The following is a 115,343-nucleotide window of genomic DNA, read 5'->3' as shown; positions in this document are numbered from 1 at the left end:
AAAGAAACCAGGTGAATATAATTCACCTGAATTGGAATCATTCACCATCTACCGAAACGCTATCAGTTTGTCCAATTACAGGCAACAAATGCTCGTGCAGCTTCATCGCCTGCAAACAACTATTAATCCCAGAAACCGCCCGATCGTACTCTTTGATCTTTTCTTCATTCTCAGCTTGCCGCCGCAGATTCCCAGCAATCTTTTCCTCCGCTTCCTGTGCCAAAGTTTGCTCTAAATAATCGCGGGCTTGACTGTATTTCTGCAAAATATCATCAGCTTGCTTTTGGGCCAGTGGCAACAAATGCTCTTTCAGGGTTTGGTTGACAGTTTGGCGGAAAGTTTGCCGAATAGTTCTAGATACTTTCGGCTCAAAATCTAGCCGCAATAATTGCCGAATTGCCGGTTGGGCGTCCACCATATTTTCGCAGTCGAAACCTTGAGATGTTTGCTGCAATGTTTCGCGGAATTGATAAATCGAAAATGTGCCTTCGTCGTAAAAACGGGGACTTTCTCGCACGTAGCGATCGCACTCAACACCCGCCGCATTTACCAAAGCATCAGAAACCCGCTTTGATAACTCCTCTAACTGCTGTTCAATTCCCCCGTCGTTCCCCAACAACCGATAGAGTAATCGATAGTATTCCGACTTGCGAACGCTATCTTTCAAATACTGGAAATAATTATCAACCAGTGACTTAGTAGCCTCTACTAAAATATCTTCCAACTGATTCGCTAAATAATAAAGTGCTTCAACTAAAACAGCAATTAAAGGTGCTGTGGCATTGCGGGGATGATTCCGCAAAGTGCGTCCGTAAGCCGCCTCAACAGAAAATCCGTCTAACAATTCATCCAAGCGGCGGATCATCCGAGATTGCAGTTGCCGAAAGTCTATATCGAAAATATCGCATCTGTTCATAATCATTTCATTGACTTCTTCGGCGATATGTTCCCGAAAATCCTGTCCGACTTGCTGCAATTCTTGATTTAAGCGTAAAAGTTCCTGTGCTTTCATCGCCTCAATTTCGCGGGGCTGGCTGTCCAAATTCCGCTGAATTGTTTGGTAGTATTTCCGCAGTTGAATGCACAAGTCTTCCAAGTCGTCAGCTAAATTTTTGAACAGTTGCGGGCGTTTTTCTTCGGTGAGGTAACGGGTGATGGCTGTGCGAAAATCTTCGATGCCGCTATCTTGAATTAATTGAGCAATTAATGGTTGTCCTTGCTCTGCAAGAATCCGCACGTAGTTTTCATTTGGTGTTTCGTAGCTGTTAACTGAAATCCGAAATCGGCTGGGAGACAGTTTGCCGGAATTCGCGCAGTAGCGATTAAATTCACTAACAAATTGCGGAGTTTCTTCACTATTACCGAGCAATTCTGAATCTAATTTATCGTCTCCAAAAACTCGCCCTTTACTGGTGGCAAAGATTGTATTTAAACCAAAGCGATCGCGCCCTGTTGTCCCTCGAATCAAACTCCCGTAAAATCCCAACAATCCGCTAGTTTTGTAAACTCTCGCAGTATCGCGAAAGTCGGAATTAATCAGATTTTCTAAGCGCTGTCGCAGTTGCGTGTTGTACCAAGTTTCGTCAATGCGGTTGAAAATGTAAAACAGCCGATCGCGAATTCCCGGATTTCCCCGTGTCTTTTCCATCAACTCGGTTTCTTCCGTCGTCATTTCCCCAGACGAAGCTGCTTTCAAAACGCAGACAACGGCCGAAGTATCGGGGCTTTCAATCTTATCATAAGTCAATTCTGCATCCCGCTGCACCGGCGCATCAATTCCCGGCGTATCTATAATAATATTGCCATCTTGCAGCAAGGGATGATAACAGTAATATTCAACTCGTTTGAGTACAGCACTGTTACTACCGCGACGGGCATAACTAGCAGCTTCCTTGAGATTGGAAAAGTTAAACTGTTCCATCGAGTAGGTAGCGTTTTCGAGAGTTTGGATGCGATCGCGATTTGCCTCAAAACCTTCTAACAGCAGCATCAAAGCCTTAGCTTTTTTGGCTACCTCGGATTTATTTTCGCCGCCTTCCGTTTCAATAATTATGTTACATCCCTGAGACAACAGCGACACTACATCTGTTTGATTAATATTAAGTTCAGTAGCTAAACCTAACTGATGGCAAAGCACAGAAGCTTGCTGGCCAATCTCAAACTCGCTCAAAAAAGTGAGAACAACGCGCTCTTTTTCCGGCTCAGCAAAGGCGATATAACATTCCGTACCAGTCGCGTGTCCTTCAGCACTGTAGAGCAATTCCCGCTCCAGCAAAGCATTAATTAACATAGATTTTCCCGCACTGAAAGCGCCAGCAAACACAATTTCAAACTCAGGAGAAATTGCCTTTTTCAGAGAAGCTTGTACCGCCGTGATATCTTGTTGTCGCAAAGAGGATTCCTGACGCAGCAGTTGCAGTAAAGAGTCAACTTGCTCTTGCAGATTGTTGCATTGAGGGGGCATTTGAGTCATCGCTGCAGACTGCTCCTAATTGTGGGAAAATTACCTTATTGTTAATTCTCTGCTAGTTCAGGAATAATCACAACAGTAATTTTACTTATGCGATCCAGGATTGCTGAAAGTGCGATCCTCTTCGTTGGCGTAGCCCCCGTAGGGGCGGGCTGCGCTAACGGCTATTCTGGCGACAAATCTTATCGTTTACGGTTGTTTGGGAATTATTAAACCGCAGAGGCCGCAGAGGGCGCAGAGGAAGAGAAGAGAGAGATGAATAATTGCTATACCCACGGATTTCATATCATCTATTTACAGCCAAGTGGCTAAATGTGATATGTCAGTAAAATTTAGCCAAGCATCTCCTAATTTTTCGTACAGCATTAGTAGTAAGGCGCGCATTATTGCGCCCCTACAAAATTCAACTGGGGCATTGCGTACTCTAAATTAAACCGATAAATCCTGACGCGGTTTAAAAGACTCAACCTGTCGCAACTTTTCGTATAATTCCCGTTCCTCCTCACTAATTTCCTGGGGAATTAACACCTGAATTTCTACCAATTGATCGCCCCGATCGCCATTTCCGGTCGGATAGCCCTTGTTAGCCAGCCGCAACCGCTTTCCAGTCGTTACTCCCGGTGGCAATTTCATTTTCACCCTACCATCCAGCGTCGGTACTTCCACATCTCCACCCAACACCGCTTCGCTGGGAGTCAGCGGCAATTCGCAGCAAACATCCGACATTTCCAATCGAAAAAATGGATGGGGAGAAACTGTGATTTTTAAATATAAATCTCCGCCGCCTATACCTTGATTTCGCAAGCGAATCCGCTGGCCTGATACCATAGCAGGAGGCAGATTTACCTCGATCGCTCGCCCATCTTCCAGACGAATTCGCTCGGTACCACCCGAATAAGCCCTTTCCAAAGGCAGAGTTAGCCTGGCCTCAATGTCTCGTCGCATTTCGCGATCGGCTGTTTCCCGTCGCATTTCGCGATCGACTGTTTCCCGTCGCATTTCGCGATCGACTGTTTCCCGTCGCATTTCGCGATCGACTGTTTCCCGTCGCATTTCGCGATCGTCCAAATCCCTTCTAGGCGGGCGAGAATTAGCCACATAACTCGTTTTCTTAGAAGCCGTACTCCACGGTTCAGAGGAGGCAAAGCCCGGTGCATCATTCGCTGTCGCCATCCTCACTTCCCGGCGCCTTCCGAGCACTTGGTCGAGAAATTTATTAAAATCCGAGTAATCGCTAAAATCGACATCTTCGGCCGGTTTTTTGCGGGTAGTTTTAGTGTTTCCCCAAGTTTTGAAATTGGGAAGTCGCACCCCTTGCTTTCCTTGAAATCCCTTTTGCTTCCAGAATTTACTAAATTGGTCGTATTGAGTTCGCTTGTCGATGTCGGAAAGAATATCGTAAGCTTCATTAATATCCTTAAATCTATCTTCAGCAGATTTATCCCCCGGATTCACGTCAGGGTGCAACTGTCTGGCTAGCCGTCGATAGGCTTTTTTTATTTCATCAGCCGTGGCATCTTTGGGCACTCCCAAAATTAGATAGTAATTGCGAAAATTCTGCATAGTTAGAGAAGGATGAGGGAAGTTCGGCAACGAGCAATGTACGGGATGTAACGAATGTAACGGATGTAAAGGATAGAAGGAAGAAGGATGAGGGATGAAGCAAGAAGGATGAGGGATGAGGTTTTATCCTTCTAGTTTGTTGATTGTACTGACAATTAATCCTGTGAGTTCATCTGCTTCTTTGATAACTGGTGAGATTTTTTCTGGTGCTGCTAACCCTACTCTTTCAGAAATCACTAGATGAGTATCCAGTTCTCTGAGCGAACCGAGAGCTATTCGCAAATATCGAATATACTCTTGTCTAGTAACACGCCCATATCCCTCCGCCATGTTAGCTGGTACTGATACAGATGCACGACGAATTTGACTGGTAATACCATAAAGTTCAGACGAATGAAAAGATTTAGTTAATTCGTAGCAAAGTTGACAAATATCAATAAATACCACGCTGCCAGATGTATTGTTCTCTATGGGTCATACAACATAATTTTCTCCTTACTTATCCTAGTAATCTTTATCTAATTCAAAGAAATCTACTGTAGGAGAGGAGAAAGAAAGGAGCCCAGAAGAATTAGGAAAACAGCCGTCACAAATTATCTGCATAAAATCCACTATTTTCCTTCTTCCTTCTTCCCTCTTCCTTCTTCCTTCTTCCTTCAATTACAACCAATCGTCGTCATCATCCCAATCGTCGCTTTGATTTTGATAAGGGCGAGTGGGGCGATTAGCACTGCTTCTACGATCGTAGGAACGATCGTTCATACGATCGTAGGAACGATCGTAGGAACGATCGGGAATTGGATCGACAGTCGATCGCCTGTACGGTTTAGGATTTTGATAATAGCTGCTATCATCGCTGCGCCGCTTGGTACTGTCACCGGTAAAAGTCCGCTTCACAGACTCAAAGAAATCGTCATCATCGTCATCCATCGCAAACGCGGAAACTTCCCGGCTCAAATCGTAAAGAGCATCCTGCAAATCCGAACCAACTTGGTCAACTCCCCGCTCGTCGTTGCGTTCCAAACTGTCTCGCAATTCCCGAATTAAAGTTTCAATTCGCTGGCGGCTTCTTTGAGCAAACTGCATTCCGCGATCGAGCGCCACCTCTCGCAACTGCCGCTCGGCTTGATAAGCTAAAGCTTCAGCCCGATTGCGTTTTTCTACCCTTTCCCGCTGCAACTTATCAGCTTGAGCAAACTGTTCCGCATCGCGAATCATTTGATTCACTTCCTGCTGAGTCAGCGTCGAAGCACCTTGCACGGTAATGCTTTGTTCCCTGCCGGTAGTTTTGTCCAAAGCAGTCACCAACAGCATCCCGTTAGCATCAATATCAAAAGCTACTTGCACCTGCGGAATCCCTCGCGGTGCCGGCGGAATTCCAGTTAGTTTAAACCGTCCCAAAGACTTATTATCTCTGCCTAATTCCCGTTCTCCTTGGATTACGTGAATTTCTACCACAGTTTGGTTGTTTTCAGCAGTGGAAAAAATGTCCGATCGCCTGACTGGAATAGTAGTATTCCGAGGAATCAGTTTTTTCATCACCCCGCCGATAGTTTCCAAACCCAGCGACAGCGGCGTCACGTCCAACAACAGCACATCGCGGACATCCCCCCCCAAAATCCCCGCCTGAATAGCTGCTCCCACCGCCACAACTTCATCGGGATTGACATTTTGATTCGGTTCTCGATCGATCAAACTGCGAACAACTTCCTGAACCAAAGGAATGCGAGTCGAACCGCCGACTAGCACAACTTCATCAATGCGAGAAGGACTCAAATTTGCATCGGCCAAAGCTTGTTTCACCGGCCGCCGCAACCGCTGCACCAAATCTGTGCACAGCCCCTCAAATTGACCGCGAGTCAGTCGCGTTTCCAGATGCAAAGGCCCGTCTTCATTTGCATCGATAAACGGCAAATTAATCTCCGTGACACCGACTCCCGACAGCTCAATCTTGGCTTTTTCTGCCGCTTCCATCAATCGCTGCAAAGCTTGGCGGTTCCGTCGCAAATCAATTCCTTCTTTTTCTAAGAATTGATCTGCCAACCAATCAACAATTTTGGAGTCAAAATCATTGCCACCTAATTGAGTGTCGCCGCTAGTTGCTTTGACTTCAAATACTCCGTCTCCCACGTCTAAAATCGACACATCAAAAGTACCGCCGCCCAAATCAAACACTAAAATAGTTTGACTTTCTCGCCTGTCCAAACCGTAAGCCAAAGAAGCCGCTGTCGGCTCATTTAAAATCCGCTTGACTTCAAGTCCGGCAATTCGTCCCGCATCCCGCGTCGCCTGTCGCTGCGAATCGTTGAAATAAGCCGGAACAGTAATTACAGCCCCCGTCACCTCTTGTCCCAGATAGCGGCTGGCTTCATCGGCCAGTTTCCGCAAAACCATCGCCGAAATTTCCTCTGGGGCAAAATCTTTTTTCAGGCGGGGACACTTGACTTTGATGTTCCCGTTTTCGTCGCGGCGAGTTGTGTAAGGGACGCGCTTCGATTCAGGAGTCAGTTCGGTATATTTGCGTCCGATGTACCGCTTGACGGCGTAAAACGTGTTTTGCGGGTTGAGAACAGTTTGGCGTCTGGCCATCTGTCCGACAAGGCGTTCTCCTTCCTTTGTGAAAGCGACTACCGAGGGAGTTGTCCGCATCCCTTCTGCATTGGCAATCACAACCGGTTTGCCGCCTTCCATGACGGCTACTACTGAGTTTGTTGTTCCGAGGTCAATGCCAACTACTTTACCCATGCGTCAGTTATCTCCTGTGGCGTTGTGTGTAGCTTTTTCAATATAAGCGTTAAGTATGATTGCATTTATTGTACCGCGTCGAGAAGCGGGGGCTGCGGGGGGATTGCCTCACCTGCGGCTGAGGCTGGGGTTGGCTGGGTGCGATCGATCCCAAGAGTGGATTGGCGATCGCCTTTAGGAGTAGGAGTGTCAACTTGGGAAAGCCGTGTATGTCCATCTTTTGAGAGCAAAAAAAATTAGAGAATTAATTAACTACTGCGTTTTGCTAAACTAAAAGCAGCTAGCAGAATTGTTGAGCAAACAGGAACATAAAAATATGACTGTCAACTCTGTTCAAAATTCAGAAACCTGTCAAGAACACTCGATAGTTGACGTGCAGCATACCAACTGCTGCATTGTCGGAGGTGGGCCGGCAGGTGCTGTTTTAGCATTACTTTTAGCGCGGCAAAATATTCCCGTCATGCTGCTAGAAGTACACAAAGATTTTGACCGAGAATTTCGCGGCGATACGCTGCATCCGTCAGTAATGGAAATTATGGAGCAATTGGGAATAGCCGAAAAATTGCTGGAATTGCCCCATACAAAAATGCGCCGCCTCACCATCCAAGCTGCGGTCAATACCGCCACACTCGTAGATTTTGCATATCTCAAAACCAAGTATCCTTACATCACTATTCTTCCCCAAGTCAAGTTTCTCGAATTTATCACCGCCGAAGCGCAGCGCTACCCCAGTTTTCAGCTAGTAATGGGAGCTAACGTACAAGAAACGATCGTCGAAAATGGCGTTGTGTGCGGCATTCGATACCGAGGACGCGGGGGATGGCATGAAGTGCGATCGACCCTCACAGTCGGTGCAGACGGTCGCTTTTCTCGCCTTCGCCAATTAGCAGGTTTTGAAGCGATTAAAACTTCCCCGCCGATGGATGTCCTGTGGTTTCGTTTGCCGCGCAGCCCGCATGATGTCAAAGATTCCGGCGTGGGAGGTCGAGCTGTTGGAGGTCATTTATTAGTCACGATCGACCGCTTGGATTATTGGCAACTCGGTTACATTATTCTGAAAGGCAGCTATCAGAAATTGCGCGAATCAGGAATAGAAGCTTTGCAAAAATCCGTTGCTGAATTAGCACCGGAATTTGCAGATAGGGTCGAGCAACTGAAAGATTGGTCGCAAATTTCTTTTCTGTCCGTTGAATCCAGTCGCCTTCCCCGCTGGTATCGTCCCGGTTTGCTGTTAATTGGGGATGCCGCTCACGTCATGTCGCCCGTAGGTGGCGTGGGAATTAACTATGCTATTCAAGATGCTGTCGTCGCCGCCAATGTACTCAGCGCCCCCCTGAAAAACGATCGCGTGCATCTGCGGGATTTGGCAGAAGTGCAGCGACAGCGGGAGTTACCCACGCGGGTAATTCAAGCATTTCAGTCCTTGATACAGGAGCAAATTATTAAAGGGGCATTAAATAGCGATCGACCGTTTACACCGCCACCTTTTTTGCAGTTACCAATTTTGCGAAATATTCCAGCGCGATTAATTGGTTTTGGATTAACTAGGGTTCGCGTGCAAAATTAATGAGATACACCTATACTTAAGTTATACCTATTATCAAAATACAGGAAGCCTGAATGACCGGATTAGAAGTATTGCAGTCAGTTGAGTTTCTCAAGATAAAAGGCAAACAAGTTGCTGTCTTAGATATCGAAACTTGGCAAGCACTCATCGAATGGTTAGAGACTTTAGAAGATTTGCAAATTGCCAAACAAGCATTAAAGGAGTTAAAAGCTGCTGGTGGAAATCGCGCTCGTGCCGGTTGGTTGAAATGGGATGATGTGGAATCGGAGCTAGAGTGAGTAATTACACAGTTTACATCAGACCCCAGGCATTTCAAGAAATCAAAAGCCTGCCGGGGAATATCCGACAGCGAGTGCGACAAGCAATTCGTGAATTAGCAGAAAATCCTCGCCCACCTCAGAGCAAACAGCTTGATGTTTCTTTTGAGCTTGATTTGTGGCGCCTGCGAATTGATAACTGGCGGATAGTTTATGCAATTACTGAAGCTGATAAAATTGTAGACGTATTCACTGTGCGGAAACGTCCGCCTTATAACTACGAAGATTTAGAGAAATTGCTTGCAGATATAAAGGACAGCGATGATTGAAAAACTTACTCCAGAACAAGAAGATTTAATGCTAGTTTATAATGAAAAGTGGTGCGAAATCATGTACTCCACTGAGCCGATCGATCGCGAAAAAGCAGCAGAGGCAGTTAAACAAGCTTACCTCGCAATTGACGAAAAAGAACCGGAAATTATTTTTTGCGGTAGCCCCTACGAAGCCGCTAATCTTCTTATGAGCTGCGAATCACTTACTCAGCTATATAAAAAATTCGGAGCCAACCTTTTTGAGAAATTTGCAGAGCAACTGTACAACGAGACTTGGGAAAATATAAGCGAACAGCTTTCAGATGAGTTGTCGGGCACGTTTTACCCGCAAGCATGGAATAGATTTTCTGATATTTTTCAGGAACTATTGGAAGCAAGCCTTGGTGAGGAAGAATTTTTTCATGACGAAAATTATGAGCCTCTAGATTCTATAGTATGGGCAGAATTTGCGGCAGATTGTGACTTCTGCTTCTCCGTCTTAAAGTGCAAATACAACCCCATAAAATGGCAAGCGCTTAAGTCTTTGACAACTCAATGCGGCTGGATTTTTACCTATGAAAAAGTTTGTATTGTGTGCGATCGCCCCCGCATCCTCTCCTTCGACAGCCAACACCGCCTCCACGCCGAAGGAGGGCCCGCCATTCAATTTGCTGACGGATACAGCCTCTATTCCTATCACGGCGTCACCTTACCCGAAAAATACGGAAAAATTCACCCCAACGAGTGGCAACCCCAATGGCTTTTATCAGAAGAAAACGCCGAACTCAAGCGAGTGCTAATTCAAGGAATTGGTTACGATCGCATAGCCCGCGAATTAGCAGCCGTTGAATTAGATACTTGGCAAGAATACACCTTATTAAAAATTGATACAAACGTTGACGTAGAGCCGATTTATCTGTTAAAAATGACTTGTCCCAGCACCGGATTTATTCACGCTTTGCGAGTGCCGCCCGATATCAACTCAGCCAGAGAAGCGATTAAATGGGTGAATTGGGGAATCGATTGTGAAGAATTTTCAGTACAGACTTGAATGGCATTACAGTTATGATTCGGCGGTTGAAACCGCTTTACCTCAAACAAAGTCTGCCTGCGCCGACTGGTTCATATTCTAACTCACATTACCAACATTCAACTCACCGAGGCGCTTCAAAATACTCAGCACGCTGTACAAATCATTCCCCGGATTGAAAAGGTAAAACTTCCGAGAAAAAGCGTACTGTGCTTTTTCCCGCTTAACTAACTTGACAAATAGAAAATCTGCCCCATTCGTTAACAATCCGTAAGTAGGTCGATCGGCACTGAGATTAGCTAACATATAAGCCAGTAACTGCGGAATCCCTACCTCCAAAGAAAACGCCGCTTGCTTGGACTCGATAACCACTACCCAAAACTCCTGAAACAAAGCCAAAACATCCAACTGTCCCCTCACAATCACTCCCTCGTCTTCCTCAACAATTTCTACAGACTTTTCTGCAGTAACATGAAAAGGAGCCAGATAAAAATCAGCTAAATCCAAAAGCGGAGACAGCACCACCATTTTGACTGTATTTTCGAGCAGCGGCGGATGTTTGAGCAAATTCCTGTAACTTGCTTTCACTCTGTCTAATCGTTGTTTTTCACGATCGCTGATTTCTTGCAAATCATCTTGCCACTCGCGAAAAAATTGATCGTCCTCAACCCACTCTATTTTGAAGTGGGTTTCCAAATCCTTCAGTGCGACATTTCTAGATTGAATTGTTTGTACCATAAATTTAAGCAATTCATCAAAATTCGCTCTTAATTTATGATAGCAATAATTGCTAAATTTCCGTTAATTGCGTTTCCTAGGGCATAGGGCACTAGGGCACTTCAGGTCAGACCCGCAGTCCGGCAAGGGTTGAAACCCCTGCCTCAAAGCTAAAGTCCTCGCTTCCGAGGACTGAAGAACTCATTAGTCCTCTTTGAGAGGACTTGTGCTATGAGACAGGGAATTAATTCCCTGGCGGACTTTCGGGCTCAGCCGACACCTCCAAGCACTGCCGTGTCCCTACAGATTTCCCAAAAAATGTAACGAGTTGTAAAGTATAATTAAATCGAAGCGAACACAGAGGCCAAGTAGTATCAAATGCGAGTTGCGATCGCCGGAGCAGGCTTAGCAGGACTTTCCTGCGCTAAATATCTCACCGACGCGGGCCACACCCCCATAGTCCTAGAAAGTCGAGACGTACTCGGCGGCAAAGTCGCCGCCTGGAAAGATGCAGATGGCGACTGGTATGAAACCGGGCTGCACATCTTCTTCGGCGCATACCCGAATATGCTCCAACTGTTCAAAGAACTTGACATCGAAGACCGGCTGCAATGGAAAGAACACTCGATGATTTTCAATCAGCCGGAAACCCCCGGAACCTATTCCCGCTTTGACTTTCCCGACATTCCCGCCCCCTTCAACGGCGTCGCAGCCATCCTGGGCAACAACGATATGCTCACCTGGCCCGAAAAAATCCGCTTCGGCATCGGTTTGATTCCCGCAATGCTTCAGGGTCAAAAATATGTCGAAGCAATGGACAAATACTCGTTTTCCGACTGGCTGAAAAAGCAAAACGTCCCCCCCAGAGTCGAAAAAGAAGTATTCATCGCCATGTCCAAGGCGCTCAATTTCATCGACCCCCACGAAATATCTGCAACCATACTGCTGACAGCCCTCAACCGCTTCTTGCAAGAGAAAAACGGCTCGAAAATGGCCTTTTTAGACGGTTCCCCGACAGAAAGGTTGTGTCAGCCGATGGTAGACTACATAACTGAGCGCGGCGGTGAAGTGCGGCTGAATGCACCCATCAAAGAGTTTTTGCTCAACGATGACAACACGGTGCGCGGCTTCCAGATTCGGGGAGTAAAAGGGGCAGATTCAGAAATTCTGACGGCCGATATTTACGTTTCCGCGATGCCGGTTGACCCGCTGAAGTTGATGATGCCGAAACCTTGGGGCGAAATGGATTATTTCAAACAGCTCGAAGGCTTGGAGGGAGTACCCGTCATTAATGTACACTTGTGGTTCGATCGCAAATTAACTGATATCGACCATTTGCTGTTCTCGCGATCGCCCCTGCTGAGCGTCTACGCCGACATGAGCAACACCTGCCGCGAATATGCCAGCCCAGACAAATCCATGCTGGAACTGGTTTTAGCACCGGCCAAAGACTGGATAGGCAAATCTGACGAAGATATCGTCGCAGCCACAATGGTCGAGTTAGAAAAACTCTTTCCCGATCAAATCCCAGAACCAGCCAAACTGCTCAAATATCACGTAGTCAAAACCCCACGTTCCGTTTACAAAGCCACTCCCGGACGCCAGCAGTGCCGTCCCGCACAAACAACTCCCATTAGCAATTTCTATCTAACGGGGGATTATACAATGCAGCGTTATCTTGCGAGTATGGAAGGTGCCGTGCTTTCTGGTAAGCTGACAGCGCAGGCTATTTCGACGGCCAATAACAAATGAAAAATTAAGAATTTTTCATAAAAACGTAAAAGAATCTCCCGTTTTCTAAACGGGGGAATGTCAGTTCTAATCTTTAAATTTCTTATTCTCGGATGCTGCAACTGTCAAAACTCCAGTGCATGAGAACTCTGGCTTCTGTGGATGACTCTTACGAACTGTGCCGCCAAGTCACGGCGAGTTATGCCAAAAATTTTTATTTAGGCACTCAACTCATGCCCGAAGCGAAGCGTCGGGCGATTTGGGCGATTTACGTCTGGTGCCGCCGCACCGACGAACTCGTAGACGGGCCCGGTTCTGATGCAACGACCCCTGAAACCCTCAATCTGTGGGAAAAACGCCTAGAATCTGTGTTTGCCGGCCATCCTCACGACGACTACGACGTAGCTTTGGTGGATACGCTGTCTCGTTTCCCGATCGACATTGGGCCGTTTCGAGAGATGATTGCGGGGCAGCAAATGGACTTGTACCGCAGCCGCTACGAAACTTTTGAAGAGCTCAATCTTTACTGTTATCGAGTAGCCGGTACTGTCGGGCTGATGTCGATGTCTGTGATGGGTGTGGACGAGTCGAATCCCGCTGCTAAGTGGAATTGGCACTGGGGTAATAAAATTCCCAAAGAAGAAGCCGTCTCCCTCGGTATTGCCAAGCAGTTGACTAATATTCTGCGCGATGTCGGAGAAGACGCCCGCCGCGGTCGCATTTACATTCCCTTAGAAGACTTAGCCTTGTTTAACTACACTGAAGAAGATTTATTCAACGGTGTGATTGACAACCGCTGGCGGGAATTGATGCGGTTTCAAATTCAGCGAGCTCGCAAATTATACGCCAGCGCCGAGCCCGGAATTAAAGTGCTCAGTCCCGATATCCGCTGGACTGTTTGGGCTGCTACTATGCTCTACAGCAGGATCTTAAATGCGATCGAACGCAATCAATATGATGTGTTTCAGAAGCGGGCTTATGTTCGCAATTCTCAGAAACTGCTGTGCCTCCCCACCGCTTGGCTGAAGTCAAAAGTGCTTTAGCCGCAGCCCGTATTGCGGGCGATTCAGCAACTGGTAAGGGGTATTTGTCAAGTTACAAATTATATGATCTCCAGCAAATTGCATATTAGGTTTGTGGGGACGCGCTAGTAGCGTGTCCCTACGTTTGGTGTGTTAATTTAAGTCAAATTAGTGGAGTAGCGGGCGGAATTTGCAATTGGGCGATCGAACTTTCCAACAATTGCTTTTCCTGCTGGAGTTTGGCTTCTAAATTTTGAATTTGTTCCCGGCGGGCTTCAACTTCAATCAAGCGGCGAGACAATTCTTGACTCTGCAAAGTGAGAGATTGCCTCCAATCTTCTGCTTTCTGGGCTTCTTGCTGCAAAAAATCGGGAGTAAAGCCTGTTGTTAAATATTTCTCTACTAATTGTAGCACCCAGTTTGTAGCTGCTTGAATATGCAAAACCTGGCTATTTTCGTCAAGATTTGCTAATACTAGCATTCCTTCATTTAAAACATTAGTTGCAGAGTAAATTTGATTTCGATCAAAATCTTTCGGTAATGTCAAAAAACATTTTTCACTAACAATAGCCCAAGTATCATCAGAATTTTGGCAAGCCAGCAATTGCAGACTTATCTCGCCTACAAATTCCTGATTTTGTACTTGGGCTAAATATAACATGAGGGTAATTAGTGATTGGTAATTGGTTATTAGTTATTAGTTATTTGTTGTACGAGTTGTGAACCCGTAGGGGCGGGTTTTACCAACAATAATTGCCTGAAACTAACTATCTCGTAAACCCGCCCCCGCCACTGTCAACAGTTAACTGTCAACTATTAAAACACCTTTAGCCGATCGCGCAAAATCTCCGCCTGTTTTTCGGCTTCCGCCAAAGCATCCCTCGCCCCCTGAACCACATCCGGAGTAGCCTTATCCACAAACTTCTGATTAGTCAAGCGCGCCGCAGTATGCTTAATTTCAGCTTCCACTTTGCTCAACTTCTTTTCTAATTTAGCACGCAAAGCCGCCAAATCGACCACCCCAGCCAGAGGAATCAATACTTGCACAGTACCGACAACCCCAGCAATTGTCTGTCCCAAATCTGCATCCAAACTAGCCGTAACTGTCAGATGTTCTACTTTTGCCAAATCCTGAATGTAAACGCCTCCATCTGAGATGATTTGGCGTTCTTTCTCGCTTTCGCTTTGCAAAATCGCCCTTACCTTCACACTGGGTTTGATATCAGCATCTGCCCGCAAATTGCGAATAGTGCGAATTGTCCCGAACAACAACTCAAACTGCTGTTCTAATTCAGCATCAATTAGCGAGAGTTCGGCTTCAGGATAAGCTTGCAAAGCCAAACATTCGCCATCAACTGTTTGAGTCAGAGTGTGCCAAATTTCCTCAGTAATGTGCGGCATAAAAGGATGCAGCAGTTTCAAAATCCCTTCCAACACAAAAGCAAAAGTTTGTTGTGCCGCTTTCTTAGAATTTGGTTCAGCATCCTTTTGCAAGCGAGACTTGACTAACTCAATATACCAGTCACAGAAATCGCCCCAAATAAACTCATAAAGTCCCTTCGCCGCTTCCCCCAAACCGTAATTTTCCAAATAATTGCGGCTTTGTTGTACAACTTGATTGTAGCGAGAAAGAATCCAGCGATCGCACAATTCCAAACCACTTTCTACAGAAGGGATTCCCAATTGCTGCGGAGTCTGTCCCTCCAAATTCATCATCACAAACCTAGCCGCATTCCACAACTTATTCGTGAAATTCCGCGAAGCTTCTACCGATTTCGATTCATCAGTTTTGCGATCGTACTCCATGCGAATATTTTGACCTGCCCCAACCACTTCCTTCACCAAAGTGTAGCGCAAAGCATCAGTACCGTACTTGCCAATCAACAGCAGCGGGTCGATGCCGTTATTTTTACTCTTAGACATTTTTTGACCGTTTTCATCCAACACCAAACCGTGAATGTAAACAGTATCAAAAGGCATCTTTTCAGTAAAATGTCCTGCCATCATCGTCATTCTAGCAACCCAGAAAAAGATGATATCAAAACCCGTAACCAAAGTAGTTGTCGGATAGTAAAACTCCAAATCTTTAGTTTTGTCAGGCCATCCCAAAGTTGAGAAAGGCCACAACCCAGATGAAAACCAAGTATCCAATACGTCTGGATCTCTTGCTAGCTGCACGTCATTCCCAAATTTAGCCGTAGCTTTTTCCCTAGCTTCAGCTTCTGTTTTCGCCACTACAAACGGCGTTGTATCAGTAATTTCTCCTTGAGTTTCGCTAACAGCATACCAAGCCGGAATTTGGTGTCCCCACCACAATTGCCTGGAGATGCACCAATCCTTCAGCTTCACCAGCCAATCGCGATAAACCTTTGTCCATCTGTCAGGAACAAAGACTGGTGAGTTGCTTTGATCTAATGCGTCTAAAGCGCGTTGAGAAAGAGGATCGATCTTGACAAACCATTGCGTAGATATCAAAGGTTCGACTGCAACTTTACCGCGTTCGCTGTAGGGAACAGTATGCTTGTAATCTTCTATTTTAACCAGAACCCCGTCATTTTCTAACCGCTGCACCACATTTTTTCGGGCAACAAATCGGTCTTGTCCCTGGAAAACTCCGGCATTTTCATTTAAAGTGCCGTCCTTATTCATGATGTTAATAAACGGCAAATTGTGGCGTTTACCCATCTCGAAGTCATTCGGGTCGTGGGCGGGTGTTACCTTGACGCAACCTGTTCCGAAAGTCGGATCGACAAACTCATCAGCAATGATGGGAATTTCCCGATTTACGATCGGCAAAGTGACAGTTTTACCGATAAGATGCTTGTAGCGATCGTCCTGTGGATTCACAGCCACCGCAGTATCGCCCAACATCGTTTCCGGCCGAGTCGTCGCCACCTCCAAATAACCAGAACCGTCCGTCAAAGGATAGCGGAAATGCCACAAATGGCCGTCAACTTCCTGCTGGTCAACCTCCAAATCCGACACAGCAGACTGACTCGCCGGACACCAATTCACCAGGTAATTGCCCCGATAAATCAGCCCCTCATCGTACAGGCGGACAAACGCTTCTAAAACCGCAGCAGATAAGCCTTCATCCATCGTAAAGCGTTCGCGCGACCAATCGACAGACACGCCCAAACTGCGTAATTGATTAGTAATAATATTGCCCGATTCCGCTTTCCACTCCCAGGCCCGTTCCAAGAATTTTTCTCGGCCTAAATCGTGGCGAGTTTTGCCTTCTGCTTTGAGTTGCTTTTCGAGAATAGTTTGAACGGCGATGCTAGCATGATCCGTTCCCGGCAACCACAGGGTATTGCGTCCAGTCATGCGGTGATAGCGGACGAGGACATCAATCAGCGTCTCTTCAAAAGCGTGTCCCATGTGGAGGCTGCCGGTGACGTTGGGCGGCGGGATAACTACGCAGTAAGGTTCGCCGCCTTTTTCGGGGTCAGCTTTGAAGGTTTGGTTGTCTTCCCAGTATTTTTGCCATTTGGCTTCGGTGGCTTGGGGGTCGTATTGCGGGGGTAGGTTTGCGGTCATTGGCGAGAGGGTGCAGGTTTTATATATAAGATTGTGCCACAGCGGGGGGAAGAGAAGAGGTTTGAACCGCAGAGGGCGCAGAGGGCGCAGAGGGAAGAGTGTTGCGAGGGTTTTGGATGTCGTAAAAAAACCTTTCATCCCTCCCCTCTCTGCGCTCTCTGTGTTCTCTGCGGTAAAATCCTCTTAATATCTATTCACCTCTTTACAATCCACTCCATTAAGAGAAGAGTTTTGAACCGCAGAGGGCGCAGAGGGCGCAGAGGGAAGAGTGTGGGGAGGGTTTTGGATGTCGTAAAAAAACCTTTCATCTCTCCCCTCTCTGCGCTCTCTGTGTTCTCTGCGGTAAAATCCTCTTAATATCTATTCACCTCTTTACAATCCACTCCATTAAGAGAAGAGTTTTGAACCGCAGAGGGCGCAGAGGGCGCAGAGGGAAGAGTGTGGGGAGGGTTTTGGATTATGATTGTGATTATTGGTTTGAGAAGAGGAGAGAGGAGAGTTGGAAGATGATCTGAATGAGTTGACTTATGCTGTGATTGGGGCGGCGATGGAGGTTCATAAGGAGTTGGGGCCGGGGTTTTTGGAAGCGGTATATGAGAATTCGTTGCGTGAAGAACTCTCGCGCCGGGGAATTCCTTTTCAACCTCAACCTACAGTAAATGTAACTTATAAAGGTGTTGTTGTTGGGGAAGGCAGATACGATATGCTGGTTGCCAACACTATCGTAGTTGAATTAAAGTCAGTCCAAACTCTACTTCCTATCCATGAGGCTCAAGTTATCTCCTACCTCAAAATGACTGGTTATCCTCTAGCCCTTCTCATCAACTTTAATGTCCGCTTTTTAAAAGAAGGAATTCGCCGCCTCATCCTGTCGTAAAAAAACCTCTCATCCCTCCCCTCTCTGCGCTCTCTGCGCTCTCTGCGGTAAAATTCTCTTAATATCTATTTCACCTCTTTATAATGCACTTGATTAAGAGAAGAGTTGTGAACCGCAGAGGACGCAGAGGACGCAGAGGGAAGAGCGATATTCAAGGCGGGGCGGGTTTAGGTTAAAATGAAGGTAAAATTAAAAGGTTTGATGGCATTATGAATGTAGCAGCACTTCGACATCAAATCGATCGATGGCTCGATCGACTCTCTCCAGAACATCTGGCATTAGTTGCGAGTTTTATAGAGTTTCTAAGCCAAAAGCAACGTCAGGGGGTAATCATTTCGCAAAATAATCTGTCAGAGGTTTTCTCAGCAGAAATTCTAGAGATGCCTCCTGCTAATTCTTTTAGTATTCCAGAACCATCAGAAATTGACGGAGAGGGTCAATGTAAAGCAGCGCTTCTACAAGATTTTCGGCAAGCTTGGCACGAAGCCATGACTGGGCAAACCATTTCGGTTGCTCAAATGTGGGAAGGAATTGAAAATGACTGACTTGCCCTTAATTCAAGTTATAGTTTCACCAACCTTCAATCGCAATTTACGCACTCTTGCAAAAAAATACCGCAGCATTCGCAATGATATTCAACCTATTATCGAACAACTCACACGGGGAGAACTGCCAGGAGATCGAATTGCTGGAGTGGGTTATGCAGTCTTCAAGTTGAGAGTCCGAAATAGCGACACTCAAAAAGGTAAAAGTGGTGGATACCGTTTAATTTACTACGTCCAAACAGCAACGGGAATCATTTTGCTGACCCTTTACACTAAATCCGAACAAGTGGATATTGCAGCAGAGGATATTCAGAACATTATTACAGAATACGAGCAGCAGCAGAGCGAAGATCGAGAGGATATCTAAGAGTTGGGGAATCTTGCGCCGTCGAATATGAGGTTTCGACATCTTCAGTGGTAAAATCCTTTTAATATCTTATTTGACAGAAATCCCTAATCCAAAACCCGCATTCTATCGGAGAAAGCCACGATTTTGTTTGCAGATCGACCGTTTTTTTGTATTAGTCCTACTGGTAAAACAACTTGCAATAATTAAGGTTCGCAATGAATAACAGTTATCAAACTCCAGGAATTGCGTTTTTTGTTCTCAAACTCAAACAAAAGTTTATAGTTTGTAGGCTGGTTTAACATCGTATAGCAACACGGGCGACTGCTATATGTCGATTACTTCACTTCCTTATAATCCACCCCGTAACTCGTATCTCTCCCCGACAAATACGTCGTTTTCCCCGTCAAAGCTTCCAAATTTGCTCTCGTTTTAGCAGAAGTAATTGTATTCAGCGGGACGCCCCACTTGCTAGCCAAACCAGCCGCCACGCCCACACCTTGTCCTTGATAAATATTCACCGTCGCAATTCGCCCGACGGATACAGCCATACCGACATACCCGGACGATCGCCCGACAATGGCTAAATTCTTGACTTTGCTAGCCAAAGCACTTTCTATCCCGAAATTATACACTGGCAGCGGCGGAACTCTTGCAGATAAATTCTTGACTCCGCCCCGCACGTCGAAATCGTAAGAAAAACTGCCGATCGACTTTTCGGGTACTGTTCCTCCTTTGATAATCTCCTGCCCCGTCAGCGGATCTACCACATCGCGAACGTTCAAAGTTTGCCTGATATAAATCTCGTCTGGAAGAAATACTCTCACATCTTTACCAGACTTCTTTTGTAGCCAGTATTGGAGATATGACATTTCTTTAATCATCTCAGGAGTCGGTTTTCTGCCGTTAGCTTCCATCTTCATGATTTGGTCAACTTGGTATTTAAACAGAAACCCGTTCCATGAGAGCACATTTTTGTTATAAACGCAGACATTGCCTTTATCAAAAAAGAATCCTTTATTTTGGCTGAAGGGCAGATTTCTGTCTATGTGATACGCTGCACCTATAGCTACGCTTCTGATGTCGTAACCGTCTGTATATGGCTGATAAATCGTACTCCAGAAATTCCTCATCCAGAATTTTGCAGTAGCCGGATCTTTAGATTTCATAATGCTTTCTTTAATTTTTTTTACCAAAGGCTTGTTGTAGAGAATTTCATCTTCTATGCTGCGGAATTCGGACATCGTTATACCTGTAATTGTCGGAACTATAGAGACCGCTAAAGTTTCATTCTTTGATTTTATATTTTGAGATTCATATCCTGTATAATAAGATAACCCGGCTTTTCTTGCCAATTCTGCGTCTTGAGTTACGTCAATAAAAGAGTGGGCTTTAATTGTTAAATTTCTGCCGTTGACTTCGGCATATTCGATTTTTTTATTTACGACGTGGGGAGTAAGAGTTGAGTTGGAAATAACTTTGACTCCGGCTGCTGAAAGCATCTGTTTGAGAGCTCGATCTGCCTTTTTTGGGTCTAAGCAAGATTCCGGCGCATTCGCTTTATCTAAGAATTCCGTAAAACATTGGGCGTAGGGTTGGCGGTACCAACCTGGGATTTTATCTAAATCGATGTAAGCTAAACCGCCGCGGGTGAGTAAGCCGCCCAAAGGAGCACTTCCGTAGTTCGATCGCACGATCGCAACTTTGCCCTTTGCGCCTAAAGTCTTCTTAGCCCATATCGCCGCACATATCCCCGGTACTTCATCACCATATACTACTACATCAAACTTTTGCTCCGGTGATTTTTTGGGAGTTACCGGAGGCGGGCTGCTGGATTTTTGCTGCGGAGTTCCAGCGTCTAAGGTAGCACTTGCTGGGTCTCTATTTGCGATATAATTTTCTATTTCTCTGAAAGGCGGATAATTAAGTAAAAGTTTTACGGCGGCAAAGATGATTGCAATTGAAGCTAATTTCTTGAAAGTAGAGAGCATTCAGTTGACTCGTTTATAAATTTGCATTACCTGAAAGCGCAGTTCAGGGTTTACGGAGTTGAATATAGCACGTTTAGATAATTTCGACACAGTTTTAACTTTTCCGGGAACCGTGGTAAACGAATCTTCTCAACCCAAACCTGGTGATGCTGTCCTTGGCAGCCAAAATGCTACAATTACATCTATCACCAATTTAAACATAAAAAACATGACTTTTGAGGCGGTTTTAAATCTTGTTAGGCACTTGTCTCTAGCCGAAAAGTTACGATTGATTAAGTGGATTGTTCCTGAAAGAGAACGACAATTAGTTGTTGGGCAGACTCCCCGCAAATCATTGTGGGGTTTATGTGCTGACTTGGGAATTGCACCCTCTGCCGCTGATATAGATGAAGCCCGCAGCGAAGAATGGGCGAATTTCCCAAGGGAGGATTTCTCATGCTGCGTTCTGTAGCGGATACTCATGCTGTTATCTGGTATATTTTTGCCGATTCACGACTTTCAGTGACCAAGAATTTCTTGATAGTACAAGCCCCCGGATTCATTCCTTCGCAGACTCAGGACGGAGAAATAAAAAACGTCTATCCGAGAAACTTGCCCCCCGAATTTATCCGTGGAGTCAATGCTTCAATCTAAAATCTAAAATCTAAAATCTAAAATCGATTGACCGATCGCAAATTCCCGATTTGCCCGATCGCATTATTGCTGCTACTGCTTTGTACCTTAATGTACCCGTTATTAGTCGCGATCGCCGGATTCAATTATCTAGTATAGACACTATTTGGTAAATCTGAGTCACTCGGCGCAAGTTTAACTTTTCCGGGAACTGTTGTTAGCGGTTTTGCCAGTGTTACTGGTTTGGCAGGGCATTTGATGTGGGTAAGGATGGTGGGTGCGATCGCATCTCAGATATCTGGTGTCGGGAAGGGCGATCGGCTACAATAAGTTAAGAACAACCATTGAGTCACCTGAAAAACACAGAAAACATGGAAAAAGTTTTTGTACATCCTGAATGCCCTTTTTCAGTAAACACATTTAACCTATTGGAAAAATTTTATGAAGACCCAAGTTCAGATTTTTACATGGCACACCACAAAGATTTCTTAAAATATGTAGAAGAGCCATTAAAGTATATTTTTAGCCAGGTGGAAGAGTTATTGCCTGATTATATAAAAAACAATATTTATATCAGGTGGGATAGATTTGGATATTTCACTGAAAAAGACAGTTCGCAATCAATTATTTACAATATAGCGTTGGATTGTCAAGAGATAAATTCTCTCGATCGATCTCAGTTAATGCTAAGACTTGAAAACCACAAGTTAATTTTTGGATTTGAAGTCCACAATTACTATTTAATTGATATGTTAAACAATTATAAATGCTTTTTGAGGGACAAACTAGATGCTAGAGAAATCCTCGCTCGTTACAAACTTCCAAATAAACATCATTGCTCTTTTACATTAAAAATAATTCGTGGTAATTCCGAGGCAGCGGAATTTAGTAGTAGTATAATACTGAAAAATCAAAAAACAATTTATGAATTATTAGAAAATATGTACTTTTACTGCTACGGTCAAACCAAACCCACCCATAAAGTTAGAAAAACAATTACTAATATTCAGCTTGCTATCTCACTTGAAGCAGAAGGAATATTAGGATCTTCGGTCAAACAGTTAATTCACCAAATAGCACAAACCTTTAAAAAGGTATTTCCATTATTGTTGATATCTTATTATGATGATGAGGAGTGTCATTTGTATGATACGCGTCGTTTTGATGATGCAAAGGACAACTTTCTCCTTTATTATATTCGGGAATATCTTTCAGTATATGAAAAGGAATTTAATCCAGTGCATCAACTAGAAGAAATTTCACAAACTACTGGTTTTCAAACAACCAAACTAACCCAATGGATACACGCCATTAACCGCAAAGGCCAAGCCATCATCCAAGGCCCACCCGGAACCGGAAAAACCTTCATAGCCGAAAAACTAGCCAAACACTTAATCGGCGGCGGTGACGGTTTCTCAGACATTATCCAATTTCACCCCGCCTACACCTACGAAGACTTTATCGAAGGCCTCCGCCCAATAACTCAAAACGGACAATTAACCTACTCAATAGTTCCCGGTAGATTCCTAGAATTCTGCGAAAAAGCCGAAGCCCGTGAAGACACTTGCGTTCTCATTATTGATGAAATTAATCGCGCAAATCTATCTCAAGTATTTGGCGAGTTAATGTATCTCCTAGATGACCGACAAGACACAGCACGCTTTATTACACTAGCCAGCGGTAAACTATTTAGAATCCCTACAAATGTCCGCATCATCGGCACAATGAACACCGCAGACCGCTCTATTGCCTTAGTCGATAACGCACTCCGCCGCCGTTTCGCATTCATTCCCGTCTATCCTAACTATGAAGTGCTGCGACAGTATCACCACAGAGAGAAAACAGGTTTCCCAGTTGATAAATTAACTAGCATTCTAAAAGATGTCAATCGCGCAATTAACAACAAACACTATGAACTAGGCATCTCCTTCTTTTTGACAAAAACCTTAGCTGAAGATATCCAAGATATTTGGCAAATGGAAATCGAGCCATACCTCGAAGAATACTTCTTTGATAACCAGGCAAAAATGAATGAATTTCTCTGGAAGAAAATCAAAGATAAATTGAGCAAATCATAATTTATGAAACGAGAATTACCCCACATCATCGAACTGACAGAATATGAATTACGAATTTTAGATCGAGACTTAATCCCCGAATCACTAGGAGAAAAAATATACCAGAATTATGACAAGGAAATCGAGATAGAATTTCCCAACTTTAAAACAAAATATCAATGGAAGTTAAAATCTAAAGGCAGAGTGGGCAACATTCCCATCACTCCAGAATTTCACATCGCCATCCGCCCCAAGGTTCCCATAAACAACCTCTTCGGAATGATTGACTATGCCTACAACCTTAAGATAAAATTTCCCCAAGGCTCGATTCAGTGCCAATCTTTACAAGAAAGTTACGAGAGATTAGCTAACATTCTCGCCCATAAAATCCTAGAACGCTGTCGCAAAGGATTATATCGCGATTACTTATCCAAAACAGAAAGACTCGCCTACATTCGCGGCCGCGTCGATTTGCGGTCAGCCCTGCAAAAACCTTGGGATGTTAAACTAAAATGCCACTATAACGAACAAACAGGCGATATCGAAGATAATCAAATACTCGCTTGGACACTCTTCATCATTGGCCGCAGCGGTTTGTGCCGTGAATCTGTTTCATCCACTGTGCGAAAAGCTTTTCACGCACTCCAAGGATTTGTTACATTAAAACCTTTTAAATCAGAAGCTTGTATTGATAGAAATTATCACCGTTTGAATCAAGATTATCAACTTTTACACGCCTTATGTCGATTCTTTTTAGATCACACAGGGCCGAGTCACGAAACTGGCGATCGCGAAATGCTCCCTTTTCTCATAGACATGGCTAATTTATATGAACAATTTGTCGCTGAATGGCTCAAAGCAAATACACCAAAAGGCTTTTTTGTCAAACAACAACACCGAGTCACCCACGACCAAAACTATTTCGATCGGATTGACTTACTGCTGTGCGATAGTGAAACAAAAAAAGTCCAATACGTCCTCGATACAAAATACAAAGCTCCCGATAAAGTAGGCAGTGATGACCGTCATCAAATAGTTGCTTATGCAAATGCCTTAAATTGCCAAAATGCAATTCTCGTCTACCCGCAAAACCTCAAACAGCCACTAGATATAAAAAATGACGATATCCGAGTTCGCAGTCTAACTTTTTCCCTAGATAGCGACCTGAATGAAGCCGGAAAAACCTTCTTAACCTCTCTACTTCCCAACACCCTCCCCTAACTCTACTCTGCGCCCTCTGCGCCCTCTGCGGTTCATTTTCCCACAAAAAAAGAGGCGCAATTGCGCCTCTCAAATCTTTCATGTCTGCGTTCTAAACACTAACAGCCACTTTCGCTTCTTTTGCAGTCAACTTCTCGTAAGTCGCCCGCATCTTCAATCCGACTAACACTTGGAACAAACCAGTTCCATTGTTGGAACCGGGATATTCGCGGTGCTGGAGCAACAGGTGAGTTAACTCGCCTTCATACTTCGTAGAAGTCTTGCTCAAATGGCTTTCGATGTAAATAACTTCTTCGAGATTCTCGAATTGACCATCTACTTCCAAAATCGAGACTTCGTGACCGTAGAAAGCATCGGGCCCGTAGTACATCTTAATTCCGGGATAGGAACAAGTCAGCTTGCGGCCGCAAGGAACCCAGTTAATTGTTGAACCTTCGTCAAACAAATACGCAGGCTCAAAATTGGCGATGCCTTCGCGCTGGATCATCTGCACGCGCAGAACTTTCCGCTCTTTGTCGTCTTTGATCAAGTTGGTCGGCAACACTTGAATTACCACATCAGCATATTGCTTTTGCGGGTCGATGTAGGCCGTAAAATCCGGTTTGCGAGCATTGATCGCAAACAGCACGTCTTCGTAACGGTGGCCCCGTTCCGCCATGTCGCGCTGGATTTTCCAAGCAATTTTTACCTCGTCGCTGATGTCGAGGTAGACGCTGAAGTCGAGGAGCGATCGAACTCGCTCGTCGTACAGCGGATGCAGCCCCTCAATCACAATCACGTGATTCGGCTCTACCCTTTCGGGCGGGTCGATCATACCGGTTTCGTGGTTGTAGATCGGCTTGTCGATCGCATGACCTTCTTTGAGGGCCTTCATTTGCTCGGCCATCAGGTCAAAATTGTTGGCTCTGGGGTCAAGGGCAGTAATCCCTGTTTCCTTGCGCTGCTTGCGATCGAGACTGTGATAGTCGTCAAGGCAGATTACAGTCACGAAATCTTCCCCGAACAAATCTGTCAATCGGCGCAAAAAAGTAGATTTTCCGCATCCGGAGTCTCCGGCAACGCCAATTAAAACCACGCGATCCGGCTTACTTGTCATAGTTTCCCTCTAACAAAATCACTGTTTACTAACTAACTCAAGTCTAGATTCCACAAAATTTCAGCCCGCAGGTACCGATAAGCAGGCTTTGTGCTGCTTTGCTACCCCGAGAGCATCGAGTTCTCACCAGCATACAGCAGTGAGTTGACTGCCTGCCCGGGAAGAGCCAAGCAATCTTCAAGGCAAGTAATTAATACTAACTTTAGTGGTTAATCTTACCAGAATGCGTCCGCCCCCTACAAGCTCAACCTCATTAAACTGCTCGAATCTTCCTCGATCGGGTGGGGCGCTCTCCAAATCAGAAGGACTTATCGGGTCAGATCCCCCGATCGGGTAAAATATTGGCAGTACGCAGACAACAATAGCTATAGGTCAACGGCCGAACGCAAAGCGGGCTCGGTGAGCGCGGCGTTCGGCTAGTAGGGATTTGATACGCGAGCGATCGCAACTTCAACACTCCCGCCGGCGTGGCGAGGCCCAAAAATTGGCGAGGCCAATTAGTCCCGATGGCCTTAAGAAAAAAGTAAATTGAGTCTAACGTCACATTCTCTTTCTTTATAACTCTGTATCGTGAAGGACAAGCAACAAATGTACAGCCCAAGCATATCTGGTGTGGCGGCCAACTCAGAATCAGGCAGCCGCATCTTTGTTTACGAAGTGGAGGGTATGCGTCAGAGCCAAGCAACTGACCAAACAAGTAACCCGATTCGCCGTAGTGGCAGCGTATTGATCTCCGTGCCCTACGATCGCATGAATCAGGAAATGCGCCGGATTGCTCGGATGGGTGGCAAAATTATCAGCATCCGCCCCTCAAACAGCGCTCCCGAAACAAATGGCAAAGTCGCACCAGAAGCAGGGCTACAGAGTCAGAAATCTGGAGAAAAAACTAAGCCCATGACTCAAGCCAAGGAAAAAGTTCAGGTTCCTGTCAACCTCTACAAGCCGGCCAATCCCTATATTGGTAAGTGCATTTCTACAGAAGAATTGGTCAGAGAAGGCGGCGAGGGTACAGTCCGTCACGTCAAATTTGACATTTCTGGAGGCAAGTTACACTATCTCGAAGGTCAAAGTATCGGGATTATTCCCGATGGGACGGATAAAAACGGCAAACCTCACAAAATTCGGCTTTATTCGATCGCCTCCACCCGTCACGGAGACGATGTAGACGACAAAACAGTCTCTCTGTGCGTCCGCCGCCTAGAGTACAAAAGCCCAGAAACCGGTGAAAAAGTCTTTGGTGTTTGTTCGACTTTTCTCACCGGTTTGCAACCTGGAGATGATGTCAAAATCACCGGCCCTGTAGGCAAGGAAATGTTATTGCCTGACGACGAGGAAGCCACCATTATTATGATGGCTACGGGTACGGGCATTGCTCCTTTCCGGGCTTATTTGTGGCGGATGTTTAAAGAAAACAATCCCGATTACAAATTCAGAGGTTTAGCTTGGTTGTTCTTTGGAGTTGCTTACACTCCCAACATTCTCTATAAGGAAGAGTTGGAGCAATTGCAGCGCGAGTTCCCCGATAACTTCCGCTTGACTTATGCCATCAGCCGCGAGCAAAAGAATGCTGAGGGCGGCAAGATGTACATTCAAAACCGGATTCAAGAGAACGCAGACGAACTGTGGGGATTGGTTCAAAAGCCGAATACTCACACTTATATCTGCGGTTTGAAGGGTATGGAAGGCGGAATTGATGAGGGAATGTCTGCAGCGTCTAGCAAGTTCGGTGTTGACTGGGCTGGCTATCAGAAACAATTGAAGAAAGAACACCGTTGGCACGTTGAAACTTATTAATGTGTTACCTGATTTAATCTGATTTGTAGGGTGGGCTTGGCTCGCCCTACAATTTTTGAAACAGTTTTGAGTCTTGAGGGGCTGGTCGACCCAATACAAGTGTAAAATATACAGTAAGCTCACCGAAAAAGGGAGATAACTGACATGGTTATAATTTCTACCCAAAAACTCACCTTTGAAGAATATCTGAACTATCAGGGAGAATCAGGTGTTTGTTATGAATTATATCGGGGCAATATAATCGAAATGCCAACACCTACAGCAATACATATCAAAATTTGTGAATTTTTAGTTTATCAGTTCCGGCGCTTCTTTGCAGCACACAACCTACCGCTAGTTGCAATTGTGACTGCCGCCGTCCGAACTGAGGAAAACTCTTGTCGGGTTCCTGATGTTGTGATTTGCACTCAGAGTCTGTGGGAACAAGTCGGCGCGCAACCTGGTTCTGCAGTGCTGGAATTTGAAGAAAAACCGCTGTTAGTTATAGAAGTTACCAGTCAAAATTGGCGGGACGACTACATTCGCAAACGGGCCGAATATGACTTAATTGATATCCCAGAATATTGGATTGTAGACCCAAATCAACCGAAAATACGAGTATGCAGCCGCCCGGAAAATGAAGGCAGTTATTCTCATCAGGAATTTTTGCCGGGACAGCAAGTTCAGTCTGTACAGTTCGCTGAATTTATTTTATCGGTGAATCAAGTGCTATGTCCGCCCCTAGTTGAAGATTTAATTCGAGAAGAACAAGCACAGCTACAGCAACTAGAACAGCAAAATCAGCAACTAGAACAGCAAGTTAATGCAGAAAGGCAGCGGGGCGAAAGATTGGCGCAGCGGCTGCGAGAAATGGGGATAGAGATGGATACAGAACTTTAAATTGCCATGTAAAATCTGGATTAATTAGTCATGTAGATCCCGGACTTTTTTAAGAAGTCGGGTCTCTGGGTATTCAGTGAAGCCGCGGTTATCATACAATGATTCTAGATGAAGTGAGTTTCAACGGGTCAAAGTCGTGGCTTTCAAAATTGGTTTGCTAGGTTTGGGTACAGTTGGTGCGGGAACAGCAGAGATTTTGCTCTCCCCAGACGGCCGCCATCCGCTGTTGCAGGAATTGGAAATCTATCGGGTGGGAGTGCGCGATATTTCTCGAACTCGGTCTTTACAATTGCCAGAAAATGTGCTGACAACAGACCTAGAAGCGATCGCAACTGACCCGGAAATTGATATTGTAGTAGAATTGATTGGCGGATTGGAACCGGCGCGATCGCTCATTCTGCAAGCTATTGCCAGCGGCAAGCACGTCGTCACTGCCAACAAAGCAGTTATCGCCCGCTACGGTAATGAAATCTTCGAGGCCGCCAACAAAAAAGGCGTTTACGTAATGCTAGAAGCTGCTGTCGGCGGCGGCATTCCGGTCATTCAAAGCCTCAAACAATCCTTAGTTGCAAACCGCATTAAAAGTGTCACCGGCATCGTCAACGGCACAACTAATTACATCCTGACGCGGATGCAAACAGAAGGTGCAGACTTTGCCGAAGTGCTCGCCGACGCCCAGCAATTAGGTTATGCTGAAGCTGACCCCACAGCAGATGTAGATGGATTAGATGCTGCCGATAAAATTGCTATTTTAGCCTCGCTAGCTTTTGGCGGACGCATCAAATTAGCAGATGTTCACTGCGAAGGTATCAGAAAAGTTAGTGCGGCTGATATTGACTACGCCGACAAGCTGGGATTTGCGATCAAATTGTTGGCTATTGCTCGAGAAACCTCCCGCTACAATGGCAAGCAAGCGGAGGCAGAAAGCGAACTGCTGTCAATTCGAGTGCATCCTACTTTTGTGCCGAAAACTCATCCGCTGGCGAGCGTTAACGGGGTTTACAATGCAATTTTAGTCGAAGGAGAGCCGATCGGGCAATTGATGCTGTACGGGCGCGGCGCCGGTGCGGGCCCCACAGCTAGCGCCGTAGTATCCGACATTATGAATGTGGCGGCCATCCTGAAAACCGAAACTGTTCCGATTCCCCATCCTTTGCTGAGTTGCAGTCACCAACACTACTGCAAAATTGCTCCGATGCAGGAACTTGTTACTCGCTTTTACGCTCGTTTTCTGACGCGCGATACTCCGGGGGTAATTGGCAAACTCGGCACTTGTTTCGGCAACCACAAAGTTAGTTTGGAATCAGTTGTGCAGACGGGAATTCACGGCGATTTAGCAGAAATTGTCGTCGTGACTCACGATGTTAGGGAAGGGAATTTTCAACAAGCACTCGATGAAATTCGCGCGATGGAAGCAGTAGATAGTATTGCTAGCACGTTGCGAGTTTTGTAAAAGTGATTTGCTAGGGGCGGGTTTCACATAGAATATTTGCCAATAATTGACAATCTCTAAAACCCGCCCCTACCCAAGCATAAATCAGAATGTACCGGGTGCTTGTAGGGGCGGGTTCACAAACAATAATTGCCTGAAACAAACAATCTCGAAAACCCGCCCGAACCGAACCATAAATCATCATGTACATTTGCCTATGCGATGTACCGGGTGCTTGTAGGGGCGGGTTCACAAACAATAATTGCCTGAAACAAACAATCTCGAAAACCCGCCCGAACCGAACCATAAATCATCATGTACATTTGCCGATGCGATGCAAATTTCTGGTTGACGTAGGTTATCGGTGGTGGGGGGCGGGTTTATCTAGATTGTCGGTAATCGTTAGATATGGTGGGTGAACCCGCCCCTACCAAATCTGGGTATTTGCAAAAATACCGGGTTTTCCCCTCACAATCAGTTAAAAATGAGATTTGGGATGAAAACAACTAAATTGGATTTTGTCGATGGCAAAACGGGAAGGCACTTGCTAGATTCCCTGTATGAAAAATTTGCCAAACCCCAACTGCACGATACTTTGAAACCCAATAACCCGTCTATTTACATTCGGCACGAGTCAGGGCAAGTTGTTGATGGAAATTATATCATAAAACAAGTGTTTGAAGACTCTCGCACTGGTTTTTATGCTGAAAGTCGCGTTCCTATTTCTGGCAATAATCCGCCTGTTTTCGTGATTCGCGGATACGGTTCTTGGTATCCTTTCGATCGCGTTTTGGAAGATACGCCAGATGTATTTATGGCAAAACTAGAACGCCAGTTAAAATCGGCGCAAACTGTGGGTGCTATTGATTGGATAAAGCAGCAATTTTACAGCGGCAATCCGCCCGATGTCATCGGAGAAAGTTTGGGCGGCAAAGTTGCTCAGCAAATAGCCGCAAAATACCCGGATTATATTCGATCGACTGTAATTTTTAATTCTTTGGGCGTTTCGGAAAAGTTAGCTAAAACTTCCACCGCTAACAATGTTTTTCACTACTTTACTTTAGGCGAAAGGTATGCTTTCTGGGCAAATGAAGGCGATTACATACCGGGAACGATTTTTGTGATTTCCCAGAAAGGCAACAACTGTTGTTATAAAATCGAAGAGGCGATCGTCCGAATGGCGCGTTTTGAAGGCAAGTTTCTCAAAAGGCGCGCGATTGTGGCAATATTGGCTCAGTTGCTTTTGCTAAACAGACACAATGCGATCGTCCTGAACAAACGGCGGCCGGTAGTCGTTCAGATCGATCGCACTCAATTGCAAATTTTCCGAAAAAAGCGCTTTGTTTAAATTCAGACAGGATTGCTTCAGCCCGCAGATGGCTGGTTTTCCCGCGCTGCGACGGCCAGAACCAGACAAAGTGCTGCGATCGCTTTTTCCCATTCTTGCTTTACGGCGGTGGGTTGAACTTCATCAAAGGCGCTAACTAAACGAGGGATCGCTCGTTCTAATGCTGGTCTGGGAATTGATTTGTGCAGATCGACTAAACGAGTTAAACTTTCTTGATTCTTCAAAAAACCGACTACCCATTTCGTAGTATGATCTGGACTTTCAGGGACGTTTTTAATTCCTAGTTCTGTTTGCAACCAGTCGTAAAAAGGCGGCAGCTTTTGAGCTAAAACAGTTCCTGCTGTTGGCAAAGTTTCTTTGAGTAAAACAGTATCGAGACTTCCCAATAATTGATTGAATTCCGGTGAATCGAGCAAGCTGGTTAATGGCAGTGATAGCAGGGCTTCAGAAGCGTCAGGGGATACATTTAAAGTCCGCGAAAATGTTTGCAGCATTGGAAAGTCTTTGGTATAGATGACTTTTTTAGCCTAACAATCGCGCGAATCAATGAATATGAGCTACCTCATACAGCGTATTCCAGGTTTATGAAGTAGGGACACCGCTTTGCCGTGTCCCTGCGGCGGGGATAGAGCGATCGGGGGTATTCTTCACAAACGTGGAATCGGCTGTATCTGCGTATATCTGCGTGCATCTGCGGTTAATAATTTGCCATTAAATATTCTACACAAATTCTCCCTTAGCAACCATCACCACCTTACCCCCAACCAAAACTGCTATTTCCCCTTCATTTTTGGCTGCTTGTAATAACAGCAAAGAAGGTCGCTCAATTTCATAACCCTGCTCAACTCTGACATCAATCTTTGCTTCCCCATAATAAGCATATTCTACCAAATATCCCGCCAAACAGCCGTTAGCACTGCCAGTAGCCGGATCTTCTGGAATTCCTAATGAATGGGCAAAAACTCGCACGCTTAAATCATTAAGGTCGCTGTAGGTTTCTGGGCAAAATATCAAAATTTCTTTCGCTTCCATTCTATCAATTAGCTCAAAATATTTATCTAAGTTTACTTGAGCTTTTTTGAGCGAGGCGAGAGTTTTTAATGGGACAATTATAAACGGCACTCCGGTCGAAACTTCTTGAATTGGGAAGTTTGGATCAATTTCATCTGGTGCTAAATTCAGGACATTTGCCAGACTTTCGGCTGATAAAACTTGACCAAAACTAGGCGAGTTTTGTCGCATCCACAAAATATCTGCTGATTCATTGTGATAATTAAAAGTAACTGGAATTTGACCGACGGCTAGATTGAGAATTACTCGATCGACCTTTTGGCGAATAATCTCTTGCTGCAACACAAACGCAGTGCCCAAAGTCGGATGACCGGCAAAGGGCAATTCCTTCTTGGGCGTGAAGATCCGCACGTCATAGCCGCCATCTCGCGGATCGGGCGATCGAATAAACGTAGTTTCTGAATAATTGATTTCCCTCGCTATCTGTAGCATTTGGGCCTCAGATAGTTCGGCAACTCCCGCACCGCAAAATACAGCTAGCTGGTTGCCAGCATATTTTGACTCCGCAAACACGTCAACTATATAAAAATTCATAATTATGCCTTTGGTAAAAGTCGATCGACAACTGATATTTTACATCGATCGCAACAAAGCAGATTTATGGATCGAGTCACTGCAACGATTTGGCACAGTTTAAAGAATCGCTTAAAATTGGCAATATTTAATAGAAACAGCGATTTGTAATAATTTGTTGAGGGATTTGTACTGATGAGTGAGTTTAAAAACGCTATAAAATGCAATTAGCAGGGCAATTATTGAGGAGATTGCTAGATTTTGAAATAGCTGAGATTCACGGGATGTTGGAACAGGCCAAGCAGTCGAAAAATAGTCCTTGGCTGTGGCCTTTGAGGGCTAATTTAAAGCGGCCGGGAGAAGGATGTTTGAGAACTCTCACCGATCTTACTGGCTGGGTATCAGCAGTCGCGATCGCACCCAACCGCAAAATAGCGGTTTCCGGTTCGATCGCACCCTAAAAATCTGGGATCTGCTTAGCGGCAAAGAAATTGCTAGTTTCAGCGGAGATGCCGAGTTTGATTGCTGTGCGATCGCCCCCGATCGAGTGACAGTTGTAGCGGGGGATCGATCGGGCCGGGTGCATTTCCTGCGATTGGAGGGAGTTAGATCGATTTCGGAATCAGCGAATATGCAGAACTCCTCAAACAGGAGGATTTAGTATCACAATCGCCGAGTAAGACGGATCGCCTGTAAAATAACCATAAAAACATAGGAGTAATCGCCGTGAGCGTCACGACTGTAAAATGGACGGTTGCAGACTACCACCGCATCATTGCAGCCGGCATTCTGGAAGGGCGAAACGTTGAATTAATAGGTGGAGAAATAATCGAAATGGCTCCCGAAGGAGAATCTCATGCTTACTCTAGCGATGAGGCTGGAGAGTACCTAATTTATTTGCTGGGCGATCGGGCTAAAATCCGCCAAGGTAAACCGATTATCTTGCCGCCAAGCAACTCCGAGCCACAACCCGATATCACTGTAATTCAACGTTTGGGACAAGATTACCGAGAACATCATCCCTATCCAGAAAACATCTTTTGGCTGATAGAATACTCTGATTATACTCTGAGCAAAGACTTGGGAATCAAGAGCAAGATTTACGCGGAGGCCGACATTTCTGAGTATTGGGTTGTCAATTTGCAAACTATGGAATTAATAGTATTTCGAGAGCCTACCAATGAAGGATATCAATCGAGAGAAACTCTGACTCAGGGTAATATTAATCCGCTGGCATTTCCTGATGTTGCAGTTTCGGTCGCTCGAATATTAGGGGCTTAGGTAAATTGGACAATAATGCAATAATTACTGCTGTTTCTCGCCATTTCTTGTTACCAGGAAGAGCCTGGTAACAGAGATCCAGAGGCTCCGCCTCGCTACTTCAAACAGCGAATTGCCTCCAACATTCCCCTGGCTTTATTGAGCGTTTCTTCGTACTCCATATCCGGGTTAGAATCGGCCACCAAACCAGCACCTGCTTGCACAGAAACTGAATGTTTATCCTCTCCTTGAGAGCGAACCACCATAGTCCGAATCGCGATCGCACTATTCAACTGTCCCTCAAAATCATAATACCCGTAAACCCCAGAATACGGCCCCCGGCGACAACCTTCCAACTCGTGCACAATCTCCATCGCCCGAATCTTCGGAGCACCGCTAACCGTACCCGCAGGAAAACCAGCTTTCAACAAATCCCAAGCTGTCTTATCCTGGGCCAATTCTCCCACCACATTGCTCACAATGTGCATCACATGAGAATAACGCTCAATTTCCATTAATTCGTCAACTTTTACAGTACCGTTTCGGCAAACTCTGCCTAAATCGTTCCTGCCCAAATCAACTAACATGACGTGTTCCGCAATTTCCTTCGGATCTTGCAGCAATTCATCCGCCAAAGCATCATCTTCTTGAGGAGTTTTACCCCGGCGGCGAGTGCCGGCAATCGGCCGCAAAGTTGCAATCTTCTTGCCATCAGCAGTATTTTCCGCCTTCACCATAATTTCGGGACTCGAACCGATAATCTGCCAATCTCTGAAATGAAAATAAGCCATGTACGGAGAAGGATTTATCAGACGCAAAGAGCGGTAAAGTGCAAAAGGATCGCCGCTGTATTCAGATTCCAAACGCTGGGAAATAACTACTTGAAAAATATCTCCGGCTTTGATATAATCCTTAGCCTTCAAGACATTGGCACAATACTTGTCGCGGGTAATATTGCTCGTGTAAGCCAATTCTGTATTTCCGGTTGTGGAACGGGCATCTTGCGCGTTATTGGGAGGTGTCCATTCTATGAGAGTAGATTGCCGGGAAAGCGGCGATTGCAGCTTCTGAACTAAGTTGCCAACGCGATCGCACGCTTGCTGATAAGCCTCGGCCAAATCAACGCCAACCTCCCGCAAATCCGCATAGGCGACGGCCCAAATTTTCCGCTTCACCTGGTCGAAAATCAGCAAATTATCAACCTGCATCCACAACCCATCCGGCAAATCATTCTCGCTGGCTGGATGCACGGGAACTCGCGGTTCTATCCACTTAATTAACTCGTAACCCCAAAAACCGAATAGCCCGCCAATTCCCGGCGGTAGCTGCGGCAATTTCACCGGTTTGTAAGACTGCAAACATTCAGTTAAAGCCGCAAACGGATCGCCCGTAAATACTTTTTCGGAACCGTCGCGGTAAACTTGAGTTGTGCGAGATCCCTTAGCCTCCAAAATCCACAGCGGATCGCACCCTAAGAAACTATAACGCCCAAGTTTTTCCCCACCTTCCACCGACTCCAGCAGAAAACTGTAAGGTTGACCCGCACAAACCCGATACCACGCAGACACGGGCGTATCCAAATCAGCAACCCATTCTTGATACACGGGTACAAAATTGCCTTGTTTCGCCAGTTCCGAAAATTGTGAGAAATCGGGAAATATCATATATATCAGAAGGAAGAAGGAAGTTCGGCAACGAGCACTGTACGGGATGTAACGGATGTAACGGATGTCAGGAAGAGGGAAGAGGGAAAATGCAATCCTAGGATTTCAGGGATTAAAAGCGTCCTAACCGTCTTGGGTTCAATAAACAAAAGACGGAAACCAACATCCCTCCGGCGACCGATACTCGCCAAGTGCCATCACCGCCATCGGCTTGAGGGCGCGCAGCCCCTCTTGCAAGCACCAACGAAACAAACTTGCGTAACGCACCGGCAAGTGAAAAGAAACCTGTTCTTCGGAACTGTACGCAGCAGCCCCCAAGAGCAAAGCCTGCATATCGGCTTCAGTTTCCGCGACGCTGTGGCCCAAAGCCGACACCGCACAAGTATAAGCCACAATCCGACCTTGTTTGCAAGCAACGAAGGGAGAAAAGAAATTCAGGGCGTCTTCAATCTCCGAAGTTCGATCGCACCCGCACAGTTTTTCGCACAAAGCGGCACATTCAGCAACATCCTCACTTGTCATCGGCCGCACCTCAAACCCATGCGGAGGCTGGCTGCGAAACTTCCCCTCCATTAATACGAAAGGTTCCTTCACCTCAAAACCCAAAGAAGCGTACAGCGACAGCGACGCCATATTAAAAGATTCCTGAACCAAACGGATGCCCACAGCATCCCGTCCGCGTTCCAGCAAAGCTTTCATGATTTCGCGTCCCGTGCCGCGGCCTTGAAAAGTTCGATCGACACTGACGGGCCCGATACCGCGAATCGAGTTGCGTTCGTCCATAAACCCGCAGCCGACAACCGCACCCTCGTTCTCGGCTACGAGCCCAAAAAACAACGGACTTTCGATCAGAAGACCAATAATTTCAGTTGAAAACTCCTGTGTCGGAAAATCTGTAGGGAATTGATGGCGATCGGAAATACCTTTAAAAGCTTCATAATTAATGCGAGCGCAAACATCGATATCAGAAGGCTGCGCTCGCCTGATTGCGACATTCATTTTTAATTTAACGATTAACTTTTAATTAGATTAGAAGTTTGCAGTAGTATTTTGGCGCTGCGGGCTTAGCCTCCCGCGCCCAAATACTACTGCAAAAACAAGTTTACAAGCTGAGCCTTACAGGGAATATTACCTATGTTTTGCTCAGCCATGCAGTCATGGTCTAAGGATCGTAAGTTTTCTTACCGGTGAACTTGACTTTAATCGGATTGGGATTGCTGCCAATATTGCGGTCAATCTTACCGTTGTAGGGACGACCTTCGTTCACCTTCTCAGGGAACACCCCATCCTTGGGATGCAGGTACTCAGTAGAACCGTCGGGAAAGACGCGGTAAATTTTGTAGTTCGTGATTTTGAATTTTGCCCGCAGTTGCTGGCCGCCCAAAGCAATGCACTGCTCCTTCCGGGGAAGATGCAGCAAGTTGTCGCCTTGACGCATAATCGCAGCGCCGCCACTCGGCATTTCAAACACCTGTTCCTTGGGGCTAGTCCAAGTGATCGCGTACTTCTCTTCAACTAGCGCCTTGGTCAGCAAGCCGCCGGTGCTGCCGCCGAAAAGAGGGGGTTGTCCAGTGAGTTCTTCTGCCATAAACATATCCAAAGGATTTTTACGGCATCGTATCATCATGACGCGACACGGCTGTCGAAATTGTTAGGAAAGTTAACAGTTTTTGCGCGATCGATCTTTTCTGATAATTGATAATTAGTAATTAATAATTGATAATTGGTAATTTCCACCACAGTTGAAAAACTGAATTATGCAGCACGAATCCCGAAAAAACAATCAAAAAAACCAGCAATTATTCTGGTGCTTGTGGGGCACCAGAATAATCGCACATTCCCCCCAATTCCCCCCACACACGATCGAACAATTTACCGCGCCAACCCTAAGTCAAGAACCTATTAGGGTCATAGCCGCGCGGAATTTGGCTCAAAGCAGTCCAAGTTTCTCGATCGACAATCCCGTCGGCTTCAATCCCAAAGCTTTTTTGAAATGCGCGAACAGCTTTGTCCGTCAAAGTAGCAAAGTCGCCGTCAATTTTACCGCCATAATGCTGGGAAGTTTTGAGAACTTCCTGAACAGTAGCGACTGCTTCGCCAGAACTGCCGAATTTGAGTACCGGCATATTAACTGGAGCTCCAGTATAAAGCGCCTGCCAAGTCAGGGGGCCGACAATGCCGTCCGGCGACAAGAAAACCCGAAACTGAAACAGTTTCACAGAAAATTCAACTGCTTTGTTAAAAATTCCTTTAGCAGGGTGCCGGTAAACGCCCAACTTTGTTAGCAGTTGTTCGAGTTCCAATACCGCTTTACCTTGAGAACCTAATTGTAGTTGTGGCTTGTTGGCCATAGCTTGGGTAGATTTCATCTGGGTTGTAGGTGACATAATCGATTTTCCTAACCTCTAGGTTTGAGTATTCTTATGGAAAAAAACTTTTTCCGGGCAAAACATTTGCATCCTCAACTTTTCACGAATCAACACTGGCGTCGGCAGTGCCTCAACAGATTCGATCGGCTTTTACCATCTCACGACTTGTGGACAAGAGACTTATACCATTTGAGATTTTAGATTGTAGATTTTAGATTCGGCATGACTGATTGCGATCGGGGTTTGCAGCTTACCTACAGTTGGATTCTTTGTTTAAACTGATATTAATTTTCGGCAGCCTCCCTAGGTATTCTGTCGCCAAACCGGGTTTAAGACGGCAAGCGCGTCCTGAATCTGCTTTGATTCTTTCGATTTTAAAGCTGAACACCGCGCGGCCACATCACCTTTAAGGCCTATCTCACAGGGTGAGGAATGAGGGTGATATCCTTTCCGTTGGCATCGGAATTATTCATCTCTCTCTTCTTTTTCTCTGCGAGCTCTGCGTTCTCTGTGGTTAAATCATTCCGATGCAATCGGCATTAATATTAGTCGTTAAGTCCGACAGGGGTTTCAACCCCTGCCTCATAGCTCAAGTCGTCTCAAGACGACTGTAGATTAGTATTTAATATCAAGTCCGGCTTAAATAGCCCCTCATATCAAATTTGTTAGCATCGGAATTATTCCGATCTCTCCGATCGACCTCTGCGTCAATCAGCCTCAATTCCTTGTCCGGGGCGGTTAATACATTCTCTGTTTTTTACCGCAGATGAGGGCAGATCGACACCGATTAACGCAGATGAATTAGATCGAGTCCGGTTGCACCATCCGTGGTTGACTGTTGACTGGATTTTACGCCTGACGGTGCTACCGCAATTGATATGAGAGAGGGTGTAGCAGGGGAGGCTGGTTCTGCAGTGAAAACTTTTCTGTGCTATCGTATCTCGGTCGATCGATTAATATCGCTTCCGGCTGCACTCCTTATCATTGTTGACTGTTGACGGTTGACTGTTGACGGTTGACTGTGAGTCAAAAAAATGAAAATTGCGCTCCTGATTTGTTGGCCTCGGGATTCGACTTTACGCCCGACTCCGGAAGCGCGGATTTGATATCATTCCGGCGCAGCCGGATTTGATATAACTCGATCGATACTTGCGCGCTCAGACGCCCCCAAACCAGGTTTTTTACAGTATATTCCATCTAGATGTAGATCGCGATCGACCGGGTTTATTGAACAGAATCAGTAATCATGCGAGAACTGTAAATAAACCCGGTTTCTGGGGTGTACCTCATCAGCCTGGAATACGCTGTATCAATTGAGTCTAAACAGTGGGAATAGTAAAGTGAAATTCACTTCCTCGGTCTTTTCCTGCGGAATCTACCCAAATTTTACCGCCCCAGCCGGCAACAATCTGCTTGCAAATTGCCAATCCCAAACCGGTACCGCCGGCGCTGCGGCGCAAAGCTCCTTCTTCTTGATAAAATCGATCGAACACTACTTTTAAACTGTTCGCCTCTATTCCCCTCCCCGTATCGGCTACGAGCACCTCCACCATCCGAGAACCGTTGCATTTTGCTCTTATGGTCACGCTTCCTTGAGGTGTGGTGAATTTGCAAGCGTTGTCTAGCAGTTTGGAGAGCACCTCCACCAACCACTCTCCGTCAGCTTGCACTAAAGGCAATTCTGCGGACACGTCGGCGATAATTTCCGGTAACTGTCGATCTACCGCGCGCGATCGCACGCTGCTGAGGGCTAAATCAACGCATTCTTGCAGCGTCAGCGATTCTACATTCCATTGGACTCGCCCGCTTTCTAAGTGAGAAAGAGTTAAGAAATCCTGCACGAGTTTCCGCATTCTATCTGCATCGCCGAGGGCAGTTTCTAACATGATTTGCCGCAATTCTGCAGGCATATCTGGTTCGGAATTCAAACTTTCCAAACACACTTGAATCGTAGAAAGAGGAGTGCGGAGTTCGTGTCCGGTGATGGCAATTAGATTGCTGCGAGTGCGGTCTAATGCTTCTAATTGTTGGTTTAGTTCTTCTAAATGAGCGTAGGTTTCTGCTTGAATTAAGGCTGCCCCGAGTTGGGTGGCGATCGCCTCTACTAAAGCAATTTCGTCTTCTTCCCAAGGTAAAACCGATCGGCACTGGTGCATTTCCACCATTCCCAAAACCCGCCCTTGATAAAGCACTGGCACCATTAACCAAGAGACAATTTGCCAATTTTTTACAGTTTTTTCCAGGAATTGTGTATTGACAATCAGCGGGTGTTGTGATGTGTCTTGGATGTAAACTCGCTCTTGCCGCGCCACCGCGTAGCTCCATATTTGATTTTCCTGCAACAGGCAAGTCTGATCCAGCATGGAACTAGCGCCGGGAGCCAAAAACTCGCGATCGATTTTGACCGCCACATCTGTTGCCTTGCACCGATAAATCAAACATCGGCTTGCCGACAGGGCAGTTCCCAGTTCTTGCACTGCGACTTCGACGATTTCTTGCGGGTTGAGAGACTGCCGCATTGCCGTGGTGATTAAGTTTACCAGGCGTTCTTTGCGTTCCTGAGCGGCGATGGCGCTGTATGCTTTGAGCAGTTTGTGCTGGCCTGCTTGCAAGTAGGTTACTAAGCGTTCGGTAAAAGCATCGCTCAATTTGGGATTGGGAATTTTTGAGTTTTTTGCCGTACTTATGTCGGGTTTGGTGGCTTTGGAAGTGGCTGATTTCCTCGTTTTTTTAGGTGTTTTGACTAGCTTGTAAGTAGTTCGCGCTCGATCGATCTTTTCGGCCAATTCCGGGCGATATTTGACAATTCTATCGAGCAACAATGCTGCCGCTGTGGAGCTTACCTCGCGATCGAACGTCCAAATTCCTTCAAATCTGCGAGCTTGATCCATCACCAGCGGCCCGCCAGCGTCCTGGTTGTCGATCGGCACAATTTTTTCTTGACAAATCAGGCAAGTTGAGTAGTGTTCCCCCAGTACCACTAAGTGCCACTCTTTACTTAATCCGTCCTCCGGTTCAAACGCCACAGTTTCGTGACACTCCGAAGCATTTTTAAAGTCAGTTTCCGGTGCTGCCAGCACGTATACCTGAGACGAGCGTGAGGCAATTCGCCGGTAGCGGTGAGCTTCCTGGCGGTAGAAGCGCTCTCGCTGAAAGCTGGCAATGACTAGCGGTTCGTCGTCGGAACCCGCCAAAACTAAGTCTTCCATCGCGTGAGACAGGGCTGTCATGGAAGATTTGAAATAAATTTGTGCCCGCAGTTGGGGCAAAGCTTGCAGAAGTTCTGCCAGTAGCGAAATAGGGACGATCATCTAGCCTTAAACGTGCATTTTTGCCGATGACAAAACAGGATCGATAGGAGGTTTAGAGCGATCCCTTTCAGTATCTGATACATTTATGCTTCATCACACGACTGTTTAAGTCATATCATGCTAGCTATATCATTTAGACGAATCTAAGCAGAGGTATCCCTCCAAGACCTTGAGTTCATCCCAAAGTCACCTGTTTTTACCTCTAGGTTTTGACGCCAACTCATCTATTCAGGCTTCGATTCGGGCGTTAGCACTCTCACCATTCAGACTTGTTAGGCACCGCTTGCGGATCTCTTGCATTATACTATTCTTGAGCTATTTGATATCAGTGCCATCTGTATCGGTTTTTGGCGAACTGGTTTTTGGCGAACCAGTTTTTGGCGATCGATCTGGCTAATAGGCAATTAAACTTTCCAAAATCACAAATAATTGGCCATTAGTTAAAAACTAACGGCCAATTATTTTGAGGACTCATATCCAATCTGGTTAGATGCGGAATGATGCCAAGGGTGCGAGCATCCTCCCGAGCTCTTAAGCTCGCATTGAACTCGGAAAATTGTTATTCCGATCGAGCGCGGAAACGATTTTCACCAAAATGTATGAAGAAAAAGGGTTTCGGACACCTAGCGTATAAGTCCTATATTTTTTTGAGGCATCGCGCCTGAGTATAAATGCTGCGGCTGTGGTTGTATTAGACTCGTTCGCCCCCTTCGTCGCTGCCACCCGGAGATGATTTGTAGAGAGCATCTAATTGTTCGCGGGCGTCTTGGACAGTCAGCGAACGCATCACTAACAGCGGCTCATTGACTATGTTTCCGTATTCATCTAAAAGTTCTGGATGCGGCACCGATTGAGAGCGAGGATAGGATGCGTAGGGGTTATTTGCCCTGAACTGTTGAGGACGCTGGGACTCCATACCTACCGTGACTAGACTGCGGATTAAGTTACCGACTGCCAAAAACGCAAGAACGGTAAAAGCTAAAATATAAAGCAGGTGCAACATTATCTTCTCCTCCGGGCTAAACAGCCACACAGCAATTTACAAAAGTGTTTCAGCAAGTAATAACTTATTAACTGGAAATCTGTTTGAGGTTGTCAAGTCAACCGCCACATTTCCACAAGTTTGGGATTTGACTGCAAGTTGATCTTGAACTCGCTTCCTTATTTTCCAGGGGGAGCTGACTGCAGTGAGCGAAAGCGTGCCGATACTTGCCAGCATTCGGCGAGCAGTCTGTGCCACGGCATCAGTGCTGCTGTTTCAATCCCAACTTGACCTCCGGTTGCTTGAAATAGAGCTTTAGCTGCGCCTACTTCTTGCTGAGCCTGTTTGACTCGCGCCAGCAAGTCAGATTGATCTTCGTCGCCCAGAAAGGGAATTTCCTCAGTTTCTAAGAGCTTTGCCGATCGGTCGAACCAGTAATTGAAATCCTCTAACAGCGGTTCCAGTAACGCTTTGAGCAATTCTGGCTCGGGCAAATTGGAATTAAGCATGGATCAAAATTGGGTTATTTATCTATTATAGTCTTAGACGGTCTTTACAAATTGTAACATATTTTTAACAAAAATTCAATAATTTAATAACAATTAGCAGGTGGGTGTAAATAAATTTAACTGTGCCAGCAGCGATTTTTGAGTCAAAATCCCCAAATTCTGCCAAATTAGTTCGCGAGCTCACAGGTGGTTAAAAAACGGGTTTTTTCAGGCAATACTTTAAATAACCCGGTTTCTGAGAGTCGGAGTGCGTCCCGCACTAAACGTCGCAACCCTGAACGAAAGCATCCAGGATACAAGCCCCCGGATTCATCTCGCGCAAGTCAATGCTTCAATTCTTTAATCTAAAATCTAAAATCGCGCAATCGATTGACGGGCCGTTGCTGTAATTTCCCGGAGTGTCCCCCAGCCGGAAGTCGGCGCTTGCTGTCCCAATCTGAGTGAACTACCTACACTAACTGCACGGAGCAGTATGGTGTAGGCTTCTTTCTTCACGGGGGATTGCCTCGACGATCGTAGATTTTTTACGTCCAGATCGTTTTGGGCTTACACCCCCTCCGAAAGCAGAAGCGCTAGTTCCTAACGCCAAAATCCGCAAGCCTTCATTTCTGATATTGATCGCGGCGTTGATATCACGATCGTGTTGTTTTCCGCAGTTTGGGCAGTCTACATAACGTACCTTCAGACTATCCCAACCTTTCTGAAGTTGAGGAATCGGTAGCAGCGTTTCTGAACAAAGCTGTGATGATGGAAAAAATCGATTGATTTCGACATAATTTCGATCCAACTGTTCAGCTTTGTATTTGAGCATGGTGCAAAACTTTCCCCATCCTCGATCGGAAATAGCTCTGGCTAAGTTGGGATTCTTGACCATGTTCTTGACTGAGAGATTTTCTGTCACAATTACTTGGTTTTCGTTGACTATCTTGCGGGATAGCTTGTGAAGAAAGTCTTCGCGGATTCGGGCAATCTTGCTACACACTTTTGCAACCAGCAATTTCGCTTTTCTACGGTTAGAATAGCCCTTTTTCCTGGCTAATTTACGTTGTTTGCGTTTTTTGTTGCGTTCTAGTTTTTGTAGCTTTTTCTGAGCTTTTTTAGGCTGATTATGCTTCACTCCGTTAGAGGCGATCGCAAAATCTTTCAATCCCATATCTACACCGATTGCATCGTTTACTGGTTCTAATGTTTGTTTGGACACTTCAAACAGTATTGATGCAAAGTACGTGCCATCTGTGTTTTGTGAGATGGTGACGCAACCTTGCTTACCATCAGGTAAGCTCCGATGAAACTTAGTTTTGACATATCCCAATGTACCAGGAAATTTAATCGATTTCTCTGAAACCATCAGCTTGACATTCTGAGGATATGAAACCGATTGTTTCGCTCCTTTCTTTTTGAACGTCGGATATTTAGTACGACCTTCAAAGAAATTTACGAATGCTGCACTGAGATTGAATGTCACCCGTTGCAATGATTGAGAATAAGCAATTCCCAACCATTCAAATTCCGTTTTCAATCCCGGTAGCAATTTATCCATTGCAGCTTTACTCATACCTTTCCCAGTTTCCTTGTAAGTCGTTGTGGTTAGGTTCAACATTCGGTTGTATAACCAACGACAATTACCAAAACATTGAGCTAGGTATTGCTCTTGTTCGGGAGTGGGATAGATTCTGACTTTGACTGCGTGATACACTGGTTGCGACTTCTACCGTGTTTATAGATTCATGGTAACACACGTTTGGATGGTGTGTATAAAATTGTCGTGAAGTTATGTAGGAGATTGTTTATTTTGTCAGTATCTCTTCCCAGGCTTTCAGCATTGGTCAGATATCTGACAAAATAAACCTGGCTTTTATCCCGCCGCTAAATCAAAGATTATAGCGGGGGCATTCCCGCCGATCGAGGTAAGATAGAAGCAACTGCAACTAAATTAATTGCTAATTCAGCCGATGTCTAGCTCAGAATCCATGTCCCCTCCAGAAGAGTCCGCTAAAATTGAGTTGCCCCGCACGAGTGAGTCGGAGGCACTAAAAAAAATTCGCCACACCACCTCCCACGTTATGGCGATGGCGGTGCAGAAGTTATTTCCCAAGGCGCAAGTGACTATCGGCCCTTGGATTGAAAACGGTTTTTATTATGACTTTGACACTCCCGAACCTTTTACGGAACAGGATTTAAAAGCCATTAAAAAAGAGATGATCAAAATCATCAACCGTAAATTGCCTGTAATTCGGGAAGAAGTCAGCCGCGAGGAAGCGGAACGCAGAATTAAGGAGATTAATGAACCTTACAAATTAGAAATTTTAGCAGGTTTGATCGAACCGATTACTCTTTACCATTTGGGCGACGAATGGTGGGATTTGTGCGCCGGGCCTCACTTGGATAATACCAGTGAGTTGAATCCAAAGGCGATCGAGCTAGAAAGCCTAGCAGGCGCTTACTGGCGGGGCGACGAAACCAAAGCTCAATTGCAGCGCATTTACGGCACAGCTTGGGAAACTCCCGAACAGCTAGCAGCATACAAACACCGCAAAGAAGAAGCATTAAGGCGCGACCACCGCAAGTTAGGCAAAGAATTAGGCTTATTTATTTTTGCCGATGCGGTGGGCCCGGGTTTGCCTTTGTGGACGCCGAAAGGCACTGTTTTGAGAAGTATTTTAGAAGATTACTTGAAACAAGAACAAATCAAGCGCGGCTATTTGCAAGTAGTGACTCCGCACATCGCTAGAGTCGATTTGTTCAAAATTTCCGGTCACTGGCAGAAATACAAAGAAGATATGTTTCCGCTGATGGCAGAAGATGAGGAAGCTGCTGCAAACGAACAGGGTTTTGTGATGAAACCCATGAACTGCCCTTTTCACATTCAAATTTACAAAAGCGAATTGCGTTCCTATCGCGAACTGCCGATGCGGTTGGCGGAATTCGGCACAGTTTACCGCTACGAACAATCGGGAGAATTGGGCGGTTTAACGCGGGTGCGCGGCTTTACGGTGGATGATTCCCATTTATTTGTCACGCCGGAACAGTTGGATGCTGAATTCTTGAATGTGGTGGATTTGATTCTGTCAGTCTTCAAGAGTCTGCAACTGAAAAACTTTAAGGCGCGTTTGAGTTTCCGCGATCCGAACAATTTAGAGAAATACATCGGTTCCGATGAAGCTTGGGAAAAAGCTCAAGGTGCAATCCGCCGCGCGGTGGAAACTTTGGGCATGAATTATTTTGAAGGAATTGGGGAGGCCGCTTTTTACGGGCCGAAACTCGATTTCATTTTCCAAGATGTCTTGGATAGAGAATGGCAACTAGGAACTGTTCAGGTAGATTACAACTTGCCAGAACGTTTTGATTTGGAATACGTTGCTGAAGACGGCACTCGCAAGCGCCCGGTGATGATTCACCGCGCTCCTTTCGGTTCTTTGGAACGTTTGATCGGGATTTTGATCGAGCAGTATGCGGGCGATTTTCCGCTGTGGTTGGCGCCGGTTCAGGTGCGGTTGTTGCCTGTAAGCGCCGACTTTTTGCCGTTTGCGAAGGAAGTGGCGGCGAAGATGAAAGCGCTAAATATTCGCGCTGAAGCTGATGAGAATAGCGAGCGTTTGGGCAAGTTGATTCGCAATGCTGAGAAGGATAAAATTCCGGTGATGGGTGTTGTGGGTGCGAAGGAGGTTGAGGCGAATAGTTTGAATATTCGGACTCGCGCTTCTGGGGAGTTGGGGGCGATTTCGGTTGATGAAGTGATTGGGAGGTTGCAGGGGGCGATTAGCAGTTACGGGAATTTTTAGGGGCTTTTAATCGCAGATGCACGCGGATTAACGCAGATGATAGTTTTATATTGTCTGCGTTATTTTAATTGAGCTGCTAAAATAGTAGTGGTAAACGGGAAGTACGCTCATGCCTAATCCTTTTCCGGGGATGAATCCTTATTTAGAACATCCTGATTTTTGGCCAGAAGTCCATCATTTACTGATTAGTGTGATTAAGGAGTCGTTAACTCCGCAATTGCGCCCTAAATACCGCGTTGCTATTGAAAAGCGAATTTACGAAATCAAAGGTGAAAATTCTCTATTAGTAGCGATTCCTGATGTCTCTATCCAACAGAAACGCCGTCCCGCAAGTGCGATCGCATCTAATGCTGTCGCCGTCGCTTCCCGAACTGTGCAGCCTTTAAAAGTGAGAATTCCAGTCTCGGAAGAATTTAGGGAAGGATATTTAGAAGTAATCGATATGGCAACCAAGGAAGTTGTCACCGTTATTGAAGTGCTTTCGCCTGCAAATAAACGCTGGGGGGAAGGTCGAGAAAAGTATGACAATAAGCGAAATAAAATATTTGATAGCAGTACCCATTTAGTCGAAATAGACTTGTTGCGGGCTGGGGAACCTTTGCCAATTTTCGGACATTCCTATAAAAGCGACTGCCGCGTTTTAGTCAGCCGCAGCAATCAACGCCCGATCGCAGATTTATACTTATTTAACCTTCCCGATACAATTCCTGCATTTCCCTTGCCTTTGCGTCCCGAAGATGTAGAGCCTGTTCTGGATTTACAGGCGCTGATTAATCAAGTATACGATCGCGCAGGTTATGATTTTGAAATTGATTATACAGCCGATGCAGTACCCCCGCTGTCAGAAACGGATGCTGTTTGGGCCGATTCTCTGTTGCGGGAGAGAGCGTTAAGGGGATAATAGAAGTAGGTAAATTAACAGGAGCTAAATTAATGCCTAATCCGTTTCCAGGGATGAATCCTTATTTAGAAAGTCCTGAATTGTGGCGTTCTGTTCACAATAGGTTAATAGTGGCGATCGCAGATTTGTTAACTCCGCAATTGCTGCCTAAATATTTAGTAGATATTGAACAAAGAATTTATCAACTCAGCGGCGAAGATGCTTTAGTAATTGGCATTCCCGATGTCACAATACAACGCTCACTAGCTCCAACAACCGAGACTACTTCTAATGTCGCCGTTGCCGCTCCGCCCACCCAGTCTTTGAAGGTGAGAATACCTTGGCCAGTGGAAGTAAAAGAAAGTTATTTGCAGGTCATCGAAACTGAAACTAAAAAGGTAGTGACTGTAATTGAAGTGCTTTCTCCAACAAATAAGCGCCCTGGAAAAGGGCGAGAAATGTATGAAGCAAAGCGAGAAAAGGTGTTTGGTAGTCGCACTCATCTGGTTGAGATTGACTTGCTGCGAAGTTACCAACCCATGTTAGTTTTTGATAACGATATTGAGGCAAGTTATCGAATTTTGGTGAGTCGGGCAAATCAAAGGCCTTTGGCAGATTTGTACCTTTTTAATTTACCCGATATGATTCCTGCATTTCCATTGCCTTTGCGCGCGGGCGACGAGGAACCAATTGTAGATTTACAAGCGTTATTAAATGGGGTTTACGATCGCGCCGCCTATGACTTTAGAATAGATTACACCGCCGCACCCGTACCTGCGCTTTCAGAATCAGATGCTGTTTGGGCGGATGCTTTGTTGGGGGAAAGAGGGCAAGTAGATTCTTCCCAGGTATAGGGCGGGTTTATGATAATTTTTGGCGGTTTGTGATGTCACAGAAGTGACCCCTACACAAATATAGGGTGGCGAGGCTCGAAAAACTCAAAACACCTACACAAAACGTTACATATTTGTTAATATCGTGGCGAGTCTGTCTTCAGCAGCCTCTCTGTTAACCTTCTAAACTAACCGTTATGAGTCAACCTCCCTCAGCCATTCCCGCCTCGGAAGAGTCCGCCGAAACCCAGACAGCGCCGACAAACACTGCACCTCCACCGAGTTATGTCAAGCTGGCGATGCGGAACATGGTTCGCAAGCGGGCCACTTCTCTGTTTCATTTTGCCTTGACAGCGATCGGACTTTTAGGCGTACTCGTCGGTTTGGCTTTTCTCGATCGCTATTTCAATTCTTAATCGGGGATTCTAACAATCAGCCTCTCATTTCTGCTGATATTTTTAAGCTTTCTCGATCGGGAGTTAAGCTGATTGTTCTGCCTGCCTGTTGCAATCTCTAACAGATTACTGTATCTTGCCAGCAACAGCAAAATCCCCTGCCGTTCGATCGCGCAATTGGAATTTGTAAAAAAATTGAATATATTCCTTGACAGGAGAGCAAAAAAATGTTAATAGAGGTGAACGTCGAAGACTGTTACGGGATCGCCCAGCAGTCAGCCGACGCTTCCAACCTCCCTGAGATTGCAGCCAGCGGGGAGATTTCAGCCGAAACCTGGGAAAATTGGTTTAGCGTTTGGCTGGAAAACCAGGCGGCGGATGTGCCAGCGGCACCGGGCTACGAAGTCAGTCTGCGTTTAACCGCCGATACGGAGATGCAAGCCCTCAACCTCCAGTACCGCCAGCAAGATCGACCGACCGATGTACTAGCTTTCGCAGCTTTAGAGGTAGACTGTCCTCAGCTAGAGGAAATGCAGTCATCTGAACCCCTATACTTGGGTGATATCGTCATCTCGATCGATACAGCTAACCGACAAGCCCAGCAGCAAGGACATCCCCTGAAGACCGAACTAGCTTGGCTGGCAGCCCACGGTTTTCTGCATCTTTTGGGCTGGGATCACCCGGATGAAGAAAGTCTGGCTCAAATGCTCGATCGACAGGAAACATTGCTGCGGGCGATCGGTCTGACAATCCAAACAGCATAACTTAAGTTGATGGTTACTTAACAAATCATGTCAAGCCCAACATAACTTTCTGAAATTACACCAAAACTTTAGTAAAAACTTAGAAAAGTTACCTAGACTAGATGAAGTTAATTTGAAAAGTTTAGCTTTCATTCATCTCTGTAAATTAAAGTTGGTTCTTTATGACACTAGATAGACCCTCAATTTCATCACAAATCGCACAGTTCCTGCCCATGCCTCAAGACTCTTCTAGCCAGACAGTCCACGAGTCTAAAAAAGCCTTGAAATACAACCGAGAGCTGTCCTGGAAAATCGCATCTAGCTTAGCTACCAGTTTTAGATACGCTTGGGGGGGTCTGAGTTATGCTTTTGAAACTCAGCGCAATTTTCGGATTCACACAGTTATAGGAACATTGGCGATCGGACTCGGGCTATTTTTGCAACTCAAACCTGTAGAAATATCTGTGATCGGCGTCACCATTGGCATAGTTTTAGCAATGGAACTGCTGAATACGGCGATCGAATCGGTGGTAGACTTGACAGTCGGGCAATCTTACCACGAACTAGCCAAAATTGCCAAAGACTGCGGTGCCGGAGCGGTTCTGGTATCGGCAATGGCTGCGATCATCGTCGGTGCAGCACTTCTGCTTCCTCCTTTGTGGGCAGTAGTTCAAATTGCGATCGGCCGTCAGTAACTTATTGAACCCAGAAAATTTTAGGTTTTAGATGACCAATTTGAGATTTTTAGTCTTATTCGTCTATATTGCAGCTATTTTTATCTTCGGCATCTATCTAAAATCTTGAAATCCTTGCTTTCAGGCAGCGAGTCAATCTAAAATCTAAAATCTAAAACCTAAAATCTAACTTAACCCGTGATTATAGTCATCGATAACTACGACAGTTTTACATACAATTTGGTACAGTATTTAGGAGAACTGGGTGCCCAGTTGCCGGTAGCAAGCGAAGTGCAAGTCTACCGCAACGACCAAATCTCCTTAGCAGAAATTCGCCGATTGCAGCCGGCAGCAGTGGTAATTTCTCCAGGCCCGGGGCGGCCGGAAGATGCGGGAATTTCTCTGGAATTAATCAAAGAATTGGGGCCGACTCTACCGATTTTAGGCGTGTGCCTCGGACATCAAAGTATCGGTCAAGTATTCGGCGGGAAAATTGTTTCTGCGCCCGTGTTGATGCACGGCAAAACTTCTCAGGTAGAACACGCAGGAGTCGGAGTTTTTCAGGGCGTGGAATCGCCGATGATTGCAACTCGCTATCACAGTTTGGTAATTGAAAAGCAGAGTTGTCCAGAAGTTTTGGAAATTACGGCTTGGGTTGAAGACGGAACTATTATGGGCGTGCGGCACCGGGAATATCCGCATATTGAAGGTGTGCAGTTTCACCCGGAAAGTATTTTGACGACTTCGGGAAAGCAATTATTGCGAAATTTCTTGGAACGGCTTTAGTTAAATTTCTCTGAATTTGTAGGGTTCGCTCTCATAGCACCTTACGGTGAGAGTAGGGTACACATTTTCGCACCTGAACCGCCTCAAAAAGGATACAAGCCCCCCACTCCTGTCGTGGTGAACCCCAAATTTTAGACTCCTGTTCGAGATTCCAGATTCACTGCGCTGCAAGTAAATCTAAAATCTAAAATCTAAAATCTAAAATCGACTGACGGTGTTTTGTGGTATAACAACAAACGACCAACACCCGACAACCCCAACCACAAGATGAAACGGCGACAATTAATACGTTACGCACAGACGGGTTTGCTAGCAGCTTTCTTTACTGGTTTGCCATCTGGATGGGAAAGCTATCAAGCTCAAACTGCTGATTCTTTGTCGGTTCAGTGGTTGGGGCACACTTGCTTCTTGTTCGCCGGAGGCGGTGCGAGGGTGCTGGTGAATCCTTTTCGCCCCCTGGGCTGTACGGCAGGCTATCGTTCTCCTAAAGTGCAAACAGATTTGATTCTGATTAGCAGCCGGTTGCTCGATGAAGGGGCCATCGACGGATTTGCGGGCAATCCCGGCCTTTTGTACGAACCGGGGGCTTACAAGTCTAACGGGCTGCGGATTCAAGGGATTCGGACCCAAAAAGACCGTGAGGGAGGACGGCGATTTGGGGTGAATGTGGCTTGGCTGTGGCAGCAAGCGGGCGTTAAGATTTTACACTTGGGCGGAGTTGCTGGCCCGATCGGCATTGAAGAACAAATCTTGATCGGGCGGCCCGATGTAGTGCTGATTCCCGTGGGCGGCGGGCCGAAAGCTTACACTCCGGCGGAAGCGAAGCAAACTTTGCAACTTCTCAAACCGAAGATGGTGATTCCGACACATTTCAAAACCCAAGCCGCCGATGCTGCTGCGTGCGATTTGGTGCCGCTGGATGAATTCTTGGCGCTGATGGATGGTACGCCGGTGCGCCGATTGAATAATGACACGATTTCGATCAAATCTGCTGACTTACCCCAAACTGGTTCGGTGATTGAGGTTTTGAGTTACAGATTTGGTGGTTGATGCCCGATTGCTCAGCTTGGGTTATAGTAAGGGAGTTTTGGTCGATCGGGGGCTGCAAGACAATTTTCTTGCTATCTTAGCCTCTGGCAACCTTACCTTTTGTCGAGATTTGGCTAACATAAAAATTCATGTTCACTGTTTTATCTCATAAGGAAATGCAAGCGAAATGAAAAATCAAAATTTACCTAGCTGGATGAAACAACTCACAGGTTTCGCAGGAATAATCGGCGCTAGCGCGTTGATTGGTTTCCCGGCTGTAGCTCACATCACCTCCAACACCGATGTTGCTAATGCAAATCAAACTCAACAAGTTCCTGGAAAGGTGAAAACCGCTGCTTCACCGGCATCAACTGCAGCTACTAAGGATATTGTTGCTATTGCATCTGGCGACCCTCAATTCAAGACGCTGACAAAAGCTTTGGGAGCAGCCGGTTTGGTGACAACTTTACAAGGAAAAGGCCCTTTCACTGTTTTTGCACCGACAGACGCGGCATTTGCTGCTTTGCCAAAAGGAACTTTGGATGATTTGCTCAAACCCGCCAACAAAGCCAAACTTACTAAGATTTTAACTTACCACGTTGTTCCTGGTTCGGTTTTATCTACTAGCCTGAAATCCGGCGATGTTAAAAGTGTCGAAGGCAGTTCGCTGAAGGTAGCTGTTAGCGCAGGCAAAGTTACTGTCAGCGGCGCTAATGTTGTGAAAGCTGATATCAAAGCTACCAACGGCGTGATTCACGTAATTGACAAGGTTTTGATGCCCCCTGATGCCAAGTAGGACTAGCGTTTTTTGCATCAATTGATGTCAGATTCGGTTAAATGAACGCGAAGTAAGGACACAACAATGTTGTGTCCTTATTTGTATGGCAGGCAATTCAGAATTAGAGCAGAAGTCCGATGGAAGTCGGAAGAAGAAAGAAGCAATACAATCAATCGTTTCAGCCATTAACAACCTCCTAACCGTCTTGGCGGTTGCTATAATATATAGCAATCGTTGCAGGAGTCGTAAATTTTTTAGCCCACCCCAACCCTCCCCGAGCAAGCTGGGAGTCCGCAAGAAATTCACAAATGATGCGAGGATTGCTATAGATAAAGCTTTAGCTAGCTGCGGGTACTTACAAAAATGGCTGCCAACCCTTACCCCGATAGCCAAAATCGAAGATTTGGGGATGGAGAATTTCTGCTAAAATTTCTAACGAATCAACCAATCTCGGCCCCGGCCTATTAAAGTAAGAATTGCCGTCAGTTATGTAAACTTTCCCAGTTTTTACTGCTTGCAAATTAGCCCATTCTGCGTATTTAGTTATCTGCATTGCTTCGCTGCGAGTGCGGTTTAAATCGAAGCCGCAAGGCATGAAAATAATTACATCGGGATTAGCTTCTACTAGCGCTTCCCACTTTAACCAAGGGGAATGTTCGCCGACAATTCCAAATAGCGAATTGCCTCCCGCCATTGCCACTAATTCGGGAATCCAGTTACCCGCAGCCATCAAAGGTTCAATCCATTCGATGCAGGCTACTTTGGGAAGTCTCTCTTTTGTGGTCATAATAGATGATGCTTGTGCTTTCGAGGTAATAGCATCGATGCGGGATTGCAAAAGGTCGATCGCACTTTTGGCATCTACGCCCAAAGCATCAGCAACTCGCTGAATATCCGTCCAGATTTCTGCTAGCAAATTAGGCTGCAAAGAAATAATTTCTGGCTTGCTATTTACCAGCGTACTTACTGCTTGTTCAACCTCTGTTAGAGAACAAGCGCAGACTTCACATTGAGCTTGAGTAATAATGTGAGTCGGCTGCAATTTTTCCAAAGTATCTATTTCTACTTTATACACACTCAGCGCATTTTGCAACAATTCTGTCACGCGGTTGTGAATTTCGCTGCTAGTTCCTTCGGGATTGAATTTAGGCTGAGTGCAAACAGGTAAATTTTGGATTTCTGGGGGATAATCGCATTCGTGGGAACGGCCGACAATTGCATCGGTTAATCCTAAAAGTGCTACAATTTCGGTGGCACTGGGAATTAGAGAGACAATTCTGAGTTGGTTCATTGGTTTTCTGTTTTTTACCGATTTGGAAGCACAGGCGTTACCGATTTGAAAGCACAGGCGTTACCGATTTGAAAGCACAGGCGTTACCGATTTGAAAGCACAGGCGTTACCGATTTGGAAGCACAGGCGTTACCGATTTGAAAGCACAGGCGTTACCGATTTGGAAGCACAGGCGTTACCGATTTGGAAGCACAGGCGTTACCGATTTGAAAGCACAGGCGGGACGCCCGTGCCACAATAAAAGGGATTGTTAAATTTTTAGTTTTTTTAAGTATTGCAAATCTTGCCATGCTTGAATGAGATTACCTTGCATCAGAGCCGCTGCACCGTTTAAAACTCTAATTTCCGGTAGGTGGGAGTTGAGAGCGAGAGCAGGTTTTAAGGCTGTTTGAGCGGCTTTGGGATGCCAGCCGTACAGGTGTACGAAAGCGAGATAGGCGTATGCGTAAGGGTTTTTTGAGTCGAGTTGAGTGACTTTTTCTAAGGCTGCGATCGAACTTTCGACATTCTGCTGCAATACCCGAGAAAATGCCAAAGCATAAGCCAATTCTAGATTATTTGGTTCCTGTTTCAACCGATATTCTAATGCTTGTTCCGCTTGCACGGTATAATCTTGAATTGGATCGTACTGATTGATGCGTCCAATCTGCTCGAACACGGGTTCTAAACCGGGCAATCCTTTGGGTAAATCAGTCGCCATCGCCCGCAATTGAGTCACCAAATCTAACTCAGGCTTATCTGTATTATCCTCGTTTCCAGGTGCTTTATTCTCGTTTCTAGGCTCTGCCTCGATCTTAACACTCACTGCCGGCACATTAATCGGATAAGTTTCGCCGGTTTTCCGATTTAGATAAGTAGCTTGCAGATTGTAAGTTCCCGGTGCAATATTAGCAGGAGGAAGCATCGCCGTGCGATCGACAACTCGAAACCCCACAGCAAATTTATCCGCTTCCAGCTTCCCCGGATGCAAAGTTGCCTGGGCGATCGCGCGATCGTGTAAAATCCTGAAAGTCTGTCCCGGTGGAATATCGCCAGACTGCTGATTTTGCCACGTTACCAACACTAAACCAGACTGCAACTGCTGCCAAGGCCCAGACCAAGTATAAGTAACCGGCAGCGCCACTCCGGGAACTGCTTTTTCCCCGACAGTAACTCGATCTAATTGTACTTGCGATCGCCCTTCATTCAACGGCTGTATTTCGACAGGCTGCACTCGCTTGCGATAAAGATTTAAATTAGTATAATCTGGCAAAACCCAAGTTTTATCTAACTCAAATTGATTCCCTTTTTCAATCGCAGCCACCGCAGCATTTTGAGCTTGTTTAATTCCTTCGCGAATCGAACCTTGCGGGCCTGTTTTAGTGACGAACCAAGAGAGCGATCGCACATCTTGCGGCACTTCTTTTAAATTCGTTCCCACCTGTCGCCCGTAAACCTGAAAATTAGCCAAAGCACCGTAAAAATTCAAATTATGCTGGTTAATTTCCGGCGTCGAAGGCAACACGCCTAAAGTAGATTGCAAATAAGGTTCCCGATCGATAATTTCGGCAATTACCTCTCGGTGCGGCCACTCTTTCCCCAAGTAAGGATAGCTAGAATTGCCGGGACTGATAATTTGGACTAAGGTATTTCCCAGAGTACCTCCCAGCGGCAAGATATGGAACAGCATCGCCAGAATTGCCAAGCCAATTGTACCCCAGCGAATTTGTCGTCCCCACCGACAAGGCCAGAGTGTTAAACAGTAGGCTAAGAAAATAGATAAAACTGGCAAATAAGGTATCACATATCGGTCATCTTTGTTGATATTTAGAGAATTAATTAAATAAGCTCCTCCCCAGAAAACAGCCAGCCAGCGACAGGAGTTGAGATAAAAGATTGAGGAACTATCTTGCCGGCGACGCCAATAAAGTATGAATCCTACTAAGGGAATCAGTAACAGAGGCCAAGAAATGTGTTCGGGTAAGTGTTGGCCGTAGTAAATCCAAGCGTCGATCGTATTGAGGGCCGGATCTCCTTCGGCGATCGCAGAATCCACCGTTGCCCGTTTTCCCCCGGTCAAAATTAACAGCCAATTGGTTTTCGCCCAGGGCCCAAACACCGCCACCGACAGCAACAAACTACCTGCTAATTGGGCTAATCTTCCCCAAGCTTTTTGCCGTACAGCACCAACAGCCAACCATACAATCGGGGTAAACAGAAATAATACGGTAGTGTGTTTAACTAATATTGATAAACCGAGAGAAATTCCAAAGGCGATCGCCCAAAAGAAAGATGACGCGGAGAGGGGGAGAGTGGGGGAGGGGGAGAATTTATACTTTTTATTCGTTCGTTCTTTCAACTGAGTTCTATCTGTTACATCCGTTACATCCGTTACAGAATCCGTTGCCGAACTTCTTCCTTCAGAAGCCTTCCACATTGTCAGACAATAGAAAGCAAAAGTAATCGCCGCAGTGAGGGGATAGTCGAGTAAAAATTGCAAGCGAAACCGATAAAGTCCCGGTAACAAAACGCAAATTGCAGCGGCCCACAAACCGACTTGCCGGTTAAATAATTGGACGCCCAGACTGTAGACTGAGGCGAGGAGAATTGCACTAAATAATAGATGAACGAGGGTTGCCCGATCGCCCCCAGTACCGAAAACCTGAAGAAACGGAACGGTTAAGATGTATGCCAAGGGCGGAATTTTCGTCGAAAGCAGCCAGAAGTTTGTCCACCACTCCCCGGAAAACCACTGAGGATGCTGCAACGCCTGCAAGTAATTCAGGGTGCTAGTCAGGTATTCTGCTTGATCCCACGCGGGGACAGATCGATCGAGGGCAAACCAGAGGCGATCGCTAATTGCCCCCAGCAGCCAAATTATTCCCAAGACAAGCAGACTCTTACTTCCGCTGTCCCGATGTTGCTGTGCCATTGCGATTCTTGGATTTTAGGTTGCAGCTTTTAGCTTACAGGCGGGCGGTTCCGGGCGATCGAAAATTAATTTGAAAAAGTGCTTGCTAAATTTTGTATGTGTCTGCTAAGATAGTAAAGCGCGAAAAAACAAGCCGGGATAGCTCAGTTGGTAGAGCAGTGGACTGAAAATCCACGTGTCACGAGTTCAAGTCTCGTTCCTGGCATCGCAAAGCCCTCACAAAGTTGAGGGCTTTTTTTTATATAAACTTGAGCGAACAAAATAATCACCAATGCCATTCAAGTCTCGGCTTGCAGTTGGAGAGACAAAGCATCGACTCATCCCTGAACCTCTCGTGCCTTGCGAAACTTTTCCTGCAATTGCTCGCACGCAGTCTCTAAGGGGATTCCCTCACCCCGCGATAGTTCCGCCTCCGCTTCCTCCACCGAAGAGCGCACCTCCTCCACCCACTCCCAATAATGCTGGCGTGTTTGAGTCAAAGTCTGGAGGGCTTTTGTAATCACCTCTTCCGGCGAGCTAAACTGCCGCGCGTGCTAATTGCGCTTCGATCAATTTCACCTGCTCAGGACTCAAAGTAATATTCATAAAAAGCTCCGGGAGTCTCGCTGACACAAATCCCTTTTCTAAGAATAGCGCTACTTTCTGGGGAGTGCGATCGTCTTGAGCGCCGATGGACGTGCGGTGACGTGTACTGTCTTATTTTTGAGTGAGGTACGACGCTAATTCGGGAATTTCACCGGCGCGCTGCCACTCGGCTTCCCCGCGCCGGACTTTGGTTCGGGCTGTGATTTCCTGAACCTCCCATAATTGCAATTTGGTATAGGGCCCCTTGGCTTCTCCGCTGCGAAACACATACCATTGAGCAACTTCAGGAGTTGGCTGGGTCGATCGTCTCACAGGCTTCATCCGATTCATTCCAGTTGTGGCTTTGAGCTGATTTAGCTCTTGTTCTACCGGATTGGGAGGCGGTGAGTTATAATTGGGCGATCGCTTTTTCTTAGCCTCCGGCTTACCTCTAGCAATTTCTACTTCGCGCGGCCACCCCCAGAAATGCCACACCGCCACCCACACTAGCGCCACAGCAGATCCTAAAATCTCTTCTTGTGTTGAGGATACACCATTGTATTTGGAGAAATTGTTAAAAAAAGCAATTCAAGAGTTAGAAACAATTCTTCAGCAGAGGAATCAGAGGAATGAATTACCGCTATAGTTTATTAATTCAATGGTCACAAGAGGATGGACTGTATTTGGTAACACTGCCAGAGTTGGCAACAATTGCAATGCAGCCCTGTACTTACGGGAAAACTTATGAAGAAGCGATCGCCAATGCTAAAGAAGCGATCTCCAGCTATCTTGAGTATTGCCAAGAAGAAGATTTAGTGCCTCCGAGTCCGGCAATCGTGGCAGCTTAAATAAAAGTCGATCGCCCTTTTTGACTCAGAACAAAAGAGGGATCGACTTTTCCATATCAAAAAGAGCGATCGCCCTTGTTGACAAATTCCAAAAGTGCGATCGCCTTTGGTTGAGAAAAAGCAAGAAAGGGCGATCGCACTTTGTGACTAATTCCAAAAGGGCGATCGCAGTTTTTTGATAAAAAGGGGTAAAGGGCGATCGCTAATCTGCGCTTACAAGCAAGGATCTCGCAAAATCTTGCCATCGCCAAAAATATTAAATAACAAAATTTGATAATTTTTGTTATTATGGGGGTAATAGTTGACTCAAATAGGTGACTCAACATCATGAATATATCCTTAACTCCTGAACTAGAGCAGTTTGTTCAGTCAACAGTCAAAAACGGTAGGTACTCATCTGCTTCTGAAGTGATTCTGGCTGCGTTACGATTGCTAAAAGAACGAGAAGTTTTAGTGGTCTTGAATCCGGTTTCATCAGAGGAGAAGCAGAAATCAAGCTATAATTTCTCGGATTTAGTGGGCAGATTAACTTGGCAGGGAGATGCAGTAACAATGCAGAGGAATCTACGCGAGTAGTGGTAGTCGCTATGTGTTGGATACGAATGCGATCGTTGCTTTGCTTCAAGGGAATATTCAACTCATTGGATTACTTAAAGATGCGGATTGGATTGGAGTTTCAGTTATTAGCAAAATTGAGTTTCTGGTATTTCCTGGGTTGACTCAAGACGATCGCCAGCTTTTCGAGCAGTTTCTGCAAAGAGTTGAAATTCTAGGTTTAGTGGCGATGGATGCTGTGTTGATTGAAAAAATCATTGAAATTCGCCAGCAACATCGCTTGAAACTACCGGATGCGGTTATTGCAGCAATGGCAATCCAAAATTCAGCAAGTTTGGTGACGGCAGATCGAGAGTTTGGAAAGGTAACAAGTTTGACGGTAATTAATTGGTAGCGATCGCTCTTCAATCGAGAAAAAGAAGTAAAGGGCGATCGTACTTTTTGACTTATTCCAAAAGGGCGATCGCACCTTAAATCTTGCAAGTCAATTACTTAAACTCTAATTTAATCTCCAAACTTTGCAGCTTTTCTTGCAACCACTGCTCAAATAACTGATTTTGCAGTTCTTGTTTGACTTTTGGATCTTCCAAGGAAGCATCTAAGAATTGTTCCACGCGAAATAAACCGTAACCGCCTTCAATTTCTAGAGGCCCCAGAATTTCTCCAACTTTAGCAATATCTACCATATTTTTGAGGATATCGGGTAAAGTGCCGCGACTGACTGGGCCCATCATCCCATTAACTACTCGGTCATCGCTGACAGAATACTCTCTTGCTAGACTTTCAAATTGATTTTTTCCTGCTGAAATTGCTGCTTTAAGCGTGTCGGCCAATTCTCGATCGCTGACGATGATGCGGGAAAGAACGACGCGATCGAAGAAAGGCTTTTGCTGCTGGTAATATGCCTCTAGTTTGGGCTGGCTAATCTTAGTTTTGAGCTTATCTAGCTTGATTTCATTGGTGATTCCTTGTCGAAAATTATCATAAGTAATCCCATTTTTAACCAGCCAGTTTTGAAAAGAGTTTTGGTCGAGTAACTGCTTTTCGAGGCGAAAATTTACAATCGTTTGTTCTAACTCGGCTGTGTCAATATCGATAGCTTCAACTTCAGCCAGTTCGTGTTCGAGAATATGCTGGCGCAAGATTTCTGCGAGAAACATTCCAAATTTCCCGGAAGCCTTGAGATAGCCAACGGCTTGACTGAGGGAAATAGTGTGGTTGTTGACTTTTAAGAAAGCGATAGATTCCATGTTTCTCGAAGTTGTAAGTTTTCAATGATTCAAACAAGTGACTGAGAAAGGATTTCCCAGCCACTGGTAAACTAACTAGGAACTAGAGGTGGTATGAAATACCTTAACCATTCACCGTCCACTGACTAAAGTATGTTTTGATCTGGTTCCAAGTCATTTCTAATATGTTCGGTTTGAAAGTGGAGTCACCCCACTCGTATCCGCCGCTTAATCCCCAGGGATTAAACAGTTTAAACTGTCCAGTAGCCTGATTGTAGCCAACCATTGTGTAAGCATGACCAGAAACTACAGGAGAGTTTTTTGTCGGGCCTTGACCTGACTCGTCAAGGCCGAAAGAACCAAAGCTAATTAATTTGTCAGCATTAAAAGCATCAACAACTTGATTAGATGTAGAGGATTGGATCGAAGAATAATTGCCGCTTTTCTTGCTAATTTGAGCAGTAGCCTTATCTACCCAACCATATTCAATACCTTGGTAGCTGTTGAGTCCGTGGAGGTTAATTCCTTCTTTGGTTGTATAGCGAGGAATCCAGCCCGCTTCATTCATCTGAGCATAAGCTTTTTCAGCTAAAGCTACCCACAACTCATTCGCGGAATCATCGTACTTGCCACCCACTTTGGCAAAGGGAAGCGCTCCATTGCTTTGGGTCGGTAAATAGCGATCGACTGTTACATAGTCAGCCTGACCATTGTTGAAGAAACGCACTGTGTAAGTTCCATCACCATTGTCAATAAACATATCTCGAATGACGTTCGGTGTCTTCTGGGCAACAGCGGCTAATGAGGCTAAGTAGTAACAATCCCCGACGGCTCCTTGCTTCACATCTTCGTAACTGATGTCATTATTATTTCCGAACAGCTTGCCTTCAGCATAACGGTACACAACATCGGTTGCACTGCCATAGGAATACTGTCCTATGGGCAATGGACGATCCTTGCCTAAGAAGTGTTCGTTAATCAGCTTGTCGAGTTGATCGGCACTACTACCAGCTTGCAAGTTACCCAGATAGCTGCCTTGATAGCTATTGTTGGCTGGGTTTCCTTGGGAAATCTTGGTAGACAATACCCGCACATCCTCTCGCATTTGGATGTAGTTGGTGTTGCTAGTTAACGTCTTGAGGTCGGCAAATTCGTCGGCATCTACTACCCCGCCGTCTTTGGCATTGGTGAAGATATCGATCATGTCTTGGCGATCGAGTAAACCATCTTGGAAGCGCGATCGGGCTAAGGAACGAATCGCCAAGTCTTTAATGTTTTGCTCAAACCAATCTGTAACCGCTGATTTTGTGGAAATATTAAACTGCTTCTGGTTACTCCAGCCGTCAATTCCATCGCTGACAGCCACAGATACCGCATCAACACCGGCTACTGTACCGCCAACAAAAGCCACTGTATTCAGCTTGTCCGCATCCACATAGAAGGTTTGACCGGCAGCTTGTTTGATGCCATTTACAGTGAAATAACCGCTGGTGTTGCTGCTGTTGCCATCATAGAAGGCATAGCGAGTAATTTTGTCCCCATCAGCATCAGTGATGCTGAAGGATGGTTTAATCGACTCATTTGCATTCACCGTTTGGTCACTGGCGGTGACAACTGGATTAGAACCGCCTTGAGTTTGGATCTTGTAGTCTTTCCAGCTACTCCAAGCAGTGCCGTCATAGGCTTGCGTGTACACTGTATCGCTAGTTGTGCTGCTGCCACCAACAAAACTAACTGTACCCAGCTTGTCCGCATCCACGTAGAAGGCTTGACCGGCAGCTTGTTGGATGCCATTTACCGTGAAATAACCGCTGGTGGTGCTGCTGTTGCCATCGTAAAAGGCATAGCGAGTCATTTTGTCCCCATCAGCATCAGTGACGCTAAAAGATGGCTGAATACTCTGGTTGCGGCGCACAGTTTGGTCGCTGGCACTTACTACCGGCGCCTGATTAGCTTTTTGAGTAGTCATCGTGGCGACTTGATGCCCCCAAGTTTGACCGTCGTAAGCGTAAATACTAAATGAATCAGTGCCTGCAACTGAACCGCCGACAAAACGAACGGTGCTCAATTGCTCGGCAGCGACAAAGAATCCGTCGGTTTGTTTGACGCCATTTACCGTGAAATAACCGCTAGTGCTGCTGGTGTTGTAGTCGTAGAAATAATAATTGGTAATGCGATCGCCATCGGGGTCAGTTACAGAGAAACTCGGACTAACACTCGCACCAGAATTAACGGTTTGGTTGTAAGCAGTAACTACTGGCGCCTGATTAACTTTTGTAGTAATCGTGGCTGATTGAGATCCCCAAGTTAGACCATCAGAAGCCCAGATGGTAACTGAGTCAGTCCCTGCTACTGAACCACCGACAAAACGAACAGTGCTTAACTGGGCAGGAGTTACAAAGAATGCACTGGTTTGTTTGACACCATTCAAGGTGAAATAACCGCTAGTGCTGCTGGTGTTGTTATCCGAGAAATAGTATTGGGTAATGCTATTACGATCAGGGTCACTTACACTGAAACTAGGAGTAACACTCGCACCGGAATTAACCGTTTGGTTATAAGTTGTTACCACCGGTGCTTGATTAACTTTTGTAGTAATCGTAGCGGTTTGACTTCCAAAAGTTTGACCATCATAAGCCAAGATGGTAATTTGGTCGGTGCCTGCCACTGAACCGCCGACAAAACGGACAGCGCCCAACTGATTTGGGGTTACAGAGAACCCGCTAGTCTGCTTAACACCATTGAGAGTGAAGTAACCGCTAGTGCTGCTGGTGTTTTGGTCGTTGAACACATATTGGGTAATGCTATTACCATCGGGGTCACTCACATAGAAACTAGGACTGATACTCGCACCCGGATTAACCGTTTGGTTATAAGCAGTGACTACTGGAGCGCGGTTTGAAGAGGGCGATGGTGAAGCACCGACTAAACCCAATTCTTCCCAGGAAGGATCTATTTCCCGTTTTATATCCCAAATATTAATGACCTCATCTTCTGACACCACATCTGAGATATGAGAATCATCTTCTGACTTGTTTATTTGGGTATCTTCCGTAACCCACAAATCGACAAATTTTTCCTCTATGACACTCAGCTCAATATCAACAGGCGGCTCGATCGGTGTTGGCGCTGGTGTTGGTGCCGGTGTTGGTGTTGGCGTCGGGACGATCGGATCGACATCCACAGGCGGCTCGATCGGTGTTGGTGCCGGTGTTGGTGTCGGTGTCGGGACGATCGGATCGACATCCACAGGCGGCTCGATCGGTGTTGGTGCTGGTGTTGGTGTCGGCGCTGGTGTCGGCGTGGGTGTCGGGACAATCGGGTCAATATCAACAGGCGGCTCGATCGGTGTTGGTGTTGGCGCTGGTGTCGGGACGATCGGGTCAATATCAACAGGCGGCTCGATCGGTGTTGGTGTTGGCGCTGGTGTCGGCGTGGGTGTCGGGGCGATCGGGTCAATATCAACAGGCGGCTCGATCGGTGTTGGTGCCGGTGTTGGTGTCGGTGTCGGGACGATCGGGTCAATATCAACAGGCGGCTCGATCGGCGTTGGTGTTGGTGTTGGTGTTGGTGTCGGGACGATCGGGTCAATATCAACAGGCTTTGTGATGTAAGAAATCACCTCTTTTCCTAAGTCCGAACCACGCCAATCTTTACCTGGAGCAATTAACTCATCTAATTTGGCAGCTCTTCCAGTCGCACCCCGCACTTGGAAAATGATATCATTGTAATCCCTGTCACTCCCTGCATCTAACCGCATATCCTCCATGACAAAGGTATTACCTTCTCCCGTGACATCGGCAATTTGACCAAAGTGAAATCCCTCCACAGGATTCGCCATTGCCATAGAAAATAAAGGACGTTGATCGCCCCCAACAGTCGGATTATCAAACACAGACTTTACACTACCGTTGGGTACCAACATCACCCCATATTTACCCCCAGCAGTTACGGCAAAACTCTTGACTCCTAAGTAGACTCCTTCGTTGGCATTACTATCTCCTAATAAACCGGAAAACCGCCCACCTTCTGTAGCATCATTAATTACTACATGACCTTTCACAGAGTTACTTAAAGAACGCGCAGCTACTTCTTTAATAAATGCTTCCGAACCTGGTTCAAGTTTATCTAAATCCTCTAAACTGAAAATAGCTAATTCACCTTGAAACATCCCACCATCAAATGTGTAGTCTACATTGATGCGACCAGTTTGATCTGTAGTAAATACACCGGATGTAAAGGGAGAAATTAACTTTTTGTCTGTAGTCGGTTCTGGTTCTTTTTTTGTTTCAGTTGTTGCTACGGTAGTATTTGAATTCTCTTTCTTTGTTTCTTCCCCGTTGCTGGTGTCAGTATTTGTTTTGTCCCCTGGCTTGCTGGCATCTGGGGAAGTAGCAACTAAAGTTTCGCCTGTTTTTGGTTGTTGAGTGGCAACAGTTTCTCCTGCAACTACACCCGTTTTGACGGCGACTGTGCTATTTGAATTGTTTGTGGCAACAGTTTCGCTGAGTTTTTCGGCGGTTGAAATTGCCGAATCGGTTGGTGGTTTGTCTGGTGGAGATGTAGTCTCTTCACTTGGCAGTTTTTCGCTAGCAGATTCAGTCGTTGCTACGGGTTTTTCCTGTTCAGATGTGAGAGTTGCTTCGGAGTCTGTAGTGACTGGTTTGTCGGTAGTTTTTGATGTTGTTTCTGCCGCAGATTCAGTCGTTGCTAGAGGTTTTTCCGGTTCAGATGTGAGAGTTGCTTCGGAGTCTGTAGTGACTGATTTTTCGGTAGTTGTTGAGGTGATTTCTACCGCAGATTCACTCGTTGCTAGAGGTTGTTTCGGTTCAGATGTGAGAGTTTTTTCGGAGTCTGTAGTGACTGATTTTTCGGTATTTGTTGATGTTGTTTCTGCAGCAAATTCAGTCGTTTCTAGAGGTTTTTCCGGTTCAGATGTGAGAGTTTTTTCGGAGTCGGTAGTGACTGGTTTGTCGGTAGTTGTTGATGTTGTTTCTGCCGCATATTCAGTCGTTGCTAGAGGTTTTTCCGGTTCAGATGTGAGAGTTTTTTCGGAGTTCGGAGTCGGTAGTGACTGGTTTGTCGGTAGTTATTGAGGTAATTTCTGCCGCATATTCAGTCGTTGCTAGAGGTTTTTCCGGTTCAGACGTGAGAGTTGTTTCGGAGTCGGTAGTGACTGGTTTGTCGGTAGTTGTTGATGTTGTTTCTGCGGTGACAGTCTTTTCATCAACAGGAGTTCCTGTTATTACATCTTTGTTTGCAGTGGGTTTTTCCGAAGTTGCGGCGCTGTTTGAGGGAAGTGGAGAATCTGATTGTGCACCGATGAGGGTGTCTGCGTCGGATGATTTTTGAGTGCTAGTTGGTGCTAAATTCAGCGTGTATTTGATGTCGTCGCTGATTTGCGAAACTTTGAGTGAATAGTCTCCGGCTAGTAAACTGTCAACAATAATTGTTTCTGCCTCGGTTCCCGCGTTGGTGGAACTGTAAAGGGGTGCGCCACTAGAGTTTAATAAAAATACGTCGGCATTCCCGCTCAAACCGTCGATCGCGAATTTGAAACTCCCCGGACTGTTGATGTTAAATTTGTAAAGGTCAAAGATATTTGTAGTGTCAATACTACCTGTGTAGCTTGTGCTGTCAGTCAATGCCCCGATGTTAAGTTCAGTCATACTACCCCTGAAAAATAGTTGCTTGAAAGCGCTCTTAATTATCTATCTGGGGGAACTTGAGGTTTTTATGCGAAGCGCGGTGAATCGTTACATAAGTTTACATTAGGGTTGCCGATCGCCCAAAATTTGCAATCTACCCGCATTTAATTTACTGGTGATTTTGCTTAAAACTATTGTGGGGTGGGCATCCTGCCCGCCCCAAAGGTGCAATTTAAATACAGAAAAGCTTAGTTGCACTTCACTGCGGAAAAACCAAAGTGCGTGAATGTCAACAGTCACACGCCACCAGTCAAAGATTTCTCGCCCTCACGCACCCTACAACTGCGATCGCCCGCAATCGATCGCCCCAGACAATCCCTTATCCCCTACAATAAACAAGCAATTATTATATTTTGAGTTATCCTGTGAGTCCTACTGCCGAAGTCAGCAATACCCTAAATGCGGGCGCCCTACCAACCGTTACCGCTACCGCAGCCCGCCGCGCTGTTTTTCCCTTCACTGCAATTGTTGGCCAGGAGGAGATGAAACTGGCGCTGCTGTTGAATGTCATCGATCCCAAAATTGGCGGGGTGATGATTATGGGCGATCGAGGTACTGGTAAATCTACCACAATCCGCGCCCTCACTGATTTGCTGCCGGAAATTGAGGTGGTGGCTGACGATCCTTTTAACAGTCATCCCACCGATCCTGATTTGATGAGCGATGAGGTGCGCGATCGCACTTTATCTCAAACTGAGATTAAAATCGCCCGCAAGAAAGTCCAAATGGTAGATTTACCTTTGGGCGCGACCGAAGACCGAGTTTGCGGTACGATCGACATCGAAAAAGCTTTGTCGGAAGGTGTTAAAGCTTTTGAACCCGGGCTTTTAGCTAAAGCTAACCGCGGCATTCTGTACGTTGATGAAGTCAATTTGCTCGACGATCATTTAGTCGATGTGTTGCTCGACTCCGCCGCCAGCGGTTGGAATACTGTTGAAAGAGAAGGCATTTCGATCCGCCACCCGGCTAAGTTTATTTTAATCGGTTCCGGGAACCCAGAAGAAGGAGAATTGCGGCCGCAGTTGCTCGATAGATTCGGGATGCACGCAGAAATTCGGACTGTAAAAGACCCGAATTTAAGAGTGGAAATTGTCGAACAGCGATCGAGTTTTGACCAAAATCCGGTGGAGTTTCTCGCGAAATACCAGCACGAACAAGATGAGATGCAGCAGAAGTTGGTGGAAGCCCAGGAAAGATTAAAATCGGTAACTATCGATCGAGAATTGCGGGTAAAAATCTCCCAAGTTTGCGCGGAATTGGACGTAGACGGGCTGCGGGGCGATTTGGTCACAAATCGGGCTGCGAAAGCTTTCACGGCTTTGGAATGCCGCACGGAGGTGACTGTGGACGATATTCGCCGGGTGATGACTCTGTGTTTGCGGCACCGATTGCGGAAAGACCCGCTAGAATCAATAGATTCGGGGTATAAAGTGACCAAAGTGTTCGATCGGGTATTCGGCCTAGAAACAACTGAGGGGTAATTGGTAATTGGTAATTGGTAATTGGTAATTGGTGGTGATGAAGCCTTCCCAAATTTTCATACCTAATTCCCTATTTCCAATTACTAATTCTGGCAATGGAAAAACGAATTTTAGGATTAGATCCGGGCTTAGCCCATCTCGGCTACGGGGCAATTTCATGTCAAATTGTACCGGGCAAACAAGATCAAAACAGCGTTTCCATGATTGATTGCGGCGTCATACAAACAACGCCAAAACAGGAAATGGGACAGCGATTGAAAACAATTTACGACGATTTGCACGAGGTAATTGAACAGATTAAACCCGATCTAGCAATTGCCGAAAAACTGTTCTTTTACAAGATGGGAAATACCATACTTGTAGCGCAAGCGCGGGGCGTTTTGACCCTAGTATTGGCGCAGTGTGGAGTGCCGCTGTTCGAGTTTACGCCGGCTCAAATTAAGCAAGCTTTGACCGGCCGCGGTAATGCGGATAAATCTGAAGTGCAAGAGGCTGTGGCGCGGGAGTTGGAGTTGGGTTATATTCCGAAACCCGACGATGCGGCGGATGCTTTGGCGGTGGCTTTGACTGGTTGGTACGATGATGATATTTGTCCGAAGAAAATACAGTTGGAAACAGGAAAAATTTGATGCAATATCAAATCATCGGCAAATTAAGAACAAATCCGGGCAAGACATCTTCTCCCGATAAACTCACAGGAAATTGTACAATCTCTACTTCGCGAGAAGGGCGATAAATTTCTACTTGTTCGTCTTGAGGATTAATTAGCCAACCCAAGCGTAAACCGCTGTTTAGATATTCCTGCATTTTCTCCTGAAGCGGCCGCAGCGGGTCTGTACGCGACCGCAATTCTATGACAAAATCAGGACAAATCGGCGGAAATTTCTCTTGTTCTTCTGCTGTTAAAGCCGACCATCTTTCCAAGCTAACCCAAGCCGCGTCTGGAGAGCGATCGCCATTATTAGGCAACCTAAAAATTGTGGAAGAACTAAACACTCTCCCTAGCTGCGTTTGACGGTTCCACAAGCCCAAATCTGTAATTAAATCCGCTTCTCGATTTCCGCTGACTCCGCCTACTGGTGACATAATGATAATTTCTCCTTTAGCTGTCCGTTCAAATTGCCAATCTCGATTCATCTGGCACAAACGGTAAAACTGTTCGTCTGTTAGTTCGACAGTATCTAAGTTTAAAGTAACGGTCGTCATTTTATGATCTTTCCTCTCTTCTCCTCTCTTCAGTCTTGCGTTGCGCGGACGAAAGTTTGTGCGGTAGGGGCAATCCGTTGCCCTGATTCCAATCGCAGATTCATCTATTTTAGCGCCATTTTATTGAGAATCTTTGTTTTAATGAAAAATTAATCCTTATACAATTCCTAATTTTTTAAGTGCTATTGTCCGGTTTTTCGATGCCAAGTGATCATCTGGTTTGATTTCTAAGGCTTTGTCGTAGGAGGCGATTGCTTCTTTAATCCTGCCTAAATTATACAGTGCAAGGCCCCGAATGTACCAGGCTTCGTGTTTATCTGGTTTGAATTTTAAGGCTTTGTCGTAGGAGGCTATCGCTTCTTCAAATCTGCCTAAATTATACAGTACAAGGCCCCGAATGTACCAGGCTTCGTGTTTATCTGGTTTGAATTTTAAGGCTTCATCCCAGGAGGTGATCGCTTCTTCAAATCTGCCTAAATTAACCAGTGCAAGGCCCCGACTGTACCAGGCTTCGTGATAATCTGCTTTGAATTTTAAGGCTTTGCCGAAGGAGGCGATCGCTTCTTCAAATCTGCCTAAATTATGCAGTACAACGCCCTGATTGAACCAGGCTTCGTGGTAATCTGGTTTAATTTCTAAGGCTTTGTCGTAGGAGGCGATCGCATCTTCAATCCTGCCTAAATCATGCAGTACAACGCCCAGATTGTACCAGGCTTCGTGGAAATCTGGTTTTAATTTTAAGGCTTTGCCGTAGGAGGCTATCGCATCTTCTCGCCTACCTAAATTAACCAGTGCAAGGCCCCGATTGTACCAGGCTTCGTGTAAATCGGGTTTGAATTTTAAGGCTTCGTCCCAGGAGGCTATCGCATCTTCTCGCCTACCTAAATTAACCAGTGCAACGCCCCGATTGTACCAGGCTTCGTGTAAATCGGGTTTGAATTTTAAGGCTTCGTCCCAGGAGGCTATCGCATCTTCTCGCCTACCTAAATTAACCAGTGCAACGCCCCGATTGTACCAGGCTTCGTGATAATCTGGTTTAATTTCTAAGGCTTTGTCCCAGGAGGCGATCGCTTCTTCAATCCTGCCTAAATTAACCAGTGCATAGCCCCGATTGTTCCAGGCTTCATGATCATCTGGTTTGATTTCTAAGGCTTTGTCGTAGGAGGCGATCGCTTCAATCCTGCCTAAATTATCCAGTAAAAGGACCCGATTGTTCCAGGCTTCGTGATAATCTGGTTTGATTTCTAAGGCTTTGTCGTAGGAGGCGATCGCTTCTTCTAGCCTGCCTAAATTACGCAGTGCATTGCCCCGATTGTTCCAGGCTTCGTGATAATCTGGTTTTAATTCTAAGGCTTTGTCGTAGGAGGCGATCGCTTCTTCAATCCTGCCTAACTTATCCAGTGCATTGCCCCGATTGTTCCAGGCTTCGTGATAATCTGGTTTTAATTCTAAGGCTTTATTGTAGGAGGTGAGCGCTTCTTCAAATCTGCCTAAATTATGCAGTAAAAGGCCCCGATTGTTCCAGGCTTCGTGATAATCTGGTTTTAATTCTAAGGCTTTATTGTAGGAGGTGAGCGCTTCTTCAAATCTGCCTAAATCATCCAGTGCATAGCCCCGATTGTACCAGACTTCGTGTAAATCTGGTTTGATTTCTAAGGCTTTGTCCCAGGAGGCGATCGCTTCTTCTCGCCTGCCTAAATTATACAGTGCAAGGCCCCGAATGTACCAGGCTTCGTGTAAATCTGGTTTGAATTTTAAGGCTTTGTCGTAGGAGGCTATCGCTTCTTCAAATCTGCCTAAATCATCCAGTGCAAGGCCCCGAATGTTCCAGACTTCGTGTTTATCTGGTTTGAATTTTAAGGCTTTGTCGTAGGAGGCGATCGCATCTTGTAGCCTGCCTAACTTAACCAGTGCAAGACCCCGACTGGACCAGGCTTCGTGTTTATCTGGTTTGAATTTTAAGGCTTTGTCGTAGGAGGCGATCGCATCTTCAAGCCTGCCTAAATCATCCAGTGCACGGCCCCGATTGTTCCAGACTTCGTGTAAATCTGGTTTAATTTCTAAGGCTTTGTCACAGGAGGCGATCGCTTCTTCAAATCTGCCTAAATTACCCAGTGCAAGGCCCCGAATGTACCAGGCTTCGTGTAAATTTGGTTTGAATTCTAAGGCTTTGTCGTAGGAGGCGATCGCATCTTCAAAATCCCCTTTCATACATTGCTCATCTCCTCGCTTTTTCCATTCCTCAGTCTCTCGATCCGAAGATAGCGGAAACTCAACCAAAATCTTCCTACCAACATTCCCCGCCGCCTCTCCCAATTCCCCACCCGCAACTCCACTCAACAACTCCAACCTGCGCGCCAATTTCTGAAGCGATACCACCGCATCCGTAGACACTGTACTCCCCTGCGCGCCCTCCAACAGTCGAGCCCCAAACCTCCGCAACCAAGCCGCCAATTCACCATTTTTAATCCGTTTTGCGAGTAAGAATCCCGCAACATCATCTCTTCCCCAGCCCTGATTCACCCCTTCGAGAAGTTCCATGAACTTCGCCTCGTATTCCGCATCAGTCAAAGTTGGCCACGGTTGAGGAGGTGTCGGTTGAATCTCCGGGGGAGTCGTACCCAATAGCCGCTGAATTAATTGTTTGAGGAATCGCCAGATTTTGTTCAACATTGGTGAGATTTTGATAAAAAACTATGTCATTCTGTTAATTCGACACTATCTAAGTTTCAAGTAACGGTTGTCATTGTATTACCTCCTCTCTTGTCCTCTCTTCAGTCTTGCGTTGCGCGGACGAAAGTTTGTGCGGTAGGGGCAATCCGTTGCCCTGATTCCAATCGCCGATTCATCTATAGCAATCCGATCTGAGTCTCACAGCAAAATGCCCTCTTGTCTTCCTAGACTTCTTGTATAGCAAGACTTTCAGATTTTACAGATCTAGAAAATCACTTAGGATTGCTATATTTTAGCGCCATTTTATTGAGAATCTTTGTTTTAATGAAAAATTAATCTTTATACAATTCCTAATTTTTTAAGTGCTATTGTCCGGTTTTTCGATGCCAAGTGATCATCTGGTTTGAATTTTAAGGCTTTGTCGAAGGAGGTGATCGCATCTTCAATCCTGCCTAACTTAACCAGTGCAACGCCCCGAATGTACCAGGCTTCGTGATAATCTGGTTTGAATTTTAAGGCTTTGTCCCAGGAGGCGACCGCATCTTCAATCCTGCCTAACTTACCCAGTGCAAGGCCCCGAATGTACCAGGCTTCGTGTAAATCTGGTTTGAATTTTAAGGCTTTGTCGCAGGAGGCTATCGCATCTTCAATCCTGCCTAAATCACGCAGTGCAACGCCCCGATTGTACCAGGCTTCGTGATAATCTGGTTTGATTTCTAAGGCTTTGTCGTAGGAGGCGATCTCATTTTCAAGCCTGCCTAAATTACCCAGTGCAACGCCCCGATTGTACCAGGCTTCATGATAATCGGGTTTGATTTCTAAGGCTTTGTCGTAGGAGGCGATCGCATCTTCTAATCTGCCTAAATTAGCCAGTGCAAGGCCCCGAATGTACCAGGCTTCGTGTAAATCTGGTTTGATTTCTAAGGCTTTGTCGTAGGAGGTGATCGCATCTTCTAGCCTGCCTAAATCATACAGTGCATGGCCCCGATTGAACCAGGCTTCGTATGAATATGGTTTAATTTCTAAGGCTTTGTCGTAGGAGGCGATTGCACCTTCAAAATCCCCTTTCATAAGTTGCTCATACCCTCTATTCCAGCAAGCCTCAGCCTCTCGATCAACATCCTCACCTCGCTTAACCGAAACTAGCGGAAACTCAACCAAAATCTCCCTACCAACATTCCCCGCCACCTCTCCCAATTCCCCGCCCGCAACTCTACCCAACAACTCCAACCTGCGCGCCAATTCCTGAAGCGATACCACCGCATCCGTAGGGGCTGTACCCCCGTGCCCGCCCTCTGTACTCCCCTGCGCGCCCGCCAACAATCGAGTCCCAAACCCTCGCAACCAAGCCGCCAAATCACCATTTTCAATTTGTTTGGCGCTTAAGAATTCCGCAACATCCCCTCTTCCCCAGCCCTCATTCACCCCTTCGAGAAGTTCCATCAACTTCGCCTCGTATTCCGCATCAGTCAAAGTTGGCCGCGGTTGAGGAGGTGTCGGTTGAATCTCCGGGGGAGTCGTACCCAATAGCCGCTGAATTAATTGTTTGAGGAATCGCCAGATTTTGTTCAACATTGGTGAGATGGTGAGACGGTTGGTTTTTGTTATTGTAGCAACAATTGCCGGGATTGGTCGTCCGTCGGATAGTCCGCCAGGGGTTGAAAAGGCGATTCGGATTTGTCGTCAGTCCGATAGTCCGCCAGGGGTTGAAACCCCTGTCTCATAGCGAAAGTCCTCTGAAAGAGGACTGAAGATGTACACAATGTTAATTAAAAGTGACATTTTGAACATTGTTAATTACCATTGAAATCCTTCTCATCAGTCCTATGTAAGAGGACTTCAGCTATGAGACGGGGGTTTCAACCCTCGTCGGACTTCGCAACATCGCAATCTAACATTTTGAACATGATTAATTAGCTTTTAAATCCTTTTCATCAGTCCTCTTCAGAGGACTTCAGCTATGAGACGGGGGTTTCAACCCTCGTCGGACTCCGCTATGAGACGGGGTTTCAACCACATTGAACTATTGCACCAGCGATCAAATTCAAACAATCAATTCCCACCTCCCTCAAAAAATGCTATAATAGCAACTTTAATTGCTAAACTTATCCCGCCAACAGAGAACCCAGGAAAATAATATGGTGATTATTACCTCACAACAAATTGCCCAATTTCGCTCGCAATTAGCCGAATATCCAGAAGCCCTAAAAGCCCTAGACGCCATCGAAGATTGCGAAGGGAACATCGAAGATGCAGCGATCTCTCTAGCAATTCAAGCCGGACAAGAACCGAATATATCAGAAAATTGGTTAGACGGATTGGCGAAAAGATGCCGCGTTGCTATCTGCAAATCCGAGGTTAAAGAAGAGTTGACAAACGGACAATTGAATGCTGCATTTAGAGATTTAGTTGCCGCAAAAATTTGCCCTGATATTTTGGTGACTTCGGTGATTATTTATGTATTTAAAACTGGGGTGAATGATTTTTGCGAGCCTCTCGAATATAAACTCTAAAGCCATAGCTGCATTTAAAAAGTAGGTGAAGTAAAGCTATCCCCAAGGGTAGGGAATCGCCCTCATTTCTCAAAACATGATACAACGAGGCGATCCTCTTCGAGGGCTTCGCTAACGCACTTTTTCTCTACCCCTTTGCACTACTGTACCCAGCCGGCTTCAAATCCGGCGACAAACCCAAAGATTTCCCCAGCAAACGAGCAAGTTGCACTAAAAAATTAGCAGTATCTTCGTCACCTTCGCGGGCCATTGAAGCCGATATCTGGATGAGCATTTGCACAAATCCCGCATCAATTAAATCGGAACAGGAACTCAAAACCTCTGGTTCTTGGCCGTTGGGGCAAGTAAGCACTCGCTCGATTAAGTTCAAATAAGCCTCTTGGCGTTCTGGATTCATTTTGGCAGAAGCTGTACAGTAAATAATTTATTATTACGTTTAACTCAGTCCTGTCAATCAGGCGATCGAATATGCGATCCCCGTTTTTACTCTAGAATCTCCATTCAGTCAGGAATAGACAGAAGTTTAAAGAAAATCTTAAGTTTCTCAATGCTAGTTTAGTCGAGGTAAGGTGCGCCGAAGATCACCCTACTATTCAAGGGAATTAAGAATATACAAAATGAAAATAGGAATATTTTTAGGAAATCTAGGAAACCCCGCCATCTACTATCCCAAACTCGCCAAAATCACCGGCGGAGTCGGGGCGAGTATTTTTCTGTGCCAATTATTGCAATGGCAATCACAACAGTCCAACTCCGGTGAATGGGTAAAAACCAACAGCAGCGAAATTGAAACAGCCACCGGTTTAAATCAGCAAGAACAGGAATTAGCAATCCGCCTGCTCAAAGTGCGATCGCTCCTCAAAGAAAAATTAACAAATCCCAACACGGACAGCCTAGAACTCTCGGCGGACATTGACGCTTTTGAGGAAAAACTCAATAACTTTTGGACACCGAATCCGCCAGATATTATAACAGAGATCGGCCGCGAAAGTCACAATCACCCTGTAGAAATCTTCCGCGAAACATCACCCCCCAATCATGTAGTTAAAACTGACAAATATTTCGGGCAACCCCGCCAACAAATAGCCGTTGCTGTCACCCCGAATTACCGATTTAGCGGCCCTTGGAATTCCCAAGAAGAACTGCACAACTTTCAACGAGCTTTAGAAGCATATGCTCAAGAGCGCAGCTTAGGATTTGGCAATCCTTCGGGATGGGCATTTAAAATTATTGACAGCATGACAAAAGGCTTAACCTCGACTTTTTGGGATGAATTTATCGCCGGAATCCCTTTAGGAGAAAGTCAGAAAGTCAAGCGGGATTGGGAAATCGAGCCGGAAGTGCCTTATCCTGCTTTTGAAGAAGAGCGAATTCAGTATTACATCCACAAAGGCGAACCGCTAGAAGCCGCAGTATCTAAAGCCCGTGCTGACTTGAGAAACCCTGTTTTGGGCAAGGATTTGTGGGAGGGATTTTTGCGAAAGTGCGATCGGCTTGCCGATGATGCACTCAAAGCAAAACAGCAGGGCGTTGACACACCATATCTGCCCTCTTCCTTCAACGAAAAACCGCAAATCACCAAGGATAGCGTTATGCAGAAATTAGGGGCGATCGCGCCGCAATTAGCCCTCAATCAATCCACATCTGAAACAATTGCTGAACCGCCAAACATCGAACTAAAAGAACCACCAGCCCCCGCCGAAATCCCCAGTATTTCCTCTTTGCAAAAAGCTTATCAAACTCCTCTCGGCAGAAGTATAGTTGAAAAACAAATCGCTGCAAACCCCGACTGGGGCTACGAAATAGTTGACGGTGAAATAGTCGAATCCATCCCTTTTTAGGAGGCGGACATGAAACGAATTAGCGATATCAATCCCCTGGGGGAAGAGCGAGCAAATCCTTCAGAGGAAGAGAGAGAAAAACTGCGGCGGGAAAGGTTGCAGCGAGAAAGAGATGAAGGATATCAAAAGTTAGTTGAACTCTGCAATTTGGGCGAATATGACATGGCCGAGCAGTTGGCAAATCGCAACTCTAATTGGGGTTATGAAATAGTTGATGGAATTGTGATGGAAAGGATAGATTAGGTTCGCAGTTATCCCATTTGTCACTTTCATCGGCGGGCAAGATGCCCGCCCCACAAAAAAATTAATATGTCGTGGAACAGTCATCTTGCCTGTTCCTAAGAATGGTAAAAATTGACTATCACAATCTCTATGTTATAATTATAACTAAAACTTAAATATATATCAAAATCTGACAACAACTATTAACACCAAAAATATAACTCTGGGTGAAGTCAGTCAATTTTTGAAATTCCAAGAGCAGCTTAATAATGACACGTACACAAATTTTTTATCCTTAGAATCCTTAACAGAGATAGAACAGTTAGGATTGCAATCGCGTCTACTTTCATGGGCAGGCAAGAAGCCCACTCCACAAGAAATTTGATATGTTGTGGAACAGGCATCTTGCCTGTTCCTAATAATATGGGCCGGCTCTCCGGCATACCACACAAGAAACTTGATATGTTGTGGAACAGGCATCTTGCCTGTGCCTAAGAATGGTGCAAGTTGACTACCGCAATGTCTATGTTATAATTATCACTAAAAATTAAATAACTCTTAAAATATGACGACAACTATTAATGCCAAAAACCTAACTTTATCAGAAGTCCACCGTCTGTTCGGCTTTCAAAAACAGTACACTAACTCATTTACCTCTGTGTTATCCCTTGAAGATATCACAGAACACGAACAGCAGGAACTTATACAAATTAGGGATGATTTCGATGACTACATTTCAACGGATCGAGTTTCTGAAGGACTGGTAAAAGCTCTGACTACCTTTCCCCTAATGCGATTGGCTGGCTTCTACCGCCGCCCTATTAAAATTAGTTTAGAACAAGACATCGCCGAAATTAGCATTGAAGAGGAAGATACTATCATTAAAGGACGGTTTGATATCTTGGCTGTCAACAAAATAAAACCCATCAGAAGCGAGACATATTTTTGGGTTTTGGTGATTGAAAGTAAAAATTCTGGAATTAACGCATTGATGGGTTTATCTCAATTGCTAACCTATGCTTATCAAAATTTAAAATATCAAGACACAATCTGGGGTTTGACAACCAACGGAATGCACTATCAGTTTGTTAATATTCAGCGCGGCAATACTCCAACTTATCAGCTAATGCCTTTGCTAAACCTGATGGAACCCGAACCTTCAATTTTGTTGCTGCAAGTTTTAAAAGCTATTTGTAAGCTATAAAAAAAGAGGCAGAGAAAATTCCCCGCCTCCATTCTGCCATGACTGTTAACCTAAAGGTTAGATTAGCCAGCCAATACTTTTTAGTAGCCTCTGGTGTTAGGCTTGTGGACGATGAAGCTGAGCACTTGGCACTGCTTCACGTTGTCAAAACCCATGACGCGGATGTAGCACTGGGGGTATTCTTGACGGCAAGCTTGAATTTCTGTCATGATTTCCGGCAGTGATTTTGCACCAAACAAAGGCAACTTCCACAGAGTCCAATAGTGCATTTCAGCGGCAGAGCTTTCGCTGAATTCTACGCCGGGAATGTAGCCTTGATCCAGGATGTACTGGAGTTGCTTGGCAATTTGCGCGTCTGTCAGCGGGGGCAAATAAGACAGAGTTTCGTAACGGCGCTCTTTAGGTAAAGTCTTCATTTTTGGTATCTCTAAGGTGTGTGTTCGATCGCACAAGTCGATCGCTCAACTGGACAAATTATCCAGATTCGGTTCAGAATCAATTGAACTTTCAGGATTGCTGCTAGGGAGAGACCAATTAAGTTGCGTGATTCGCTCCAAATGCTGGCGCCTGTGTTCCATATTCGCCTGTTGAATGTTAGTGCGAACCATCTCCGGCAAAAATTCCACTACATCATGAGCGAGATACTCCCGGACAGTCATGATCCGAAATCCCAAATCTTGATTTTCCAACAGCAGTTCTTGAATGTAAGCTTCTCCGTCTTGGATTTTGCCCTTTGAGGAAAAGTCGTTCAACCAGATTGCCAGAGGAGGGTTGGTTTCGCTCAACTGAGCGACCACCATCCGCACGGATTGATAGGTTAGGTAACTTGCCAGCACCTTAGCGGTGTCTTTCGCAACTTGTTTGAGATCCATTTTTGACCCCAGCTCCCTCAAATTTTAGATTTTGGATTTTAGATTTTGGATGCAAACTTACTTGTAAATCTTCTTCAAAGATAAAGACTTCCCAGCAAGTTTGCGATCTCAAACCTAAAATCTTTAACCCAAAATCATCAGACGGTATCCATTGCTTCAAACTCGAACTTGATTTCTTTCCACAGTTCGCAAGCAACGGCCAATTCAGGGCTCCAACGGCAAGCTTCGCGGATAATGTCTCCGCCTTCGCGCATCAGGTTGCGACCTTCGTTACGAGCTTGGACGCAAGCTTCCAAAGCAACGCGGTTAGCAGTTGCACCAGGTGCGTTACCCCAAGGGTGTCCCAAGGTACCGCCACCAAACTGCAAGCAGGAGTCGTCGCCGAAAATTTCCACCAAAGCAGGCATGTGCCAGATGTGGATACCGCCGGAAGCAACCGGCATGACACCGGGCATGGAAGCCCAATCTTGGGTGAAGTAGATACCGCGAGCGCGGTCTTGTTCGATGTGGTCTTCGCGCATCAAGTCTACGAAGCCCATCGTGATGCCTTTTTCGCCTTCGAGTTTGCCCACAACTGTACCGGAGTGCAGGTGGTCGCCGCCGGACATCCGCAAGCACTTGGCAAGTACGCGGAAGTGGATACCGTGGTTCTTCTGACGGTCGATCACGGCGTGCATGGCGCGGTGGATGTGCAGCAACACACCGTTGCGGCGGCACCATTTGGCCAAGCTGGTGTTTGCAGTGAAACCACCGGTCAGGTAGTCGTGCATGATGATGGGGGTTTTGATTTCCTTAGCGAACTCAGCCCGCTCCATCATTTCTTCGCAGGTGGGGGCGGTTACGTTGAGGTAGTGGCCCTTGACTTCGCCGGTTTCTGCTTGAGCTTTTTCAATAGCTTCTTGAACGAACAAGAAACGATCGCGCCAGCGCATGAACGGCTGCGAGTTGATGTTTTCGTCGTCTTTGGTGAAGTCCAAACCGCCGCGCAGAACTTCGTAAACGGCACGACCGTAGTTCTTAGCAGACAGACCCAATTTGGGCTTAATTGTACAGCCCAGCAAAGGACGACCGTACTTGTTCAATTTGTCCCGCTCGACGGTAATACCGTGAGGAGGGCCTTGGAAGGTTTTCAGGTAAGCAATGGGAATCCGCAAGTCTTCCAACCGCAGAGCGCGCAGAGCTTTGAAACCGAACACGTTACCGACCAACGAGGTCAGCAAGTTGGTGACTGAACCTTCTTCAAACAAATCCAAAGGATAAGCAATGAAGCAGATGTATTGGTTGTCTTCACCGGGAACTGGCTCGATGTCGTAGCAGCGACCTTTGTAGCGGTCGAGGTCGGTCAGGAGGTCAGTCCAAACAGTCGTCCATGTACCTGTAGAAGATTCAGCAGCCACAGCAGCGCCTGCTTCTTCTGGGGGAACTCCCGGCTGCGGTGTTACCCGGAAAGCCGCCAAAACATCTGTATCCTTTGGGGTGTAGTCCGGCGTGTAATACGTTAGTTTATAGTCTTGAACTCCGGCTTTATACCCAGCCTTTGATTGAGTTTGGGTTTGCGCGTAAGCCATATCTCGCTTCCTAGTATTCGCTTAATTTTTTTGCCCGATCGCAGGCTTTTAAAAATATATCAACAAAGTGTCACTCTCCAATTTTAATATTCTTTTAATCATCATAAGTATTGTTTATTTTGCTTTACATTAGGCAAATATTTGTAACATATCTTATGAAATGCCAGCGGCGAAGGATGCAGGAGGAAAGGCTGGGGATCGCAGAGTCGGGAGTAATTTTGAGCGACCGAAAGATATGGTGCAGCGAGCCGAACAGCGGATCTATACGGTTTATGTAAAGAATTTAATACTGAAAAATCAGAATTGGTCAGGGGTAATGGGTCAGGGAGAAGTAGTTACAAATACCTAAAGTTGTGGTTGGTAGTTGAGATCGATCTCAACTGCAATCCAGTATGCAATCTAAAATCGAAAATCCAAAATCTAAAATCTAAAATCCCGTGAATCGGAGACCGCCAATTCAAAAATCGACAGCATAGCACATAATATGGACAGGACTTGTGCTCTCAAACCAAATCCCCCGTTACAGCCATTTAACCTCGCTGAAAACCGGGTTTCTGCGTTAGCTGCGCGTAAGTCTACTATGGATATTTAGCCCCATTTTTACTCTGGTTGTGCCTCACCCCCCTTCAAAAGCCGTCCACTGCATCAATCCAGATTGCCCAAGGCCCTACCCTCAGACTTGGGGCAACAATTTTTGTCATAGTTGCGGGGCTCCGCTGCGGCTAAAAAATCGCTACGTGCCTCTAGAAAGCCTCGGTTCCGGGGGTTTTGCAGCGATTTTCACAGTCTGGGACACAGAAACTCAAACCGAGCGCGTCCTGAAAGTGTTGCTCGAAACTTCCGCGAAAGCCCTGAAACTGTTCGAGCAAGAAGCTTGGGTTTTGGCACTTTTGCGGCACCCTGGCGTCCCTAGAGTCGAGCCTGACGGTTATTTTCACGTCCAAACGCAAAATTTTGCAGGCGGGGATGGAAATCCTGCGGCGAAGCGGCTGCCTTGTTTGGTAATGGAAAAGATTCACGGCAAAACTTTAGAAGAAGTTCTCGACGAGCACCCTCAAGGATGTCCGCAGGAATGGGTGTTTAGTTGGCTGAGTCAAGCTGTGGAAATTTTAGAGGAGTTGCACAGGTGTCAGATTATTCACCGCGACATTAAACCCTCAAATTTGATGCTGCGAGACCCGGAATCGCCCCAAGTTTTGCTAAGCAAGGGTTTGGGCGGACTGCAATTGGTGGCGATCGACTTTGGGGGAGTTAAACAAATGGGCGGTGTCGAATCCGTGGGGAAAGATTCTCGGAGTTCGACGCGGTTGATTTCGCCCGGATACAGTCCGCCGGAACAAATTGTGGGTGGCGGTGTGGTGCCGGCGACGGATTTTTATGCCCTGGGGCGGACTTGCATTCACTTGCTGACGGGGAAGTATCCGGCGGAAATTGAAGATCCGATGACGGGGGAGTTGCGGTGGCGTCACATTGTATCTGTGAGTCCGGCTTTGGCGAATTTGTTGGACGATATGGTGCGATCGAACGTGCAGCAGCGTCCGGCGACGGCTGGCGATGTTCGGGCGCGTTTGCAGGAGATTTATGCTAGGAGTAAGGGCAAAATCGCAATCGCCCCAATGGGTCAAGCTATTGTAGAATTCTGCAGGCAAGTAGTGGTGGCGGGGGCGCAAAAAACGGCAAGTTTGACGGTTTTGCTGTTCGGCGCGATCGCCCAAATTGTGGTAGCTTCTCTGGATACGGGCTGGGAAATGGTGCTGGGTGCCGTTGGTGGAAGTGCGGGGGCGATCGGCGGTTTGGTTTTGGGTTATGCTTCGCCTCTAGGCCCGGAAATTGCCAATTTTCTGAATGAAGGTTTGCACCAATTAATTCCTAACATGACTTTCGCTGTCGGGCCGGAAGTGCTGCTGTTTGGATTTGCGGGGTTCGGAACTGCGATCGGTTTGACGGATGCGGGGAGTTTTCGCCAGCAAAAACAGTATTGGCTGTCTGGATTGATGGGAGCTCAGGGCTATTTGTTGGCGGGTTTGTGCTGGATGGAAGCAACAGCTTCTAGTGGTGTGCAGGGGGTTATTTTGGGAGCTTTTGCGATCGCCTCTTTGACTGTGGGAATGGGTTTGCGGAGCCATCAATTAGTTCACGCTTTGGTAGTGGCTGTTTTCTCTACGGGAATGTTTCTGTTTCTGAATGCTTGGAACATTTTTCCGGGGAGTTTCTTTGGGATTTTTTCACTGTCTAACGTTACCTTCGGCTGGCTGCAAGTTTGGGGTTCAATTGTGTTTTTTGGTTTGTTGGGAAGTGCGATCGGGCTGTGTTTGGGAGTAAGTCATTATTTAGTTGTGCCCGTGCTCAGGTGGTTGGGATGGCGGTAGAAATTAACACCAAATCAAGATGCTAATCAAGTCGTTATCAATTAAGTCTGTCTCAAGATTTTCAATGGTTGGTGCTCTGGCGATCGCCCTTGCGTTCATCAGCCCCAATCTAGCCAAAGCCGAATCGCGAGAACAAGCCGTCGATAGATTGACCGATTTCTTATTCTACAGGGTTAATCCTCAGTTAAACAATCGCAAACTCCAAGCTGGCGATCGCGAATATAGCAATCAATGGCGGAGATTGCGCGAAGCGATCGATCCGCGAGTCAAGTCAGTACAAGAAGTCTGCTATGGGTCAGGACCAGGAGATACAGGATGGGAATTCACGACAATTAACGGCGAAACCTACGAACAAACCTACGATTTACTTGCAGATACAATTTTTTACAGCCGCCATCCTCAACGCACCGGACAGCCAATTCCCAAAAGCGATCGGATCGGCATTAGTGAATGGTCAGCAATTCGACGCGAAATGTATATTTCCAATTGTGGACTGTGAGACTCGATCGCCTTACACAGCAGCATCGATCGAAGATAACTCCTAGAGTAGAGGTCATCTCTACACAACTCTGTAAAAAGAAAGGTTTTTAACCGATGAGTATGAAAAATTGGATATGCGATCGCATTCTTGTTACAACCAGAATTATTGCACCATTGATGGGACTAATCGCCATTGGATATACAAGTTTTGCAGGTGCTGCCCCACAGCAACAAGTTCCCAGCACAAATAGTGCACACATCGATACAACAAGTAAAAAAAATTACCTGAATAATCCAGAAAAAAATTCAACAATCGAGGCTTTAAATAAAAAAGTTCAAGTCAGCCTTGAAAATTCTGTAAATGCCCCAAAAAAAATACCTCTTCAACAAGGTATGCCATACAAAGAGGCGCGTCAAATCCTGATTCAACAACGGTGGCAGCCCAGCTTACAGGGTCAACCTAACCTCAGAGATCGTTCTGTTAAAGAGCTATTTGATTTGGGATATAAAGAGATTAAGGATTGTTCTGGTACAGGAGAGGGGCCTTGTCGTTTTGAGTTTATCAATCAACAAGGAGAACTGCTAGTTATAGTCGCTACCACAAGAGGTTCTGAAAATACAAAACGTTTTGTGAGGAATTGGTGGATTGAGAAAAAGACAGATAGCAATCAACAAAAATCGTCATCAAACATAATTCAAGAAGGTCGTTATTGGTTGGGAGGTACGGATCGGGGTTTAGAGGTAAAGGGAAAACAATATCGATATTATGACGAGTCTAATATCGAGCGACCGTGGCAACCTCTCTCTGAGTTACAATATATCAAAAAAGGGGTTGTGTTTGATGGGAGCAATTATTGGTGTTTATCTACTCTCGCACCTAAAACAGGAGGAGTTTCTTGTTCTAAAAATGGATGGCAAGATAAAAGTTATAACTAGCTATATCGGGGATATAGCAATTCTTGCAGGAGTTGTCAAATTTTTACCCCACCCCAACCCTCCCCTTGGTAAAGGGAGGGAGTAAGAAATTCACAAATGATGCGAGGATTGCTATATTGAAAATTTTATTGGGTTTGATAGTGCTAATTAAATCAGTTTCAATTAAGTCTAGATCGAAGTTTTTAGGGGTGTGTGTCTTAGCTATAGCCCTTGTACTCGGTGGCGCCAATCTAGACAGTGCTACAGCGCGCGATTATGAATCACGCACTCAAGCTGTGGATAGGTTTACGGATTGGTTTTTTGATAGAGTGAATCCTCAATTAGGAGGTCGCAAATTGCGATCTGACGATTCTGCTGCCTACATCCGCGAATGGAATGCTATTCGCCGTACAGTCGATCGAGAAATGATTACTACACCAGGAGATTGCGTCGGTGATGCTTTCTGGGACTTCGATTATCGTTCTCATGGGCGATCGCTCGATCGGATTGCAGATACAATTTGGGATATCCGCGATCCATCGGGCGACAAAACTCGTGCAGATGTTTCTAAACAAGAATGGAAGAAGCTTCGCAACTCAATCATTAGAGAGCATTTTTGCTATTAACCTGCAACATTTATTAAGAGATTTTTCCCCTCTTACTTTTACTCTGGCGTTGCGCGGACGAAAGTTTGAGTCTATGCAGCGATTTCAAGATCCGAATCATCGAGGAGTTAACGAACCCAGATTTGATATCATAAGTAATACCCAGAAATAATATTATATTTTTGCACTAAAATGTCAGTCACTACTCATCAATTAATTCAGTGGAAACAACAACAGCGACCAATTGTTGCCCTGACAGCTTATGATTATGCGATCGCCCAACTCATCGATCTAGCAGGCGTAGATATCATCCTAGTCGGTGATTCTCTCGCCATGACAGTCTTAGGCTACGAGACAACACTGCCGCTAACCCTCGATGAAATTCTGCACCACGCTAAAGCGGTGCGCCGTGGAGTTAAACAAGGATTAATTGTGGTCGATTTGCCGTTTTTGACTTACCAAGAAAGTCCCCAGCAAGCCATGCACTCGGCGGGGAGAGTTTTGAAAGAAACAGGCGCTCAAGCTGTAAAATTAGAAGGTGGATATCCAGCAATGGCCGCCACAGTTTCGCAGCTAACATCCGCCGGAATTCCGGTGATGGGCCACGTCGGTTTAACTCCGCAGTCGGTACACCAACTCGGTTACAAAAAACAAGGAAAAACGGCCCAAGCAGCCGATCGCATCATAGCAGAGTCGATCGCACTTCAAGAAGCCGGTGCCTTTGCGATCGTCTTAGAACACATTCCCGCAGACTTAGCCGCTCAAATTACCCAAAAACTAACTATTCCCACCATTGGTATCGGGGCCGGGCCGCACTGCGACGGTCAAGTTTTAGTTACTTCCGATTTGTTGGGACTTTCTGAAAAACAGCCGCCTTTTGCTAAAGCTTACGCCAATTTGCGAGAAACAATTACCCAAGCTGTGAAAGATTATTCCCTCGAAGTTAGAGAAAGCAAATTTCCCGAATAGGTTCGCAGTGAGGACTTGAGTCCTTAAAAATGGGGACTAAAATCCTCACTGCAAACCTCATTTACACTTTCGGCTGGCCCTCTTCCTCTTTATCCTTCTCCCGATCGACATCTCGATCGTCAGATTGACCAACCCCTTCCTTAAAACTCCGCAGGGTTTTGCCCAAAGCATTTCCTAACTCAGGAATCTTCTTGGGGCCGAAAATTAGAATAGCGAGTACCGCAATAATGCCCATTTCAGGCAATCCCAGACCAAACATACAAAATCTCCTGTAAAACTGGCTCGATCGTAAGTCAATCTACTGATATTGTTAAAGTATCTACCTTTTTTCCTGCATCCTGCAACAGTAGAATCAAGTTTTATTAAGCTATCCCCCGATAAATAGGAATGTTAGAAATATCCCAGCCTTCCCTCCGCGAACAACAGCACTACCTCATCCGCAAATTAGCAGACCGGATGGAAGCAGTCTGGCACCGCTATCTAGACCTCGAACCCTACCACCTGCCCGCTGAGTTGGGATACGTAGAAGGGCGCTTGGAAGGAGAAAAACTAATCATTGAAAACCGCTGCTATCAAACGCCCCAGTTCCGCAAAATACACCTGGAACTCGCTAAAGTCGGGCCGGTACTTGACATACTGCACTGCGTGATGTTTCCCAGACCGAATTATGCTTTGCCGATGTTCGGTACGGATATAGTAGCAGGCAAAGGCAAAGTTAGCGCCGCGATCGCAGACCTTTCTCCCCTCAATCGAGATCGAACTTTGTCGGAAACCTACCGAACCCAACTGAAAATTTTGCCGGTCAACCAATTTTCTTGTCCCCGCCAAATTCCAGAATGGGGGGATATTTTCTCAGAATTTTGTCTGTTTGTGCGGCCAGAGTCGATGGAAGAAGAAAACAGGTTTCTGGACATAGTTGAATCCTACGTGGAAATTCACTGCCAACAGGCAGTCGCCTCCGAACCAGTCTCTGCCGCCGAAGAATCGAAAATTCTCGACGCTCATATTTACTATTGTAGCCAGCAGCAGCAAAATGACAAAACCCGCCGCGTACTCGAAAAAGCTTTCGGTCAAGATTGGGCGGAACATTACATGACGGAGGTGCTTTTTGATTTCCCTAAATAGCTGAAATTTGTTTACAATACTTAATAGTAGGTGGGCAAAACTTAATTAGGAAATCACCTACTTTATCAGTAATGGGAAAGGAATCACGGGTCAAGGATAAATCATTTTTAAAACCCCCAGGGCGAGGAGTCATCGGTTTAGCGATCGCTGCCACTGTCCTTACCACAGGAGTCGGTTTTTGGCAAGTATCTCAACTTAGAAAAGCCGAAGAGTTAAAGGCGGCGGCTGCAAAGGCTGCTGCAACTTCCGTCCCCACCCGCACCAGCGTTACTGCTTTGGGTAGGTTGACTCCCCAGGGGGAAGTTATCAAATTGTCGGCCCCTTCGGCGTCGGAGGGAGCAAGAATTGAACTGTTGCAGGTGGAAGAGGGCGATCGAGTCAGTCAAGGACAAATCATAGCAGTTCTCGATACGCGCGATCGGCTCCAAGCAATCCTCCAACAAGCCGACAAAGAAGTCAAAGTCAAACAAGCAGAATTAGCGAAAATTCAAGCAGGCGCAAAAACCGGTCAAATCGGCGCTGGGAAAGCCGAAGTGGCCAAGTTTGAAGCACAAGTGCAAAGAGAAACCGAAGGCGAACAAGCTAACGTCGCCCGCTTAGAAGCTCAACTGCGAAGAGAAACCGAAGCCGAACAAGCTAACGTCGCCAAATTTGAGGCCGGGCTGCAAAGAGAAACCGAAGCCGAACAAGCTAATCTTGCCAAATTTGAGGCACAACTCCAAAGAGAAACTGAAGTACAGCAATCCAAATTGGCTAGGCTAGAAGCTCAATTGCGCGGCGAAATTGCCTCTCAAAACGCTACAGTCGATCGGCTAAAAGCCGAATTAACCAACGCCGAAGCCGAGGAAAAACGCAATAAAGAACTCTCCGAAACAGGCGCAATTTCTGCTTCGGCATACGACACCAAACGTTTAGCAGTAGAGACGGCTCGCCAGAGAGTCAAAGAAGCTCAAGCTGTATTAGAAAAAACTGTGCAAACACTGCAAGAGCAGATAGTCGAAACTAAAGCCACAGTCAAACAAACAGTAGAAACAGGCAAGCAGGAAATCAATCAATCCCGAGCCAATCTCCGACGCAAGTTAGAAACAGGCAGGCAGGAAATTAACCAAGCCAGAGCAACCTTAAACCAAAAGATAGAAACAGGACGAGAACAAATCAATCAAGCCGAAGCAATACTCAAACAAAAAGCAGAAACTGGCCAAGAACAAATCAATCAAGCCAAAGCAAATCTAGACCAAATTGCCGAAGTACGTCCCGAAGACGTGCAAGCCGCCCAAGCCGCCGTAGAAAGTGCGATCGCCGCCAAACAAAAAGCTCAAGTAGACTTAAACTTAAGTTACGTCAAAGCACCCGTATCCGGCTACGTTCTCAAAGTTCACAGCCGACAAGGAGAACGTGTCAACACTCAAGATGGCATCGTAGAACTAGGCGGCACCGACCAAATGTACGCCGTAGCAGAAGTTTACGAAACCGACATCGCCAAAGTGCGAAACGGCCAGCGTGCAACAGTCACCAGCCCCGTTTTTGCAGGCACTTTGGAAGGAAAAGTCGCTCGCATCGGCAAACAAATCAGCAAAAAAGATGTCCTTAATACAGACCCAGCCGCCGACACCGACGCGAGAGTTATCGAAGTAAGAATTCGCCTCGATCCGGAATCGAGCAAGAAAGTTGCAACCTTAACAAACTTGCAGGTTGAAGTTAAAATAGACATTTAAAATTGGTAATTGGTAATTGGTAATATCATGTCCGATCGAGTGACCGCGATTAAAAGGGCGGGTTTTTGAGATAGGAGATTGTTGGCAGGTATTGTTGGTGAACCCGCCCCTACCGTATTAGGGGTAATCGACCGGACATAATATAATTGGTAATTGATAATTGGTCAGAGGAGTTCTTCCCTCTTCCTCCTTCCTTATTCCTTCTTCCTGACATCCGTTACATCCGTTACATCCCGTACATAATCCGTTGCCGAACTTCCTTCATTGTATGGCCAAAATACCACTAGCTTGGGCACAATTAACCCGCGAAAAAATGCGCTTAGCAGTCGCACTAGCCGGCATTGGCTTCGCCGACTTGCTAATGTTTATGCAGTTCGGGTTTAGAGACGCGCTTTTTGAAAGTTCGATCACCTTTCACGCTAAATTAAAAGGGGATATTTTTATCACCAGCACTCAATCTACGGCTTTAATAGCCATGAAAAGTTTTCCCCAGCGTCGCTTGTATCAAGCCTTGAGTTTTGACGGCGTTACAGCAATTAGTCCGGTATATTTAGGCTTTGGATTGTGGAAAAACCCCGACCCCAACCAGCGAAATACTCGGCAATTGATGGTAATCGGTTTTGACCCCGCTCATCCCATCTTTGAGCTGCCTGAAATCCAAAATAATTTGGACAAAATCAAAATTTCGGATGTGGTTTTATTTGACCAAGCTTCCCGCCCGGAGTTTGGGCCTGTAGCAGAATATTTCAAACAGGGAAAAGTTGTTGAAACTGAAGTTGACAATCGCCGCGTTACGGTCAAGGGGTTATTTACTTTAGGAGCATCTTTCGGTGCTGATGGCAATCTGGTTACTAGCGATTTGAACTTTCTGCGAATTTTTGCATCGCGCCGAACGAAAGGTTTAATTGATATAGGAATTATTCACTTGCAGCCGGGAACCGACGTTCAAGCTGTTGTGGAAAAAATGAGGGCATCTTTGCCGAATGACGTGCGAATTTCTACTAAAGCAGAGTTCGTTGAAATTGAAAGAAAATATTGGGAAGAAAGTACCGCGATCGGCTTTGTTTTCACTCTCGGCGCGGCTATGGGATTTATCGTCGGCATCGTGATTGTTTATCAAATTCTCTATACCGATGTTACCGACCACTTGCCGGAATACGCGACGCTGAAGGCGATGGGATATAAGGATTTTTACTTTTTGAGCGTGGTGTTTCAAGAAGCTTTGATTCTCGCAGTTATCGGTTATTTGCCGGGGTTTGGAGTTTCTTTGGTGCTGTACAATTTAGGGAGAAATGCTACAAGTTTGCCGATGTACATGACTTTGGGGAAAGCTCTAACTGTGTTTGTAATGACGCTAATTATGTGTGGTGCGTCGGGGGCGATCGCGGTGAGGAAATTGCAGGCGGCCGATCCGGCAGATATATTTTAAATTTGGTAATAGGTAATAGGTAATTGGTAATTGGTAATTGATACTATCCGTCAGAAACAAAGATGTCAAATTATGTTATGTAACGCTATGCTGTAAAAGAGCATCAATCTCGATCGCGCTCTTCCTCGGTGATACGCTATGACCCAAAGCTTCAATCCCACAGCGTTGCCTCCCGCCTTTCCCGACCACACGCAACTCCCCGAATCTGACGGCACGTTTGTGAAAAACTTTCAAGAACATCCTCAGAGCATTTTGCTCACCGATTCTCTCGAAACCACTCTCCAAAACCTGCACCCCGACGGACAATACGCGATCGGGCAAGATTGTGGCATCTACTGGCGCGAAACTGACCCTCCAGAAAAGGGTGCCGAAGCCCCTGACTGGTTCTACGTCCCCAACGTTCCACCCCAATTAGACGGGCAATACCGCCGTTCCTACGTGCTCTGGCGCGAGTATATTGTGCCGCTGATTGCCATTGAATTTGCTTCGGGTGATGGTTCCGAAGAACTCGACAGCACCCCTTTATCTGCTTTACCCTCTGGGGGAAACCAGAAACCGGGAAAATTTTGGGTATACGAGCGGATTATCAGGATTCCCTACTACGCTATTTACAAGATTCAAACCAGTGAATTAGAAGTCTACAACTGGGTGAATACTCGCTATCGGCGTTTGGAACCGAACGATCGCGGGCATTACCCGATCGACCTGATGGGTGTAGAGTTGGGTGTATGGTCGGGTAGCTATCAAAATCAGACAATGCAGTGGTTGCGCTGGTGGGATAGCGAAGGGAATTTGTTGCTGACGGGGAGCGAGCGAGCTAGATGGGAAAGCCTGCAAGCCGAACAGGAACGCCAAAGGGCCGAGGCCGAACGAGAACGGGCCCAACAGGAACGCCAAAGGGCCGAGGCCGAACGAGAACGGGCCGACGCCGAACGAGAACAAAAAGAGCGATTGGCGGCTTATTTGCGATCGCAGGGCATCGATCCAGATCTCATTTGAGCCGGGGTTGTCGATCTATTTGTTGAGGAAAAATCAAGGGCGATCGCTATAATTTTTGGCAACAAATCACACCTCCAAAAATTAGTTAGCCCTGCTCTAGAAAAATCAAAAATAGCAAATCTTATGACTGAGGTACCAGCATTCCGCCGATGAACGCAGTGCAGTCGATCGATTTTTTAGCTTGTTTGAAGAGTTTGTCAATCGGGAGAAAGTTAAAGAAGTTGACGATCGACGGGTTGAGAGTAGTAGGATTTTGTGAGAGATATGAATGGCGATCGCACTTTAAGAGAGACAGTCAGTAACGAGAAGGAATGCGTAGGCGTAGCCCGTCGCAGACATCGCACTTGATGAAGAATGATTCGAGAGGCGATCGCATCTTGTTCACTAGAGCGCCAGTCCAGTAAAAGAGGTTGACAAAAAGCACTCTTTGCGATACACTGCCAAAACCATCCATATCGGCGCACTCGCACAGAAGTAGTATGTTGGGTGGGTATCGGCGTTTGGAACCGAACGATCGCGGGCATTACCCGATCGACCTAATGGAAGTAGAGTTGGGTGTATAGTCGGGTAGCTATCAAAATCAGACACAGCATTGGTTGCGCTGGTGGGATAGCGAGGGAAATTTGTTGCTGACGGGGAGCGAGCGAGCTAGGGTGGAAAGCCTGCACGCCGAACAAGAACGCGAACGGGCCGACGCCCAACGAGAACGGCCCAATCGCGAACGAGAACAAAAAGAGCGATTGGCGACTTATATCATGTCCGGTCGATCGACCGCGATTTTTGTAGGGGCTCCCCTCACCAACAATACCTTCCAATAATTGACAATCTCAAAAACCCGCCCCGACCGGGATATTATGGTTAATCGATCGCACATGATATTATTTGCGATCGCAGGGAATCGATCCCGATCGCATATGAGCCTGGGCTGTTGCTATACAGCGTATTCCAGGTTGATGAAGTGTAGGGACAAACGCTTTCGCCGTGTCCCTACGGGGATAGAACGATGGGCGGGGGTACTTCATAAACGTGGAATCTGCTGTATATAGCATTAGTTCGATCTTGTTAAATATAGCCATTACTATGAATACTTTACCAGTTGTCTCAATTAAAAATCTCAATCATTCCTTCGGCGAAGGACAACTTCGCAAACAGACCTTATTTGACATCAACCTAGAAATTTATCCCGGCGAAATCGTGCTGATGACTGGGCCTTCTGGGTCTGGTAAAACAACATTATTGACATTAATTGGAGCTTTGCGATCGATCCAAGAAGGTAGTCTGAAAATTCTCGACCAAGAATTGCGGGGAACGCCGAAAAATAAATTAGTTAAAGTCCGCCGCGACATCGGCTATATTTTCCAAGCTCACAATTTGCTCAAATGCTTGACAGCTAGGCAAAATGTGCAAATGTCTTTAGAACTCCACAGTCATCTTTCTCCCCAAGAAACTAATGATAAAATAGAGGGAATGCTGCAAGCTGTAGGCTTGGGAGAAAGAATAGATTATTACCCCGACAGTCTTTCTGGCGGGCAGAAACAAAGAGTCGCGATCGCCCGGGCGTTAGTCAGCCAGCCGAAATTAGTATTAGCAGACGAACCCACAGCAGCACTAGACAGTAAATCAGGTCGAGATGTGGTAGAAATTATGCGAGGTTTGGCAAAAGAACAGCACTGCACTATTTTGCTTGTTACCCACGACAACCGAATTTTAGATATAGCCGATCGCATTATTCACATGGAAGACGGCCACCTCGCACAAGATACATCAACAACGGCGGCAACCGGCGTTCTTTCGGGAAAATAGGGAAAATAATATTAATCCACCTCAACTTATTTCCGAGAACCGGGACGCTTTCCTCCTACCTTGGCAGGACTTTTTGTTGCAGCTTTGGCTGGAGTTTTAGAACTACTTTTGCCGTTTTTTTGGCCTTTCGCTCCTACCAATTGGCTTTCAGTGGCATTTGTAGGTCTGCCCGCAGGCGTTCTCGTAGTCCTAAAGGTAACATTCACCCCTTCATTCGACTGTTCCAGAACCAACATCGGCGTCGGCTTGGCTTTTTGATCCCACTCAATATGAACGATGCGACCTTGAATTGTCGGCTGCCAACTGTCGTGGTCGTCTGAAGGACTCAGATAAGTTTCCAAACAGTCAATAATTTGATTAATTGTCGCCGATGTTGCCTGAGTCGGCAATTTCATCAGCTTAATTTGAATCCGAAACAGCACTCGTTTTTCTATTTTTACCGCCGGATCGCCAGTTTCGTATTCGATATCAAACATCGAATCCACTTGCCTGCCGCTGCCCGCATTCCCATTTTTATCTCCCACTGCACCCTGAGTCGGACGCAGGGCAATACTAATTTTCTCTTTGACTTTTACCTTAATCTGATTCACAATGGCAAAGTGAAATACTTCTTCCGCCATTCGCATTCTCAGGTAGTCTAAATTAAAGTCTCGCGAGTGGATAAGGTCGGGATTCTTTTCCATCTTTAACATGGTTTCCAGAGCCATTTTGTATTTTTTCTGGAGTTCTCGATTTCTAAACTCCTCAAATTTGAGCTTTTTACTCAAATCGTCGAGTTTTAGCTTGGTAAACACCGCTAAACCGATCAGCAATAACAACAGTAATCCCGACCCTCCTATTAAGAGTTGGTCTGAGGACGGATCTCCGGGTTTAGCCTTTTTAGGTTTGGGAGAGGCTACTGCCAACCTTGGTTCTACAAGGATTATTTGGGTTGACATGGGCTTTTAAAGGGTAAAATTTGACGCTATATTTATACAGGACTCCAGAGTAGAGCTGGTAGTGCAACCGGATCAACCAACATTGACATCATTCCACCATCATCTTGGTACAACTGGATTTCTGCAACTGGAGCACGCACCCTCTAATTAATACTTTATCTTTAACTGCAAGCAGGTTTCCGAAATATCGGAAAATCGCGCGCTGGCACCGGCCAATAGAAATGGTGAATTGTCTGTAATATATTATACCAATACAGCTACAAAAAATGTTGGTTCGGCGGTCTCCGTTTCTAGAAAAATAAAAAGAAATACACATAAATTAATAGTAACTCTGGGAGCGAGCAGCGGAAAACCTCAAGGAGAACAGCCGATCGCCCGGACGATCGAGGGGCGGACGTTGGGAGAGTGATAATTCCTACTGTTTGCTAACTCCCGCCGTGCAAGCCCACCGGGCGGCTTGCTGTGAGAGTCGAGCTCTCTTTGCGATCGAACAACGTCTCCTTAGCTAAGATTACAGCTAATACCACCAATATTCGATCGTGACCTACGAACCCCTGCACCACAAATATCGCCCTCAGACATTTGCCGAATTAGTCGGTCAAGAGGCGATCGCCCAAACCCTCACCAGCGCCATCCTACAAGAGCGCATAGCACCAGCATATCTATTCACCGGCCCCAGAGGCACCGGTAAAACCTCCAGTGCCAGAATTTTCGCCAAATCCCTCAACTGTATTTCTACGGTTGCCCCCACCCCGACACCCTGCGGCAAATGCAACGTTTGCCAAGAAATTGCCCGAGGTTCGACACTAGATGTCATCGAAATTGACGCCGCCAGCAACACGGGAGTAGATAACATTCGGGATTTGATCGAACGAGCTCAATTCTCGCCCGTACAGTGCCGCTATAAAGTATATGTAATAGACGAAGTTCATATGCTCAGTACCCAGGCATTTAATGCCTTATTAAAAACATTAGAAGAACCGCCCGATCGCGTTGTATTCGTCCTCGCCACAACCGATCCACAAAGAGTATTACCAACCATTATTTCTCGGTGTCAAAAGTTCGACTTTCGCCGCATCCCCCTCGAAGCAATGATTGCTCACTTGCACAAAATTGCCAAATTAGAAAACATCAATATTGCCAGTGATGCAGTACAAATGGTTGCTCAAATCGCCCAAGGAGGTCTGCGAGATGCCGAAAGTTTGCTAGACCAACTGAGCTTATTTCAGGGTGAAGTAACAGTCGAAAAAGTTTGGGATTTAGTCGGCGCAGTCCCTGAAAATGACTTAATGGATTTGCTGCAAGCTATTGATACAGATAACGCTACAGCACTAATAGACATGACCCGCCACCTCATGGATCGCGGCCGTGAACCGCTAATCGTCCTGCAAAGTCTCGCCAGCTTTTACCGAGATTTGCTAATAGCTAAAGCTGCACCGAAACGGTCAGATTTAGTAGCTTTAACCTCGGCAACTTGGGAAAAACTGGCGACTTTTGCCCGCCATTGGGATGCGGAGTTGATTTTGGCAGGTCAGAAACATTTGCAAACCCACGAAGTGCAAATTAAAAATACCACTCAGCCGCGTCTGTGGCTGGAAGTAACGCTGTTGGGATTGTTGCCCTCAGCAATTAGAACTCAGCCACAAGCAACAGCCGAACCAGCGAAAAATGTTGCTCAACCACCACAACATCACCCCCCCCAGTCCAGGGCGGGCACGGGGGCACCGCCCCTACAATCGGGGGGGAACCAGACATCTAATATTGAACAACCTCCGGCTGCCAAACCTCAAAATCCTCCACCGACTTCGCCGCCTGTGGCTAATCGAACAGAAAACACACCTCCTGCAGCGATTCCCGCACCTGTACCAACTGCTGAAACGAATCAAACAAATTATTCACCGACTAATTGGGCCGATGAAATCGATTTAAATCGAGTATGGGAACAGGTACTTGACCGCGTGCGGCCGCATGGCACTCAATCGCTGCTTCGCCAACACGGACAGCTAGTAATTTTTAGCAATAATACTGCTCATGTTAAGATTAGTTCGCAGCCGTTGCTCAATATGGTTAAAGACAAAGTAGCTAATATTGAAGAAGCTTTTGTGCAAATTTTCAACCGTCGAGTAACAGTAAAAGTTGGCTTGACAAATCCCGCTGAAACTAATAGTTCCCGCGCCAAGGATTTGCCCACTTCTAACGGACGTGTTGGCGAAAATCCCAGGAATTCTCATCCTGCGGATGATGCGGGCCAACAGGTGCAAAACTCGGCGGGTTCTGAGATTGCAGATAATTTTTTGGGGAATAGGGGAGAAGAACAAAAACACCCGCCAGCGCCTGAAAATACCGCCGTTAATGTGCCTGCTGTTTCCGAATCGCGATCGCCCACAAACGTTTCTACAGACTCTCAAAATGACTTTAACGCTCAGGCTGTAGCGGTGCGTGATGACGCTCAATATGTCGCGAATACGGCTAGGAAGTTGGCTGATATGTTTGACGGGGAAGTAGTCGATTTGTCGGATGACTTGGAGATTTGGGAGTCGGAAACTTTTAGATTGGAATCTGAACCGGATTTTTCCGAGCTATCTTCTGACTTAGGTGAGGATGATTTTATAGATTGGTAAATGGGAATTGGGCATTGGGAATTGGCTTGACATATAATATTAAGTCCAGTTGATCTTACATCTTGCACTATTCTTAGGAACGGGCTCTCCGGCCTGTTCCACAACGCTCCGCAGTCAAAATCCAGTTTATGCCATAACCGCCAAGGCTGTTGCTATTATAAAACTGTTTTCAGGGTTTCCGCCGAGTATGTCGCTCTCCGCTATTTTGAGTCTGGTAGGTATTATGCTGTGGATATCTGTTGGTATCTGGGATTTTATAGCTTCGGAACTTAAAGAAACCTTGTTTTGGGCTAGGCTTGCAGCACCAGTTATCTTAATTGCTATAATAAGTGCCGTCCTGTTGAGGTAGATAAAAAATGAGAAAAATTTTGAGCGAATACGATTTTCCTTTTTTATTAGCAATTGATTTTGAATCGGAATGGAAGAGAGTGTTGACCGTAGTTAAAAAACATCCTTGGTTAACTGTTGATGGGTATTTTCAGACTGAACAACAATACCGCGATTACAAAATTAGAATGGGGACAGCGGCGAGTGAATTTAAGCTTTGGCAAATCGAAAATTGGAATGATAAATATTATCTTGACCAAATTTATCGCTCTAGATATTGGCTGAGTCAATTAGACTTGATCAAATCGTTTAATTATGAAGATTCAAGTTATGGGTTGAAACACGATTGTGAAAATTGGTGGGGTGTAGAGAAAAGTAAATTGGGTATTCAAGACACTGTGTCTTATGTTGCTAATGGTTGCTTGATTGTAGGAGCTTTAATTTTAGAATGGAAATTCACTGATACTTACCAAGGACATCGATCCCTTAATGTGTGTTTTCCGATTAGCAAAAAAAGTCTGAAACGATTGAAACCCGATTATCGAGGTTAAACCCGAAATGACTAAAAATTCAATTCTGTCCCTCCCTAGCTTTGCCCGACTTTTCCTCCTTTCCACAAATAGATTTCATACTTGATTCTTTAGTCTCTCGTTGCGCTGATTTCGTTCAATAATGCTTTAGAGCGGGCTATAAGAACCCACCCCCCAAGAAAATTTAATTTTTGTGGAACAGGCACGATGCCTGTTCCACGAGAATAGTAAAATATCTGAACTTAAGCTGACTCCGGTTTTGGTAGCGAAGACGGAAGTACCAACAACTCAGCCGTCGATCGCTTCTCAACCATTTCCTTAGTAATCGTACACCGGGCAACATCCTTGCGCGACGGCAACTCGTACATCACATCCAACATCAATTCTTCGACAATTCCCCGCAGCGCCCGCGCTCCAGTTTTGCGGCGGTATGCCTCCTGGGCGATCGCCCGAATCGCCTCCGGTTTAAAGTCCAACTGCACGTTATCCATCTTCAGCAGCTTTTGATACTGCTTAACCAAAGCATTGCGCGGTTCAGTCAAAATCGCCATCAGCGTTTCCTCATCCAGCGGTTCCAACACCGCCGCCACCGGCACCCGCCCGATAAACTCGGGAATCATCCCAAACTTCACCAAATCATCCGGTTCCAGTTGCTTGAGAATGTCAGCAGCCCGCTTTTCCTTCGGCTGAGCTTCTCCGGGCTGAATAAAACCCATTGACTTTTTACCCGTTCTCTGCTCTATCACTTTCTCAAGACCGACAAAAGCACCGCCGCAGATAAACATGATATTGCTAGTGTCAATTTGGATGCAGTCTTGGTAGGGATGCTTGCGGCCGCCTTGGGGAGGTACATTGGCGATCGTCCCCTCCAGCATTTTCAGCAGCGCCTGCTGCACGCCTTCACCCGACACATCCCGCGTAATCGAAGGATTTTCGCTCTTGCGGGCAATTTTGTCAATTTCATCAATATAAATAATTCCGCGCTGCGCCTCTTCCACATCCATATCTGCCACTTGCAGCAGCCGCAGCAAAATATTTTCCACATCTTCCCCGACATAGCCCGCTTCCGTCAGCGTCGTCGCGTCAGCCACCGCAAAGGGTACGTCTAGCATATCCGCCAACGTCTGAGCCAGCAGAGTTTTGCCGCAGCCCGTGGGCCCGATTAACAAAATATTCGATTTTTGCAGTTCTACTTCTTCCGGCGGGTGCTTGCCGCTATTTTTTGCCTGGATAAAGCTGAGGCGCTTGTAGTGGTTGTAAACAGCCACCGAGAGCACCTTTTTCGCGTCATTTTGCCCGATCGCGTTTTCGTCGAGGTAATTTTTAATTTCCCTCGGCTTCGGAATTTGACTCATCAACATACTTTTGCCCGAAGTAGCGCGGCGCTTTTGCGTCGTTTCCTGCTTCTGGGCCACCGCTGCTGCGGGTACTGCACTCGAATCAAACAACTCCTCATCTAAAATTTCATTGCACAAGTCAACGCATTCGTCGCAGATATACACCCCGGGCCCTGCGATCAACTTGCGTACTTGCTCTTGAGACTTGCCACAAAACGAACATTTTAGATGGGAGTCGTACTTAGACATAACAGCCTCTTAATTCAGTGCAGTGACATTCTCTCCCGCCGCCGGAAGGTTTTCTTTAGCGATAACTCGATCGACCAAACCGTAATTTTTGGCTTCTTCGGCTGACATAAAAAAGTCGCGCTCTGTATCAGCCTCTAATTTCTCGATCGGTTGACCTGTGTGGTGCGCTAGCAGTTGATTCAGCTTACGCTTATGATAAAGGATTTCTTTGGCTTGAATCTCAATATCAACTGCTTGACCTTGAGCACCTCCAAGCGGCTGGTGAATCATAATTCGGGAACTCGGAAGAGACATCCGCTTACCGTGGGCTCCTGCTGTCAGCAGAAATGCGCCCATACTCGCTGCCAAACCGTAACAAATCGTCACCACATCCGGGCGAATTTGCTGCATTGTGTCATAAATTGCCATGCCGGCCGTCACCGAGCCGCCGGGGGAATTTATGTACATTTGGACATCTTTTTCTGGGTCTTCGGCATCCAGATACAATAGCTGAGCCACTATCGAGTCAGCAACTTCGTCGGTTACGGGAGTTCCTAAAAACACAATTCGCTCCCGCAGCAAGCGCGAGTAAATGTCAAAAGCCCGCTCGCCCATCCCCGACTGTTCTAGTACCATCGGCACTACATTGCTGGGGCTGGAACTGACATCAAAATCGTTATAGCTTGTAATTAGGTAATTGGAAGATTGAGATACAACCATAAGACACCAGTCAAGGATTCTAGACAATTTGCTGCTGCTGATGAAAGCTTTAAATTAAGCCGCCAGCTTCTAACTATTATGCCTCTTCTGAACGGATATCGGGGGAATGGGGAGTTTTGAGTTCTGAAATTGCTTTCTGCGCTGGGCGCAACGCTGGAGTGACTCCCAAGGCTCGCGGGGTGAATGAGTTAAAATACTCACTTGTCAATCATCGCTGCTTCTAGCGGACACCCCGAGCTTTTAGTAAGGATCGGGCGCACCCGAAGCTTGTAGTTAAGGATTCAGGTGCGCCGTTAAAATCACGGTTGAGTTCATGCCCCAATTAGGACATTTGAACACAGTGAAAAACCTAACACTAACCTTGCGGTGAGCGTGTAGGCTTCGTGTCTCATTTGCCGTTGCTCTGTTGGGGATATCCATTGCTGAATATTCGTCACTCAAGACGATCCAAGTCTTACACAGCATCTCTGGCTTTGCAGCCTTTATCCCTTCGTAAGGAACCCACGCAGAAACCCTGTTTCCCAAGGCAAAAAACTATTACGTATGACAAACTTGGATTGTATTTCACATTAGGACGTATCCCAATCACCAGCGGTCTGTCTTTTCCCCCTTTCTCTCGCAGTTATCCTTGGTAAGCATACTACTGCTACTGTGACCTGTTGTTTGCAGCCGAGTGGGTGGGTCGCAACCACTTATATCTTACCATCTTTTTGTGAAAAATCAGGAAATTTTTGATTATTTCATAGACCTTACTTCACTTATATCCCAACGCCCAATTGAGTACCATTACAGCGTTGGGATATAAGCCAATTGAGTTAAGTTCTATTCTTCGCCTACGACTTCCACTTCAACGCTCGTGGCTGCTTCTGCTGACTCTTCAGCGTCCGATTCTTCTGATTCTTCTGCTGCGGGAGTCAGAGATCCTTCAGGTACGAGTTCGATTGTCCCTTTTTCTTCCAACCATTTCAGGGTTTTTTGTTTGAGCAAGTCTTCTGCTACAAATTCCTGCAACCTTTGAGGGTCAAAATCTCCTCTGGGAAACTGCTTTCTGATTTTTGCTACTTCTGCTGCTACTTCTGCTGGTTCAACAGATAAGGATTCCAGCTTGGCTACTTCTGCCAGAGCTAAATTCTGCTTGAGGCGCTCGACTGCTTCCGGGCGCGAGCGTTCCCGCATCGGGCCCATATTTTCTTCCGTAAACAGTTGGTTGATATCTATCCCGTAATTTTTCAATTGGACGGCTTGTTGATTCAACAAATAATCGATTTCGCGATCGACCATTGTTTCGGGAATTTCCACTTCTATTAGCTGCGCGAGTGCTGCTGATATAGCTTTTTCCTTATTAGCTGATGTCTTGTTTTCTTGGTCTGCTTTAAACCGAGTTTCGAGCGATTCGCGCAGTTCTGCTAAAGTTTCAAACTCGCTGACTTCTTGGGCGAAGTCGTCGTCCAACTCCGGCAATTCTTTTTCCTTAAGTTCTTTGAGAGTAATCGTAAAGACTGCCGGTTTTCCCGCTAGTTCTTCACTGCTATACTCATCTGGGAACTGCACGGAAACTTCTCTAGTTTCTCCCGGATTCATCCCGATCATGCCTTGGATAAAGCCCGGTACAAACTGATTTTCCGATAATTCTACTTGGAAGTCTTCTGCTTGACCGCCGGGAATTTCTGCGGGAGTTTCGCCTTCAGGTGCTTCGGCAAATCTACCGGAGAAATCAACCAAAGCAATGTCTCCCAACTGAGCCGGCCGGCCTTCTACGGGGATTAAAGTAGCTTTGTCCGATCGATATTTTGCCAGTACCTCATCTACCTGAGCCTCATCATACTTAGCTTCTTCTGCTTGAAGCTGCAAACCAGTGTACTGACCCATTTTCACTTCGGGTTGCACGTCAACCTTCGCCGAAAAAATCAGAGGCTGTTCTGGATCGAACTTAGCTAGTAATTCTTCAAACTCGGTGCGAAGTTCAAAACTGCCAATTGCGGCAATTTTTTCTTGTTCGAGGGCTTTTTGCAGGGAATCATTAATCAAATTTTCCAAAGCCGTCGCCTTCAAACGAGTCTGGCCTAGGCGCTGTAGCAAAACTTGACGGGGAACTTTGCCTTTGCGGAACCCAGGAATATTAACCTCGCGAGCAAATTGTTTAATTACTTGCTCGTAGGCTTGTTTTGACTTTTCTGACGGTACTTCGATTTCCAGACCTATTTGGCTAGCTGGAAGTTTTTCCTGGGTTACTTTCATCGGCTTTTTTGATATTTAACAATAGTGTAATAAAATACATACAAATCTGACTTTGCCTGCATTTTAATTTTGTACTTTTGACTCGTAACGGCACAACTACAACACCTTTACCGGATGAGACTGTAAGTCGTTGCCGGCTACTTTTTTGGCTCTTGCCAAATAGTTTTGGTTTGAGGATACTAGCTTTTGCTGCTAGGAATGTGGAGGTTAAGTCCACTAATTGCCGATGCACCATAGCACATATCGCTCTGTGATGTCAATCTTGCCGGCCTCTGCGGCCAGTCAAAGTCAATGGATGGGCCTGCGAAAATTTAGATAGATCGCAAAACTTAACCGGATGCGGATTGGGCGCGGGGCGATCCTGTTCTGCAAGCTTCGCTAACGGCAAAAGATGCTAAACTGGCATTGGGTACGATCGCGCGGATCGATCGGGAAGTTCGATCGCCCGTTTCGGTTAACTGCACCGTTGCCATCCTCTCATGCTCCTGATATCGCATAACATTAATTAAGTTTGATATTGAGAATTGCAGTTATTTAAATTTTTGATTTCGATCGTTTAGACTTTAATTTGTGGAGGAAACTAATTTGTCTCAATCCTATCGAGTTGCCATTTTAGGAGCTACCGGCGCAGTCGGGGCCGAGTTGCTAGAACTATTGCACAGCCGGAGTTTTCCGATTTCTAACTTGAAGCTGCTGGCTTCGGAACGTTCAGCAGGCACAACTTTGCCTTTTGGCGGCGAGATGCTGCCGGTCGAAGCAGTGTCGGCGCGATCGTTTGATAATGTAGATCTCGTACTTGCTTCTGCCGGCGGCTCTACTTCTAAATTCTGGGCTCCGCAAGCGGTGGCAGCCGGGGCAGTGGTCATCGACAATTCTAGCGCCTTCCGCATGGATGCGACCGTACCGCTAGTGGTTCCAGAAGTCAATCCCCAAGCGGCTGCGGCTCACCGCGGTATAATTGCTAATCCCAACTGCACGACGATTTTGATGGCAGTTGCCGTTTGGCCACTTCACAAAGTTAAGCCGGTACAGCGCATAGTTGTAGCGACTTACCAGTCTGCCAGCGGGGCGGGGGCGAGGGCAATGGAGGAAATGAAAGCTCAAGCAAGAGCAATTTTGCAGGGGGAAACGCCCAAAACAGATATATTTCCCTACCCCTTAGCATTTAATTTGTTTCCGCACAACACCCCGATTAATGATTTGGGGTATTGTGAAGAAGAGATGAAAATGGTAAACGAAACTCGGAAGATATTTGGTACGGACGAGATTAAAATTACGGCAACTTGTGTGCGGGTTCCCGTACTGCGGGCTCATTCGGAAGCGATTAATCTAGAGTTTGCAGAGCCTTTTAGCGCGATCGAAGCCAGGGAAATCTTAAAGCAGGCAAGCGGGGTTAAACTGGTAGAAGACTGGCAAGCTAATTATTTCCCGATGCCTGTCGAGGCAAGCGGTAAGGATGAGGTGTTAGTCGGCAGGATTCGCCAAGATATTTCTCACCCCTGCGGGTTGGAAATGTGGCTGTCTGGCGATCAAATCCGCAAAGGGGCGGCTTTAAATGCGGTGCAGATAGCTGAGTTGCTGGCCCAAAAAAATTTGTTGCGAACCCAAGCGGCGGCCGCTTCTAATTAGCGGAAATTGGGGCAATTGGGAAATTGAAATTGGGATTTTAGATAAACCTTTCATCTGAAATCAAAAATTTAAAATCAAAAATCAACAGTCTAAAATCGGAGAAAGTGTGGTAAAGTTTGGACGGGTTCTGACTGCAATGATTACGCCGTTTAAGGAAGACGGCAGCGTTAACTATGCGGTAGCAGAACAATTGGCAGTTCATTTAGCCGATCGCGGTACTGATAGCTTGGTAGTGTGCGGCACTACTGGCGAGTCTCCCACTATGACCTGGGATGAAGAGTACGAATTATTTCAGGTGGTACAAAAAGCGGTGGCCGGTAAGGCGTTGGTAATCGCAGGAGCCGGATCTAATTCTACTTCAGAAGCCGTCGCAGCTACGAAAAAAGCAGCTAAACTCGGGTTAGATGGTTGTTTGCAGGTGGTTCCTTATTACAACAAACCCCCGCAAGAAGGTTTATACAATCATTTTCGGGCGATCGCGCAATCTGCTCCAGAATTGCCTATAATGTTGTATAACATCCCCGGTCGCACTGGTCAGAATATGTTGCCGGAGACGGTGGCTAGATTGGCAGAAATCCCCAACATTGTGGCCGTAAAAGAAGCAAGTGGCAACTTGGATCAAGCAAGTCAAATTCGGTGCTTGACATCCCCTGAATTTGCCATCTATTCTGGAGATGATTCCCTAACTTTGCCAATGTTGGCGGTAGGAGGATCTGGTGTAGTTAGCGTAGCCAGCCATCTGGTAGGAGAGCAACTGCAACAGATGATCGAAGCTTTCGAGGCCGGTCAAGTTCAAGTCGCTACCCAGATTCACTTGCAACTTTTTGACCTGTTTAAAGCTCTTTTTCTCACCACAAATCCCATTCCCGTCAAGACAGCTCTCAAACTTCAAGGCTGGGATGTAGGCTCCACCCGTCCGCCCCTGTGCGATCCGCCCGTTGAGGTAACTCAAAAGTTAAAGGACGTACTGAGTCAGCTAGCAGCAGTATCAGCTAGCAAGACGAGCGAGAACGAGTTTTCAGACAACTGAATATTGGTTGTTATGAGTCATTAGTTCTGAGTCATCAGTCATTAGTAATTAAGTGTTAGTAAGTAGCTAACAGTCAAGGATTAAAGACGGAAGATAGAAGAATGAAGGCTCAAGACAACTGACTGTACGGGATAGTAAAACCCGCCAGGGAGTTTTCCATAAATATTTGGAAAAATATCGCCCTACCAACGAACAGTAGACGAAAGACGACAGACCACAGACCACAGACCACAGACCAATAACAAAAATAACTAACAAAGGATACGCATGATCAAAAATACAACGGCATCTGCTCTAAAAATTATTCCCCTCGGCGGGCTGCACGAAATCGGTAAAAACACTTGTGTGTTCGAGTACGGCGACGAAATCATTCTTTTAGATGCCGGTTTAGCGTTCCCGACAGATGGAATGCACGGGGTAAATATTGTCCTCCCAGACATGACTTACCTGCGGGAAAACAGCCACAAAATTAAAGGTATGATCGTGACACACGGTCACGAAGACCACATAGGCGGTATCCCTTACCACCTCAAACAATTTGAAATTCCGGTCATTTACGGCCCGCGTTTGGCGATGGCTTTGCTAGCCGGAAAACTCGAAGAAGCCGGAGTGTCTCACCGCACTGAATTGAGAACGGTTAGACCCAGGGATACTGTCAGAATAGGGAAGAATTTCTTAGTAGAATACATTCGCAACACTCACTCGATGGCCGACAGTTTTACGGTGGCAATTCACACTCCCGTGGGAATTTTGATCCACACCGGAGACTTTAAAATTGACCACACTCCTGTAGACGGCGAGCATTTTGATTTGCAAAAGCTGGCAGAGTACGGCGAGAGAGGCGTGCTGTGCTTGATCAGCGATTCTACTAACTCGGAAGTTCCCGGTTTTACCGCTTCGGAACGTTCTGTGGCGCCGAATTTAGACAGAATTATCGCTCAAGCACCGGGACGGGTGATGGTGACGACTTTTGCTTCGTCGGTACACCGATTGCAAATTGTTTTGGACTTGGCTAAGAAAAACAATCGCTATGTCGGAGTGGTTGGCCGGTCGATGCTTAACGTCATCGCTCACTGCCGCAATCTCGGCTACATCAAATGCGAAGATAGTATTTTCAAACCGCTGAAAGAAATCCGCAATTTGGCTGAAGACAAGGTACTGATTTTAACTACAGGTTCCCAAGGCGAACCGATGGCGGCGATGACTCGCATTGCTAACGGCGAACATCACGAACTGAAAATCAGAAAGGGCGATACAGTCATTTTCTCAGCTAATCCGATTCCGGGAAATACGATCGCAGTGGTAAACACGATCGATAAACTGATGATGCTGGGAGCACACGTGGTTTACGGTCGCGACAAAGGCATTCACGTTTCCGGCCACGGCTGTCAGGAAGACCAAAAGTTAATGATAAACATGACTCGTCCCAAGTTCTTCTTGCCGGTTCACGGAGAACACCGGATGCTGATCCAGCACTCCAAGACGGCTCAAAGCATGGGCATTCCCGCTAGCAATATGGTGGTTATTGATAACGGCGATGTCGTAGAATTAACTGAAAATTCGATACGAGTTGCTGGTAAAGTGCCTTCAGGAATTGAATTGGTAGATGCTTCTCGATCGGGCGTTGTGAAAGCGAACGTACTCAAGGAACGCCAGCAGTTGGCCGGAGATGGCGTTGTAACTGTAGCGGCGGCTTTGAATTGGGAAGGCAAATTAGTTGCCAAACCAGAAGTCCACTTGAAAGGTGTAGTGACATCAGCAGATCGGGCGGAGGTGATCAAATTAATCATTCAAACCATTGAAACAGTTTTGAGCGATCGTTGGTCAGAATTTGTTAAACCTGCTGCTTCAGACTCACAAGTTGATGTTGACTGGGTAGGAGTGCAAACGCAAATAGAAAAAGCAATTCAGCGAGTGATGCGTCGGGAACTGCAAAGCAATCCGCTGCTGGTATTCCTGATGCAAATTCCTGAAGAAGCAGTGCGATCGGAAACTGTTCAAACATCTCAGCTTTCCATTGAAGCGCCTAAACTAGCATCATCAGTACCATCTCCAGTACCAGCCCCTGTGAATAAAGTAACAGGCCGCCGCCGTCCCCGGACTGCTGCAAAAGTAGCTTCCGTCGCCTCCTAGTTCGATCGTAATTTGCAACCGCAGATCGACGCAAATAAACGCAGATAGATTCAATAACTATCTGCGTTCATCTGTGTTTATCTGCCTGCATCTGCGGTCAAAAATCAACCACCAGCAACCGCCGGTACAATACTCACTTCATCACCATCTTTAAGAGCAGTTTCTGTACCTTCCAAAAACCGGATGTCTTCGCTGTTGACGTAGAAGTTGAGAAATCTGCGGGGTTCTCCCTTTTCGTCGCACAGGCTTTTTTTGATGCCGGGACAATTTGTTTCCAGCGATTCAATCAGTTCGGAAATGTTGTCGCCGGCGCATTCGATGGTGGCTTGATTGTTGGTGAATTTTTGCAGGGGAGTGGGAATTAAAACTTTGACTGTCATTTTTTTAGTCCTTAGTCAGTAGTCAGTAGTCAGCAGTCAGCAGTCAGCAGTCAGTAGTCGTCAGCAGCTTAATAACTAATAACTAATGACTAATGACTGAGGACTACTGACTATTTATTAAACCGAAACTTGTTGCCATTCTAAGCGTTCGAGCGTGCGGGCGCGTTCTAGGGCGCGCTCGAACGCTTCTAGTTTCGGTTCGAGGGTGATGGGTTCGCCGATGTAGCCTTGAACTGCTTCTTGCGTTTTCAAACCGTTGCCGGTGATGTAAGCGACGGTAGTTTCATCGGGATTGATTTTACCTGCTTCTACAAGTTTCTTCAAGACTGCGATGGTCGTGCCGCCTGCGGTTTCGGTGAAGATACCTTCGGTTTCTGCTAGCAGTTTCATGCCTTCGATGATTTCGGTGTCGCTGACGGATTCAATGTTGCCGTTGGTTTTGCGGGCGATTTCCAAGGCGTACATACCGTCGGCTGGATTGCCGATCGCGATCGACTTAGCAATTGTATTCGGTTTCACCGGTTTCACGAAATCGCGGCTTTCGCGGAAGGCTTGGGCGATGGGGGAACAGCCGTCAGCTTGGGCACCGCTGAATCTGACTTTCTTTTCATCCACTAAACCGACTTCGGTGAATTCTTGAAAGCCTTTGTAAATTTTTGTGAACAAAGAGCCGGAAGCGAGGGGAGCGACGATGTGATCGGGCAATTGCCAGCCTAGCTGTTCGGCAACTTCGTAGCCCAGGGTTTTCGAGCCTTCGGAATAGTAGGGACGCAAGTTGATATTGACAAATCCCCAGCCATGTGTATTGGCGACTTCGCAACAGAGTCGGTTAACCTGGTCGTAGTTGCCGTGAACTGCCATGACAGTTGGATTGTAAATCAGAGTGCCGAGGACTTTGCCTGCTTCTAAGTCGGAGGGGATGAAGACTACGCAGTCGAGTCCGGCGTGGGCGGCGATCGCAGCCGTAGAGTTAGCTAAATTGCCGGTGCTGGCGCAGGATACCGTTGTGAAACCCAATTCTCTGGCTCTGCTGAGGGCGACTGACACCACTCTGTCTTTAAAGCTGAGAGTGGGCATATTGACGGCATCGTTTTTAATATAAAGATTTTTTAGACCCAGGCGGCGCGCCAAGCGGTGGGATTTTAATAGAGGAGTCATCCCAGTCCCCACATCGATGACGTTATCTGTAGCGACTGGTAAAAATGCGCGGTAGCGCCAGATCGAGTTGGGGCCGGCTGCGATGGTTTGGCGAGTGACGGTGCGGCGGATGGCGTCGTAGTCGTACTTGACTTCAAGCGGGCCAAAACAGCAATCGCAGACGTGCTTGGCTTGGAGTTCGTACTCTTCGCCGCATTCTTTACATTTAAGGGCTGTGAAGGTTGCTGCTGTGGATTGGGTTCTGGTCGCCTGGGTCATAGCTCAACTCTCTAGTTTTGCGATGTTTTCTTAGTCTTGTGCAAGATTAGCACGGTCAATTTAGCCCGTCAACCATACCCGATTTTTTTAGTCGGGATTGATTTTTCAGTTACTTTTGAGTTAAACAGCGGTGTATTTAACTTGGATCTTTGGGCGGACGGGACGCTGACCCCACAAGGATTTGACTTGTTTTCAGGATCGGGCTCTTAATCCAGATTGTCAGGCCCGCACGCGAACCCGATCGAGTTCAAGGATGATTTGCCGACGAAATTGTTACAAAACTTAATAAATCTTTTTTGGGATCACAATTGGGCAGTCGTGCGATCGAACACAACTACAAAACCTCGAATTTTTGATTAACCAACTCAGCCTAGCCGCCGCTGACGGGGGGGATGAGGACAACTTCGTCCCCGTCTTGGAGGATGGTGTCGGGGGAGACGAATTCCAGGTTGAGCCCGAAGCGGGTGCGATCGCGCCATTGTTCTAATTGAGGATATTGGGCGATCGAGCTTTCGAGCACTTGAGACACTGGGGTTTCGGGAGGAAGTTCTAATGTAAGTTCCGAAACGCCGTAGGCTTCACCGAAGGCGGCGAACAGTTTAACGGTGATGGTAATCGAAGAGTTAGACATGGCTGTTGAGCGCGATCGACGCTTTGGCAATTATCAACTACACCATACAATTAATTAGGAATTAGGCGCGCCGAGGCTTAGAATTGAAAGCGGCAACCTCTAGTTAAGTTTTACCCCATCGGGTAAAGATGATAGTTGATTGCAGCAAAAACTCTTAACAGGATTGTATGCCGATCGCTCTCACCAACCAGGCGTTAGAAGCAGTTTGCATCCACTTAGATGCAGCTAGCTAACGTCTAGTTTGCTGCTGTTGAGGCTAATGCGAGAATATTTTTTGAGGATGCGGTATAGATACTTTACGGTAATTGTGGGAGAGTACAAAAAGATTGCACCAAATTTAGCAGGCAACAACGCAGACAAGGCCATGTCAACCCGGTTTTCCTGACTAAAAATCAGGTTATCAAGTGCCGCTTGGAATGGTCAAACCATTGCCATGCTTAGCAAGCTAGCCGTTCTATCTAAGAAAAATACTGAAGTTAACGCGATAGAGATATATGGCAAATAACGATTTTAAAGTGCTTCAAATTATTGAAGCTAAAGGCTGGTATGCCTTTGGGAGTACAAAGCAAAGCCAGCACGTTGAGAGATGGGTAAGACCTGTCGTGTGTTGGGTTTTAATAGAAGATAAAAAAAAGCGACGGGTTGTGACAGCTACCGCGAGCTATCAGATCCAGATTGACGACAAAGAAGTCGAGTTTTTTGCCCACGAAAGCGAAATTCAAGATCTGGAGAGTCTCCCGAAGTCTGTCTCGGTATCGGAATTTCTGAAAACAGAAGATTGAGAGAAGGGCAAAAGGAGCTGATTTAACAAGTTATTAATTATTCCTTAGTAATTCCTTAAACTTGCTGTCGCATTCTATTTCAATGAGAAGCACAAGCTCTAGATTGGGGAGAGGGGCAGATGGGGACAGGGGGAGAATTTATATTTTTGCCTTGCCTTCTGCATCTTGTACCCAATGCCTGAAATAGCCCAAAAAATAAAGAGGCCGGAAGATTGCAGGCAATGCCAACACGCTTCCGACCTTGCTGAATAACAGGGTATGCATATGTTTTTAAAGTATGGCAGGGAGGCTTTTGAAATATCAAGAGGACTATTGCAATCACCCACTTTTGCTTTCAGGCTGTGTTTGCGAGGTTCATATCATTTTAGACTGAAAATTTGAAAAGTGAGAGGGGGCGAGGGTTACAGGTTAAGGATTCTAGCTATTTATCTGTAGCGGGTGCTACAAAAAATGGTGGCCTTGGCGGACGATCGCACATTCTCCCTAAATTGTTTGCACTCAAAGCTAAAAGTTCGATCGTCCGCTGCCACCGCTGCGACTTTAAACCCCACTAGCGACAGGTTCACGCTTCTGCCGCGATATCCGCCGCCCCAGCAGTGCCATCCGCACGCCGCCGGCCGGCCCTAAAGTCACCCCTCGGCGTTTGGCCTGTACGGGCTTTTTCTCGGCCAATACTAGGTCGAAATCCCGCAAAATGGTTGCCAGCACCAGTTTCATCTCCAACTGCGCCAGCGCCAAGCCGATACAGCGCCGGCTGCCGCCTCCAAAAGGCAAATACTCGTAAGGCGAGAATTGCCTCTCCAAAAACCGTTCCGGTTTAAATTGCAGCGGTTCTGGATACAAATCCTCCCGTCTGTGGGTCAAATAAATCGAGCCGACGACAATCGTGCCCGGTTCGAGTTGATGTCCCATCAGTTCCACGGGCGCGAGAACTTCTCGCGAAAACGTCAGCATTGCCACGGGGTAAATTCGCAGCGTCTCCTGACAAACTGCACTCAGGTAAGGTAAGCGGAAAATCTCCATCGGGTCGGGATTTTCCCCCAAACTGTCCAATTCTTGCAGCAACTTCTGGCGCACTGAGGGCAAGTGGTGAATCCAGTAAAACGCCCAAGCTAGGGCCGTTGCTGTGGTTTCGTGGCCTGCCAGCAACAGCGTCATCAACTCGTCGCGCAATTCTTCATCGGTCATTGGTTGCCCGTTTTCGTCGCGCGCAGCCATCATTAAGCTGAGAATGTCGGTGCGGTTGGCGTCTGGTTGCTCTTTACGTTCGGCAATTTCGGCGTAAATCAGTTCGTCAATTTTTTGCTGCTGCTGTTTCATGCGTCCCCAAGGACTCCAAGAGCCCCAATCTTGCTGCATCCAGCCGAAAAACAGCATACTCGATCGCAGGGGAGAGTTGGTCATATCGAGGACTGAGGCAAGTAGTGGCTTGAGTGCTTGCAACCGCGGCCCGTCATCCATGCCGAAGACAGCTTGCAAGATTACCCGCATGGTGACTTCCTGCATGGCGCTGCGGGCCACAAAAGGTCGATCGACCGACCACTTGCTGGCAACATCTCGAGCGATATCGCAAATTAGTTGACCGTAATTCCGCATCCCTTCCCCGTGAAAAGGTGGCATCAATAATTGGCGCTCGCGTTTGTGCCTTTCTCCTGAGAGGAGAAACATGGATTGTTCTCCCACCAAGGGTTTGAGGAGGCTGTTCAGGCGGCCTGGAGCGTGAAACGAGTTGCTGTTGAGCATCTCCTGGACAGCTTGCGGGTGGTGGATCATCACCAATGGTTTCCCGTTGTTCACTTGAGCTGTGAAAATGTCGCCGTATTGTTTGGCACATTTATCCATGAATGTCAGGGGATCGCCGATCCATTGAATTAGCTGCACAAAGGGTGGAGCTTTGGGGCCGTTAGGTAGTGTCATAGGAATTACCTGGGTTTGGGTCACAGGAGTTAGCAGTATCAACAAATCTCACAGGGTATGAAGGTTTGTTCAATCTCTCCCAACCCTTGTTTTTAAGGGGAGAATTGTGTAAGTCCCATCTCCAATAATTTTAATAGCTTATTCTCGAACGGTGCTCAAAATATCCTCTCCAAGCTCTGTAAAACGAACAGTTTTGATTTGCCAAGGAGCATAACTGATTAAAGTTTGGCGCACGCCCCCGAACAAGCCTAACATTTGACAACTGGACAGATTTTGCAATTTCTGCCGCGAATTTCCCGATGCTCGCAGATCTACGGTAGCTATTCCGAGGTCGCGATCGATCTTGAGGCGATAACCAGCCAAACCAAGACTATCGAAAATCTGCTGCTTTAACACTTCATTAACCGCCGATGACATTAACTGGTTCTCTGGGCCTGTAACTGTTTCCGGCTTCAGAGTTTGACAAAAATTATCTACCTTATAAACCGTAACGGTGGCAGTATTTTCTGAGAGGGCAGCACTGCCTAAAACTGAGGCAACAGAGTTAGAAGGCTGCCTTAATTGACTCGATCGAGCCTCAATTGGATTTCCCGTTAGCTGTAGGTGTTGGAACTGACGGGCGGTGGCTGAGAGTTGCCTCTGGTTTTCGGTTGAGGTAGCTGCATCTGAGCTAGAACAACTGCTACCGCCCATCAAAATTAACCAAACGCCTAAATATCCTAACTGTTTGCAGATAGGGTTCATAGTTTTTAATACTTTACTAAACGTCAGTGTATGGAGGGTGAACTTTGGTGGTAGAAAGCACTTAGTCCCTGATTACACTCACTTAGAAGTATTTCCCGCAGTACGGAGATGAAAACAAGTTCAGAGTTCTTGTTAATACCTGGATTTTAGTGTTAGATCGGGTAAGAGGGGTTATACCCTTCAAGGGTATAACCCAGCAGTCTACCCGTCTCAGCAGATCGAGCTCGCGACACAGCTCGTAAGTGATATCAAATACCTTGTCAGTGGTGTGATGTACCGTTGCAACTCGACCTATTCCAAGGTCTGAGGTGAAAAGCCTCTTTCCGGTTGGTAAAAGCCTGAGTTTGATTAGTAGCAATCAGGACAGAATTCAGACGGGCGCGCGAATTTTAAGCTCGGCTTCGGAGCGCTTTTTTAACAGCGCCGAAATCGCGGTTAGAGGGAACGTGCAAGTCGCGAACAATATCAAAAGTTACGCATCAAGAGCAAAAAAACCGGGTTTTTTAACCAGGCATAAGGGCTGCAACGAAGTGTTTTCGTAAAAAAAACTGGTTTCTGGTCAAGTCGGGAATCACATAATTCCTCAGTCAGCGGATCTGTAACGGACAGGCGTGTCAAGGGTGTTATCGCAGCATTCGATGATTTTGGTGCCGAATCTCATAAAACACAGTGAAAAAATCATGAAACAGCAATTAGTGACAAAAGTTTTGGTGGCAACAGCTTGCGCCCTCAGCGGCCTGACGGTTGCTTCTGGACCGAGTTACAGTCGGGGAGCACCGGGGGAAAGTGGATTTTGGTGCAGCACCTCGACCGGTGCGCCGGTGACGGTGTACAAAAACCCTAAAGGTGCCCTAGAGCCTTGGATTGAGTGGACTTCCGATTATTTCTCCGGTTCTGGCTACGATCCGGCAACTCGGTGTCAATTAGTGAGTCAACGCCTAGAAACCTATCGCCGCCAACGAATGCTTAAGTACATTACTGCGGGGCAGATGAACGGCCAGAACGTCATCTGCACGGCGAATCAAGTCAATGGGCTGTGTCAAAATTTGATTTATACCCTCAGACCCGGCCAAGACCCGATCGGCTCTTTGTATAATTTGTTGGCTTGGCGGCAAGGATATGCCGGGATGCCGTCTTTTGATGAAACCAGTAAAATTCCTTACATTGATGTCAGCGACAAGCTAGGGGAAAACATGGATGATGAGGCGCAACTGCCCCCTTTTCCCCAGCGTTCGGACAGCCTTAAAGATTGGCAAATTTTCCATCCGATCGCCAATTCCAAGGATTGAGGTGGAAAATTTGGCGGGTCAAACAGCGGTACGCATCCCGACGAAAATATCTTCTGCTTCTGGGACGATCGTCCCAGAAGCAGCGCCAAACCTATCCGGTGCTGACTAACTGGCACGTTGTGGCGATCGGACTTGTCACCGACGACGGCCTCCTCCACCCACTGCTAGGAGTTCCGAGGCGGCTGAGCAATACCGATCTGGCGATCGTTCTGTTTCGCAGCGCGATCGAGTATAAAATAGCACCATTAAGCCTTGAGGCAGGAGCGGTGTCTGAGCCAGTGTTGGCAGTCGGCTTTCCTGCGGGTGCTGAGGTTGGGGCTTTGGCGGTGACGCTGGCTTCGTTTCGGTGCTGTTACCCAAATCTTTGTCTCAAGGTTATAGCTTGGGCTATACAAATGAGGTTAAAATCGGCATGACTGGCGGCCCGATTTTTAATGCCAAAGGTTTCTTGGTGGGGATTAACTGTAGGGGCAAGTATCGAGATCCAAATTTTGGCGTCTATGCTTTTGAAGATGGAAGTGAACCAACAGCGGAATTATTAGAGAAAATGCTTAAATCCAGTTGGGGAATTCCGATTAGTATATAGCAGTTCGCCTCGTTTCATCTAGGGAGTTATCGATGAATGTGTGGAATTTGCGGTTTGACGCGCTGACAATCATCTTGACAGGTGCATTAACAGTGACGGCGGTTCTCAGCCAACAATATGCTGCCTGTGCCAAAACAGCCGAAGAAATTGCCCAGCTAGCGACATTGACAACTGTGGAAGTCAACAATACGCTGGGTTTTTTTGCTAGCGGATCGGGAGTAATTATTGCCAAACAAGGTAATATTTACACTGTTTTGACAGCTAATCATGTGGTGGCAAGCCTCGCTCAAAAATACAGCATTCGCACTCATTTAGAGAAGGATTATGCTGCGATTAGAATACAGCGCCTACCAAAAAATGACCGGGATATAGACTTGGCATTGATACAGTTTCAGAGCCGAGAACAGTATCCAGTAGCACCAATAGGCGAGTCAGAACGTGCTGTTGTCGGTTCTGCTATTTACGTTTCTGGCTATCCGCTGCCAATTTCGGGATTTGAACGAAAACTTGAGTTTACTGCTGGCATCATCTCTTCTCGCTTGGGCAGCGCCTCATCAGGTTATAGTCTGCGCTACCAAGCTGTAACCAGGCGCGGGATGAGCGGCGGGCCTGTATTTGATGCTGATGGCAGGGTGGTAGGAATTCACGGCCAGGGGGATACTGTTGGCACAATTAGGAGCCAGTGGAACGGTCAGATTGAAGAGATAAAAACGGGGTTGAACGCGGCAATCCCGATCGATGCTTTTAGGGAGTTGCTTTCACAAAACAAGCGTAACGGCTTTGATATTCTCAGCAATCTTTCTATCAGCAGCGCCTCCGATCAAAACCAACCGAATCTGGGTTATGGAGGATTTGTATGCGATACCTCAACGGGCGAGCCGGTGACTGTATATCAAAATCCACAAGGGTTCAGGGAGCCTTGGATTCGCTGGAATTCTAATTTCTTTTCTAGTTCGGGCTACGATCCTCTAACTCGCTGCCAACAAGTGACTCAGCGCCTTGAGAATTATAACCGAAATAAACAGCTAAATTATGTGACTGTGGGTATTGTAAATAACCAGAAAGCGATTTGCACGACTAGCAGCGTTAATGGGCCTTGCGAAGGTTTGATCTACACGCTGCGCCGGGATCAAGATCCGACTCCTGCACTTAGCAGTTTTTTTGTTTGGCTGCGGAATCAAAAGGCTGTGCCTTCTCTTTCTGAAAGCGGTACTGTACTGTATATCGATGTCCGGGAACGGCTGGAACAATTTTAGATTGGCGATTTGAGATTTTAGAGAGATTAGTAATGGGTAAACACAGAACCCGGACTTTTATAATAAGTCGAGGTTCTCAAACCACTACTTATTAGCTAAAAATTTGAGATATTTTACTTATTTATCACTGACATAATAGAACTGATGATTTTTTGGAACACGGAAGCTATAAAATTACTCTTACATTAATCCAATTCAAATTTTTCCGGTATCAAGCATGACAGCAACTACCCCGCAGGCAACGTCAACAACGCCCGCTTTTTGCGAAGGCATTCAATATTTTTCTGAAACAGTCCCTGGTTTTGATACTTATGGGAAAACACCTGCGATCGCCGAGGGGAGCAAGTCGATCGCCGATCCTGCCGATCCCGCAGCCGTCTTTCAAACCATGCTCGCAGCAGACGCCCTGCGCTACCTGACGCTGCAAGTCACCGCCAGCAAGGCATCGGGACATCCAGGGGGTTTTGCTAGCCAAGCTGAGGCTTATGCCGCTTTGGTGATGCTGGGACACAAGAACATTGTCACCGAAGTCGGCCATCACGCCCCCGGCTTTTACAGTGCCATGTTTCTCGATCGATCTTTGGAGGATATGGAAATTGTTAACGTGCAGCAAATGCGCGATAAATTCCGAGAAAAAGACGGTTTGTTAGGACATCTTTCCGGTTTCATTCCCGGGCTTTTAGCGCCGGCAGGCCCCCTCGGACAAGGGCAGCATTTCGCAATGGCTGGAGCGCTTTTGCACCGCGAAAAACTGTTTGCTTTCACAATAGGCGACGGCGGCATGGG

Annotated in this window: 108 protein-coding genes, 1 tRNA gene and 1 pseudogene (1 of these 110 cut by a window edge); 64 read left to right on the top strand and 46 right to left on the bottom strand. The window is 46.2% G+C overall.

Features of this window, described 5'->3' with window-relative positions; all coding sequences use genetic code 11:
• Positions 1 to 37: 37 nt before the first annotated feature.
• From OSC7112_RS29190 to dnaK, 4 genes are all read right to left on the bottom strand, one after another.
• Entirely contained in the window at positions 38 to 2,473 is a 2,436-nt protein-coding gene (locus OSC7112_RS29190) for a dynamin family protein (RefSeq protein WP_015179284.1), read from the bottom strand.
• A 426-nt stretch (positions 2,474 to 2,899) separates the two neighbouring features.
• Positions 2,900 to 4,033, bottom strand: coding sequence for a DnaJ C-terminal domain-containing protein (locus OSC7112_RS29185; RefSeq protein WP_015179283.1), 1,134 nt, complete (start codon positions 4,031 to 4,033; stop codon positions 2,900 to 2,902).
• Positions 4,034 to 4,156: 123 nt separating this feature from the next.
• Positions 4,157 to 4,480, bottom strand: a complete 324-nt coding sequence (locus tag OSC7112_RS29180; RefSeq protein ID WP_015179282.1) for a four helix bundle protein — start codon at positions 4,478 to 4,480, stop codon at positions 4,157 to 4,159.
• A 213-nt stretch (positions 4,481 to 4,693) separates the two neighbouring features.
• A complete protein-coding gene (gene dnaK, locus OSC7112_RS29175) occupies positions 4,694 to 6,778 on the bottom strand; it encodes a molecular chaperone DnaK (protein WP_015179281.1) in 2,085 nt (694 codons plus the stop codon).
• 55 nt (positions 6,779 to 6,833) lie between these two features.
• On the opposite strand from dnaK, the gene OSC7112_RS41990 reads away from it, so the two are divergent.
• From OSC7112_RS41990 to OSC7112_RS29155, 5 genes are all read left to right on the top strand, one after another.
• Positions 6,834 to 6,956 (top strand): hypothetical protein, encoded by a 123-nt coding sequence (locus OSC7112_RS41990; protein ID WP_263053564.1) that lies wholly within the window; start codon positions 6,834 to 6,836, stop codon positions 6,954 to 6,956.
• A 138-nt stretch (positions 6,957 to 7,094) separates the two neighbouring features.
• On the top strand, positions 7,095 to 8,345 hold the full coding sequence (locus tag OSC7112_RS29170; RefSeq protein WP_015179280.1) for an FAD-dependent oxidoreductase: 1,251 nt from the start codon (positions 7,095 to 7,097) through the stop codon (positions 8,343 to 8,345).
• Positions 8,346 to 8,398: 53 nt separating this feature from the next.
• A complete protein-coding gene (locus OSC7112_RS29165) occupies positions 8,399 to 8,623 on the top strand; it encodes a hypothetical protein (protein WP_015179279.1) in 225 nt (74 codons plus the stop codon).
• Positions 8,620 to 8,931: a type II toxin-antitoxin system RelE family toxin gene (locus OSC7112_RS29160; RefSeq protein WP_015179278.1), complete on the top strand. Its 312-nt coding sequence runs from the start codon at positions 8,620 to 8,622 to the stop codon at positions 8,929 to 8,931. Before OSC7112_RS29165 ends, OSC7112_RS29160 begins: the two co-directional genes overlap by 4 nt.
• Positions 8,924 to 9,964 (top strand): DUF6745 domain-containing protein, encoded by a 1,041-nt coding sequence (locus OSC7112_RS29155; protein ID WP_015179277.1) that lies wholly within the window; start codon positions 8,924 to 8,926, stop codon positions 9,962 to 9,964. The genes OSC7112_RS29160 and OSC7112_RS29155 overlap by 8 nt, the downstream gene beginning before the upstream one ends.
• Before the next feature lie 78 nt (positions 9,965 to 10,042).
• Here OSC7112_RS29155 and OSC7112_RS29150 read toward each other — a convergent pair whose 3' ends face one another.
• The gene (locus tag OSC7112_RS29150; RefSeq protein ID WP_015179276.1) at positions 10,043 to 10,681 is read right to left on the bottom strand and encodes a hypothetical protein; all 639 of its coding nucleotides are present in this window, start codon (positions 10,679 to 10,681) and stop codon (positions 10,043 to 10,045) included.
• A gap of 357 nt (positions 10,682 to 11,038) precedes the next feature.
• Between OSC7112_RS29150 and pds the strand changes: the two genes are divergently transcribed.
• Positions 11,039 to 12,412, top strand: a complete 1,374-nt coding sequence (gene pds, locus OSC7112_RS29145; RefSeq protein ID WP_015179275.1) for a 15-cis-phytoene desaturase — start codon at positions 11,039 to 11,041, stop codon at positions 12,410 to 12,412.
• Between the two features lie 92 nt (positions 12,413 to 12,504).
• Positions 12,505 to 13,434: a 15-cis-phytoene synthase CrtB gene (gene crtB, locus OSC7112_RS29140; RefSeq protein WP_015179274.1), complete on the top strand. Its 930-nt coding sequence runs from the start codon at positions 12,505 to 12,507 to the stop codon at positions 13,432 to 13,434.
• 142 nt (positions 13,435 to 13,576) lie between these two features.
• Here crtB and OSC7112_RS29135 read toward each other — a convergent pair whose 3' ends face one another.
• Both OSC7112_RS29135 and OSC7112_RS29130 read right to left on the bottom strand, forming a co-directional pair.
• Entirely contained in the window at positions 13,577 to 14,074 is a 498-nt protein-coding gene (locus OSC7112_RS29135; protein ID WP_015179273.1) for an HmpF-related protein, read from the bottom strand.
• Between the two features lie 155 nt (positions 14,075 to 14,229).
• A complete protein-coding gene (locus tag OSC7112_RS29130; protein WP_041622792.1) occupies positions 14,230 to 16,953 on the bottom strand; it encodes a valine--tRNA ligase in 2,724 nt (907 codons plus the stop codon).
• Between the two features lie 499 nt (positions 16,954 to 17,452).
• On the opposite strand from OSC7112_RS29130, the gene OSC7112_RS29125 reads away from it, so the two are divergent.
• From OSC7112_RS29125 to OSC7112_RS29115, 3 genes are all read left to right on the top strand, one after another.
• The gene (locus OSC7112_RS29125) at positions 17,453 to 17,830 is read left to right on the top strand and encodes a GxxExxY protein (protein ID WP_015179271.1); all 378 of its coding nucleotides are present in this window, start codon (positions 17,453 to 17,455) and stop codon (positions 17,828 to 17,830) included.
• 209 nt (positions 17,831 to 18,039) lie between these two features.
• Positions 18,040 to 18,375, top strand: coding sequence for a hypothetical protein (locus OSC7112_RS29120; protein WP_015179270.1), 336 nt, complete (start codon positions 18,040 to 18,042; stop codon positions 18,373 to 18,375).
• On the top strand, positions 18,368 to 18,742 hold the full coding sequence (locus OSC7112_RS29115) for a type II toxin-antitoxin system RelE/ParE family toxin (RefSeq protein WP_015179269.1): 375 nt from the start codon (positions 18,368 to 18,370) through the stop codon (positions 18,740 to 18,742). The genes OSC7112_RS29120 and OSC7112_RS29115 overlap by 8 nt, the downstream gene beginning before the upstream one ends.
• Before the next feature lie 317 nt (positions 18,743 to 19,059).
• On the opposite strand, the gene OSC7112_RS29110 is transcribed toward OSC7112_RS29115, so the two are convergent.
• Complete coding sequence (locus tag OSC7112_RS29110) at positions 19,060 to 20,712, bottom strand: FAD-dependent oxidoreductase (RefSeq protein WP_015179268.1); 1,653 nt, start codon at positions 20,710 to 20,712, stop codon at positions 19,060 to 19,062.
• Between the two features lie 58 nt (positions 20,713 to 20,770).
• On the opposite strand from OSC7112_RS29110, the gene OSC7112_RS41350 reads away from it, so the two are divergent.
• From OSC7112_RS41350 to OSC7112_RS29095, 3 genes are all read left to right on the top strand, one after another.
• On the top strand, positions 20,771 to 21,163 hold the full coding sequence (locus OSC7112_RS41350) for a hypothetical protein (protein WP_223300713.1): 393 nt from the start codon (positions 20,771 to 20,773) through the stop codon (positions 21,161 to 21,163).
• 532 nt (positions 21,164 to 21,695) lie between these two features.
• On the top strand, positions 21,696 to 23,402 hold the full coding sequence (locus OSC7112_RS29100; RefSeq protein ID WP_015179265.1) for an McrB family protein: 1,707 nt from the start codon (positions 21,696 to 21,698) through the stop codon (positions 23,400 to 23,402).
• A 3-nt stretch (positions 23,403 to 23,405) separates the two neighbouring features.
• Positions 23,406 to 24,602, top strand: a complete 1,197-nt coding sequence (locus tag OSC7112_RS29095) for an McrC family protein (RefSeq protein WP_015179264.1) — start codon at positions 23,406 to 23,408, stop codon at positions 24,600 to 24,602.
• Between the two features lie 91 nt (positions 24,603 to 24,693).
• On the opposite strand, the gene OSC7112_RS29090 is transcribed toward OSC7112_RS29095, so the two are convergent.
• The gene (locus tag OSC7112_RS29090; protein ID WP_015179263.1) at positions 24,694 to 25,698 is read right to left on the bottom strand and encodes a phosphoribulokinase; all 1,005 of its coding nucleotides are present in this window, start codon (positions 25,696 to 25,698) and stop codon (positions 24,694 to 24,696) included.
• A 588-nt stretch (positions 25,699 to 26,286) separates the two neighbouring features.
• Between OSC7112_RS29090 and cpcD/petH the strand changes: the two genes are divergently transcribed.
• The 4 genes from cpcD/petH to OSC7112_RS29065 all read left to right on the top strand — a co-directional run bounded on the left by cpcD/petH (position 26,287) and on the right by OSC7112_RS29065 (position 31,151).
• A complete protein-coding gene (cpcD/petH, locus tag OSC7112_RS29085) occupies positions 26,287 to 27,492 on the top strand; it encodes a bifunctional rod-capping linker CpcD/ferredoxin--NADP reductase PetH (RefSeq protein WP_015179262.1) in 1,206 nt (401 codons plus the stop codon).
• Between the two features lie 144 nt (positions 27,493 to 27,636).
• Positions 27,637 to 28,371, top strand: coding sequence for a Uma2 family endonuclease (locus OSC7112_RS29080; RefSeq protein WP_015179261.1), 735 nt, complete (start codon positions 27,637 to 27,639; stop codon positions 28,369 to 28,371).
• Between the two features lie 136 nt (positions 28,372 to 28,507).
• Positions 28,508 to 29,824 carry a homoserine dehydrogenase gene (locus OSC7112_RS29075; protein WP_015179260.1) on the top strand — a complete coding sequence of 439 codons (1,317 nt, stop codon included), beginning with the start codon at positions 28,508 to 28,510 and terminating at the stop codon, positions 29,822 to 29,824.
• Positions 29,825 to 30,299: 475 nt separating this feature from the next.
• Positions 30,300 to 31,151: an alpha/beta hydrolase gene (locus tag OSC7112_RS29065; protein ID WP_015179258.1), complete on the top strand. Its 852-nt coding sequence runs from the start codon at positions 30,300 to 30,302 to the stop codon at positions 31,149 to 31,151.
• A gap of 17 nt (positions 31,152 to 31,168) precedes the next feature.
• On the opposite strand, the gene OSC7112_RS29060 is transcribed toward OSC7112_RS29065, so the two are convergent.
• Positions 31,169 to 31,645 carry a hypothetical protein gene (locus tag OSC7112_RS29060; protein WP_015179257.1) on the bottom strand — a complete coding sequence of 159 codons (477 nt, stop codon included), beginning with the start codon at positions 31,643 to 31,645 and terminating at the stop codon, positions 31,169 to 31,171.
• 226 nt (positions 31,646 to 31,871) lie between these two features.
• Positions 31,872 to 32,756 (bottom strand): PhzF family protein, encoded by an 885-nt coding sequence (locus OSC7112_RS29055; protein ID WP_015179256.1) that lies wholly within the window; start codon positions 32,754 to 32,756, stop codon positions 31,872 to 31,874.
• A 200-nt stretch (positions 32,757 to 32,956) separates the two neighbouring features.
• Between OSC7112_RS29055 and OSC7112_RS38740 the strand changes: the two genes are divergently transcribed.
• The 3 genes from OSC7112_RS38740 to OSC7112_RS29045 all read left to right on the top strand — a co-directional run bounded on the left by OSC7112_RS38740 (position 32,957) and on the right by OSC7112_RS29045 (position 34,016).
• Positions 32,957 to 33,196, top strand: coding sequence for a hypothetical protein (locus OSC7112_RS38740; RefSeq protein WP_041622791.1), 240 nt, complete (start codon positions 32,957 to 32,959; stop codon positions 33,194 to 33,196).
• The gene (locus tag OSC7112_RS40315) at positions 33,100 to 33,396 is read left to right on the top strand and encodes a hypothetical protein (RefSeq protein ID WP_190274292.1); all 297 of its coding nucleotides are present in this window, start codon (positions 33,100 to 33,102) and stop codon (positions 33,394 to 33,396) included. The genes OSC7112_RS38740 and OSC7112_RS40315 overlap by 97 nt, the downstream gene beginning before the upstream one ends.
• A gap of 65 nt (positions 33,397 to 33,461) precedes the next feature.
• Positions 33,462 to 34,016: a Uma2 family endonuclease gene (locus OSC7112_RS29045; RefSeq protein WP_015179255.1), complete on the top strand. Its 555-nt coding sequence runs from the start codon at positions 33,462 to 33,464 to the stop codon at positions 34,014 to 34,016.
• Positions 34,017 to 34,111: 95 nt separating this feature from the next.
• Here OSC7112_RS29045 and trpE read toward each other — a convergent pair whose 3' ends face one another.
• From trpE to OSC7112_RS29005, 8 genes are all read right to left on the bottom strand, one after another.
• Entirely contained in the window at positions 34,112 to 35,659 is a 1,548-nt protein-coding gene (gene trpE, locus OSC7112_RS29040; RefSeq protein ID WP_015179254.1) for an anthranilate synthase component I, read from the bottom strand.
• A gap of 138 nt (positions 35,660 to 35,797) precedes the next feature.
• Positions 35,798 to 36,658, bottom strand: a complete 861-nt coding sequence (locus tag OSC7112_RS29035; RefSeq protein ID WP_015179253.1) for a GNAT family N-acetyltransferase — start codon at positions 36,656 to 36,658, stop codon at positions 35,798 to 35,800.
• A gap of 163 nt (positions 36,659 to 36,821) precedes the next feature.
• Entirely contained in the window at positions 36,822 to 37,247 is a 426-nt protein-coding gene (locus tag OSC7112_RS29030; RefSeq protein WP_041622790.1) for a photosystem I reaction center subunit II PsaD, read from the bottom strand.
• Positions 37,248 to 37,545: 298 nt separating this feature from the next.
• Positions 37,546 to 38,046 carry a peptidoglycan-binding domain-containing protein gene (locus OSC7112_RS29025; RefSeq protein ID WP_015179251.1) on the bottom strand — a complete coding sequence of 167 codons (501 nt, stop codon included), beginning with the start codon at positions 38,044 to 38,046 and terminating at the stop codon, positions 37,546 to 37,548.
• Positions 38,047 to 39,347: 1,301 nt separating this feature from the next.
• On the bottom strand, positions 39,348 to 41,339 hold the full coding sequence (locus OSC7112_RS29020) for a DICT sensory domain-containing protein (RefSeq protein ID WP_015179250.1): 1,992 nt from the start codon (positions 41,337 to 41,339) through the stop codon (positions 39,348 to 39,350).
• Positions 41,340 to 42,030: 691 nt separating this feature from the next.
• Complete coding sequence (locus OSC7112_RS29015; RefSeq protein ID WP_015179249.1) at positions 42,031 to 42,342, bottom strand: DUF2973 domain-containing protein; 312 nt, start codon at positions 42,340 to 42,342, stop codon at positions 42,031 to 42,033.
• 158 nt (positions 42,343 to 42,500) lie between these two features.
• Positions 42,501 to 42,830, bottom strand: coding sequence for a DUF2605 domain-containing protein (locus tag OSC7112_RS29010; RefSeq protein WP_015179248.1), 330 nt, complete (start codon positions 42,828 to 42,830; stop codon positions 42,501 to 42,503).
• Positions 42,831 to 43,284: 454 nt separating this feature from the next.
• Complete coding sequence (locus OSC7112_RS29005; protein ID WP_015179247.1) at positions 43,285 to 44,526, bottom strand: RNA-guided endonuclease InsQ/TnpB family protein; 1,242 nt, start codon at positions 44,524 to 44,526, stop codon at positions 43,285 to 43,287.
• Between the two features lie 256 nt (positions 44,527 to 44,782).
• Here OSC7112_RS29005 and thrS point away from each other — a divergent pair, with 256 nt between their 5' ends.
• The 9 genes from thrS (at position 44,783) to OSC7112_RS28960 (ending at position 52,748) form a co-directional block, all read left to right on the top strand.
• Positions 44,783 to 46,612, top strand: coding sequence for a threonine--tRNA ligase (thrS, locus tag OSC7112_RS29000; protein WP_015179246.1), 1,830 nt, complete (start codon positions 44,783 to 44,785; stop codon positions 46,610 to 46,612).
• A gap of 109 nt (positions 46,613 to 46,721) precedes the next feature.
• Positions 46,722 to 47,513 carry a DUF4058 family protein gene (locus OSC7112_RS28995; protein ID WP_015179245.1) on the top strand — a complete coding sequence of 264 codons (792 nt, stop codon included), beginning with the start codon at positions 46,722 to 46,724 and terminating at the stop codon, positions 47,511 to 47,513.
• A gap of 32 nt (positions 47,514 to 47,545) precedes the next feature.
• Entirely contained in the window at positions 47,546 to 48,346 is an 801-nt protein-coding gene (locus tag OSC7112_RS28990) for a DUF4058 family protein (protein ID WP_015179244.1), read from the top strand.
• Positions 48,347 to 48,522: 176 nt separating this feature from the next.
• Entirely contained in the window at positions 48,523 to 48,741 is a 219-nt protein-coding gene (locus OSC7112_RS28985) for a DUF3285 domain-containing protein (RefSeq protein WP_015179243.1), read from the top strand.
• Between the two features lie 206 nt (positions 48,742 to 48,947).
• Positions 48,948 to 49,484, top strand: a complete 537-nt coding sequence (gene ybeY / locus OSC7112_RS28980; protein ID WP_015179242.1) for an rRNA maturation RNase YbeY — start codon at positions 48,948 to 48,950, stop codon at positions 49,482 to 49,484.
• A gap of 161 nt (positions 49,485 to 49,645) precedes the next feature.
• Entirely contained in the window at positions 49,646 to 50,158 is a 513-nt protein-coding gene (locus OSC7112_RS28975; RefSeq protein ID WP_015179241.1) for a diacylglycerol kinase, read from the top strand.
• A gap of 177 nt (positions 50,159 to 50,335) precedes the next feature.
• The gene (locus tag OSC7112_RS28970) at positions 50,336 to 50,923 is read left to right on the top strand and encodes an anthranilate synthase component II (protein WP_015179240.1); all 588 of its coding nucleotides are present in this window, start codon (positions 50,336 to 50,338) and stop codon (positions 50,921 to 50,923) included.
• A gap of 267 nt (positions 50,924 to 51,190) precedes the next feature.
• On the top strand, positions 51,191 to 51,973 hold the full coding sequence (locus OSC7112_RS28965; protein WP_015179239.1) for an MBL fold metallo-hydrolase: 783 nt from the start codon (positions 51,191 to 51,193) through the stop codon (positions 51,971 to 51,973).
• A 166-nt stretch (positions 51,974 to 52,139) separates the two neighbouring features.
• Positions 52,140 to 52,748, top strand: coding sequence for a fasciclin domain-containing protein (locus tag OSC7112_RS28960; RefSeq protein WP_015179238.1), 609 nt, complete (start codon positions 52,140 to 52,142; stop codon positions 52,746 to 52,748).
• 337 nt (positions 52,749 to 53,085) lie between these two features.
• On the opposite strand, the gene OSC7112_RS28955 is transcribed toward OSC7112_RS28960, so the two are convergent.
• Positions 53,086 to 54,021, bottom strand: coding sequence for a cobalamin-binding protein (locus OSC7112_RS28955; RefSeq protein ID WP_015179236.1), 936 nt, complete (start codon positions 54,019 to 54,021; stop codon positions 53,086 to 53,088).
• Between the two features lie 250 nt (positions 54,022 to 54,271).
• A complete protein-coding gene (locus tag OSC7112_RS28950) occupies positions 54,272 to 56,932 on the bottom strand; it encodes a glycosyltransferase family 39 protein (protein WP_015179235.1) in 2,661 nt (886 codons plus the stop codon).
• A gap of 132 nt (positions 56,933 to 57,064) precedes the next feature.
• On the opposite strand from OSC7112_RS28950, the gene OSC7112_RS28945 reads away from it, so the two are divergent.
• Positions 57,065 to 57,137 (top strand) — tRNA-Phe (locus tag OSC7112_RS28945).
• 112 nt (positions 57,138 to 57,249) lie between these two features.
• Here OSC7112_RS28945 and OSC7112_RS28940 read toward each other — a convergent pair.
• Both OSC7112_RS28940 and OSC7112_RS28935 read right to left on the bottom strand, forming a co-directional pair.
• Positions 57,250 to 57,435: a hypothetical protein gene (locus OSC7112_RS28940; RefSeq protein WP_223300712.1), complete on the bottom strand. Its 186-nt coding sequence runs from the start codon at positions 57,433 to 57,435 to the stop codon at positions 57,250 to 57,252.
• Between the two features lie 193 nt (positions 57,436 to 57,628).
• Complete coding sequence (locus OSC7112_RS28935; RefSeq protein ID WP_015179234.1) at positions 57,629 to 58,012, bottom strand: DUF4339 domain-containing protein; 384 nt, start codon at positions 58,010 to 58,012, stop codon at positions 57,629 to 57,631.
• Positions 58,013 to 58,125: 113 nt separating this feature from the next.
• Between OSC7112_RS28935 and OSC7112_RS28930 the strand changes: the two genes are divergently transcribed.
• A complete protein-coding gene (locus tag OSC7112_RS28930) occupies positions 58,126 to 58,344 on the top strand; it encodes a type II toxin-antitoxin system HicB family antitoxin (protein ID WP_015179233.1) in 219 nt (72 codons plus the stop codon).
• 56 nt (positions 58,345 to 58,400) lie between these two features.
• On the opposite strand, the gene OSC7112_RS28925 is transcribed toward OSC7112_RS28930, so the two are convergent.
• Positions 58,401 to 58,589: a hypothetical protein gene (locus tag OSC7112_RS28925; RefSeq protein WP_150111628.1), complete on the bottom strand. Its 189-nt coding sequence runs from the start codon at positions 58,587 to 58,589 to the stop codon at positions 58,401 to 58,403.
• Positions 58,590 to 58,671: 82 nt separating this feature from the next.
• On the opposite strand from OSC7112_RS28925, the gene OSC7112_RS37400 reads away from it, so the two are divergent.
• Both OSC7112_RS37400 and OSC7112_RS28915 read left to right on the top strand, forming a co-directional pair.
• Complete coding sequence (locus OSC7112_RS37400) at positions 58,672 to 58,920, top strand: type II toxin-antitoxin system ParD family antitoxin (protein ID WP_015179231.1); 249 nt, start codon at positions 58,672 to 58,674, stop codon at positions 58,918 to 58,920.
• Between the two features lie 13 nt (positions 58,921 to 58,933).
• Positions 58,934 to 59,293 carry a type II toxin-antitoxin system VapC family toxin gene (locus OSC7112_RS28915; RefSeq protein WP_015179230.1) on the top strand — a complete coding sequence of 120 codons (360 nt, stop codon included), beginning with the start codon at positions 58,934 to 58,936 and terminating at the stop codon, positions 59,291 to 59,293.
• 94 nt (positions 59,294 to 59,387) lie between these two features.
• Here OSC7112_RS28915 and OSC7112_RS28910 read toward each other — a convergent pair whose 3' ends face one another.
• On the bottom strand, positions 59,388 to 60,149 hold the full coding sequence (locus OSC7112_RS28910) for a peptidylprolyl isomerase (protein ID WP_015179229.1): 762 nt from the start codon (positions 60,147 to 60,149) through the stop codon (positions 59,388 to 59,390).
• Positions 60,150 to 60,252: 103 nt separating this feature from the next.
• Entirely contained in the window at positions 60,253 to 64,299 is a 4,047-nt protein-coding gene (locus OSC7112_RS38730; RefSeq protein WP_015179228.1) for a C2 family cysteine protease, read from the bottom strand.
• Between the two features lie 256 nt (positions 64,300 to 64,555).
• On the opposite strand from OSC7112_RS38730, the gene OSC7112_RS28900 reads away from it, so the two are divergent.
• Positions 64,556 to 65,224, top strand: a complete 669-nt coding sequence (locus OSC7112_RS28900; RefSeq protein ID WP_015179227.1) for a hypothetical protein — start codon at positions 64,556 to 64,558, stop codon at positions 65,222 to 65,224.
• Here the strand turns inward: OSC7112_RS28900 and OSC7112_RS28895 are convergent.
• Positions 65,162 to 65,797, bottom strand: coding sequence for a PPC domain-containing protein (locus tag OSC7112_RS28895; protein ID WP_015179226.1), 636 nt, complete (start codon positions 65,795 to 65,797; stop codon positions 65,162 to 65,164). The genes OSC7112_RS28900 and OSC7112_RS28895 overlap by 63 nt on opposite strands.
• A 404-nt stretch (positions 65,798 to 66,201) precedes the next feature.
• On the opposite strand from OSC7112_RS28895, the gene bchI reads away from it, so the two are divergent.
• Both bchI and ruvC read left to right on the top strand, forming a co-directional pair.
• Positions 66,202 to 67,317 (top strand): magnesium chelatase ATPase subunit I, encoded by a 1,116-nt coding sequence (gene bchI / locus OSC7112_RS28890; protein WP_015179225.1) that lies wholly within the window; start codon positions 66,202 to 66,204, stop codon positions 67,315 to 67,317.
• Between the two features lie 95 nt (positions 67,318 to 67,412).
• A complete protein-coding gene (gene ruvC, locus OSC7112_RS28885) occupies positions 67,413 to 67,946 on the top strand; it encodes a crossover junction endodeoxyribonuclease RuvC (protein ID WP_015179224.1) in 534 nt (177 codons plus the stop codon).
• A gap of 7 nt (positions 67,947 to 67,953) precedes the next feature.
• Here the strand turns inward: ruvC and OSC7112_RS28880 are convergent, their stop codons facing one another.
• The 3 genes from OSC7112_RS28880 to OSC7112_RS28870 form a co-directional block, all read right to left on the bottom strand.
• Complete coding sequence (locus tag OSC7112_RS28880) at positions 67,954 to 68,523, bottom strand: Uma2 family endonuclease (RefSeq protein ID WP_015179223.1); 570 nt, start codon at positions 68,521 to 68,523, stop codon at positions 67,954 to 67,956.
• A gap of 156 nt (positions 68,524 to 68,679) precedes the next feature.
• The gene (locus OSC7112_RS28875; RefSeq protein WP_015179222.1) at positions 68,680 to 71,196 is read right to left on the bottom strand and encodes a tetratricopeptide repeat protein; all 2,517 of its coding nucleotides are present in this window, start codon (positions 71,194 to 71,196) and stop codon (positions 68,680 to 68,682) included.
• Positions 71,197 to 71,535: 339 nt separating this feature from the next.
• Positions 71,536 to 72,771 (bottom strand): tetratricopeptide repeat protein, encoded by a 1,236-nt coding sequence (locus OSC7112_RS28870; protein ID WP_015179221.1) that lies wholly within the window; start codon positions 72,769 to 72,771, stop codon positions 71,536 to 71,538.
• Positions 72,772 to 73,334: 563 nt separating this feature from the next.
• Between OSC7112_RS28870 and OSC7112_RS28865 the strand changes: the two genes are divergently transcribed.
• Positions 73,335 to 73,709, top strand: coding sequence for a hypothetical protein (locus tag OSC7112_RS28865; protein WP_015179219.1), 375 nt, complete (start codon positions 73,335 to 73,337; stop codon positions 73,707 to 73,709).
• Positions 73,710 to 73,836: 127 nt separating this feature from the next.
• On the opposite strand, the gene OSC7112_RS28860 is transcribed toward OSC7112_RS28865, so the two are convergent.
• On the bottom strand, positions 73,837 to 74,106 hold the full coding sequence (locus tag OSC7112_RS28860; protein ID WP_015179218.1) for a hypothetical protein: 270 nt from the start codon (positions 74,104 to 74,106) through the stop codon (positions 73,837 to 73,839).
• A 220-nt stretch (positions 74,107 to 74,326) separates the two neighbouring features.
• Between OSC7112_RS28860 and OSC7112_RS28855 the strand changes: the two genes are divergently transcribed.
• The 3 genes from OSC7112_RS28855 to OSC7112_RS28845 all read left to right on the top strand — a co-directional run bounded on the left by OSC7112_RS28855 (position 74,327) and on the right by OSC7112_RS28845 (position 76,976).
• Positions 74,327 to 75,550 (top strand): hypothetical protein, encoded by a 1,224-nt coding sequence (locus OSC7112_RS28855; protein ID WP_015179217.1) that lies wholly within the window; start codon positions 74,327 to 74,329, stop codon positions 75,548 to 75,550.
• A 9-nt stretch (positions 75,551 to 75,559) separates the two neighbouring features.
• Positions 75,560 to 75,793 carry a hypothetical protein gene (locus tag OSC7112_RS28850; protein WP_015179216.1) on the top strand — a complete coding sequence of 78 codons (234 nt, stop codon included), beginning with the start codon at positions 75,560 to 75,562 and terminating at the stop codon, positions 75,791 to 75,793.
• 544 nt (positions 75,794 to 76,337) lie between these two features.
• On the top strand, positions 76,338 to 76,976 hold the full coding sequence (locus OSC7112_RS28845) for a hypothetical protein (RefSeq protein WP_015179215.1): 639 nt from the start codon (positions 76,338 to 76,340) through the stop codon (positions 76,974 to 76,976).
• Positions 76,977 to 77,056: 80 nt separating this feature from the next.
• Here OSC7112_RS28845 and OSC7112_RS28840 read toward each other — a convergent pair whose 3' ends face one another.
• From OSC7112_RS28840 to OSC7112_RS28830, 3 genes are all read right to left on the bottom strand, one after another.
• Positions 77,057 to 77,392, bottom strand: a complete 336-nt coding sequence (locus tag OSC7112_RS28840) for a ribulose bisphosphate carboxylase small subunit (protein WP_015179214.1) — start codon at positions 77,390 to 77,392, stop codon at positions 77,057 to 77,059.
• A 45-nt stretch (positions 77,393 to 77,437) separates the two neighbouring features.
• Positions 77,438 to 77,848 carry a RuBisCO chaperone RbcX gene (rcbX, locus tag OSC7112_RS28835; protein WP_015179213.1) on the bottom strand — a complete coding sequence of 137 codons (411 nt, stop codon included), beginning with the start codon at positions 77,846 to 77,848 and terminating at the stop codon, positions 77,438 to 77,440.
• 137 nt (positions 77,849 to 77,985) lie between these two features.
• Positions 77,986 to 79,416: a form I ribulose bisphosphate carboxylase large subunit gene (locus OSC7112_RS28830; RefSeq protein WP_015179212.1), complete on the bottom strand. Its 1,431-nt coding sequence runs from the start codon at positions 79,414 to 79,416 to the stop codon at positions 77,986 to 77,988.
• A gap of 160 nt (positions 79,417 to 79,576) precedes the next feature.
• Here OSC7112_RS28830 and OSC7112_RS28825 point away from each other — a divergent pair, with 160 nt between their 5' ends.
• The 6 genes from OSC7112_RS28825 to panB all read left to right on the top strand — a co-directional run bounded on the left by OSC7112_RS28825 (position 79,577) and on the right by panB (position 84,754).
• Positions 79,577 to 79,765 (top strand): hypothetical protein, encoded by a 189-nt coding sequence (locus tag OSC7112_RS28825; protein WP_015179211.1) that lies wholly within the window; start codon positions 79,577 to 79,579, stop codon positions 79,763 to 79,765.
• 262 nt (positions 79,766 to 80,027) lie between these two features.
• Positions 80,028 to 81,785 carry a serine/threonine protein kinase gene (locus tag OSC7112_RS28820; protein ID WP_015179210.1) on the top strand — a complete coding sequence of 586 codons (1,758 nt, stop codon included), beginning with the start codon at positions 80,028 to 80,030 and terminating at the stop codon, positions 81,783 to 81,785.
• Positions 81,786 to 81,849: 64 nt separating this feature from the next.
• Positions 81,850 to 82,284, top strand: a complete 435-nt coding sequence (locus OSC7112_RS28815) for a hypothetical protein (RefSeq protein ID WP_041622789.1) — start codon at positions 81,850 to 81,852, stop codon at positions 82,282 to 82,284.
• 95 nt (positions 82,285 to 82,379) lie between these two features.
• Entirely contained in the window at positions 82,380 to 83,201 is an 822-nt protein-coding gene (locus OSC7112_RS28810) for a hypothetical protein (protein WP_015179209.1), read from the top strand.
• 188 nt (positions 83,202 to 83,389) lie between these two features.
• Positions 83,390 to 83,806, top strand: a complete 417-nt coding sequence (locus OSC7112_RS28805; RefSeq protein WP_150111625.1) for a hypothetical protein — start codon at positions 83,390 to 83,392, stop codon at positions 83,804 to 83,806.
• A 171-nt stretch (positions 83,807 to 83,977) separates the two neighbouring features.
• Positions 83,978 to 84,754 carry a 3-methyl-2-oxobutanoate hydroxymethyltransferase gene (panB, locus tag OSC7112_RS28800; protein ID WP_015179207.1) on the top strand — a complete coding sequence of 259 codons (777 nt, stop codon included), beginning with the start codon at positions 83,978 to 83,980 and terminating at the stop codon, positions 84,752 to 84,754.
• A gap of 61 nt (positions 84,755 to 84,815) precedes the next feature.
• Here the strand turns inward: panB and tatA are convergent, their stop codons facing one another.
• Complete coding sequence (gene tatA, locus OSC7112_RS28795; RefSeq protein WP_015179206.1) at positions 84,816 to 85,013, bottom strand: twin-arginine translocase TatA/TatE family subunit; 198 nt, start codon at positions 85,011 to 85,013, stop codon at positions 84,816 to 84,818.
• A 128-nt stretch (positions 85,014 to 85,141) separates the two neighbouring features.
• Here tatA and OSC7112_RS28790 point away from each other — a divergent pair, with 128 nt between their 5' ends.
• The 5 genes from OSC7112_RS28790 to OSC7112_RS40310 all read left to right on the top strand — a co-directional run bounded on the left by OSC7112_RS28790 (position 85,142) and on the right by OSC7112_RS40310 (position 90,324).
• Positions 85,142 to 85,879, top strand: coding sequence for a phycocyanobilin:ferredoxin oxidoreductase (locus OSC7112_RS28790; protein WP_015179205.1), 738 nt, complete (start codon positions 85,142 to 85,144; stop codon positions 85,877 to 85,879).
• Positions 85,880 to 85,950: 71 nt separating this feature from the next.
• Complete coding sequence (locus tag OSC7112_RS28785) at positions 85,951 to 87,594, top strand: HlyD family efflux transporter periplasmic adaptor subunit (protein WP_015179204.1); 1,644 nt, start codon at positions 85,951 to 85,953, stop codon at positions 87,592 to 87,594.
• A gap of 268 nt (positions 87,595 to 87,862) precedes the next feature.
• Positions 87,863 to 89,023 carry an ABC transporter permease DevC gene (devC, locus tag OSC7112_RS28780; protein WP_015179203.1) on the top strand — a complete coding sequence of 387 codons (1,161 nt, stop codon included), beginning with the start codon at positions 87,863 to 87,865 and terminating at the stop codon, positions 89,021 to 89,023.
• A 138-nt stretch (positions 89,024 to 89,161) separates the two neighbouring features.
• On the top strand, positions 89,162 to 90,022 hold the full coding sequence (locus tag OSC7112_RS28775; protein WP_015179202.1) for a Uma2 family endonuclease: 861 nt from the start codon (positions 89,162 to 89,164) through the stop codon (positions 90,020 to 90,022).
• 149 nt (positions 90,023 to 90,171) lie between these two features.
• Positions 90,172 to 90,324, top strand: a complete 153-nt coding sequence (locus tag OSC7112_RS40310; protein ID WP_190274291.1) for a hypothetical protein — start codon at positions 90,172 to 90,174, stop codon at positions 90,322 to 90,324.
• Positions 90,325 to 90,406: 82 nt separating this feature from the next.
• Here the strand turns inward: OSC7112_RS40310 and OSC7112_RS40305 are convergent, their stop codons facing one another.
• On the bottom strand, positions 90,407 to 90,610 hold the full coding sequence (locus OSC7112_RS40305) for a hypothetical protein (RefSeq protein ID WP_190274455.1): 204 nt from the start codon (positions 90,608 to 90,610) through the stop codon (positions 90,407 to 90,409).
• On the opposite strand from OSC7112_RS40305, the pseudogene OSC7112_RS28770 reads away from it, so the two are divergent.
• Both OSC7112_RS28770 and OSC7112_RS28765 read left to right on the top strand, forming a co-directional pair.
• Positions 90,514 to 90,840: pseudogene (locus OSC7112_RS28770) on the top strand (hypothetical protein); the annotation flags it as partial. The gene OSC7112_RS40305 and the pseudogene OSC7112_RS28770 sit on opposite strands and share 97 nt — an antisense overlap.
• A 262-nt stretch (positions 90,841 to 91,102) precedes the next feature.
• Positions 91,103 to 91,825: a DevA family ABC transporter ATP-binding protein gene (locus OSC7112_RS28765; protein ID WP_015179201.1), complete on the top strand. Its 723-nt coding sequence runs from the start codon at positions 91,103 to 91,105 to the stop codon at positions 91,823 to 91,825.
• A gap of 26 nt (positions 91,826 to 91,851) precedes the next feature.
• Here OSC7112_RS28765 and OSC7112_RS28760 read toward each other — a convergent pair whose 3' ends face one another.
• Positions 91,852 to 92,763, bottom strand: coding sequence for a hypothetical protein (locus OSC7112_RS28760; RefSeq protein ID WP_015179200.1), 912 nt, complete (start codon positions 92,761 to 92,763; stop codon positions 91,852 to 91,854).
• A 539-nt stretch (positions 92,764 to 93,302) separates the two neighbouring features.
• Here OSC7112_RS28760 and OSC7112_RS28755 point away from each other — a divergent pair.
• Both OSC7112_RS28755 and OSC7112_RS28750 read left to right on the top strand, forming a co-directional pair.
• Complete coding sequence (locus OSC7112_RS28755) at positions 93,303 to 95,384, top strand: DNA polymerase III subunit gamma/tau (RefSeq protein WP_015179199.1); 2,082 nt, start codon at positions 93,303 to 93,305, stop codon at positions 95,382 to 95,384.
• A gap of 356 nt (positions 95,385 to 95,740) precedes the next feature.
• Positions 95,741 to 96,262 carry a hypothetical protein gene (locus tag OSC7112_RS28750; RefSeq protein WP_015179197.1) on the top strand — a complete coding sequence of 174 codons (522 nt, stop codon included), beginning with the start codon at positions 95,741 to 95,743 and terminating at the stop codon, positions 96,260 to 96,262.
• Between the two features lie 221 nt (positions 96,263 to 96,483).
• Here OSC7112_RS28750 and clpX read toward each other — a convergent pair whose 3' ends face one another.
• The 4 genes from clpX to OSC7112_RS40300 form a co-directional block, all read right to left on the bottom strand.
• Positions 96,484 to 97,827 carry an ATP-dependent protease ATP-binding subunit ClpX gene (gene clpX, locus OSC7112_RS28745; protein ID WP_015179196.1) on the bottom strand — a complete coding sequence of 448 codons (1,344 nt, stop codon included), beginning with the start codon at positions 97,825 to 97,827 and terminating at the stop codon, positions 96,484 to 96,486.
• Between the two features lie 9 nt (positions 97,828 to 97,836).
• Positions 97,837 to 98,526 carry an ATP-dependent Clp endopeptidase proteolytic subunit ClpP gene (clpP, locus tag OSC7112_RS28740; RefSeq protein WP_015179195.1) on the bottom strand — a complete coding sequence of 230 codons (690 nt, stop codon included), beginning with the start codon at positions 98,524 to 98,526 and terminating at the stop codon, positions 97,837 to 97,839.
• 822 nt (positions 98,527 to 99,348) lie between these two features.
• A complete protein-coding gene (gene tig, locus OSC7112_RS28735; RefSeq protein WP_015179194.1) occupies positions 99,349 to 100,764 on the bottom strand; it encodes a trigger factor in 1,416 nt (471 codons plus the stop codon).
• A gap of 329 nt (positions 100,765 to 101,093) precedes the next feature.
• On the bottom strand, positions 101,094 to 101,261 hold the full coding sequence (locus OSC7112_RS40300) for a hypothetical protein (protein ID WP_190274290.1): 168 nt from the start codon (positions 101,259 to 101,261) through the stop codon (positions 101,094 to 101,096).
• 88 nt (positions 101,262 to 101,349) lie between these two features.
• Between OSC7112_RS40300 and OSC7112_RS28730 the strand changes: the two genes are divergently transcribed.
• From OSC7112_RS28730 to OSC7112_RS28720, 3 genes are all read left to right on the top strand, one after another.
• Positions 101,350 to 102,393, top strand: coding sequence for an aspartate-semialdehyde dehydrogenase (locus OSC7112_RS28730; RefSeq protein ID WP_041623607.1), 1,044 nt, complete (start codon positions 101,350 to 101,352; stop codon positions 102,391 to 102,393).
• A gap of 106 nt (positions 102,394 to 102,499) precedes the next feature.
• Positions 102,500 to 103,423 carry a 4-hydroxy-tetrahydrodipicolinate synthase gene (gene dapA / locus OSC7112_RS28725; protein ID WP_015179190.1) on the top strand — a complete coding sequence of 308 codons (924 nt, stop codon included), beginning with the start codon at positions 102,500 to 102,502 and terminating at the stop codon, positions 103,421 to 103,423.
• A 267-nt stretch (positions 103,424 to 103,690) separates the two neighbouring features.
• Positions 103,691 to 105,556, top strand: coding sequence for a ribonuclease J (locus OSC7112_RS28720; RefSeq protein ID WP_015179189.1), 1,866 nt, complete (start codon positions 103,691 to 103,693; stop codon positions 105,554 to 105,556).
• A gap of 104 nt (positions 105,557 to 105,660) precedes the next feature.
• On the opposite strand, the gene OSC7112_RS28715 is transcribed toward OSC7112_RS28720, so the two are convergent.
• The 3 genes from OSC7112_RS28715 to OSC7112_RS28705 form a co-directional block, all read right to left on the bottom strand.
• On the bottom strand, positions 105,661 to 105,936 hold the full coding sequence (locus OSC7112_RS28715) for a MoaD/ThiS family protein (RefSeq protein WP_015179188.1): 276 nt from the start codon (positions 105,934 to 105,936) through the stop codon (positions 105,661 to 105,663).
• A 117-nt stretch (positions 105,937 to 106,053) separates the two neighbouring features.
• Positions 106,054 to 107,352, bottom strand: coding sequence for a threonine synthase (gene thrC, locus OSC7112_RS28710; RefSeq protein WP_015179187.1), 1,299 nt, complete (start codon positions 107,350 to 107,352; stop codon positions 106,054 to 106,056).
• A gap of 370 nt (positions 107,353 to 107,722) precedes the next feature.
• Entirely contained in the window at positions 107,723 to 107,983 is a 261-nt protein-coding gene (locus OSC7112_RS28705) for a MoaD/ThiS family protein (protein ID WP_015179186.1), read from the bottom strand.
• Positions 107,984 to 108,477: 494 nt separating this feature from the next.
• Here OSC7112_RS28705 and OSC7112_RS28700 point away from each other — a divergent pair, with 494 nt between their 5' ends.
• On the top strand, positions 108,478 to 108,765 hold the full coding sequence (locus OSC7112_RS28700; protein WP_006632921.1) for a hypothetical protein: 288 nt from the start codon (positions 108,478 to 108,480) through the stop codon (positions 108,763 to 108,765).
• 540 nt (positions 108,766 to 109,305) lie between these two features.
• Here the strand turns inward: OSC7112_RS28700 and OSC7112_RS28695 are convergent.
• Positions 109,306 to 110,682: a cytochrome P450 gene (locus OSC7112_RS28695; RefSeq protein WP_015179185.1), complete on the bottom strand. Its 1,377-nt coding sequence runs from the start codon at positions 110,680 to 110,682 to the stop codon at positions 109,306 to 109,308.
• A gap of 138 nt (positions 110,683 to 110,820) precedes the next feature.
• Positions 110,821 to 111,426, bottom strand: a complete 606-nt coding sequence (locus OSC7112_RS28690; protein WP_015179184.1) for a hypothetical protein — start codon at positions 111,424 to 111,426, stop codon at positions 110,821 to 110,823.
• A gap of 680 nt (positions 111,427 to 112,106) precedes the next feature.
• Here OSC7112_RS28690 and OSC7112_RS28680 point away from each other — a divergent pair.
• The 5 genes from OSC7112_RS28680 to OSC7112_RS28665 form a co-directional block, all read left to right on the top strand.
• The gene (locus OSC7112_RS28680; protein WP_041622786.1) at positions 112,107 to 112,715 is read left to right on the top strand and encodes a COP23 domain-containing protein; all 609 of its coding nucleotides are present in this window, start codon (positions 112,107 to 112,109) and stop codon (positions 112,713 to 112,715) included.
• Complete coding sequence (locus OSC7112_RS28675) at positions 112,676 to 113,131, top strand: S1 family serine peptidase (RefSeq protein WP_150111623.1); 456 nt, start codon at positions 112,676 to 112,678, stop codon at positions 113,129 to 113,131. Before OSC7112_RS28680 ends, OSC7112_RS28675 begins: the two co-directional genes overlap by 40 nt.
• Positions 113,128 to 113,301: a hypothetical protein gene (locus OSC7112_RS38725; RefSeq protein ID WP_190274289.1), complete on the top strand. Its 174-nt coding sequence runs from the start codon at positions 113,128 to 113,130 to the stop codon at positions 113,299 to 113,301. Before OSC7112_RS28675 ends, OSC7112_RS38725 begins: the two co-directional genes overlap by 4 nt.
• A gap of 32 nt (positions 113,302 to 113,333) precedes the next feature.
• Positions 113,334 to 114,557, top strand: a complete 1,224-nt coding sequence (locus OSC7112_RS28670; protein WP_015179182.1) for a COP23 domain-containing protein — start codon at positions 113,334 to 113,336, stop codon at positions 114,555 to 114,557.
• 217 nt (positions 114,558 to 114,774) lie between these two features.
• Positions 114,775 to 115,343, top strand: the 5' end (the start) of a protein-coding gene (locus OSC7112_RS28665) for a phosphoketolase family protein (RefSeq protein ID WP_015179181.1). 1,645 nt of this gene lie beyond the right edge of the window; only the first 569 of its 2,214 coding nucleotides appear in the window; the start codon lies at positions 114,775 to 114,777; the stop codon falls past the right edge of the window.

This window comes from Oscillatoria nigro-viridis PCC 7112, assembly GCF_000317475.1.
Lineage (GTDB): Bacteria > Cyanobacteriota > Cyanobacteriia > Cyanobacteriales > Microcoleaceae > Microcoleus > Microcoleus nigroviridis.
Note: the sequence above shows the minus strand (reverse complement) of the source record. Positions and strands in the feature narration are given on the sequence as shown.

Bases quoted from the DNA above. Each gene is read 5' to 3' on its own strand.
- OSC7112_RS28875 (WP_015179222.1), bottom strand. From the start codon at position 71,196: ATGTTGAACAAAATCTGGCGATTCCTCAAACAATTAATTCAGCGGCTA.
- OSC7112_RS28765 (WP_015179201.1), top strand. From the start codon at position 91,103: ATGAATACTTTACCAGTTGTCTCAATTAAAAATCTCAATCATTCCTTC.
- OSC7112_RS38730 (WP_015179228.1), bottom strand. From the start codon at position 64,299: ATGTTTCAAGGTGAATTAGCTATTTTCAGTTTAGAGGATTTAGATAAA.
- OSC7112_RS28895 (WP_015179226.1), bottom strand. From the start codon at position 65,797: ATGACTGAACTTAACATCGGGGCATTGACTGACAGCACAAGCTACACA.
- OSC7112_RS28830 (WP_015179212.1), bottom strand. From the start codon at position 79,416: ATGGCTTACGCGCAAACCCAAACTCAATCAAAGGCTGGGTATAAAGCC.
- OSC7112_RS29055 (WP_015179256.1), bottom strand. From the start codon at position 32,756: ATGAATTTTTATATAGTTGACGTGTTTGCGGAGTCAAAATATGCTGGC.
- ybeY (WP_015179242.1), top strand. From the start codon at position 48,948: ATGTTAATAGAGGTGAACGTCGAAGACTGTTACGGGATCGCCCAGCAG.
- OSC7112_RS28790 (WP_015179205.1), top strand. From the start codon at position 85,142: ATGTTAGAAATATCCCAGCCTTCCCTCCGCGAACAACAGCACTACCTC.
- OSC7112_RS28785 (WP_015179204.1), top strand. From the start codon at position 85,951: ATGGGAAAGGAATCACGGGTCAAGGATAAATCATTTTTAAAACCCCCA.
- OSC7112_RS28705 (WP_015179186.1), bottom strand. From the start codon at position 107,983: ATGTCTAACTCTTCGATTACCATCACCGTTAAACTGTTCGCCGCCTTC.
- OSC7112_RS28670 (WP_015179182.1), top strand. From the start codon at position 113,334: ATGAATGTGTGGAATTTGCGGTTTGACGCGCTGACAATCATCTTGACA.
- OSC7112_RS28760 (WP_015179200.1), bottom strand. From the start codon at position 92,763: ATGTCAACCCAAATAATCCTTGTAGAACCAAGGTTGGCAGTAGCCTCT.
- OSC7112_RS29155 (WP_015179277.1), top strand. From the start codon at position 8,924: ATGATTGAAAAACTTACTCCAGAACAAGAAGATTTAATGCTAGTTTAT.
- rcbX (WP_015179213.1), bottom strand. From the start codon at position 77,848: ATGGATCTCAAACAAGTTGCGAAAGACACCGCTAAGGTGCTGGCAAGT.
- panB (WP_015179207.1), top strand. From the start codon at position 83,978: ATGTCAGTCACTACTCATCAATTAATTCAGTGGAAACAACAACAGCGA.
- OSC7112_RS28720 (WP_015179189.1), top strand. From the start codon at position 103,691: ATGATCAAAAATACAACGGCATCTGCTCTAAAAATTATTCCCCTCGGC.
- OSC7112_RS29035 (WP_015179253.1), bottom strand. From the start codon at position 36,658: ATGAATGTCGCAATCAGGCGAGCGCAGCCTTCTGATATCGATGTTTGC.
- OSC7112_RS28880 (WP_015179223.1), bottom strand. From the start codon at position 68,523: ATGACGACCGTTACTTTAAACTTAGATACTGTCGAACTAACAGACGAA.
- OSC7112_RS29030 (WP_041622790.1), bottom strand. From the start codon at position 37,247: ATGGCAGAAGAACTCACTGGACAACCCCCTCTTTTCGGCGGCAGCACC.
- OSC7112_RS40300 (WP_190274290.1), bottom strand. From the start codon at position 101,261: ATGCGATATCAGGAGCATGAGAGGATGGCAACGGTGCAGTTAACCGAA.
- OSC7112_RS29170 (WP_015179280.1), top strand. From the start codon at position 7,095: ATGACTGTCAACTCTGTTCAAAATTCAGAAACCTGTCAAGAACACTCG.
- clpX (WP_015179196.1), bottom strand. From the start codon at position 97,827: ATGTCTAAGTACGACTCCCATCTAAAATGTTCGTTTTGTGGCAAGTCT.
- thrS (WP_015179246.1), top strand. From the start codon at position 44,783: ATGTCTAGCTCAGAATCCATGTCCCCTCCAGAAGAGTCCGCTAAAATT.
- OSC7112_RS29080 (WP_015179261.1), top strand. From the start codon at position 27,637: ATGGTTATAATTTCTACCCAAAAACTCACCTTTGAAGAATATCTGAAC.
- OSC7112_RS28845 (WP_015179215.1), top strand. From the start codon at position 76,338: ATGACGACAACTATTAATGCCAAAAACCTAACTTTATCAGAAGTCCAC.
- OSC7112_RS38725 (WP_190274289.1), top strand. From the start codon at position 113,128: ATGACTGGCGGCCCGATTTTTAATGCCAAAGGTTTCTTGGTGGGGATT.
- OSC7112_RS29115 (WP_015179269.1), top strand. From the start codon at position 18,368: ATGACTGACTTGCCCTTAATTCAAGTTATAGTTTCACCAACCTTCAAT.
- OSC7112_RS29100 (WP_015179265.1), top strand. From the start codon at position 21,696: ATGGAAAAAGTTTTTGTACATCCTGAATGCCCTTTTTCAGTAAACACA.
- OSC7112_RS28960 (WP_015179238.1), top strand. From the start codon at position 52,140: ATGAAAAATCAAAATTTACCTAGCTGGATGAAACAACTCACAGGTTTC.
- OSC7112_RS28910 (WP_015179229.1), bottom strand. From the start codon at position 60,149: ATGGAATCTATCGCTTTCTTAAAAGTCAACAACCACACTATTTCCCTC.
- OSC7112_RS28975 (WP_015179241.1), top strand. From the start codon at position 49,646: ATGACACTAGATAGACCCTCAATTTCATCACAAATCGCACAGTTCCTG.
- OSC7112_RS29135 (WP_015179273.1), bottom strand. From the start codon at position 14,074: ATGTTATATTTAGCCCAAGTACAAAATCAGGAATTTGTAGGCGAGATA.
- OSC7112_RS29165 (WP_015179279.1), top strand. From the start codon at position 8,399: ATGACCGGATTAGAAGTATTGCAGTCAGTTGAGTTTCTCAAGATAAAA.
- OSC7112_RS28680 (WP_041622786.1), top strand. From the start codon at position 112,107: ATGAAACAGCAATTAGTGACAAAAGTTTTGGTGGCAACAGCTTGCGCC.
- pds (WP_015179275.1), top strand. From the start codon at position 11,039: ATGCGAGTTGCGATCGCCGGAGCAGGCTTAGCAGGACTTTCCTGCGCT.
- OSC7112_RS40315 (WP_190274292.1), top strand. From the start codon at position 33,100: ATGTTTGAGAACTCTCACCGATCTTACTGGCTGGGTATCAGCAGTCGC.
- OSC7112_RS37400 (WP_015179231.1), top strand. From the start codon at position 58,672: ATGAATATATCCTTAACTCCTGAACTAGAGCAGTTTGTTCAGTCAACA.
- OSC7112_RS28860 (WP_015179218.1), bottom strand. From the start codon at position 74,106: ATGAATCCAGAACGCCAAGAGGCTTATTTGAACTTAATCGAGCGAGTG.
- OSC7112_RS28870 (WP_015179221.1), bottom strand. From the start codon at position 72,771: ATGTTGAACAAAATCTGGCGATTCCTCAAACAATTAATTCAGCGGCTA.
- OSC7112_RS28815 (WP_041622789.1), top strand. From the start codon at position 81,850: ATGGTTGGTGCTCTGGCGATCGCCCTTGCGTTCATCAGCCCCAATCTA.
- cpcD/petH (WP_015179262.1), top strand. From the start codon at position 26,287: ATGTACAGCCCAAGCATATCTGGTGTGGCGGCCAACTCAGAATCAGGC.
- thrC (WP_015179187.1), bottom strand. From the start codon at position 107,352: ATGACCCAGGCGACCAGAACCCAATCCACAGCAGCAACCTTCACAGCC.
- OSC7112_RS28995 (WP_015179245.1), top strand. From the start codon at position 46,722: ATGCCTAATCCTTTTCCGGGGATGAATCCTTATTTAGAACATCCTGAT.
- OSC7112_RS29015 (WP_015179249.1), bottom strand. From the start codon at position 42,342: ATGTTGCACCTGCTTTATATTTTAGCTTTTACCGTTCTTGCGTTTTTG.
- tig (WP_015179194.1), bottom strand. From the start codon at position 100,764: ATGAAAGTAACCCAGGAAAAACTTCCAGCTAGCCAAATAGGTCTGGAA.
- OSC7112_RS29185 (WP_015179283.1), bottom strand. From the start codon at position 4,033: ATGCAGAATTTTCGCAATTACTATCTAATTTTGGGAGTGCCCAAAGAT.
- OSC7112_RS29120 (WP_015179270.1), top strand. From the start codon at position 18,040: ATGAATGTAGCAGCACTTCGACATCAAATCGATCGATGGCTCGATCGA.
- OSC7112_RS28840 (WP_015179214.1), bottom strand. From the start codon at position 77,392: ATGAAGACTTTACCTAAAGAGCGCCGTTACGAAACTCTGTCTTATTTG.
- OSC7112_RS28700 (WP_006632921.1), top strand. From the start codon at position 108,478: ATGGCAAATAACGATTTTAAAGTGCTTCAAATTATTGAAGCTAAAGGC.
- OSC7112_RS28715 (WP_015179188.1), bottom strand. From the start codon at position 105,936: ATGACAGTCAAAGTTTTAATTCCCACTCCCCTGCAAAAATTCACCAAC.
- OSC7112_RS29090 (WP_015179263.1), bottom strand. From the start codon at position 25,698: ATGACAAGTAAGCCGGATCGCGTGGTTTTAATTGGCGTTGCCGGAGAC.
- OSC7112_RS29025 (WP_015179251.1), bottom strand. From the start codon at position 38,046: ATGTCACCTACAACCCAGATGAAATCTACCCAAGCTATGGCCAACAAG.
- OSC7112_RS28695 (WP_015179185.1), bottom strand. From the start codon at position 110,682: ATGACACTACCTAACGGCCCCAAAGCTCCACCCTTTGTGCAGCTAATT.
- OSC7112_RS29130 (WP_041622792.1), bottom strand. From the start codon at position 16,953: ATGACCGCAAACCTACCCCCGCAATACGACCCCCAAGCCACCGAAGCC.
- OSC7112_RS29020 (WP_015179250.1), bottom strand. From the start codon at position 41,339: ATGATCGTCCCTATTTCGCTACTGGCAGAACTTCTGCAAGCTTTGCCC.
- clpP (WP_015179195.1), bottom strand. From the start codon at position 98,526: ATGGTTGTATCTCAATCTTCCAATTACCTAATTACAAGCTATAACGAT.
- OSC7112_RS29150 (WP_015179276.1), bottom strand. From the start codon at position 10,681: ATGGTACAAACAATTCAATCTAGAAATGTCGCACTGAAGGATTTGGAA.
- OSC7112_RS28985 (WP_015179243.1), top strand. From the start codon at position 48,523: ATGAGTCAACCTCCCTCAGCCATTCCCGCCTCGGAAGAGTCCGCCGAA.
- devC (WP_015179203.1), top strand. From the start codon at position 87,863: ATGGCCAAAATACCACTAGCTTGGGCACAATTAACCCGCGAAAAAATG.
- OSC7112_RS28930 (WP_015179233.1), top strand. From the start codon at position 58,126: ATGAATTACCGCTATAGTTTATTAATTCAATGGTCACAAGAGGATGGA.
- OSC7112_RS28925 (WP_150111628.1), bottom strand. From the start codon at position 58,589: ATGGCAAGATTTTGCGAGATCCTTGCTTGTAAGCGCAGATTAGCGATC.
- OSC7112_RS28690 (WP_015179184.1), bottom strand. From the start codon at position 111,426: ATGAACCCTATCTGCAAACAGTTAGGATATTTAGGCGTTTGGTTAATT.
- OSC7112_RS41990 (WP_263053564.1), top strand. From the start codon at position 6,834: ATGATTGCATTTATTGTACCGCGTCGAGAAGCGGGGGCTGCGGGGGGA.
- OSC7112_RS28750 (WP_015179197.1), top strand. From the start codon at position 95,741: ATGAGAAAAATTTTGAGCGAATACGATTTTCCTTTTTTATTAGCAATT.
- crtB (WP_015179274.1), top strand. From the start codon at position 12,505: ATGCTGCAACTGTCAAAACTCCAGTGCATGAGAACTCTGGCTTCTGTG.
- OSC7112_RS28855 (WP_015179217.1), top strand. From the start codon at position 74,327: ATGAAAATAGGAATATTTTTAGGAAATCTAGGAAACCCCGCCATCTAC.
- OSC7112_RS38740 (WP_041622791.1), top strand. From the start codon at position 32,957: ATGCAATTAGCAGGGCAATTATTGAGGAGATTGCTAGATTTTGAAATA.
- OSC7112_RS28825 (WP_015179211.1), top strand. From the start codon at position 79,577: ATGCCAGCGGCGAAGGATGCAGGAGGAAAGGCTGGGGATCGCAGAGTC.
- OSC7112_RS29065 (WP_015179258.1), top strand. From the start codon at position 30,300: ATGAAAACAACTAAATTGGATTTTGTCGATGGCAAAACGGGAAGGCAC.
- OSC7112_RS28810 (WP_015179209.1), top strand. From the start codon at position 82,380: ATGAGTATGAAAAATTGGATATGCGATCGCATTCTTGTTACAACCAGA.
- OSC7112_RS28990 (WP_015179244.1), top strand. From the start codon at position 47,546: ATGCCTAATCCGTTTCCAGGGATGAATCCTTATTTAGAAAGTCCTGAA.
- OSC7112_RS40310 (WP_190274291.1), top strand. From the start codon at position 90,172: ATGAACGCAGTGCAGTCGATCGATTTTTTAGCTTGTTTGAAGAGTTTG.
- OSC7112_RS28850 (WP_015179216.1), top strand. From the start codon at position 75,560: ATGAAACGAATTAGCGATATCAATCCCCTGGGGGAAGAGCGAGCAAAT.
- OSC7112_RS28955 (WP_015179236.1), bottom strand. From the start codon at position 54,021: ATGAACCAACTCAGAATTGTCTCTCTAATTCCCAGTGCCACCGAAATT.
- tatA (WP_015179206.1), bottom strand. From the start codon at position 85,013: ATGTTTGGTCTGGGATTGCCTGAAATGGGCATTATTGCGGTACTCGCT.
- dnaK (WP_015179281.1), bottom strand. From the start codon at position 6,778: ATGGGTAAAGTAGTTGGCATTGACCTCGGAACAACAAACTCAGTAGTA.
- OSC7112_RS29095 (WP_015179264.1), top strand. From the start codon at position 23,406: ATGAAACGAGAATTACCCCACATCATCGAACTGACAGAATATGAATTA.
- OSC7112_RS29110 (WP_015179268.1), bottom strand. From the start codon at position 20,712: ATGCTCTCTACTTTCAAGAAATTAGCTTCAATTGCAATCATCTTTGCC.
- OSC7112_RS28965 (WP_015179239.1), top strand. From the start codon at position 51,191: ATGAAACGGCGACAATTAATACGTTACGCACAGACGGGTTTGCTAGCA.
- OSC7112_RS29010 (WP_015179248.1), bottom strand. From the start codon at position 42,830: ATGCTTAATTCCAATTTGCCCGAGCCAGAATTGCTCAAAGCGTTACTG.
- OSC7112_RS28950 (WP_015179235.1), bottom strand. From the start codon at position 56,932: ATGGCACAGCAACATCGGGACAGCGGAAGTAAGAGTCTGCTTGTCTTG.
- OSC7112_RS28865 (WP_015179219.1), top strand. From the start codon at position 73,335: ATGGTGATTATTACCTCACAACAAATTGCCCAATTTCGCTCGCAATTA.
- OSC7112_RS28775 (WP_015179202.1), top strand. From the start codon at position 89,162: ATGACCCAAAGCTTCAATCCCACAGCGTTGCCTCCCGCCTTTCCCGAC.
- OSC7112_RS29190 (WP_015179284.1), bottom strand. From the start codon at position 2,473: ATGACTCAAATGCCCCCTCAATGCAACAATCTGCAAGAGCAAGTTGAC.
- OSC7112_RS29060 (WP_015179257.1), bottom strand. From the start codon at position 31,645: ATGCTGCAAACATTTTCGCGGACTTTAAATGTATCCCCTGACGCTTCT.
- ruvC (WP_015179224.1), top strand. From the start codon at position 67,413: ATGGAAAAACGAATTTTAGGATTAGATCCGGGCTTAGCCCATCTCGGC.
- trpE (WP_015179254.1), bottom strand. From the start codon at position 35,659: ATGATATTTCCCGATTTCTCACAATTTTCGGAACTGGCGAAACAAGGC.